The organism is Methylobacterium indicum (assembly GCF_017347565.1).
Taxonomy (GTDB): Bacteria; Pseudomonadota; Alphaproteobacteria; order Rhizobiales; family Beijerinckiaceae; genus Methylobacterium; species Methylobacterium indicum.
Genome location: NZ_AP024145.1, coordinates 506,403 through 621,745, shown reverse-complemented (window position 1 = coordinate 621,745; position 115,343 = coordinate 506,403). Strand labels below are relative to the sequence as shown.

General features: G+C 71.5%; 95 protein-coding genes and 2 tRNA genes (1 of these 97 only partly in view). 47 read left to right on the top strand and 50 right to left on the bottom strand.

The window, feature by feature from the left end:
• Positions 1-199: 199 nt before the first annotated feature.
• The 5 genes from miv_RS02855 to paaG all read right to left on the bottom strand — a co-directional run bounded on the left by miv_RS02855 (position 200) and on the right by paaG (position 3,828).
• Positions 200-276, bottom strand: a tRNA-Arg gene (locus tag miv_RS02855).
• Positions 277-353: 77 nt separating this feature from the next.
• Positions 354-983, bottom strand: coding sequence for a TetR/AcrR family transcriptional regulator (locus miv_RS02850; RefSeq protein WP_207181344.1), 630 nt, complete (start codon positions 981-983; stop codon positions 354-356).
• Positions 984-1,009: 26 nt separating this feature from the next.
• Positions 1,010-2,344, bottom strand: a complete 1,335-nt coding sequence (paaK, locus tag miv_RS02845; RefSeq protein ID WP_207181342.1) for a phenylacetate--CoA ligase PaaK — start codon at positions 2,342-2,344, stop codon at positions 1,010-1,012.
• Positions 2,345-2,581: 237 nt separating this feature from the next.
• A complete protein-coding gene (paaI, locus tag miv_RS02840) occupies positions 2,582-2,989 on the bottom strand; it encodes a hydroxyphenylacetyl-CoA thioesterase PaaI (RefSeq protein WP_207183367.1) in 408 nt (135 codons plus the stop codon).
• A 35-nt stretch (positions 2,990-3,024) separates the two neighbouring features.
• Positions 3,025-3,828, bottom strand: coding sequence for a 2-(1,2-epoxy-1,2-dihydrophenyl)acetyl-CoA isomerase PaaG (gene paaG, locus miv_RS02835; protein ID WP_207181340.1), 804 nt, complete (start codon positions 3,826-3,828; stop codon positions 3,025-3,027).
• Positions 3,829-4,068: 240 nt separating this feature from the next.
• Here paaG and miv_RS02830 point away from each other — a divergent pair, with 240 nt between their 5' ends.
• The 6 genes from miv_RS02830 (at position 4,069) to miv_RS02805 (ending at position 10,061) form a co-directional block, all read left to right on the top strand.
• Complete coding sequence (locus miv_RS02830; protein ID WP_048431426.1) at positions 4,069-5,226, top strand: ABC transporter substrate-binding protein; 1,158 nt, start codon at positions 4,069-4,071, stop codon at positions 5,224-5,226.
• A gap of 229 nt (positions 5,227-5,455) precedes the next feature.
• On the top strand, positions 5,456-6,493 hold the full coding sequence (locus miv_RS02825) for a branched-chain amino acid ABC transporter permease (protein WP_207181338.1): 1,038 nt from the start codon (positions 5,456-5,458) through the stop codon (positions 6,491-6,493).
• A 2-nt stretch (positions 6,494-6,495) separates the two neighbouring features.
• Complete coding sequence (locus miv_RS02820; protein WP_207181336.1) at positions 6,496-8,274, top strand: branched-chain amino acid ABC transporter ATP-binding protein/permease; 1,779 nt, start codon at positions 6,496-6,498, stop codon at positions 8,272-8,274.
• Positions 8,271-9,038, top strand: coding sequence for an ABC transporter ATP-binding protein (locus tag miv_RS02815; RefSeq protein ID WP_207181334.1), 768 nt, complete (start codon positions 8,271-8,273; stop codon positions 9,036-9,038). The genes miv_RS02820 and miv_RS02815 overlap by 4 nt, the downstream gene beginning before the upstream one ends.
• Before the next feature lie 248 nt (positions 9,039-9,286).
• Positions 9,287-9,362: transfer RNA gene (locus miv_RS02810), tRNA-Ile, on the top strand.
• A gap of 441 nt (positions 9,363-9,803) precedes the next feature.
• A complete protein-coding gene (locus tag miv_RS02805; protein ID WP_048431425.1) occupies positions 9,804-10,061 on the top strand; it encodes a hypothetical protein in 258 nt (85 codons plus the stop codon).
• A gap of 7 nt (positions 10,062-10,068) precedes the next feature.
• Here the strand turns inward: miv_RS02805 and argE are convergent, their stop codons facing one another.
• The 3 genes from argE to miv_RS02790 all read right to left on the bottom strand — a co-directional run bounded on the left by argE (position 10,069) and on the right by miv_RS02790 (position 12,199).
• Positions 10,069-11,259: an acetylornithine deacetylase gene (gene argE / locus miv_RS02800; protein WP_207181332.1), complete on the bottom strand. Its 1,191-nt coding sequence runs from the start codon at positions 11,257-11,259 to the stop codon at positions 10,069-10,071.
• Between the two features lie 274 nt (positions 11,260-11,533).
• On the bottom strand, positions 11,534-11,875 hold the full coding sequence (locus miv_RS02795; protein ID WP_048431557.1) for a DUF1491 family protein: 342 nt from the start codon (positions 11,873-11,875) through the stop codon (positions 11,534-11,536).
• Between the two features lie 120 nt (positions 11,876-11,995).
• Entirely contained in the window at positions 11,996-12,199 is a 204-nt protein-coding gene (locus miv_RS02790) for a hypothetical protein (RefSeq protein ID WP_048431558.1), read from the bottom strand.
• 395 nt (positions 12,200-12,594) lie between these two features.
• On the opposite strand from miv_RS02790, the gene miv_RS02785 reads away from it, so the two are divergent.
• The 5 genes from miv_RS02785 (at position 12,595) to miv_RS02765 (ending at position 17,944) form a co-directional block, all read left to right on the top strand.
• Positions 12,595-13,761: an MFS transporter gene (locus miv_RS02785; RefSeq protein ID WP_207181330.1), complete on the top strand. Its 1,167-nt coding sequence runs from the start codon at positions 12,595-12,597 to the stop codon at positions 13,759-13,761.
• A 27-nt stretch (positions 13,762-13,788) separates the two neighbouring features.
• The gene (locus tag miv_RS02780) at positions 13,789-14,847 is read left to right on the top strand and encodes a spore photoproduct lyase family protein (RefSeq protein ID WP_207183366.1); all 1,059 of its coding nucleotides are present in this window, start codon (positions 13,789-13,791) and stop codon (positions 14,845-14,847) included.
• 100 nt (positions 14,848-14,947) lie between these two features.
• Positions 14,948-15,985 carry a CorA family divalent cation transporter gene (locus miv_RS02775; RefSeq protein ID WP_048430776.1) on the top strand — a complete coding sequence of 346 codons (1,038 nt, stop codon included), beginning with the start codon at positions 14,948-14,950 and terminating at the stop codon, positions 15,983-15,985.
• Between the two features lie 1,201 nt (positions 15,986-17,186).
• Entirely contained in the window at positions 17,187-17,438 is a 252-nt protein-coding gene (locus tag miv_RS02770) for a con-10 family general stress protein (protein WP_082171510.1), read from the top strand.
• A gap of 293 nt (positions 17,439-17,731) precedes the next feature.
• Positions 17,732-17,944, top strand: coding sequence for a hypothetical protein (locus tag miv_RS02765; protein WP_207181329.1), 213 nt, complete (start codon positions 17,732-17,734; stop codon positions 17,942-17,944).
• Positions 17,945-18,126: 182 nt separating this feature from the next.
• Here the strand turns inward: miv_RS02765 and miv_RS02760 are convergent, their stop codons facing one another.
• Together miv_RS02760 and miv_RS02755 are read right to left on the bottom strand one after the other, a co-directional pair.
• Positions 18,127-19,029 (bottom strand): DMT family transporter, encoded by a 903-nt coding sequence (locus miv_RS02760; protein WP_048430778.1) that lies wholly within the window; start codon positions 19,027-19,029, stop codon positions 18,127-18,129.
• 30 nt (positions 19,030-19,059) lie between these two features.
• The gene (locus tag miv_RS02755) at positions 19,060-20,010 is read right to left on the bottom strand and encodes an alpha/beta hydrolase (protein ID WP_048430779.1); all 951 of its coding nucleotides are present in this window, start codon (positions 20,008-20,010) and stop codon (positions 19,060-19,062) included.
• Between the two features lie 318 nt (positions 20,011-20,328).
• Between miv_RS02755 and miv_RS02750 the strand changes: the two genes are divergently transcribed.
• From miv_RS02750 to miv_RS02735, 4 genes are all read left to right on the top strand, one after another.
• Positions 20,329-20,727, top strand: a complete 399-nt coding sequence (locus miv_RS02750) for a DUF6460 domain-containing protein (RefSeq protein WP_207181328.1) — start codon at positions 20,329-20,331, stop codon at positions 20,725-20,727.
• A 32-nt stretch (positions 20,728-20,759) separates the two neighbouring features.
• The gene (locus miv_RS02745) at positions 20,760-22,130 is read left to right on the top strand and encodes an MATE family efflux transporter (RefSeq protein ID WP_058617421.1); all 1,371 of its coding nucleotides are present in this window, start codon (positions 20,760-20,762) and stop codon (positions 22,128-22,130) included.
• The gene (locus miv_RS02740; protein WP_244748833.1) at positions 22,127-22,540 is read left to right on the top strand and encodes a GFA family protein; all 414 of its coding nucleotides are present in this window, start codon (positions 22,127-22,129) and stop codon (positions 22,538-22,540) included. Before miv_RS02745 ends, miv_RS02740 begins: the two co-directional genes overlap by 4 nt.
• Before the next feature lie 63 nt (positions 22,541-22,603).
• The gene (locus tag miv_RS02735; protein ID WP_207181327.1) at positions 22,604-23,416 is read left to right on the top strand and encodes a class I SAM-dependent methyltransferase; all 813 of its coding nucleotides are present in this window, start codon (positions 22,604-22,606) and stop codon (positions 23,414-23,416) included.
• A 4-nt stretch (positions 23,417-23,420) separates the two neighbouring features.
• On the opposite strand, the gene miv_RS02730 is transcribed toward miv_RS02735, so the two are convergent.
• Together miv_RS02730 and miv_RS02725 are read right to left on the bottom strand one after the other, a co-directional pair.
• Positions 23,421-24,494 carry a quinone-dependent dihydroorotate dehydrogenase gene (locus miv_RS02730; RefSeq protein ID WP_058617419.1) on the bottom strand — a complete coding sequence of 358 codons (1,074 nt, stop codon included), beginning with the start codon at positions 24,492-24,494 and terminating at the stop codon, positions 23,421-23,423.
• Positions 24,495-24,496: 2 nt separating this feature from the next.
• Positions 24,497-24,844: a DUF952 domain-containing protein gene (locus miv_RS02725; protein ID WP_048430783.1), complete on the bottom strand. Its 348-nt coding sequence runs from the start codon at positions 24,842-24,844 to the stop codon at positions 24,497-24,499.
• A 144-nt stretch (positions 24,845-24,988) separates the two neighbouring features.
• On the opposite strand from miv_RS02725, the gene miv_RS02720 reads away from it, so the two are divergent.
• Positions 24,989-25,624 carry a S24 family peptidase gene (locus miv_RS02720; protein ID WP_048430589.1) on the top strand — a complete coding sequence of 212 codons (636 nt, stop codon included), beginning with the start codon at positions 24,989-24,991 and terminating at the stop codon, positions 25,622-25,624.
• A gap of 24 nt (positions 25,625-25,648) precedes the next feature.
• Here miv_RS02720 and miv_RS02715 read toward each other — a convergent pair whose 3' ends face one another.
• The 5 genes from miv_RS02715 to miv_RS02695 form a co-directional block, all read right to left on the bottom strand.
• Complete coding sequence (locus miv_RS02715) at positions 25,649-29,203, bottom strand: PAS domain-containing hybrid sensor histidine kinase/response regulator (RefSeq protein WP_207183364.1); 3,555 nt, start codon at positions 29,201-29,203, stop codon at positions 25,649-25,651.
• A gap of 96 nt (positions 29,204-29,299) precedes the next feature.
• A complete protein-coding gene (locus miv_RS02710) occupies positions 29,300-29,473 on the bottom strand; it encodes a metallothionein (protein ID WP_207181326.1) in 174 nt (57 codons plus the stop codon).
• 3 nt (positions 29,474-29,476) lie between these two features.
• Positions 29,477-29,821, bottom strand: a complete 345-nt coding sequence (locus tag miv_RS02705) for an ArsR/SmtB family transcription factor (protein WP_244748831.1) — start codon at positions 29,819-29,821, stop codon at positions 29,477-29,479.
• Between the two features lie 218 nt (positions 29,822-30,039).
• Complete coding sequence (gene glgA / locus miv_RS02700) at positions 30,040-31,584, bottom strand: glycogen synthase GlgA (protein WP_207181324.1); 1,545 nt, start codon at positions 31,582-31,584, stop codon at positions 30,040-30,042.
• 227 nt (positions 31,585-31,811) lie between these two features.
• On the bottom strand, positions 31,812-33,494 hold the full coding sequence (locus miv_RS02695) for an alpha-amylase family glycosyl hydrolase (protein ID WP_207181322.1): 1,683 nt from the start codon (positions 33,492-33,494) through the stop codon (positions 31,812-31,814).
• A 768-nt stretch (positions 33,495-34,262) separates the two neighbouring features.
• On the opposite strand from miv_RS02695, the gene miv_RS02690 reads away from it, so the two are divergent.
• The 3 genes from miv_RS02690 (at position 34,263) to miv_RS02680 (ending at position 37,634) form a co-directional block, all read left to right on the top strand.
• Positions 34,263-36,782: a glycogen/starch/alpha-glucan phosphorylase gene (locus tag miv_RS02690; protein ID WP_207181320.1), complete on the top strand. Its 2,520-nt coding sequence runs from the start codon at positions 34,263-34,265 to the stop codon at positions 36,780-36,782.
• A 300-nt stretch (positions 36,783-37,082) separates the two neighbouring features.
• Positions 37,083-37,346 (top strand): type II toxin-antitoxin system Phd/YefM family antitoxin, encoded by a 264-nt coding sequence (locus tag miv_RS02685; protein WP_048430593.1) that lies wholly within the window; start codon positions 37,083-37,085, stop codon positions 37,344-37,346.
• Positions 37,347-37,361: 15 nt separating this feature from the next.
• Positions 37,362-37,634: a Txe/YoeB family addiction module toxin gene (locus miv_RS02680; RefSeq protein ID WP_207181318.1), complete on the top strand. Its 273-nt coding sequence runs from the start codon at positions 37,362-37,364 to the stop codon at positions 37,632-37,634.
• A gap of 161 nt (positions 37,635-37,795) precedes the next feature.
• On the opposite strand, the gene miv_RS02675 is transcribed toward miv_RS02680, so the two are convergent.
• Both miv_RS02675 and miv_RS02670 read right to left on the bottom strand, forming a co-directional pair.
• A complete protein-coding gene (locus tag miv_RS02675; RefSeq protein ID WP_207181316.1) occupies positions 37,796-39,355 on the bottom strand; it encodes an OpgD/OpgG family glucan biosynthesis protein in 1,560 nt (519 codons plus the stop codon).
• 11 nt (positions 39,356-39,366) lie between these two features.
• Positions 39,367-39,546 (bottom strand): hypothetical protein, encoded by a 180-nt coding sequence (locus miv_RS02670; protein ID WP_048430596.1) that lies wholly within the window; start codon positions 39,544-39,546, stop codon positions 39,367-39,369.
• 269 nt (positions 39,547-39,815) lie between these two features.
• Here miv_RS02670 and miv_RS02665 point away from each other — a divergent pair, with 269 nt between their 5' ends.
• Positions 39,816-41,414 carry a gamma-glutamyltransferase family protein gene (locus miv_RS02665; protein WP_207181315.1) on the top strand — a complete coding sequence of 533 codons (1,599 nt, stop codon included), beginning with the start codon at positions 39,816-39,818 and terminating at the stop codon, positions 41,412-41,414.
• Between the two features lie 333 nt (positions 41,415-41,747).
• On the opposite strand, the gene miv_RS02660 is transcribed toward miv_RS02665, so the two are convergent.
• Complete coding sequence (locus miv_RS02660; protein WP_207181312.1) at positions 41,748-43,616, bottom strand: M3 family oligoendopeptidase; 1,869 nt, start codon at positions 43,614-43,616, stop codon at positions 41,748-41,750.
• Between the two features lie 317 nt (positions 43,617-43,933).
• Between miv_RS02660 and miv_RS02655 the strand changes: the two genes are divergently transcribed.
• From miv_RS02655 to miv_RS02645, 3 genes are all read left to right on the top strand, one after another.
• Positions 43,934-45,421 carry a sigma-54-dependent transcriptional regulator gene (locus miv_RS02655; RefSeq protein WP_207181310.1) on the top strand — a complete coding sequence of 496 codons (1,488 nt, stop codon included), beginning with the start codon at positions 43,934-43,936 and terminating at the stop codon, positions 45,419-45,421.
• A gap of 240 nt (positions 45,422-45,661) precedes the next feature.
• The gene (locus miv_RS02650; RefSeq protein WP_207181308.1) at positions 45,662-47,809 is read left to right on the top strand and encodes a L,D-transpeptidase family protein; all 2,148 of its coding nucleotides are present in this window, start codon (positions 45,662-45,664) and stop codon (positions 47,807-47,809) included.
• 389 nt (positions 47,810-48,198) lie between these two features.
• Positions 48,199-49,863, top strand: coding sequence for a peptidoglycan L,D-endopeptidase MepK (locus miv_RS02645; protein ID WP_425312961.1), 1,665 nt, complete (start codon positions 48,199-48,201; stop codon positions 49,861-49,863).
• A gap of 101 nt (positions 49,864-49,964) precedes the next feature.
• Here the strand turns inward: miv_RS02645 and miv_RS02640 are convergent, their stop codons facing one another.
• The 10 genes from miv_RS02640 to miv_RS02595 all read right to left on the bottom strand — a co-directional run bounded on the left by miv_RS02640 (position 49,965) and on the right by miv_RS02595 (position 62,224).
• Positions 49,965-52,427, bottom strand: coding sequence for a PAS domain S-box protein (locus tag miv_RS02640; RefSeq protein ID WP_207181305.1), 2,463 nt, complete (start codon positions 52,425-52,427; stop codon positions 49,965-49,967).
• A gap of 34 nt (positions 52,428-52,461) precedes the next feature.
• Positions 52,462-53,133, bottom strand: coding sequence for a chemotaxis protein CheX (locus miv_RS02635; RefSeq protein ID WP_048429235.1), 672 nt, complete (start codon positions 53,131-53,133; stop codon positions 52,462-52,464).
• Positions 53,130-53,528, bottom strand: coding sequence for a response regulator (locus miv_RS02630; protein WP_048429237.1), 399 nt, complete (start codon positions 53,526-53,528; stop codon positions 53,130-53,132). The genes miv_RS02635 and miv_RS02630 overlap by 4 nt, the downstream gene beginning before the upstream one ends.
• A 206-nt stretch (positions 53,529-53,734) precedes the next feature.
• Positions 53,735-53,983: a hypothetical protein gene (locus tag miv_RS02625; protein WP_048429236.1), complete on the bottom strand. Its 249-nt coding sequence runs from the start codon at positions 53,981-53,983 to the stop codon at positions 53,735-53,737.
• Positions 53,980-56,121 (bottom strand): chemotaxis protein CheA, encoded by a 2,142-nt coding sequence (locus miv_RS02620; protein WP_244748830.1) that lies wholly within the window; start codon positions 56,119-56,121, stop codon positions 53,980-53,982. The genes miv_RS02625 and miv_RS02620 overlap by 4 nt, the downstream gene beginning before the upstream one ends.
• Positions 56,118-57,005: a CheR family methyltransferase gene (locus miv_RS02615; protein WP_207181303.1), complete on the bottom strand. Its 888-nt coding sequence runs from the start codon at positions 57,003-57,005 to the stop codon at positions 56,118-56,120. The genes miv_RS02620 and miv_RS02615 overlap by 4 nt, the downstream gene beginning before the upstream one ends.
• Positions 57,002-58,141 carry a chemotaxis-specific protein-glutamate methyltransferase CheB gene (cheB, locus tag miv_RS02610; RefSeq protein ID WP_207181301.1) on the bottom strand — a complete coding sequence of 380 codons (1,140 nt, stop codon included), beginning with the start codon at positions 58,139-58,141 and terminating at the stop codon, positions 57,002-57,004. Before cheB ends, miv_RS02615 begins: the two co-directional genes overlap by 4 nt.
• Complete coding sequence (locus miv_RS02605; RefSeq protein ID WP_207181299.1) at positions 58,138-59,376, bottom strand: chemotaxis protein CheW; 1,239 nt, start codon at positions 59,374-59,376, stop codon at positions 58,138-58,140. Before miv_RS02605 ends, cheB begins: the two co-directional genes overlap by 4 nt.
• Positions 59,369-61,330 carry a methyl-accepting chemotaxis protein gene (locus tag miv_RS02600; RefSeq protein ID WP_207181297.1) on the bottom strand — a complete coding sequence of 654 codons (1,962 nt, stop codon included), beginning with the start codon at positions 61,328-61,330 and terminating at the stop codon, positions 59,369-59,371. The genes miv_RS02605 and miv_RS02600 overlap by 8 nt, the downstream gene beginning before the upstream one ends.
• A gap of 117 nt (positions 61,331-61,447) precedes the next feature.
• Complete coding sequence (locus miv_RS02595) at positions 61,448-62,224, bottom strand: IclR family transcriptional regulator (RefSeq protein WP_207181295.1); 777 nt, start codon at positions 62,222-62,224, stop codon at positions 61,448-61,450.
• Positions 62,225-62,409: 185 nt separating this feature from the next.
• On the opposite strand from miv_RS02595, the gene miv_RS02590 reads away from it, so the two are divergent.
• The gene (locus miv_RS02590) at positions 62,410-63,270 is read left to right on the top strand and encodes a 2,4-didehydro-3-deoxy-L-rhamnonate hydrolase (RefSeq protein ID WP_207181293.1); all 861 of its coding nucleotides are present in this window, start codon (positions 62,410-62,412) and stop codon (positions 63,268-63,270) included.
• 4 nt (positions 63,271-63,274) lie between these two features.
• Positions 63,275-64,024 (top strand): SDR family NAD(P)-dependent oxidoreductase, encoded by a 750-nt coding sequence (locus miv_RS02585; RefSeq protein WP_207181291.1) that lies wholly within the window; start codon positions 63,275-63,277, stop codon positions 64,022-64,024.
• 376 nt (positions 64,025-64,400) lie between these two features.
• Here miv_RS02585 and miv_RS02580 read toward each other — a convergent pair whose 3' ends face one another.
• Positions 64,401-65,435 carry a glutamine synthetase beta-grasp domain-containing protein gene (locus miv_RS02580; RefSeq protein ID WP_058619987.1) on the bottom strand — a complete coding sequence of 345 codons (1,035 nt, stop codon included), beginning with the start codon at positions 65,433-65,435 and terminating at the stop codon, positions 64,401-64,403.
• A 414-nt stretch (positions 65,436-65,849) separates the two neighbouring features.
• Here miv_RS02580 and miv_RS02575 point away from each other — a divergent pair, with 414 nt between their 5' ends.
• Positions 65,850-66,038: a DUF2735 domain-containing protein gene (locus tag miv_RS02575; protein ID WP_048426962.1), complete on the top strand. Its 189-nt coding sequence runs from the start codon at positions 65,850-65,852 to the stop codon at positions 66,036-66,038.
• A gap of 433 nt (positions 66,039-66,471) precedes the next feature.
• Here miv_RS02575 and miv_RS02570 read toward each other — a convergent pair whose 3' ends face one another.
• Entirely contained in the window at positions 66,472-67,359 is an 888-nt protein-coding gene (locus miv_RS02570) for a glutaminase (RefSeq protein WP_425312974.1), read from the bottom strand.
• Positions 67,360-67,588: 229 nt separating this feature from the next.
• Here miv_RS02570 and miv_RS02565 point away from each other — a divergent pair, with 229 nt between their 5' ends.
• The 3 genes from miv_RS02565 to miv_RS02555 all read left to right on the top strand — a co-directional run bounded on the left by miv_RS02565 (position 67,589) and on the right by miv_RS02555 (position 69,645).
• Positions 67,589-68,542: an NAD(P)/FAD-dependent oxidoreductase gene (locus miv_RS02565; protein WP_244748829.1), complete on the top strand. Its 954-nt coding sequence runs from the start codon at positions 67,589-67,591 to the stop codon at positions 68,540-68,542.
• A 400-nt stretch (positions 68,543-68,942) separates the two neighbouring features.
• Complete coding sequence (locus miv_RS02560; protein WP_165602092.1) at positions 68,943-69,083, top strand: hypothetical protein; 141 nt, start codon at positions 68,943-68,945, stop codon at positions 69,081-69,083.
• 58 nt (positions 69,084-69,141) lie between these two features.
• Positions 69,142-69,645, top strand: a complete 504-nt coding sequence (locus tag miv_RS02555) for a CinA family protein (protein ID WP_207181287.1) — start codon at positions 69,142-69,144, stop codon at positions 69,643-69,645.
• A 30-nt stretch (positions 69,646-69,675) separates the two neighbouring features.
• On the opposite strand, the gene miv_RS02550 is transcribed toward miv_RS02555, so the two are convergent.
• Positions 69,676-70,941 carry a branched-chain amino acid ABC transporter substrate-binding protein gene (locus miv_RS02550; protein ID WP_207181285.1) on the bottom strand — a complete coding sequence of 422 codons (1,266 nt, stop codon included), beginning with the start codon at positions 70,939-70,941 and terminating at the stop codon, positions 69,676-69,678.
• A gap of 481 nt (positions 70,942-71,422) precedes the next feature.
• Here miv_RS02550 and miv_RS02545 point away from each other — a divergent pair, with 481 nt between their 5' ends.
• The 8 genes from miv_RS02545 to miv_RS02510 all read left to right on the top strand — a co-directional run bounded on the left by miv_RS02545 (position 71,423) and on the right by miv_RS02510 (position 78,526).
• A complete protein-coding gene (locus tag miv_RS02545) occupies positions 71,423-72,592 on the top strand; it encodes a PepSY-associated TM helix domain-containing protein (RefSeq protein ID WP_244748828.1) in 1,170 nt (389 codons plus the stop codon).
• 84 nt (positions 72,593-72,676) lie between these two features.
• Entirely contained in the window at positions 72,677-74,899 is a 2,223-nt protein-coding gene (gene purL / locus miv_RS02540; protein WP_207181282.1) for a phosphoribosylformylglycinamidine synthase subunit PurL, read from the top strand.
• 248 nt (positions 74,900-75,147) lie between these two features.
• Positions 75,148-75,384: a BolA family protein gene (locus miv_RS02535; RefSeq protein ID WP_048426957.1), complete on the top strand. Its 237-nt coding sequence runs from the start codon at positions 75,148-75,150 to the stop codon at positions 75,382-75,384.
• A gap of 20 nt (positions 75,385-75,404) precedes the next feature.
• Positions 75,405-75,935 carry a DUF29 domain-containing protein gene (locus tag miv_RS02530; protein WP_207181280.1) on the top strand — a complete coding sequence of 177 codons (531 nt, stop codon included), beginning with the start codon at positions 75,405-75,407 and terminating at the stop codon, positions 75,933-75,935.
• Between the two features lie 76 nt (positions 75,936-76,011).
• Positions 76,012-76,350, top strand: coding sequence for a Grx4 family monothiol glutaredoxin (gene grxD, locus miv_RS02525; protein ID WP_207181278.1), 339 nt, complete (start codon positions 76,012-76,014; stop codon positions 76,348-76,350).
• Positions 76,351-76,477: 127 nt separating this feature from the next.
• On the top strand, positions 76,478-77,374 hold the full coding sequence (locus tag miv_RS02520) for an NAD(P)/FAD-dependent oxidoreductase (protein WP_207181275.1): 897 nt from the start codon (positions 76,478-76,480) through the stop codon (positions 77,372-77,374).
• A 212-nt stretch (positions 77,375-77,586) separates the two neighbouring features.
• Positions 77,587-77,760, top strand: a complete 174-nt coding sequence (locus miv_RS02515; RefSeq protein ID WP_165602008.1) for a hypothetical protein — start codon at positions 77,587-77,589, stop codon at positions 77,758-77,760.
• Between the two features lie 574 nt (positions 77,761-78,334).
• Complete coding sequence (locus miv_RS02510; RefSeq protein ID WP_058619080.1) at positions 78,335-78,526, top strand: hypothetical protein; 192 nt, start codon at positions 78,335-78,337, stop codon at positions 78,524-78,526.
• Between the two features lie 33 nt (positions 78,527-78,559).
• Here the strand turns inward: miv_RS02510 and miv_RS02505 are convergent, their stop codons facing one another.
• Positions 78,560-79,465 carry a hypothetical protein gene (locus miv_RS02505; protein ID WP_058619081.1) on the bottom strand — a complete coding sequence of 302 codons (906 nt, stop codon included), beginning with the start codon at positions 79,463-79,465 and terminating at the stop codon, positions 78,560-78,562.
• 105 nt (positions 79,466-79,570) lie between these two features.
• The gene (locus miv_RS02500) at positions 79,571-80,518 is read right to left on the bottom strand and encodes a VOC family protein (RefSeq protein ID WP_207181273.1); all 948 of its coding nucleotides are present in this window, start codon (positions 80,516-80,518) and stop codon (positions 79,571-79,573) included.
• A gap of 116 nt (positions 80,519-80,634) precedes the next feature.
• Between miv_RS02500 and miv_RS02495 the strand changes: the two genes are divergently transcribed.
• The 8 genes from miv_RS02495 to paaZ all read left to right on the top strand — a co-directional run bounded on the left by miv_RS02495 (position 80,635) and on the right by paaZ (position 95,543).
• Complete coding sequence (locus tag miv_RS02495) at positions 80,635-81,600, top strand: LysR family transcriptional regulator (protein WP_207183360.1); 966 nt, start codon at positions 80,635-80,637, stop codon at positions 81,598-81,600.
• Positions 81,601-81,986: 386 nt separating this feature from the next.
• Positions 81,987-82,256, top strand: coding sequence for a DUF6489 family protein (locus miv_RS02490; protein WP_048426950.1), 270 nt, complete (start codon positions 81,987-81,989; stop codon positions 82,254-82,256).
• Between the two features lie 200 nt (positions 82,257-82,456).
• Positions 82,457-85,114: a pyruvate dehydrogenase (acetyl-transferring), homodimeric type gene (gene aceE, locus miv_RS02485; protein WP_207181271.1), complete on the top strand. Its 2,658-nt coding sequence runs from the start codon at positions 82,457-82,459 to the stop codon at positions 85,112-85,114.
• Positions 85,115-85,459: 345 nt separating this feature from the next.
• A complete protein-coding gene (gene aceF, locus miv_RS02480; protein ID WP_207181269.1) occupies positions 85,460-86,770 on the top strand; it encodes a dihydrolipoyllysine-residue acetyltransferase in 1,311 nt (436 codons plus the stop codon).
• Between the two features lie 24 nt (positions 86,771-86,794).
• A complete protein-coding gene (gene lpdA, locus miv_RS02475; protein WP_207181267.1) occupies positions 86,795-88,627 on the top strand; it encodes a dihydrolipoyl dehydrogenase in 1,833 nt (610 codons plus the stop codon).
• A gap of 485 nt (positions 88,628-89,112) precedes the next feature.
• Positions 89,113-91,389: an NADP-dependent malic enzyme gene (locus miv_RS02470; RefSeq protein WP_058620358.1), complete on the top strand. Its 2,277-nt coding sequence runs from the start codon at positions 89,113-89,115 to the stop codon at positions 91,387-91,389.
• A gap of 223 nt (positions 91,390-91,612) precedes the next feature.
• The gene (locus miv_RS02465; RefSeq protein WP_207181265.1) at positions 91,613-93,370 is read left to right on the top strand and encodes a methyl-accepting chemotaxis protein; all 1,758 of its coding nucleotides are present in this window, start codon (positions 91,613-91,615) and stop codon (positions 93,368-93,370) included.
• A gap of 142 nt (positions 93,371-93,512) precedes the next feature.
• Positions 93,513-95,543 carry a phenylacetic acid degradation bifunctional protein PaaZ gene (paaZ, locus tag miv_RS02460; protein WP_207181263.1) on the top strand — a complete coding sequence of 677 codons (2,031 nt, stop codon included), beginning with the start codon at positions 93,513-93,515 and terminating at the stop codon, positions 95,541-95,543.
• A 155-nt stretch (positions 95,544-95,698) separates the two neighbouring features.
• Here the strand turns inward: paaZ and miv_RS02455 are convergent, their stop codons facing one another.
• The 4 genes from miv_RS02455 to miv_RS02440 all read right to left on the bottom strand — a co-directional run bounded on the left by miv_RS02455 (position 95,699) and on the right by miv_RS02440 (position 99,294).
• Positions 95,699-96,940, bottom strand: coding sequence for an NAD(P)/FAD-dependent oxidoreductase (locus miv_RS02455; RefSeq protein ID WP_207181260.1), 1,242 nt, complete (start codon positions 96,938-96,940; stop codon positions 95,699-95,701).
• Between the two features lie 5 nt (positions 96,941-96,945).
• The gene (locus tag miv_RS02450; RefSeq protein WP_207181258.1) at positions 96,946-97,842 is read right to left on the bottom strand and encodes a dihydrodipicolinate synthase family protein; all 897 of its coding nucleotides are present in this window, start codon (positions 97,840-97,842) and stop codon (positions 96,946-96,948) included.
• Between the two features lie 129 nt (positions 97,843-97,971).
• Positions 97,972-98,673, bottom strand: coding sequence for a GntR family transcriptional regulator (locus tag miv_RS02445; protein WP_244496389.1), 702 nt, complete (start codon positions 98,671-98,673; stop codon positions 97,972-97,974).
• 69 nt (positions 98,674-98,742) lie between these two features.
• A complete protein-coding gene (locus miv_RS02440; RefSeq protein WP_048426940.1) occupies positions 98,743-99,294 on the bottom strand; it encodes a cupin domain-containing protein in 552 nt (183 codons plus the stop codon).
• 163 nt (positions 99,295-99,457) lie between these two features.
• Here miv_RS02440 and aptA point away from each other — a divergent pair, with 163 nt between their 5' ends.
• Both aptA and miv_RS02430 read left to right on the top strand, forming a co-directional pair.
• Positions 99,458-100,789, top strand: a complete 1,332-nt coding sequence (gene aptA / locus miv_RS02435; protein ID WP_048426939.1) for an omega-aminotransferase AptA — start codon at positions 99,458-99,460, stop codon at positions 100,787-100,789.
• 287 nt (positions 100,790-101,076) lie between these two features.
• Positions 101,077-102,573, top strand: a complete 1,497-nt coding sequence (locus miv_RS02430) for a CoA-acylating methylmalonate-semialdehyde dehydrogenase (RefSeq protein ID WP_207181257.1) — start codon at positions 101,077-101,079, stop codon at positions 102,571-102,573.
• Positions 102,574-102,823: 250 nt separating this feature from the next.
• Here the strand turns inward: miv_RS02430 and miv_RS02425 are convergent, their stop codons facing one another.
• The 11 genes from miv_RS02425 to miv_RS02375 form a co-directional block, all read right to left on the bottom strand.
• Positions 102,824-103,660, bottom strand: a complete 837-nt coding sequence (locus miv_RS02425; RefSeq protein ID WP_048426937.1) for an ATP-binding cassette domain-containing protein — start codon at positions 103,658-103,660, stop codon at positions 102,824-102,826.
• Entirely contained in the window at positions 103,657-104,481 is an 825-nt protein-coding gene (locus tag miv_RS02420; protein WP_207181255.1) for an ATP-binding cassette domain-containing protein, read from the bottom strand. The genes miv_RS02425 and miv_RS02420 overlap by 4 nt, the downstream gene beginning before the upstream one ends.
• Positions 104,481-105,329, bottom strand: coding sequence for an ABC transporter permease (locus miv_RS02415; RefSeq protein ID WP_244748827.1), 849 nt, complete (start codon positions 105,327-105,329; stop codon positions 104,481-104,483). The genes miv_RS02420 and miv_RS02415 overlap by 1 nt, the downstream gene beginning before the upstream one ends.
• Complete coding sequence (locus miv_RS02410; protein ID WP_048426936.1) at positions 105,326-106,270, bottom strand: ABC transporter permease; 945 nt, start codon at positions 106,268-106,270, stop codon at positions 105,326-105,328. Before miv_RS02410 ends, miv_RS02415 begins: the two co-directional genes overlap by 4 nt.
• Before the next feature lie 333 nt (positions 106,271-106,603).
• Complete coding sequence (locus miv_RS02405; RefSeq protein ID WP_207181252.1) at positions 106,604-108,139, bottom strand: ABC transporter substrate-binding protein; 1,536 nt, start codon at positions 108,137-108,139, stop codon at positions 106,604-106,606.
• Between the two features lie 124 nt (positions 108,140-108,263).
• Positions 108,264-109,175, bottom strand: coding sequence for a LysR family transcriptional regulator (locus miv_RS02400; protein WP_058618140.1), 912 nt, complete (start codon positions 109,173-109,175; stop codon positions 108,264-108,266).
• 131 nt (positions 109,176-109,306) lie between these two features.
• A complete protein-coding gene (locus miv_RS02395) occupies positions 109,307-109,732 on the bottom strand; it encodes an acyl-CoA thioesterase (protein ID WP_058618139.1) in 426 nt (141 codons plus the stop codon).
• Positions 109,733-109,744: 12 nt separating this feature from the next.
• A complete protein-coding gene (gene truB, locus miv_RS02390; protein ID WP_048426973.1) occupies positions 109,745-110,845 on the bottom strand; it encodes a tRNA pseudouridine(55) synthase TruB in 1,101 nt (366 codons plus the stop codon).
• A gap of 220 nt (positions 110,846-111,065) precedes the next feature.
• Entirely contained in the window at positions 111,066-111,476 is a 411-nt protein-coding gene (rbfA, locus tag miv_RS02385) for a 30S ribosome-binding factor RbfA (RefSeq protein ID WP_089504210.1), read from the bottom strand.
• A gap of 167 nt (positions 111,477-111,643) precedes the next feature.
• Complete coding sequence (gene infB, locus miv_RS02380; protein ID WP_207181250.1) at positions 111,644-114,649, bottom strand: translation initiation factor IF-2; 3,006 nt, start codon at positions 114,647-114,649, stop codon at positions 111,644-111,646.
• A 115-nt stretch (positions 114,650-114,764) separates the two neighbouring features.
• On the bottom strand, positions 114,765-115,343 hold the 3' portion of the coding sequence (locus miv_RS02375; RefSeq protein WP_207181248.1) for an RNA-binding protein. Its footprint extends 216 nt past the window's final position; the window shows 579 of its 795 coding nt (coding positions 217-795); its start codon lies beyond the right edge, outside the window; it ends in the stop codon at positions 114,765-114,767.

Genomic DNA, 115,343 nt, shown 5'->3' with positions numbered 1-115,343 from the left:
ACCTCGCGAACCAAGTGTGCAGTTATCCGGTTGGGCGGCACAGGAAAGAACCTCCGCAGACCGTCCTTCGGGAGGTTGTCCGGGATCTCTCGCGCAGGTCAGTCGCTTTCGGCGCCTTTCGTTCCCGCTCCGCTGCTCTGGCGGGTGGCTCTGCATCTGCTTGAAAGACGCCAACTCATTGGCATGCAATGGGTTTCCATGGCGACCCCGGTAGGGCTCGAACCTACGACCTGCCGCTTAGAAGGCGGCTGCTCTATCCAGCTGAGCTACGGGGCCTGGCCGCCGGCGGTGGTAGCAGGAGCCTCGCCGGTCGTCCACGGGAGAGTCGGGCGGGCGGCGCAAGAGCCGGGCCGTCAGCCGCCGGCGGCGCGGCGCTCCAGGGCCGGCGCGGCGGCGATGCCGCGGGCGCCCTCGGCGATCAGCCGGGTCACGAGGTCGGCGTAGTCCGCCCGGGTCAGGCCGGCGCCGGGGCGGAACCAGAGATAGTGCCAGTTGACCATGCCGAAGAACGACATGGTGACGGGCTTGAGGAGCGGCGTGCCGGCGAGGTGGGGCGCCACCCCGGCAATCGCCTCGGAGAAGAGGCGCACCAGCTCGCGCTCGCTCGCCTTCAGCTCCGCCTGCCGCTCGGGGGCGAGCAGGCCGAGGTGGTTGATCTGCACCTTGTGCTGCGCGTCGGCGTCCCGGTAGGCCTCGAGCAGGGCCTCGGCGAGGCCGCGCAGGCGCGCCTCGGGCGGCAGGCCCGGGCGATCGGCGGCCTCGACGGCTTCCAGCAGCTCCTCGAGATGCAGCCGGATCACGTCGAACAGAATCTCGTCCTTGTCGCGGTAGTAATGGTAGAGGTTCGCCTTCGAGACGCCGCAGGCCTCGGCGATCCGGCTCATCGAGGCGCGGTCGTAGCCGTGGGCGGCAAACAGCTCGGCCGAGCGATCGAGGATCGCCCGGCGCTTGTCGTCGTAGTCGGTGGCGCGGGTGCGGGCCATGAGGTCTCGTCGCTGCTGGTCTCGTGTTACTCGCGGGGGCGCCGGTCGACGACGCGGCGGGCCTTGCCGAGCGAGCGCTCGATGCCGCCGGGCGGCAGCACGTCCACCGTCGCGGTGATCCCGATCGTGTCCTTGACCGCCTGGCAGAGCCGCTCGGCCGCCGCCTCGCGTAAGTCCGCGATGTCGGCCTCCGGCCGCGCCTCGACGCGGATCGTCATGGTGTCCATCCGGCCCTCGCGCGCCAGCACCACCTGGTAATGGGCCGAGAGCGCCGGGATCGTCAGGATTTTCTCCTCGATCTGGCTCGGGAAGACGTTGACGCCGCGCACGATCATCATGTCGTCGGAGCGCCCGGTGATCTTCTCCATCCGGCGCATCGCCCGGGCGGTGCCGGGGAGGAGCCGAGTGAGGTCGCGGGTGCGGTAGCGGATCACCGGCATCGCCTGCTTGGTGAGGGATGTGAAGACCAGCTCCCCCTCCTCCCCGTCCGGCAGGACCGCGCCGGTGCGCGGATCGACGATCTCCGGGTAGAAATGGTCCTCCCAGATGTGCAGGCCGTCCTTGGTCTCGACGCACTCGCTCGCGACGCCCGGTCCCATCACCTCGGACAGACCGTAGATGTCGACGGCGTGGAGGTCGAACGCCTCCTCGATTTCCTGGCGCATCGCGTTGGTCCAGGGCTCGGCCCCGAAGATGCCGACCTTGAGCGAGGAGGCCCGCGGATCGAGCCCCTGGCGGCGGAACTCGTCGAGGATCGCCAGCATGTAGGAGGGCGTCACCATGATGATGTCGGGCTTGAAGTCCTGGATCAGCTGGACCTGGCGCTCGGTCATGCCGCCCGACATTGGGATCACCGTGCAGCCGAGCCGCTCGGCACCGTAATGGGCGCCCAAACCGCCGGTGAACAGCCCGTAGCCGTAGGCGACGTGGACCAGCATCCCGGGCCGCCCGCCCGCCGCCCGGATCGAGCGCGCCACCACATCGGCCCAGGTGTCGATGTCGGCCTTGGTGTAGCCGACCACCGTCGGCTTGCCGGTGGTGCCCGACGAGGCGTGGATGCGCGCCACCTCCTCCCGCGGCACCGCGAACATGCCGAACGGGTAGTTCGCCCGCAGATCCGCCTTGGCGGTGAAGGGGAAGCGGGCGAGGTCGGGGAGGTCGGAAAAGTCGCGCGGGTGGACGCCGGCCTGATCGAAGGCGGCGCGGTAATGGGGCACGTTGGCGTAGGCGTGGTGCAGGGTCTCGCGCAGCTTCTCGCGCTGCCAGGCGGCGAGGTCCGCCCGCGAGGCGGTCTCGAACCGGTCGAGCTCGGCGGCGTCCGGCACCATGCGGGCGAGCTTGCGGGGGGCGATCTGGAGCATGGCGTTTCTCCCTGACTGAATTTTTATGAAGTTCTACCTTCGATCATCGACAGTTCTGACACCCTCGTCGTCATCCCGGGGCTCGCCGGAGGCGTGAACCCGGGATCCATAACCGCTGACGGTGCAGGACTTGGTGGCCAGCCCTCCACCTCTTCCTGACACGTCGGCGGCGATGGATCCCGGGTTCCGCTTACGCGACCCCGGGATGACGCGGAGGGTGGAAAACTGGTGGATCGATCAGCCGGAGGCCGATCCCCCCTCCTCCGCCAGCACCGTCCCCGGCACGGTGCGCGAGTGCCCGCGGAACTCCGCCACCACCCTCCCCTCCGCGTCGGTGACCGTCACGTCGTAGATCCCGGAGCGCCCCTCGCGCACCCGCTCGACGGCCCGGGCCGTCAGTACCTCGCCGCGCTTCCCCGGCCGCAGGAAGGTGACGGCGCAGTGCTGCGCCACCGCCCGCTGATCGTAGGCGTTGCACGCGAAGGCGAAGGCCGAATCGGCGAGCGCGAAGAGGAAGCCGCCGTGGCACGAGCCGTGGCCGTTCGTCATGTCGTCGCGCACCCGCATCGACAGGACCGCCTCGCCGGGCCCGGCATGGTCGAGGGTCATGCCGAGTCCCTGGCTCGCCCGGTCCTCGGCCCACATCGCCTCCGCGCAGGCGCGGGCCAGGGCCTCGGGGCTCACCGCTTGCGCCCGGTGAAACGGGCGGGACGCTTCTCCAGGAAGGCGGCGACGCCCTCGCGGTAATCCGGCGAGCGCCCGGCTTCGCCCTGCAACGCGCTCTCGACCTGAAGCTGCGCGTCGGAGTCGTTCGTCTCCGCGGCGTCCAGCGCACGGCGGATCAGGGCGAGGCCGTAGGTCGGCGCCTGCGCCAGTTGCGCGGCCAGCCGATGCGCCTCGGCCATCAGCTCGGCATCGTCGATCACCCGCCAGATCATGCCCCACGCCTCCGCCTGCTCGGCAGTGATCGGCTCGGCCAGCAGCGCCATGCCGCGGGCCCGGGCCCGGCCGGCGAGGCGCGGGAGCAGCCAGGTGCCGCCGGCATCCGGGATCAGCCCGAGCTTGGCGAAGGCCTGGAGGAACTTGGCCGAGCGGGCGGCGAGCACGAGGTCGCCGTGGAAGGCGAGGCTGGCGCCCGCCCCCGCCGCGACCCCGTTGACGGCGCAGATCAGCGGCATCGGCAGGTCGCGGATCTGCCGGACCAGGGGGTTGTAGAAGGCTTCGAGCGTGCGCGAGAGGTCGGGCTCGACGTCGGGCGCGAAGTTGCGCGCCGAAAGGTCCTGGCCGGCGCAGAAGCCGCGGCCGGCGCCCGTGAGGATCAGCGCCCGGCACTCCGGATCGGCGGCGGCGTCGCCGAGCGCCGCGCGTAGCGCGAGGTGCAGCGGCTCGTTGAAGGCATTGAGCCGGTCGGGCCGGTTGAGGACCAGCACGCGGTAGCCGGCATGGCGCTCGACCAGCACCGGGGTCTCGCTCGTCTCGCTCATTCGGTTCCGTCCTCCCCGCCCCGCCATGTCGGCTTCGAGAAGCCGCCGGCGCGATCTATTGACCAACCGGACGGTAAATTATAAAGCTGCGCGGGTGAAGTCAAACGCGGTCCCTTAGCCGAACGCCAGGGTGGACGGGCACCGCGCGGACTTGCAAAGCACGACCGGACGGGCTCAACGAAGCCCGGGACGCCAGCGACCGGATTCCAACCGGCGCGGCCCGAAGGGGAGGACATGACCATGAGGCGCATCGTCTGGGCGCTCGCCCTCGCCGGCACCGTGCTGGCCGGACCCGTGCTGGCGCAGCCGATCAAGATCGGCGTCACCATCGCCAAGACCGGCCCGGCGGCCTCGCTGGGTATCCCGCAGGCCAATACCGTGACGCTGCTGCCGACCGAGATCGGCGGCCAGAAGGTGGAGTGGATCGTCCTCGACGACGCCACCGACACCACCAAGGGCGTCGCCAACGCCCGCAAGCTCGCGAGCGACGATCACGTCGACGCCATCGTCGGCTCCTCGGTGACGCCGGTCTCGCTGGCGCTGATCGAGGTCGCGGCGGAGGCCAAGGTGCCGCTGATCAGCCTGGCGGCCTCCTCCAAGATCGTCGCCCCGATGGACGACAAGCGCCGCTGGGTGTTCAAGGCGCCGCAGAATGACGGCCTGATGGCCGAGGCGATCGCGGCTCACATGGCCAAGGCCGGCGTGAAGTCGGTCGGCTTCATCGGCTTCAACGACGCCTATGGCGACGGCTGGCTCGCCGAGATCACCCCGCGGCTCGAGGCCAAGGGCATCAAGCTCGCCGCGACCGAGCGCTACGCCCGCACCGATACCAGCGTCACCGGCCAGGTGCTCAAGGTGATGGCGGCGCGTCCCGACGCGGTGCTGATCGCCGGCTCGGGCACCCCGGCGGCCCTGCCGCAGAAGACGCTCAAGGAGCGCGGCTACGCCGGCAAGTACTACCAGACCCATGGTGTGGCCAATGCCGACTTCCTGCGCGTCGGCGGCAAGGACCTCGAAGGCACGGTGCTGCCGGCCGGCCCGCTGCTCGTCGCCGAGCAGCTTCCGGAAGCGAACCCGGTGCGCAAGGTCGCCCTCGACTACACCAAGGCCTACGAGGCGAAGTTCGGGGCGGGCTCGCTCGCGACCTTCGGCGGCCACGCCTACGACGCGCAGGTGCTCCTGGCGAACGCGATTCCCGTCGCGCTCAAGACCGCCAAGCCCGGCACCCCTGAATTCCGCTCGGCGTTGCGCGACGCGATCGAGGGCCTGAAGGACGTCGTCTACACCAACGGCGTGGTCAACATGACCCCGACCGACCATGTCGGCCAGGACGACCGCGCCCGCGTGATGGTGACGATCGAGAACGGCAAGTGGAAGCTGCTGCCGGCGACGAATTGACGGGCGGCTGCGTGATCTGTTCGGAGATCTCTTAAAGCGCGTGATCCCCTCTCCAGGCGATGCCGGGCTTGCCCGGTATCGCTGCAAGGTGTGGGAGAGGGGGACGCGCTTAAATTCCCTCGGATCGATCAAGCAGAACCCGTGTGAGATCGCCCAAGCCTCAGGATGAGGTCGTGGGTGGGACCATCTGAAGAAAAAACTTTCCCAAAGACGCCCAGGATACCCTTCCGTGGACGCCACGATCCTCCTTCTCCTCCTCCAGGACGGCGTCGTGAACGGCGCGATCTACGCGCTGATCGCCCTGTCGCTGGTCCTGGTCTTCACCGTCACGCGGGTCATCCTGATCCCGCAGGGCGAGTTCGTCGCCTACGGCGCGCTGACCCTGGCGAGCCTGGAGGCCGGCACCCTGCCGGGCACCGTGCCGCTGCTCCTCGGCCTCGGCGGCCTCGCCTTCCTGGCCGATTGTGCCGAGGGACGGCACAGCCTCGACGGGCGCGAGCTCCTGCGCCTCGCGCTCCGGGACCTCGCCCTCCCGGGGATCGTTGCCGCTTCTGCCTGGATCCTGGCGCCGATGAAGCCCGGGCTCTTGATCGAGATCCTGGTGACGCTCGCCATCGTGACCCCGATGGGCGGCTTCCTGCACGCGGTGGCGTTCCGGCCGCTGGCGCATGCCTCGGTGCTGGTGCTGCTGATCGCCTCGGTCGGCGTGCATCTGGCGCTGACGGGCCTCGGCCTCGCCTTCTTCGGTGCGGAAGGGTCGCGCACTCCGCCGCTGTCGGACGCCTCGTTCCCGGCCGGGCCCCTGCTCATCAGCGGGCAGTCGCTGTGGATGATCGGGCTGACGCTGGCGATCATCGTCGGCCTGTGGCTGTTCTTCTCGCGCACCCTGCTCGGCAAGGCGCTGATCGCGACGGCCGTCAACCGGCTCGGCGCCCGGCTGATGGGCATCGCGCCCGCGCTCGCCGGCCGGCTCAGCTTCTCGGTCGCGGCCTTCATCGGGGCACTGTCGGGCGTACTGATCGCGCCGCTCACCACCGTCTATTACGACACCGGCTTCCTCATCGGCCTCAAGGGCTTCGTCGCGGCGATCATCGGCGGGCTCGCGAGCTATCCGGCGGCCGCCGCCGCGGCGATCCTCGTCGGCATCATCGAATCCGTCGCCTCGTTCGAGGCCAGCGCCTTCAAGGAAGTGATCGTGTTCATGGCGATCATCCCGGTCCTGCTCTGGCGCTCCCTGCGCTCGGCCCCGGTGGAGGACGAGGAGTGACCATGCCCGCCCGTCTCGCCCCCACCCCGCTCCTGACCGGCCTCTTCGCCCTCCTGGTCGTCGCCCTGCCGGTCCTGCCCGGCGTGCCGCCGTTCTGGCTCACGCTGATGACCTATGCCGGCCTCTCGGCCATCGTGGTCACCGGCCTCGTGGTGCTCACGGGCGTGGCCGGCATCACCTCCTTCGGGCAGGCGATGTTCGTCGGCATCTCCGCCTACGCCACGGCGCTGCTGACCACGCAGGGCGGGCTCTCGCCCTGGCTCTCGCTGCCGGTGGCGCTAGTGCTGTCGGCCGCCGCCGCCTGGGTGATCGGCGCGATCACCCTGCGCCTCTCGGGCCATTACCTGCCACTCGGCACGATCGCCTGGAACATCTCGTTCTTCTACGTGCTGGGCAACACCGACGCGCTCGGCCGCTACGACGGGCTCACCGGCCTGCCGCCGATCTCGCTGTTCGGCCACCCGGTGCTGGGCGGCGGCGAGGCGATGCTGCTGACCTGGGGCTTCCTCGCCCTGAGCCTGTGGCTCACCCACCGTCTGCTGCGCTCGCGCACCGGCCGGGCGATCCGGGCGCTGAAGGGCGGGGCCGTGGCGGCGGAGTCGTTCGGGGTCGACACGGCGCGGGTGAAGATCGTCGCCTTCGTCTACGCGGCGATGCTGGCGGCTTTGTCGGGCTGGCTCTACGCCCATATCCAGCGCGCCATCAACCCGACGCCGTTCGGCATCAATGCGGGCATCGAGTACCTGCTGATGGCGGTGATCGGCGGGGCCGGCTCGATCGGCGGCGGTGTCTTCGGCGCGGTGCTGGTGACGGTGCTGAAGGACCAGCTCCAGAACGTGCTGCCCCTGGTCTTCGGCGCACAGGGCAATTTCGAGGCGATCGTGTTCGGGGTCCTGCTGGTGCTGATGCTCCAGCGCGCGCCTGATGGCCTGTGGCCGCTGATCGTGCGCCGCTCGGTCGCCGCGCCGCCCGAGCGCGGGCCGGCGCGCGAGCCCCTGGCGCCGCGCCCGGCCGCCGCCGCCGGCACGGTCCTGCTGGAGGCTGCCAACCTCAAAAAAACCTTCGGCGGGCTCGTCGCGGTCAACGACATCGGATTCGCCGTGAGGGCCGGCGAAGTAGTGGCGCTGATCGGGCCGAACGGTGCGGGCAAGAGCACCACCTTCAACCTCGTCACCGGCGTGGCGCGGCTGACCTCCGGGGCGGTCCGGCTCGGGGGCCGCGAGGTGACCGGCCTGCCGGCCCGCCGCATCGCCCGGCTCGGCTGCGCCCGCACCTTCCAGCACGTCAAGCTCGTCGCCGGCATGTCGGTGATCGAGAACGTGGCGCTCGGCGCCCATCTGCGCGGCTCGGCCGGCCCATTCCGCGGCGCGCTCGGGCTCGATGCGGCGGAGGAGGCGGCGCTCTTCGCCGAGGCCGAGAGCCAGCTCGCCCGGGTGGGATTGACCGCCTGCCGCGACCTGCCGGCGGGCAGCCTGGCGCTCGGCCAGCAGCGCATCGTCGAGATCGCCCGGGCGCTCTGCCTCGGCCCCCAGCTCCTCCTCCTCGACGAGCCGGCCGCCGGCCTGCGCCACCAGGAGAAGCAGAGCTTGAGCGATCTCCTGCGCCGCCTGCGCCAGGAGGGCCTCGGCATCCTGCTCGTTGAGCACGACATGGATTTCGTGATGGGGCTCGCCGACCGGCTGGTGGTGATGAATTTCGGCGCCAAGCTGTGCGAGGGCGCGCCCGCCACGGTCCGCCGCGACCCCGCGGTGGTCGAGGCCTATCTGGGGAGCGCCGCATGACGCAGGCCATGCTCGAAGCGGACAGTCTCTCCGTCGCCTACGGCAAGGTCGAGGCGGTGCGGGGCATCTCGCTCGCCGTTGCGCCCGGCCGGCTCGTCACGGTGCTGGGCGCCAACGGCGCCGGCAAGACCACGCTGCTCAACGCCCTGATGGGGGTCCTGCCGGCCCGCGGCCGCATCCTGTTCGAGGGGCGCGACCTGACGCGGCTCCCGGTCGAGGCCCGGGTGGCGCTGGGCCTGAGCCTGATCCCCGAGCGCCGCGAGCTGTTCTCGACCATGAGCGTCGAGGACAACCTGACGCTCGGCGCCTTCCGGTTCCGCAACACGGCAAAGGGCCGGGGAGGCGGCGGCGACCTCGGCGAGATGTACCGGCTCTTCCCCCGCCTGGCCGAGCGCCGGCGCCAGCAGGCCGGCACCCTCTCGGGCGGCGAGCGCCAGATGCTCGCCATGGCCCGCGCGCTGATGGGCCGTCCGCGGCTCCTGATGCTCGACGAGCCGAGCCTCGGCCTCGCCCCCCTCATCGTCGCCGAGGTGATGCGCACGGTCGCGCGCCTGCGCGACGAGGGGGTGGCGATCCTGCTCGTCGAGCAGAACGCCCGCGCCGCGCTCCGGATCGCCGATCACGGCTACGTCCTCGACGGCGGCCGCGTGGTGCTGGAGGGCGACAGCCGCACCCTGCAGGCCGATACCCGGGTCGCCGAGACCTATCTCGGCAGCCTCGGGGACGAGGCGGGACCGCCCGACCGGATCGTCGCGGCGGGCTGACCCGAGGGTCCGCCCCGGAAGGCCGGCGGCTCCGCGGGCCGGGAGCGGCTCCACCCACCAGGGCCGCATCCGCGTGTCGCGGGCGCGCGGGATGCAACCGCGCCCTCCCCGCGCGGATCCGCCATCAAGGGCTTGCCGCCACCGCGCTCCCCGGGTACCTACGGACAGGTTTCGCGTCATCGTTCTTGCGGCTGGGTCCTTCGGCCCGCTAGCGGGCCAAGCGCCAGGACGCCGAAGACGAAGCCTGAGGGCCTGTAGCTCAATGGTTAGAGCCGACCGCTCATAACGGTCTGGTTGCAGGTTCGAGTCCTGCCGGGCCCACCACCATTTCCGGAATCCCTGACAATCTTGTGCAGCTTCGACCGCGGCGTCGAAACATCCGCTACGACGTGGATGATCTGCTTCATCAACGATTGGAAGTCGGACCAAACATCCGGGACCCGGGCAGCGCGCATCCGGCGCGGCGGATCTTCACATACGTGATGGAACGGGCCGGAAGCAGCCGTTAGCCTCTCAACGGTCGCGGCATTGCGTGCCCGACCGTCCCTGCTGGCCCGGTCCTCGACCGGGTGGACGACCATCGGGGATGCTGCCGAGGCCCCCAACTCGACTTGGACGCCCTGCTCGCTCCCGCCGGCAGGGCCTCTTTTTGCGCCGCCTCACGGGCGACGATGCCGCGTTGTCAGCGTGCCGCGATCTTCTCATCCTGGCCCCACCGGCGGATCGCCGGCATCCCCTTGGTCGGACGCGCGCGGGAGGAGCGGCATGGAGGATTACCGAGCCGAGTTGCTGCGCCAGGTCCGCCTCGGCGACATCGCCACCGGCGAGGCGGCGGGCGCTTGCCTGCCGGGCCTGCTGCGCCGCCTGACGCATCACGAGACCCGCGCCGGCACCGCCGCGCTGCCCTGGCGCCTCTATCACCGCTGGCGCCGCGACAGCCTGCGCCGGCAGGTGGCCGATGCGCGCTGGCACGTCGAGCAGGGCCGGGCCGCCCGGATGGGGGACCTGGCCGCGCGGCGCTGAAGACTGCTTACGCGCAGCTCTCGGCGATCAGCCGGCGCAGGAAGGCGGCGCACTCGGCGAGTTCCGCGGTCTCGACGTACTCGTCCGCCTTGTGGGCGCGGGCGATGTCGCCGGGGCCGATCACCACCGAGGGCACGTCGCCGAGGCTCTGGAAGAGGCCGGCCTCGGTGCCGTACGAGACCTTGGCGTGGCCGTTGCGGCCGGCAAGCCGCTTGGCGACCGTGACGAGGGGCGCATCGGGAGCGATGTCGAGACCCGGATAGTCGATCACCGGCTCGACCGTGAGGCCGCAGGCCGGATCGCGCGCCTGCATCTCGGGCACCAGCACGTCGCGGGCATAGGCCAGCACGGTCTCGGCGAGGCCGCGCGGGTCGTCGGCCGCGATGGCCCGGAACTCGAACCCGACGGTGCAGCGGTCGGGCACGATGTTGAGCGCCGTGCCGCCCTGGACGAGGGCGGTGAGCCCGGTCGTGTGGGGCACGTCGTAGAGGTCGTCGCGGGCGCCGTCGCGGGAGAGACCCTCGGCGGTCAGCCGCACCCGCTCGATGAAGCGGGCGGCGTACTCGATCGCGTTGACGCCGGTGGGCGCCAGCGCCGAGTGGCAGGCCCGGCCCCGGAAGGTGATCTTGGCGCCGTACTTGCCCTTGTGGCCGATCACCACCGCCATCCCGGTCGGCTCGCCGACGAAGCAGCCGAGGGGCTTCACGCCCCGCTCCCGCATCTGGGCGATGAGCGGGCGCACGCCGAGGCAGCCGACCTCCTCGTCATACGAGATCGCGAGGTGCAGCGGGCGGGTGAGCGGCGCGGCCGCCATCTCGGGCAGGAGCGCCAGGCAGACGGCCAGAAACCCCTTCATGTCCGAGGTGCCGCGGCCGTAGAGGCGCCCGTCGATCACGGTCAGCCGGAAGGGATCGTGGGTCCAGTCCTGGCCCTCCACCGGCACCACGTCGCTGTGGCCGGACAGCACGTAGCCCGGCCGGTCGGCCGGCCCGACCGTGACCCACAGGGCCGCCTTCTCCCCCGCCTCGTCCGTCACCCGCTCGACCGCGGCGCCGTGGCGCCGGCAATAGGCCTCGACGTGGTCGACGAGGGGCAGGTTGGTCCGCGCGCTGACCGTCTCGAAGGCCACCAGAGTGGCGAGGAGGTCGGTGATGGCGGGAAGGGTCGAGTCGGTGGGGGACGAAGCGGAGGGGGACATGGATACGGTGGGGGCCTGACGGGAAGGGACGGGATCGCGCGCCGGTGCGACACGGTCGCCGGCGTGCCGCACCGGCGGGGCGGCCCTGCAGGGTCGATGCCACCGCGGGGACGGCCGGAGCCCCCTTATGCCGTGTTCGGGCCGGGACGGACAGCCGGCCCGGCGCAGGGCCCAGAGTCGTGCCCGATCGCGCCGCGACCGGGCACGACTCTCTCTTATCGAATTTGCCGCATTTTTCCGCGACGAACCGGTCCCCCCTTCGTCGGGCAATGCTCTAACCCGCAAGGTCGAGGAAGTGCCGGCCCTCGCGGTCGTCGATCTCGACGATCCAGAGGTCGGAATCGAACCGGATCTCCTTGGCGAGCCGGGCCTCGACGTCGGGCGGGAAGGCCTCCCGCATCAGGGGCTCGAAGCGGCGCCCGCCGGTCTCGTCGTCCTCGAACAGGGCCTGGGGGGCCGGACCGTAGAGATCGGCACGGCCGTCGAGGCGGTCGACCTTGACGAAGACCGCGCCGGCCTCGGGCGCGCCGCGCCGGCGCTGCACCGCGCTCACCCCCTCGACGGCGCAGCGGCGCAGGTGGGCGGCGACCCAGAAATCGGAGCGCAGGCGGGCCATCGGGCGGGGCGTCCTCGGGATGCTGGCAGGATGGGGATGCTGGCGGGATGCCTCCTCATAGGACGGCGCCCGATCGCGGGGCAATCGGGCGCCGTTCGTTCACCGTGTCGGCCGTCGGGATCAGGCGGCGCGGGTCGCCCCGGCATCGAGCTCGGCCACGTCGGCCCGCTCGCGCCAATCCTCGACACCGTGCTGGCGGGCGAAGCGCAGGGCGGCGGCGCGCACCGCCCGGTCGGGATCGCGGGCGCGGCCGATCTCGACGGCCCCGACGGTGAACGGGACCCCGAGGATCTGCTTGGCGAACAGCACGCGGTACTGCGACATCGTTCGTCTCCCTACATCTGTGGATCGCGTCGACGAGGGTGCGGGTTCACCGCTCGAAGGCTCCCGAGGCAGCCTCGCCGCGGCCTGAAAGGGGGCCGGGGCCGCGAGACGGGGTGCATGTCGCACCCGGCCCGCGAGGGAACCGATCGACCACGATCGATGGATCGGCATGGGGGCGAACCGGTCTTCCGGCTGCCCGATCAGGGAGATGGGGATGCATCTCCCCCGACGGAAGGTGCCCCGGGGGCGTGCGATTGCCGCATGTCCGCAGGGCGGGGCCGGTGTGCGGACCGGGCCCGTGCCGCGACGCCAAAAGCCGCTATGTCGGAGCGCCGACCCCCGGGCACGCTCCCTCGGCGCGGTCCCCTCGAAAAGCCCGTCCCCGGAACCCGTTCATGACCCCGCTCACCGCCGCGACCCGCCTGAGCCTCAGCCTGATCGCCGGCGGGGCGGTCGCCAACATCTACTACAACCAGCCGCTGCTCGGGCTGCTCGCCCAGGTCTTCGGCCACGACGCCTCGGTGCTGGTTCCGACCGCGACGCTCGCCGGCTACGGCCTCGGCATTCTCGGCCTCGTACCGCTCGGCGATTCGCTGCCGCGGCGCAGCCTGATCGTCGGGCAGCTCCTGCTGCTCGCCGTCGTGCTGGTCCTGGCGGGGGCGAGCACGAGCCTGTGGGTCCTGGTCCTGGCGAGCTTCCTGATCGGCGTGCTCTCGACCGCCGCGCAGCAGGCGGTGCCCTTCGCCGCCGAGCTGGCACCGGACGCGACGCGGGGCCGGATGGTCGGCCAGGTGATGACGGGGCTGCTGCTGGGCATCCTGCTCGCCCGCACCCTGAGCGGCTTTCTCGGCGCCTGGGCCGGCTGGCGGGCGGTCTTCTACGGCGCGGCCGGGCTCGCGGTGGCGCTGGCCGGCCTCGCCCGGCTCGGCCTGCCGGGGACGGCCCCCACCGCCAAAATCCGTTACGGCGCCCTCCTCCGCTCGCTCCTCGATCTCGTGCGCGAGCAGCCGGTGCTGCGCCGGGCGGCGCTCGCCCAGGCGCTGCTGTTTGCCGCCTTCAACGCGTTCTGGACCACGCTGGCGCTCCTCGTCGAGGCGCCGCCCTTCGGGCTCGACCCCGCCGGAGCGGGGCTGTTCGGGTTGATCGGGGCGGCGGGCGCGCTGTGCGCACCGGTCGCCGGGCGCTTCGCCGACACGAGGAGCCCGCGCCCGGTGCTCGTCGGCGGCGGTGCCCTGACGCTCGCCGCCTTCGCGGTGTTCGGGCTCCTCGGCGGCCATTCGCTGGTGGCGCTCGCAGTGGGGGTGCTGCTGATCGACATCGGCATCAACACCGCGCTCATCGCCAACCAGACCCGGGTCTACGCGCTCGTTCCCGGGGCGCGGGGGCGGATCAACACCGTGTTCTTCACCGCGATCTTCGTCGGCGGTGCGCTCGGCGCCTCGGCGGGCACCCGGGCCTTCGCGGCCGGCGGCTGGCCGGCACTCTGCGCGGTCGGCGGCGCCTTCGCGGCGGCGGGCCTGCTTGCGCCCCTGCTGGAGCCCCGCGACCGCCCTAGATCCTGACGCGAGCCACCGCGTCCGAGCCCGCCCCTGTCCCGCCTCCTCGCCATCGACACGATCTACCTCGAGCCCGCCGTCGCGGCCTATCCCCTCGGCCGGGAGATCCTGGAGCGGTTCGGGCAGGCGCGGCGGATCGAGGTCGCCTCGCACTGGAACATCCCGGAGCTGCACGGCAATGCCGGCTCGGCCGAGGACTGGGTGCGGATCAAGCGCTCGACCCTGGTGCTCGGGGTCAAGAAGGGCCTCGCCTCGCGGCCGAACGGCCGCAGCGCCCACTTCATCGCGCCGTCGAGCTCCAACGGCTGCGCCATGGCCTGCGCCTATTGCTACGTGCCGCGCCGCAAGGGCTACGCCAACCCGATCACCCTGTTCGTCAACACCGAGGCCATCGGCCGGGCGATCGCCCGTCACGCCGCCGGCCAGGGCCCCCTCCCCGCCCCCGACCAGATCGACGACCGGTTCTGGGTCTACGATCTCGGCGAGAACGGCGACCTCTCGGTCGACGCGCTGGCGAGCGGGGGCGTGCGCGACCTCGTCGGGCTGTTTCGCGGCCTCCCGAACGCCAAGGCGTCCTTCGCCACCAAGTTCGTCAACCCGGACCTCCTCGCCTACCGACCGGAGGGCAAGACCCGCATCCGCTTCTCGCTGATGCCCGAGCGCATCGCCCGGGTGGTCGACGTGCGGACCTCGCCGATGCCGGAGCGGATCGCCGCGATCGACGCCTTCGTGGAGGCCGGCTACGAGGTCCACGTCAATTTCTCGCCGGTGATCCTCTACGAGGGCTGGGAGGAGGATTGGCGGGCGCTGTTCCGCGCGCTCGAGGCCGGCCTCAAGCCGGCCGCCAAGGCGCAGCTGAAGGCCGAGATCATCTTCCTCACCCACAACGCCGCCCTGCACGAGGTGAACCTGCGCTGGCACCCCAAGGCCGAGGCGCTGCTCTGGCGCCCCGACATCCAGGAGACCAAGCGCTCCGAGGGCGGGATGGAGAACCTGCGCTACCGCACCGGCTGGAAGGGCCGCTGGCTCACCCGGTTCAAGGCGCTGCTGGCCGAGGAGCTGCCCTATTGCGGGGTGCGCTACGCGTTCTGAGGGACGCGCCCCGGCAGCGGGCGCCGTCATCGAACCGTCGCGCTCCGTCCCTAGCCCGCGGGCCACACTCTCTCCGGCGAGAGGCGCGAAGGACGCTGCGATGGCCCATCTCCTCAGCGACGAGCCGGCCCTGCCGGGCCTGATCTGGGCGATGCGGTTCGACGCGGGCGGGCGCGGGCGCCTGGTCGGGCCCGGCGAGGAGGTGCCGGCGCTCGGCCGCTTCGGCGACGGCTTCGTCTGGTTCCACGTCAACCTCAACGACGCCCGGGTGCCGGGCCTGATCGCCGAGGGGCGGCTCGGCCCGCCCGACCTCGCGGCGGCAGCCTTCGCCAGCGACCCGCACCAGCGGGTGACCGTCGAGGACGGGCAGGTCGGCGGCGTCATCGCCGACCTCGCCCGGGAGGCCGAGGGGCCGGACACCGCACCCGAGCGGCTGCCCGACGCCGCCGGGCGGCTGCATTTCGTGCTGGGCGCGAACTTCCTCGTCAGCGGGCGCCGACACCCGATCGTCGGGCCCGACGCGGTGCGGGAGGTCGTCGCCGGGGGCCGGCCGCTTGCCGGGCCCGTCGCCCTCCTCGAAACCTTGATCGGCCGGGTCGCGGCGGCGATCGGGGCGCGGGGTGCGGCCCTGTCGGACCGGCTCGACGGGATCGAGGACCACATCCTCGACGAGCGCATCCGGGCGGAGACCCGCCAGCTCGGACCGATCCGCCGCGACGCGGTGCGGCTGCATCGCCAGCTCAACGGGTTGCGGGCGGTGTTCCACCGCCTGGAGGAGGAGAGCGACGACCTGCCGGAAGACACCCGGGAGGCCGCCGCCCGCATCGCCCAGCGGCTCGACGCCCTCGACCGCGACATGGTGGTGCTGGCCGAGCGCAGCCGGCTCCTGCAGGAGGAGCTCTCGGGGCTGCTCGCCCGGCAGTCGAACCGCCAGCTCCACACCCTGTCGATCCTGACCGCCCTGTTCCTGCCGCCCACCCTCGTCACCGGCCTGTTCGGCATGAACACCAAGGGCCTGCCGCTCGCCGAGTGGGACGAGGGCTCCACGGTGGCGATCCTGATCGCCGTGATGTCGGCGGCGGCCGCCTTCCTGCTGATCCGCCGGCTCGGGCTCGGCGGGCAGAGGGGCCAGGGTTGAAACTCCGAGACTCTTGGTGATCGAGAATCCGCTGGCGACCCAACCCGGTCTTCCCGAAGGCCGTAGACGCCTCCCGGAAGCGGACGTTCGCGGCAGTCGCGCAACCTCAGCTCGGCGGGGAAGCAAGCCTTCTCCACAAGGTCGCTTCTTTTGGGATCCTAGGGGCTCACTGCCGGGTGTTCGCGGTCGAGGCAGTAGCTCTCGTGGATCGACCCAAACATGTATGGCTTCCTCGATCCGGCCCATCTCTTCAGAGCACATCAGCGTCAGGCCAACATTGCGTCATGTTGCGCATCGACCGAAGCCGGCGCGAACACGGCCACTGAGGCATTTGGCATCGCGCGGACGTTCCGTCCGCCACCCACTTCCGCTGCGCACTCCTCGGCATGTCTCCCGAGGGCCATTCGCGACTGTCGGACAACCGCGACTTAGCTCGCAAGCTCTGCAATCAGAGGCGTAGGCTGCGTCTGAGCCGCTGTTGAGCCAAGTTTACGTCATGCACGCGGCCGTTCGATCCGACGATTTGAACGTCCTTGTACCCGTTAAAGAGCCACTTCATCGCCAGGACCACAGCGCTGGCAGGGCTTGCTCGCGTGTCTAATAGCGTTTCATCACCGCGCGGAGCAGATATAACGTGTTGCATGAAGGCATCTCCGGTCCGCCTCCGGGCTAACAGCTACAAGTTATAATCGTTCGCCCTGAAAGAGCACTTGGCCGCAAAAAACTAATTCATCTCAAGAAAATGCCTCGCATACCGAACCGGTGGCGAGGCGAAGTCATCTCAAGGGACGTTCCACGGGGTGGTGGGGACGGAACGGTGCCAGAGATGGTCGTGATGGCAGTCGGGTCAGGCCATCGGGACCGAGCGTTCATAACCCACGTGGCAAGCCTGTCGGGCACGCAGGTTGGATTGGCGCGGACAAGCATTGTCCAACAGCGTCTGCTTTGTGGCACATCTCACTCCGACGCGGTCATTTTACCCAGAAACAGACATCACGTTAGAAGTTTTGCACCAGTGAACTTGACCATGAGAGCACAAATTTAATCTATGATAACGTGCTTGGCCCAAAAAAATTCTCGATATCGCCTTGATACTTAGAGTGCTATCATAACACAGATTAAAAAATCCCGATATTATTCAGGGAACCATCTAAAATCTCAGGGATTCCTAGGATGTACCACTTAGATTTGGAGAATTGACATGACTTCAGGTGGAAAAACCGAGCACCGCGGCGGCTCCGGCAACTTTGCCGAGGATCGTGAGCGGGCTTCTGAGGCGGGCCATAAGGGCGGTCAGCAGAGTGGCGGCAATTTCGCCAACGATCCTCAACGAGCTGCCGAAGCAGGTCACAAAGGCGGTCAGCAGAGCGGCGGCAACTTCGCCAACGACCCAGAAAGGGCCGCTGAAGCTGGCCGTAAAGGCGGTGAGCACAGTCACGGCGGCAAGTCTTAATCAATCGAACCAGCACCGGGTTTGGCACGCCAGACCCGGCGTCTTCATCGGCCAAAATGTTGCATTTGCTCGATCCGTCCGATTGACAATACCGCCAGTTCCTCAAGGACTTGTCCGAGGCGGCTAGCGAGCAACCACGGCACCTAGAGGACTGGCCCGAAATCGGAAGCCCTCCGGTCGGCTCCTCCTTCGCTGTCTTCGCCCCTCGTTAGCGGTGGCGGGGCGTTTATTGCTTCATGGGAACCAGCATGACGACAGCTATTTCAAAGACGCCCCCAGCGTTCTAAGATGCGGTGGCTGACCACGTCGCTGCACGGGTCACGCCTGCTGAGAAAATGGGACCGCGCGCACGCGGACCGATCATCACCTACCTGCGTGATCTGGAGGGCATCGCACGCCGCGAATGTGATAGCCGGCAATCGTTCCAGATCATCGCATCAGGCTGCCATCTCCTCGGTGACATGTCCACCGTCGGACCGGCGGATGGTCCGTTCTCGCGCAACTGACCAAAACACGACCATCATGAACGAGCCTGGAAGCGGACATCTCCAGCATCCCGCAGCGGGTCAAAGGTGGTTCCTTTAGCCACGTCCGGTTCTCGGGATCCCACGCCCGGAAGCCGACGGACAGGAAACCACCCCCAACAGTCCTTCGTGCAGTCATGTCGACCGTGCGTCCGACCGGCGGCTCAAGCCGCCTTGCGCCCGAAGACCTCTGCCACCGCGATCCCACCGAGCACCAGGGCGAGCGCCGCCGCCTCGACGAGCCCGAAGGATTCGCCCACCAGAACCACCGCCAGGAGCGCCCCGAAGACCGGGACGAGGTTGTTGAACAGGCCGGCGCGGTTGGGGCCCAGCGTCGCGACCCCGCGCATGTAGGCGAGCTGCGCCGCGAGCGACGGCCCGAGCGCCGTGAAGGCGATCAGCCCCCAGCCGGCGGCGCCGGGCCACAGGGTGCGGCCGCTCGCCCATTCGCCGAGGAGGAGCGGCAGCGAGGTCGCCCAGGCCGCCACCGCCATGGCGGCGAAGAAGGCGAGGGCCGGCACCGCCGGGCGCGCCGGCAGGGCGACGGTGTAGCCGGCGTAGAACAGGCAGGCGAGTGCGGCCAGGAGGTCGCCGCGGTTGAGATCGAGGGCGGCGAGACGGGCCGGATCGCCCCGGCTCACCACCAGCACCACCCCGCCGAGCGTGATGGCGGCGCCCAGGAGCTGGCCGCCCCGCACCGGCACCCCGCGCACGAGAAGGTTGAGGACGAGGACCAAGACCGGGATCGTGCCCTCGATCAGCGCCAAGTTGACCGCGCTGGTCAGGGCGCCCGCCTCGTAGGTGAGCGCGTTGAAGCCGGTATAGCCGAACCCGCCCATCAGGAGGATCATCGGCCAGTGCGCCCGCAGGGTCGCGCGGTGGCGGACCGTCTCGCGCCCGGCCAGGACCGCGATCGCGGTGAGCGCGATCGACCAGCGCAGGGCCACCAGCGCCTGGGGCGAGACGAGGCCGACCGCGACCTTGCTCGCCACCGCGTTACCGGCCCAGAGCAGCGTCGCGAAGGTCAGGAGCGCGTAGGCGAGCGCCGCCGCGCGGCCCGGCGCCACGCCGGGCTCCCTATGCCGGAGCCGTCACCCTCACGCGAGCGCCATCAGGAACCGCTCGATCAGTTCCAGGGCCCGCTGGGTCATCGCCAGGTTGTAGCGGATGAACACGTGGCAGCCGCCGGTATAGACCGACGTGTAGCCGCCGTTATTGGCCGAGGCCCAGCGCATCGACATGAACAGCGTGTCGTCGAGGAGCGGGTCGCGGGTGCCGACCGAGAACAGGGCCGGCGGCAGGCCGGCGAGGTCGGCGTAGAGCGGGGAGACGTCCGGCGAGCGCCGGGCGACGCCCTCGGGCACGAAGCCGTCGGCGAAGCGGCGGATGTCGGTGGAGTTGAGGACGAGGCGCTCGTCGCCCCAGTTGCGGGCGCTCGCGGTCACGCCGAGGTCGTAGAGGCCGGAAAAGAGATTGGCGCCCCGGAAGGCCTTTGGCAGCCGGTGGCGGTCGCGCAGGCGCAGGAGCGTCATCACGCTCAGATGCGCGCCGACCGATTCGCCGCCGATCGTCAGGGCCTCGACGCCGAACAGCTTGCGGCCCTCGTGGTAGAGCCAGAGCGCCGCCGCCTCGCAATCGTCGATCGGCGCCGGGTAGGGGTGCTCGGGGGCGAGGCGGTACTCGACCGAGACGCAGACGAAGCCGCAGCGCTCGGCGATGCGCTCGAGCCAGGGATCCTGCTCGTCGGCCCCGCCCCAGACCCAGCCGCCGGAATGGATGTGCAGGTAGGCGCCCCGGGCCTTGCGCTGCGGCCGGATCACCCGGAGCGTCAGCGGGCCGCCGGGGCCGGGAATCGTCATCGTCTCGGCCCGGGCGCTGCGCGGCATCGCCGGGTAGGCGGTGCTGCCGCGGCGGCGGCGCTCGCGCACCTCGGCCACCGGCATCGACCAGGGGTCCGGCGCCTGGGCCTGCGCGGCGATGATCTCCCGGTTCAGCCGCTCGGCGTCGGGATCCGTTTTCGCCGGGTCGAAGAGCGCGTGGTCGATCATGCTCGGGGTATCAATCTCGCGGCGCCGCGCCGGGGCGGAGCGTCTCGGGGTTGCGGGTGGGCCCTCGTCCGGCCCGGGGTGGTCGGATGCTCCCGTTCAGGCTCGTCCTGTCACACCGGGCATCTTGGGATGGGCATCCTTGGAACGGGCATCTTGGGATAATCCGCGAAGGTTGCCATCTCAGGTGCGGATTGCCAAACGGTGCAATGCGCCAGGCCGCGCCGGGTTTCGTCCGATCCGTGACAATCCCGCCACGGTCGGGGAGCATCGCCGCTCCGCAAGCCGGGGACGGGCAACGGCGAGGGGTCGCGAGGACACATGAGCGAGCAGAGATTCCAACGGCCCTTCGGCGGCCAGGGTCCCCGGGGCCAGGATTCCTTCGGCCAGAATTCCTTCGGCCAGGATCCCTACGGCCAGGGGCCGGGCGGCTACGATCCGGGCCGCGACGGCCGCTCCTCGGGCCTGCACCGTTTCCTCGGTGGCTCGCCCGGGGCGGTGCTGCTGCGGCTCGTGTTCCTGTCGGTCCTCGTCGGCGCCGGCATGGCGATGCTCGGGGTCACGCCCGGGATCCTGTTCGCCCAGGCCTACGACACCGTGCGCTCGCTGCTCGAGCTGAGCTTCGACACGTTCCACGATGCCGGCCGCTGGTTCGTCGCCGGCGCGGCGGTGGTGGTGCCGCTCTGGCTCCTGTCGCGCGTCTTCGCCCGCGGGCGCTGAACGCGCGCGACGAGAGCATCGGAACGAGATCGATGAACCCTGCCGCCGCGGGCCCGGGAGCGGGCCCGGAGGTCACGCATCGCCGCATGCTGGCGCTCGCCGTGCCGATCACGCTCGCCAACGTCACGACGCCGCTCCTCGGCCTCGTCGGGACGGCGGCGATCGGGCGGCTCGGCGACGCCGCGCTCCTCGGAGCGCTTGCGCTGGGCGCCGTGGCGTTCGACTACCTGTTCTGGACCTTCGGCGCCCTGCGCATGGCCACCGCCGGCCTCACCGCGCAGGCGACCGGGGCCGGGAACACCGCCGAGATCGACCGAACGCTGGCCCGGGCGCTCGCCGCGGCGCTGGCGGTCGGCCTCGTCATGGTGGCGCTGCAGGGCCCGCTCGCGGCGGCCGCCTTCCGGCTGTTCGGGGCGAGCCCGGCGGTGACCGGGGCGTTCGCGGCGTATTTTTCGGTGCGGATCTGGTGCGCGCCGTTCACGCTGGCGAACTACGCGATCCTCGGCTCGACCCTCGGGCGCGGCCGCACCGATCTCGGCCTCGCGCTCCAGGTCGCCATCAACGCCGTCAACGTGGCGCTGACCCTGCTGTTCGTGCTCTGGGCGGATGACGGCGTCGCCGGGGCGGCGCTCGCCACGGTGCTGGCCGAGGTCGCCGGCACGGTCCTCGGGCTCGGGGTGCTGCACCGGCTCGGCTCCCGGCCCTGGCGCGTGCCTGTCGCCGAGATCGTCGAGCGGGCCGGCCTCACCCGGATGCTGGCGGTCAACGGCGACGTGATGGTGCGCACCCTGGCGCTGATCACGGCGCTCGCGCTCTTCTCCGCCCTCGGGGCGCGGGCCGGGGATGCGACGCTCGCCGCCAACGCCGTCCTGCAGAACCTCTTCCTCGTCGGCAGCTTCTTCCTCGACGGCTTCGCCACCGCCGCCGAGGTCCTGTGCGGCCAGGCGCTCGGCGCCCGCGACGAGGGCCGGTTCCGGGCCGCGGTGCGGCTGTCCCTCGGCTGGTGCCTCGGCTTCGCGCTCGCGGTCTCGGGCCTCTTCCTCGGCCTGGGCGGTGCCTTCATCGACGCGGTCACCACCGCGCCGGAGGTACGGGCGGTCGCCCGAGACTATCTCGTCTATGCCGCGCTCACGCCGCTCGCCGCCGCGGCGGCCTTCGCGTTTGACGGCGTCTATGTCGGGGCGACCTGGACCCGGCCGATGCGCAACCTGATGCTGGCGGCCCTCGCCGTCGACGTCGCGGTGCTGGCGCTCACGCGGGGGACGGGCAATACCGGGCTGTGGCTCGCCATGCTGGCCTTCCTCGCCGCCCGCGGCCTCGGCCAGGCACTGCTCTATCCGCGGCTCGTCGACGGCGCCTTCCCGCAGGCCGCGGCCGGGCGAGCGGCCGAGGCGGCCCGGTGAGCGCCGGCGGCCCGATCACCGGCGGATGCCGCTGCGGCGCGGTCCGCTACGCGGCGGGCGGGGAGCCGTGGAACCGGACCGTCTGCCACTGCGCCGATTGCCGGGGGGCCACCGGTGCCCCGATGGTCGGCTGGATCACGGTGCGGCGCGACGCCTGCCGCTTCGCCGCCGGCAGCCCGGTCTGGCACCGTTCGAGCCCGCGGGCGGAGCGGGCCTTCTGCCCGACCTGCGGCACGCCGCTGGCCTACCGGGCCGACGCGCTGCCGGACGAGATCGACCTCACCCTGGCGAGCCTCGACGACCCGGAGCGGTATCCCCCGCACGACCACGTCTGGGTGTCCCGGCGCCTGTCCTGGGTCGCGCTTCCCGAGGGGCTGCCGGCCTACCCGACGGCGCGGGACGACGCCTGATCCCGCCCTCCGCCGACCCGCCGCTTCACGAGACGAACCCCACACGATGACTCCCGCAAGATGATGGCGGATCCGCCCACGCAGCCCGCCCCGCCGTTCCTCGCCCCGCGGGTGGTGGACGACCCGGCGGCGTGCACCTTCAACCACACGATCGACCTGCCCGGGCACGGCACCGTGCCGGGGACCTGGGACCTGCGGGCGGGGCTCGACGCCTATCTCGGCGGCGTCGCGGTGGCGGGCAAGCGCGTGCTCGATTTCGGCGCCACCAGCGGCTTCCTCGGCTTCGCCATGGAGGCGCGGGGCGCCGAGGTGGTGGCCTACGACTTTTCCGGCGAGGCCTGCTGGGAGATGGTGCCCTACCCGGATTTCGAGCGCGCCGTGATCGCGCCGGAGATCCGCAACCACCTGCATCGGTTCGAGAACGCCTACTGGTACGCCCACGCCGCCCTCGGCTCCCGGGCGCGGCGGGCGGGCGGCTCGCTCTACGATGTGCCGGAGGCGGTGGGTCCCGTCGACATCGCGGTGCTGGGCAACGCGCTCACGCGCCTGCGCGACCCGTTCCGGGCGCTCCACGGCGTCCTGCGGCTCACCCGCGAGACCGTGGTGGTGACCGAGATGCTGCCGAAATCGCTGCATCTCCTGCGCTTCCTGCCGCGCCGGGTCGGCCTGCCGGTCTTCCTCCTGCCGCGCAGCGACCAGCGGATCCGCTTCGATGCCTGGTGGACCATCGCGCCGACGACGATGCAGGAGCTGCTGGCGATTCTCGGCTTCGGCGAATCGGCGGTGACGTATCACCGCCAGTCGCTGCTGGGTCAGAAGCGCCTCTGCTACACGGTCGTGGCCCGGCGCACCGAGCCGACCAACCCGGAGCTGTGATCCGTCAGGCCGACGTCGCCAGGTCCGCCGCGTCGCGGCCGACGATCCCGGCGAGGCTCGGCACGCCCTCGGCCTCCATCCGCTCGACCAGCCCGGCCTTGATGTCGCGCACGAGGCCCGGACCCGCATAGACGAGGGCCGAGTAGAGCTGGACCAGGCTCGCCCCGGCCCGGATCTTGGTCCAGGCGGCCTCCGCCGAATCGACCCCGCCGACGCCGATCAGCGGCAGCGCGGTACCGACCCGCAGGTAGGTCTCGGCGAGGAGCCGGGTCGCGGGCGAGAAGAGCGGCCGGCCGGACAGGCCGCCGGTCTCGGCCTTCGCCGCCGCCCGCAGGCTCGCCGGCCGCGCCACGGTGGTGTTCGAGACCACGAGTGCGTCGATGCCGCGGCGCCGGGCGGTGGCGGTCATCGCGTCGAGGCCGTCGAGGCCGATATCCGGCGCGATCTTGAGCAGCACGGCGGTGCCCGCCCCCGCCTCGTCGCGGGCCGCGACCACCCGGGCGAGGAGATCGTCGAGGAAGGCCTCGCCCTGGAGGTCGCGCAGGCCCGGGGTGTTGGGCGAGGAGACGTTGACGGTGATGAAGTCGACGAGGCCGGCCAGCCCCTTCGTGCAGGCGACGTAATCGGCCAGCCGGTCCGTCGCCTCCTTGTTGGCCCCGATATTGACCCCGACGATGCCGGGCCGGCCGCGGCGGGCCTCGAGGCGGGCGCGCACCACCGCCAGCCCCTCGCTGTTGAGGCCGAACCGGTTGATCACCGCCCCGTCCTCCGGCAGCCGGAAGACCCGCGGGCGCGGATTGCCGGGCTGCGGCCGGGGCACCACCCCGCCGACCTCGACGAAGCCGAAGCCGAGCCCGAGCAGCGCGTCCGGCGCCTGCGCGCCCTTGTCGAACCCGGCCGCGAGGCCGACCGGGTTGGGGAAGGTGCGCGACATAACCGTTACACGGAGCCGGGGATCGTCGGCCGGCGGATCACGCAGAGGAAGGCGCGAGAGGCCCCCCAGGGTCAGGGTATGGGCAGTCTCGGGATCGAGGGCGTGCAGCAGGGGACGGACGAACGGGAAGACGGCCTGGAGCACGGTCAACCTCCGATGGAATCAGGAAAAACGTGACAACCGTCGGAGCCGACCGGCAGCGGCGCGACCGAGCGGACGGCGGAGAGCGGCAGCGGGCCGTAGAGATGCGGGAACAGCGCGCCGCCGCGGGAGGGCTCGAAGCGCAGGGCCTCGCCCAGGGCCTCGGCCTCGACCGCGACGAGGAGCAAATCATCCTGTCCCGAGAAGTGCTTGGCGGCGGTCTCGGGGGCCTGCGCGGCGGTCGAGAAATGGATGTAGCCGTCCGCCAGGTCGACCGGCGCACCGTCGAACCGGCCGGCCGCCTCGGCCGCCCGCCACAGGGCGGCGGGGCAGATCTTGTAGATGAGGGACATGGGGGCCGCGGATCTCCTCGGGGGGCGGGCGAGCGATAGCGGGCACGGGACGAAGCGGCAACGCCGTTGCCTTTCGGCGACGGTTCGGTAGTTTACATTTGATAGTTCGGTGGTGAACACCGACCGCGGCACGCCAGGTTTCCAATGCTGTCCCACGAGCGAATCTGGTCCGCGATCGATCACTTGGCCCAACGCAACAACCTGACGGCGTCGGGCCTCGCGCGCCGTGCCGGCCTCGACGCGACGAGCTTCAACCGATCCAAGCGGGTCAGTCCCGACGGCCGCAAGCGCTGGCCGTCGACGGAATCCCTCGCCAAGGTCCTGGCGGCGACCGGCGCCACGCTCGACGAGTTCCTGCGCCTGATCGAGCCGCGCCTCCCGGCCTCCCCGCCCGAATCGCGCATCACGGTGCCGGTGATCGACAGCGGCAGCGTGGCGAAGCCGCTCGGGGCCGACGGCCTGCCGGGCCGCGGCGGCATGCTCCAGGAAATGGAGCTGCCGGGCCTCGGCGAGGGCTGCTTCGCCATCGAGGTCCGGGGTGGAGGCCTCACGCCCCTCTACCGGGAGGGCGACGTGCTGGTGGTCTGCCCCCACGCGGAGATGCGCACGGGCGACCGCGTGGTGACCTGCCTCGACCGGGGCGACATCCTGGCGGCCGAGCTGCGCCGGCGCACCCCCCGGGCCGCCGAGCTGAAGGGGCCGCTGCCCGGCGCGCCCGACCGGGTGATCCCGGCCGCCGAGATCGCCTGGATGGCGCGGGTGATGTGGGTGCGGCACTGAGGGCGCATCCCTCGGGTCCGCCGCCTATTCCGCGGCCTGGCGGCCGCGCCACTGGGTCAGCAGGGCGCGGAGCGCCGCGGGCTTCAGCGGCTTGTTCAGCACCTGGACCCGCTGCGCCGCGGCGGCATCGCGCACGCCGGGCGAGCGATCGGCGGTGAGCAGTACCGCCGGGATGTCGGCGGCGAGCGCGGCCCGCAAGCCGGCGATGAGGTCGAGGCCGGTGCCCTGGTCGAGGTGGTAGTCGGCGACGATCACGTCCGGGCGGAGCGCGCCGCCGAGCACCAGGGCGAGCGCCTCGCTGAGCGAGCCGGCGGTGTGGAGCGTGCAGCCCCAGTTGCCGACCAGCACCCGCATCCCGTCGACGATCGCCGGCTCGTTGTCGACGGCGAGCACGGTGAGGCCGGCGAGCGGCACGGTGGCAGGGCGGGGTGCCTCGCCCTGCACCTCGAGGGACGGCCTCACGGGGGCGTCCGGTACCGCGACCGAGAAGGCCGAGCCGCGCCCGGGCGTGGAGGCAAGGGTCACCGGATGGTCGAGGAGCCGCGCGGTCCGCTCGACGATCGAGAGGCCGAGGCCGAGGCCGCGGGCGACCCGCGCACCTTGGTCGAGGCGCTGGAACTCGCGGAAGACCAGCCTCTGCTGCGCGGCCGGGATGCCGAGCCCGGTATCGCAGACCATCAGCACCACCCGGTCGCCGCGCCGGCGCGCGCCCACCAGCACGCGGCCTTTCGGCGTGTACTTGATCGCGTTCGAGACGAGGTTGTGCAGCAGCCGCCGCAGGAGCTGCCGGTCGGAGCGCAGGGCGAGGGACGAGGGCATGACGGTGAGGCCCAGCCCCTTCTCCTGCGCCATCGGGCCGAACTCGCGCTGGACCTGGCGGAAGAGGTCCGAGACCCGCACGATCGAGAGCTGGGGCTTCAGCGAGCCGGTATCGAGGCGCGAGATCTCGAGCAGGGCGGTCAGGATCTCCTCGACGGCGTCGAGGGAAGCGTCGACGTTCTCGGCCAGCGTCGGATCGCTGCCGCGGTCGCGCTCGACCAGCGCGCTGGCGTAGAGCCGGGCCGCGTTGAGGGGCTGGAGGATGTCGTGGCTGGCCGCCGCCAGGAAGCGTGTCTTCGAGGCGTTCGCATCCTCGGCCTCGGCCTTGGCCCGGGTGAGCGCCGCGTTGAGGCGTGTCAGCTCCTCGGTGCGCTCGCGCACCCGGCTCTCCAGCTCCTCGTTGAGGCGGGTGCGGGCCTCCTCGGCGGCGACCGAGTCGGTCACGTCGGTATAGGTCGCCACCACGCCGCCGTTCGGCAGGAGGTTGGCGCGGATCTCGATCACCCGGCCGCTCGGATGCAGCCGCAGGCGCTGCGGCCCGGATTCGAGCCGGAAGGCGGCGATGCGCTCGGCCACCAGGGTGTCGGCGTCGCGCACCCCGTAGGCGCCCCGGCCCGCGTTGTAGCGCACGATCGCCTCGAGCCCGATGCCGGTGCGGATCATCCCGGCCGGCAGGTCGTAGAGGTCGGCGAAGGCCCGGTTCCAGACGATCAGCTTCATGTCGCGGTCGAAGACCGTGATGCCCTGCTTGGCGTGATCGAGCCCGTGCTGGAGGATGTCGCGGCTGTACTGGAACGCCGCCGAGGCGTCGTCGAGGAGCTTCAAGGCCGCCCGCGGCGAGACGTTGCGCCGGCGCAGCACCAGCGACAGGGCGAGCCGGGCCGAGGAGGCGCCGATCGCCGAGGCGAGCAGATGCTCGGCGTGGCGCAGCTCGGGCAGGCCCGCCACCGCGTCGTCCGGCAGGGGCCCGCGCCCCTGCGCCTGGGCGAAATCCTTGAAGGCCCGTGCCGCCCGCTCCTCGCCGAGGAAGCGGGCGACCGTGGCGCGCAGCTCGCCCAGGGTCACGGCGCTGCGAAACAGCCGGAAGCTCGGCGTCACGCGCCCGGCCTCGTCGAGCCCCGACATCTGGCCCGACACCTGCCCGAAGGCCTCGGCCTGCAGCCGCTCGATCGCGCTCGGCGGACGCAGGAGCGAGAACGCCACGTAGGCGAGCGCGTTGAGCCCGAGGCTCCACAGCGTGCCGTGGACGAGGCGCGGCACGTCCTCGATGCCCATCAGCGCGGTCGGGCTCAGGGCCTCGATGCCGAAGGGGCCGTCGGCGATGAGCGAGGCGGCCCAGCCCTCCCCGGTGACGAGGCTCGGCAGCAGCAGGGTGTAGAGCCAGACCGCGAACCCGACGATCAGGCCCGCGGCGGCACCCGTGCCGGTGCCGCGGCCCCAGTAGAGCGCGCCGATGAAGGCCGGGCCGATCTGCGCCACGGCGGCGAAGGACAGGAGCCCGATCGAGGCGAGCGCCACCTCGCCGGCGACCCGCGAATAGGCGTAGGCCACCAGCACCACCGCGACGATCGCGATGCGGCGCACCACCAGCACGTAGCCGCCGAGATCCGAGGCGCCGGGCTCCGGCGACGGGGGCGCGCCGGCCACGAGGTTGCGCCGGCGCAGCGCCACCGGGATGACGAGGTGGTTCGAGATCATGATCGCCACCGCGACCGATTCGACAATCACCATCGCGGTCGCCGCCGACAGCCCGCCGATGAACGCCACGAGGGCGATGCCGTCGGCCCGCTCGTGCAGCGGCAGCGCCAGCACCGTCATGTCGCGCTGGACCGTGCCCTCCGGGAAGAGCGCGAGGCCGGCGAGCGCGAGCGGCACCACGAACAGGTTGATGAGCACGAGGTAGAGCGGGAAGGTCCAGGCGGCGCGCCCGACATCGGCGACCGCCCGGTTCTCCACCACCGCCATGTGGAACTGGCGCGGCAGCAGCAGCACGGCGGCGGCCGAGAGCAGGACCTGGACGATCAGCGTCGCGGGGCCCGAGGTCTGCCCGACCAGGGCGCCGAGGGAGATGCCGGGCACCGGGACGGGGGGAGCGTCCCGCAGCATCCAGCCGACCACGAAGCCGCCGACGGTGATGAAGGCCACGAGCTTGACGAGGGATTCGAGCGCCACCGCGAGGGTCAGCCCGTCCTGGTGCTCGGTGGCGTCGGCGTGCCGGGTGCCGAAGGCGACCGCGAAGCCCGCCAGCACCAGGGCGACGAACAGGCCGAGATCGCCGAGCATGCCGGCCGAGACCCCGACCCCGTCGGTGGTGCGCAGGAAGACCTGGAGCGAGGCCGCCACCGCCCGCAATTGCAGGGCGATGTAGGGCACGGCGCCGACCACCGAGATCAGGCAGACCAGCGCGGCGATGCGCTCGCTCTTGCCGTAGCGGGCGGCGATGAAATCGGCGATCGAGGTCGAGTTCTGGGCCTTGGCGATCCGCACCACCCGGGCGACCAGCCGGTACCCCAGCCCGACCACCAGGACCGGGCCGACATAGATGGTGAGGAAGTCGAGGCCGGTATGGCTGGCGAGGCCGACCGAGCCGAAGAAGGTCCAGGAGGTGCAGTAGACCGCGAGCGACAGGGCGTAGATCGTCGGCCGCACCCGCGCGTCGCGCATCAGCGTCCGCCCCGCCACGTCGCCCCAATGGGCGACCGCGAACAGGGCGCAGATGTAGACGAGGGCCGCCAGCACCACCGTCCAGCCCGCGATCATCGGCTCATCCATCCCCCGTCCGGATGGAGCCCGGACGCACCTGTGTCCGGGGCTTTAGAGCATGCCGGGGCCGGACGCACGACCCCGGCGGGCCGATCAGCCATGGCAGGTGCAGCCGGCGTGGTCGCAGCCGGCATGGTGGGGATGACCCTCGGCGCATTCCTCGCAGCAGAAGGACTTGCCGTCGCGGGAGACGGCCTTCGCCACCGGGACCGTGCAGACGCAGTCCTCGCAGGCGCACTTCACGGTCTCGACGTTGGGGCTGGTCATGGGTCAGGGTTCCTCGTGGTGCGAGTGATCGTGGGAGTGATCGTGGCCGTGGTCGTGCGGCTCGGTGAAGTGGGCCACCATGTTGCGCAGCACGTCGCGCACGTGATCGTCGTCGATCGCGTAGGCGACATGCCGGCCGTGGCGGATCGCCCGCAGGATGCGGGCCGTCCGCAACAGGCGCAGGTGGTGCGAGGTCAGCGATTGCGACAGGCCGAGGGCCTCGCCGATCTCGCCGACGGTCCGCTCCGTCTCCAGGCAGGCCAGCACGATGCGCAGACGATTCGGCTCGCCGAGGAGCCGAAAGACCTCCGCCACGTCACCGACCTGCTCGGGCGACAGGACCTTCACGCGGCCTCTCATCGACACATGAACACGTGCTCATGTATTCCTGCCGTAGGGGCAGATGTCAAGCGTCTCGGCGTTTTGGCGTCTCGGCGTTTTGGCGTCCTGCGGCGGGGTGGAGGCGGGCCGAACGCGAAAGACCCCGCGGTGCCGGGGGCACCGCGGGGTCTTGGAAGACCGGAAGAGTGGACGACCGGGAATCGGCCGGTCACGAGCGATCCGCCTCAGGCGACGGCGCGCGCCCGCATCAGCTCGCCGCCATTGCCGACGACGCGGGTGTAGAGCGAGGAATAGCCGTCGGCGGCCTGATCCCAGCCGAACTCCCGCGACATGGCGTTGCGCCGCATGGCGCCGAGGCGGCGCTTCGAGGCGAAGACGTCAAAGGCGCGGCGGATGGCGCCGCTCAGGCCCTTGAGCGAGGATTCGCCGAACAGGAAGCCGGTCACGCCGTCCTCGACCGTGTCGGCCAGCCCGCCGGTGCGGTGGACGATCGGCAGGGAGCCGTAGCGCTGGGCATACATCTGGGCGAGGCCGCAGGGCTCGAAGCGCGAGGGCATCAGCAGGAAGTCGCTGCCCGCGAACATCCGGTGGGCATCGGTCTCCTCGAAGCCGACCCGCACCCCGACCGAGCCGGGATGGCGCCGGGCGAGATCGAGGAAGGCGGCCTCGAAGCGCGGCTCGCCCTGGCCGGTGACCACGAGCTGGCCGCCCTCGGCGACGATCGACTCGGCCGCCGCGAGGGTGAGATCGACGCCCTTCTGATGGACGAGGCGCGAGACGATGGCGAAGAGCGGACCGCGCGACACGCCGAGGCCGAAGCGGGTGCGCACCGCGTCGGCATTGGCACGCTTGCCCTTCCAGTCGTCGGGCTCGAAGCGGGTGGCGAGGTGGAGGTCGGTGCGCGGATCCCAGGATTCGTCGATGCCGTTGAGGATGCCGGCGAGCCGTCCCTGATGGGCGCGGGTGCGCAGCAAGCCGTCGAGGCCGCAGCCGAATTCCGGCGTGGTGATCTCGTGGGCGTAGGTCTCGCTCACGGTGGTGACGTGGGAGGCGTAGTACAGGCCGGCCTTCAGGAAGGAGAGCTTGCCGTAGAACTCGACCCCGTCGATGTGGAAGGCGCTCTCCGGCACGCCGATGCGGCCGAGGGTCTCCCACGGGAACAGGCCCTGATAGGCGAGGTTGTGGATCGTCAGCACGCTCGGCGTGCGCAGGCCGCGCCAGGCGAGATAGGCGGGCGCCAGCGCCGTCTGCCAGTCGTTGAGGTGCAGGAGGTCGGCGCGCCATTCGGCGTCGAGGCCCTGCGCGAGTTCGGCGGCCGCGAGGCTGAGGCGGCCGAAGCGCAGGTCGTTGTCGGGGAAGTCGACGCCCTGGTCGCCGTAGGGCGAGCCGTCGCGCTCGTAGAGGCCGGAATTGAGGATGACGTAGACCGGCAGGCCGTCGCCGGTCTCGATCAGGCCGAGGTCGCAGGGCGGCATCTCGGCATTGCCGGGAAGGTGGGCGACGACCGGAATCTCGGGGTGGCGCTCGACGACCTGGCGATAGCCCGGGATCAGGATGCGCACGTCGTAATGCTGGCGCAGGGCCCGGGGCAGCGAGGCCGCGACCTCGCCGAGGCCCCCGGTCTTCACGAAATCCGCCATCTCCGGGGTGGCGTAGAGGATCCGCGGCTTCAGCGAGCCGCGCAGCCTCTCGACGGCCTCCCGCGGGGAGCCGCCAGACGACACGGCCGGCGAATGCCAGGCCGACCGCGTCGACGCCGGAAATGTCATGAATGAGCCCTCACGCCGCGAGCCGGACGGATTGCGAGCGGACGAAACCGCGACGTACTGCCACGACAACGCACGACTCCCGCTTTGGTTCCGTTGCATCGCAACAATATCATGCAATTCCGGGGCAGCAAGATTTTTCTCGTAAAAGACAAGAAAAATCCCGAATTCGCGCCCCGGATGGAAAGCTGTGCCGCGTGAGATCGGAGCTTAGGCGGGGAATAGGCGGATCAGCCCGCCGCGACCGCCGCGCGGCGGATCAGCACCAGCGCCTCGTCTCCCGCAAGTGCGAAATACCCCTCGGGCGCCCGTTCTCCCCGCCGGCCCCCGGCGCTCGACAGGAGGACTTCCCAGTCCTCCCCTGCCCCGCCGACGCCATCCACCCTGGGCTCGCCGTGGCCCGCCTCGATCCTGCAAGCCTCTATCCTGCAAGCCTCGTGCCCGAAATTGAGGGCGACCCGGATCGTCTCGTCGGCGTGGCGGCGCTCGTAGATCAGCACGTCGCCCGCGGCCGAGATCGGGCGGTAGGTGCCGACGCTCAAGGCCGGATGCTCGCGGCGGAGGGCGATCAGGCGGCGGTGCAGGGTGAGGATCGAATCGGACTGGTCCCGCAGCACCTCGACGTTGCGGGTCTGGGCCTGCGGATCGAGGGGCAGCCATGGCTCGACGGTGGAGAAGCCCGCCTGCGGGCCGGGCTGCCACTGCATCGGGGTGCGCTCCGGGTCGCGGCCGCGGCCGGGCTCGTTGTGCTCCCAGGGGTCGCGCACGCGCTCGGGGGGAATCGGCACCCGGCCGAGCCCGATCTCGTCGCCGTAATAGAGCGTCGGCGTTCCCCGCAGGGTCAGCAGCAGCACCGCCGCCACCCGGGCCTGCGCGTCGCCGACCCGGGCGGCGATGCGGGGCTGGTCGTGGTTGCCCAGCACCCAGTTCGGCCAGCCGCCTTCGGGCAGGGCCGCCTCGTATTCCTCGATCAGCCGCGCCACGGCGGGCGCGTGCCAGGGCGTCTGGATCAGCTGGAAGTTGAACGGCAGGTGCGCGCCCGACAGGTCGGTGCCGTAATAGGCCACCAGCCGCTCCAGCGGCAGGTAGATCTCGCCGATCAGCACCCGGGCGTCGTATTCCTCCAGCACCGCCCGCATCTCGGCGATCACCCCCATAACCTCGGGCTGGTCGGCGGAATGGATCTGGAGGAGGCGGTTGATCTCGGGCTCGCCGGCCACGTAATCCGGGTTGGCCGGATTGTCGCGGAGCGCCTCGTCCTTCATCAGGTGCCAGATCACGTCGACCCGGAACCCGTCGACGCCGCGATCGAGCCAGAAGCGCAGCACGTCCATCATCGCGGCGCGCACCTGCGGGTTGCGCCAGTTCAGGTCCGGCTGCTCGCGCAGGAAGGCGTGGTAGTAGTATTGCCCGGTCGCCGGATCGAGGGTCCAGGCCGGGCCGCCGAAATTGCTGATCCAGTTGTTCGGCGGACCGCCGTCGGGTCCGGGATCGCGCCAGATGTACCAGTCGCGCTTGGGGTTGTCGCGCGAGGCGCGGGCCTCGCGGAACCACGGATGGTCCTGCGAGGTGTGATTGGGCACGAAGTCCATGATCACCCGCAGGCGCCGGCGATGCGCCTCGGCCACCAGAGCATCGAAATCGGCGAGCGTGCCGAAGAGCGGATCGATGTCGCAGTAATCCGAGACGTCGTAGCCGTAATCGGCCATCGGCGAGCGGCAGACCGGGGACAGCCACACCGCGTCGACCCCGAGCCAGGCGAGGTAGTCGAGCCGGGCGGTCACGCCCCTGAGGTCGCCGACGCCGTCGCCGTTCGTGTCCTGGAACGAGCGCGGATAGACCTGGTAGACGATGCCGGCCTTCCACCACAGCTCTCCCGCGAGCAGGCGGGCGGGCTTCGCGTCCTCGGTCATGCGGGTCTCCTGATCAAGCTTCGCGGGCGGGTTTCATCGGATGAGACCGGCGACGCGGCGGCGGCGTGCGGCCATCGGGATGCGGCCGGGGTTGAGCGGACGGGCGGGCACCGTTATATATCGTGCACGATCGTAATGCTTACGATCGATCCACCCTCGGCCGGGGGTGCCTTGCGGGAAACCGCTTCCCCGCCTCCGGTTCCCCCGTCGTTCTCACGGAGGTCCGGGGCGTGGCGGGCCCGCATCAGGGATCGCGAGGCGATCGTCTCGCCGACCCGATCGGACCGCCGCGACATGCCGGACCACCAAGACACATCGTACAGCCAAGACACGATGATGACGCCGAGGCACCGTCATGACGCCATCGTCGGGCGGTAGCGACACCGATGGGGCATCGACCCGCGTCGATGCCCAACCGCCGGCAAGAGCGGGAGCGCGGGCGTGACGCCAGACCGGAGGTGCAACCCTGCTCCGTCGGTTGGCCATTCCCTAAGGGCATCGTTTAACCCTAAGGTCGGACGTGCGGACGATCTCGAATGCGTTCACACTCGCTTCAGGCCGGTTCGCCAAAATCAAGTCGCGTTCCCATGAGACGTGTCGGGGCAGCAACACGCGATCAATCGTGTGGTCAAGCTTGGCCCAGGCGTCTCGACATCGCCGTTCCATAGCCACACGATACTGCCGTGGCCGAAGGTTTGCTGCACAGCACGCGACGCGAGATCGCGCTGCAGCACCGGAAAGACCTACGGCAAGGAAGGGGGTTCCAAGGTGCTCAACGAAGCTGTTCTGACCGGTCGCCGCCGTGACGAGACCTCGCGGGATGCCGCCGAGGCGCCGCGCTCCTGGATGCCGCAAGCCGCGCCCGTGGCGCCCGCGGGCGACGACGTCACGGTGATGCGCACCGCGATCCTGGCCAAGCTCGCCTACGCCCTCGGCAAGACGCCCGCCACCGCCCGCGACCGCGACTGGTTCGTCGCGACCGCCCTGGCCTTGCGCGACCGGGCCGTCGCCGCCAGCGCCATCTCGGCCGGGATCGTGCCCCCGAAGCGCGTGCACTACCTCTCCCTGGAATTCCTGATCGGCCGCCTGCTCTCCGACGCGATGGGCAATCTCGGCGTCGCCGAGACCGTGCGGGCGGCGCTCGCCGGCCTCGACGTCGATCTCGACGCGGTGGCCGGCGCCGAGCCCGACGCGGCGCTCGGCAATGGCGGCCTCGGGCGGCTCGCCGCCTGCTTCATGGAGAGCATGGCGAGCCTCGCCATTCCCGCCTACGGCTACGGCATCCGCTACGATCACGGCCTCTTCCGGCAGGTGATCGAGGACGGGGTGCAGCGCGAGGTGCCGGAGACCTGGCTTGCCGAGGGCAACCCCTGGGAGTTCGAGCGGGCCGAGGCGACGTGCGAGGTCGGCTTCGGCGGCGACGTCGCCATGACCGTCCAGCCGGACGGCACCCTGCGCCGCGTCTGGCGCCCGGCCGAGACCGTGCGCGCCGTGCCCTACGACACCCCGGTGATCGGGCGGGGCGCCAAGCACGTCAATGCGCTCCGCCTCTGGGCCGCCCGCGCGCCCGAGGCGATCGACCTCGCCCGCTTCAATGCCGGCGACCATGTCGGGGCGGTCGCCGAGCGCGCCCGGGCCGAGGCGATCTCGCGGGTGCTCTATCCCAGCGACGGCACGCCGGCCGGCCAGGAACTGCGCCTGCGCCAGGAATTCTTCTTCACCTCGGCCTCGCTCCAGGATCTGGTGCGCCGCCACGTCGCCGAGCGCGGCGACCTGCGCTCGCTGCCCGATCACGCGGCGATCCAGCTCAACGATACCCACCCGGCCATCGCCGTGCCGGAGCTGATGCGGCTCCTCGTCGACGTCCACGGCCTGTCCTGGGAGGATGCCTGGCACGTCACCACCCAGACGCTCGGCTACACCAACCACACCCTGATGCCGGAGGCCCTGGAGACCTGGCCGGTGGAGCTGATGGAGCGGCTGCTGCCGCGCCACATGCAGATCATCTACCTGATCAACTGGATGCACCTCGAGGAGGTGTCGAAGCACGGCAGCTCGCCCGAGCACCTCGCCGAGGTCTCGCTGATCGACGAGAGCCACGGCAAGCGCGTCCGCATGGGCCATCTCGCCTTCCTGGGCGCGCGCCGCGTCAACGGCGTCTCGGCGCTCCACACCGAGCTGATGCGCCAGACGGTGTTCGCACCGCTGCACGCCCTCGACACCGACAAGATCGTCAACAAGACCAACGGCATCACCTTCCGGCGCTGGCTCCACAACGCCAATCCGGGCCTCACCGCGCTCGCCGTCGAGGCGGTCGGCGCGAAGGTGCTGGACGATCCGCGCCACCTCGAAGGGCTCGCGGCCTTCGCCGACGATGCGAGCTTCCAGGCGCGCTACGCGGCGGTGCGCCGGGACCGCAAGGAAGCCCTCGCCCGCGTGGTCGAGGATCGCACCGGCATCACCCTCGATCCGGAGGCGTTGTTCGACGTCCAGATCAAGCGCATCCACGAATACAAGCGCCAGCTCCTCAACATCCTGGAGACGGTCGCGCTCTACCAGGCGATCAAGGCCGAGCCGCACCGCGACTGGACGCCCCGGGTCAAGCTCTTCGCCGGCAAGGCCGCGCCGAGCTACCATCAGGCCAAGCTGATCATCCGGCTTGCCAGCGACGTGGCCAAGCGCGTCAACGCCGATCCGGACGTGGCCGGCCGCCTGACGGTGGCCTTCGTGCCGAACTACTCGGTGAGCCTCGCCGAATCGATCATCCCGGCGGCGGACCTCTCGGAGCAGATCTCGACCGCGGGCCTGGAGGCCTCGGGCACCGGCAACATGAAGCTGGCGCTCAACGGCGCGCTCACCATCGGCACGCTCGACGGCGCCAATATCGAGATCAAGGACCATGTCGGTCCCGACAACATCTTCATCTTCGGCCTCGACGCGGCCGGCGTCCAGCGCACGCAGAGCCAGCCGGGCTACGCCGCCCGCGCCATCGCGGCCTCGCCCCGTCTGCGCGCTGCCCTCGACATGATCGCCGCGGGCGGGTTCTCGCCGGGCGAGCCGGGCCGCTTCCGCCCGCTCGTCGACGAACTGACCCACGGCGACCGCTTCCTGCTCACCGCCGACTTCGACGATTACTGGCGCGCCCAGCGCGAGGTCGACGCGGCCTGGCGCAAGCCGAAGACCTGGTGGAAATCGGCGATCCTCAACACCGCGCGGACCGCGTGGTTCTCGTCGGACCGGACGATGCGGGAATACGCCGAGGAGATCTGGCGGGTGCGGGTGGGCTGACGCCCTCCGACCCTATGACCAAAAGAGAAGCCCTGCGGCGCGAGCCGCGGGGCTTCTTTGCGATGTCCAGGCGAGGCCGCAAAGCCACCGGCCTGCCTCGATCTCGCCCCGCCTGGAGCAAGCGCACAGGGCCGGACACGCGTCCGGCTGGGATAGGGGGATGGATGTGCCTGGCAACGGCAACTCGCCCCCGGACTATGTGGCGGCGGCGGACACCAAGACCCGACCGCTTCCGATGCACGGCCCCTTGGCGGCGATGTCGGCACGAGATATGTACGTGATGACGTACAGAGGCTAGCCATGACTCATGTGAGCCTGACCGACTTTCGACAGAGCATCGCCGCCCATTTCGACAGGGTCGAGCGTGACCGCGAAGAGCTGGTCGTCACCCGCCAGGGTCACGAACCGCTGGTGTTGCTGCCACTCGCCGAGTTGGAGAGCCTCCGGGAGACCCTGCACCTGCTGGGCACGCCCGCCAATGCCCGGCGACTGATGCGGTCGATCGAGCAGCTCGACGCAGGTCAAACGATCGAACGCGCGCTCATCGAACCCGATCAGCCCTGAGGGGGCCGCCGGGGGATGAAGTTGACCTTCTCGGACGATGCCTGGAGCGATTATGTGTTCTGGCAGGGTGAGGACACGGCCACGCTGGAGCGGATCAATGCTCTCATCAAAGAGATCAAACGCACGCCCTTCACCGGGACGGGCAAGCCCGAGCCTTTGAAGTTCAAGCTCAAGGGTTGGTGGTCGCGCCGGATCTCGGGGGAGCACCGACTCGTCTATCGTGTGAGCGGTTCCGGCTCGACCCATACCCTCGAGATCGCGCAATGCCGATGGCACTACGATGATTAGAGCGATTCACGATCGCCTTGCAATCGCGAAGCTCTCTAAATCTTTGGATTTGCCGCATTTTCTGCGACGAACCGGTATCCACTTCGTCGGAAAATGCTCATGATCATCATCCGACGATCCGATGGCCGTTTCGTCGGACGATGATCCAGGAAGCAACGGCGTCACGCCGCCGGAATATACTGATACGTCCAGGTCTCGCTCAGCGTCTCGTCCCCGCGGCGCAGAAAGAGCCGCAGCTCGACAGGCTCCGCGCCCGTGACCGCCAGATCGAACTCGGCCCGCCAATGGCCCGGCACGTCGTCCGGTACCGCCTCGGTGCGGGCAAGCGGGAAGGTGCCGCGCGACGCGGTGAGGACGGCCTCCGGCTTCACCCCGGCGGGCAGGCGGCCGAGGGGTTCGCCCAAAAACTCGACCACGAACTTGCGCACGCCCTTCGGCCGGTCGGTGCCGGCCTGGCCGCCATTGCCCTCGCGGGTGGCGACGACGCGAGCGAGGTTGCTCGGATAGGGCTCGCCCGCGACCCAGTGCAGGCGGTAGGCGAGGTCGTGCGAGGAGCCGGCGCGGGCGGGTTCGGCCGGCACCCACATCGCCACCACGTTGTCGTGGATCTCGTCGTCGGTGGCGTTCTCGACCAGCTGGACGCTGCCCTTGCCCCAATCACCCAGGGGCTCGACCCAGAGCGAGGGCCGGCGGTCGTAGTAGACGCCGTCCTGGTAGTGGTCGAACAGGCGGTCGCGCTGCATCAGCCCGAAGCCGCGCGGGCGCTCGTCCGAGAAGGCCGACACCATGGTGCGGGGCGGGTTGCGCAAGGGCCGCCAGATCCGCTCGCCGGTGCCGGTCCAGAGCGCCAGCCCGTCGGAATCGTGCACCTCCGGGCGCCAATCCACGGCGGTGGGCTTGGCGGTCTCGGAGAACCAGTACATCGAGGTGAGCGGCGCGAGGCCGAAGCGGCCGACATCCTTGCGCAGGTGCAGGCTCGCCTCGATGTCCATCACCACCGACTTGGTGCGCCGCATCCTGAAGCGGTAGGCGCCGGCGGCCGAGGGGCCGTCGAGCAGCGTCACGACCGTGACGGTGTCGGAATCCGACGCCGGGGTCTCGAACCAGACATGGGTGAAGTCCGGGAATTCCTCCGGCCGGTCGGGCATCACCGTGTCGAGGGCGAGCCCCCTCGCCGAGAGGCCGTACTGGTAGAGCTCGCCGATCGCCCGGAAATACGAGGCGCCGAGGAAGGCCACCCAGTCGTTGCGGCGCCAGTCGAGGGGGCCGCCGCGGCGCTCCTGGAAGCGAAAGCCGGCAAAGCCCGGATTCGGCGGCAGCCGCCGTGCGGGGGAATCCGCCGGCATCTCGAAGGCGGCCGGATCGTAGACGATCTCGCGCGCCTGGCCTCCCTCGACGACGTGCATCCGCACCGGCTTCTGGAAGTAGCGGCCGAGATGGAAGAACGTGACCGGGAAGGCGCTCGGGCCGTCGGCCCAGAGCGCATGGTCGGGCTTGAACTTGAGCTTGCCGTGGGCGTCGTAGTCGATCGCCTGCAGCACGTCGCGGTCGGGAATCGCGGGCGGCGCGTAGGGCTTGGCGGCCATCTCCCTCGCCCGGGCCTTCAGGGCCTCGAAGCTGAACGGCTCCGGCGTGCCGAGGGGCAGTTCGGCGCTCAGGACCTCGGGGCCGGAGGCGAGCAGGAGCGCGGCGCCGGCGAGCAGACTGCGACGGTCGATCATCGGGAGGCGCCCTAGCGGATCGGCTCGATGCTGGTGGCCCGGCGCCAGAGCTGGACCATGATGTAGAGGGCGCAGAGGCTGAACAGCACCATCAGGACGTGGCCGACGGTGTCGCCGAGCTCGAAGATGCCGGCGAGCGCCCAGCCCGCCGCGATGGCCACCGCGAACACCTCGACGCCGACCAGCACCATGATGCTGAGGATGGTGACGAGGCTGCGGGGCTTGAGGGAAGCTGATGCGGGCACGCGGCCTGACCCTTGTGCTGGATGGCGGGGCGACGGGCGGGCAAGGCGCCTATCGTTTCACGGCTCCGGGGACTAGCCTGAACCGGCGGCCCCGCGCAACCGCGCGGCCCCCTGCCCGTCGATTTCGTAACGTCACCGCAAGCCGCCCGTCATCCAAAGCCGCAAGCCTTGCAAAGCCGCAAGCCATCCAAAGCCGAGAGACATCCAAGCCCCCGATGCCCGAGACCCCCGTCTTCGCCCGCGCCGCCTGCGCGGCCCCCCACCACCTCGCGGCCGAGGCCGGCCGGGCGATCCTCGCCGAGGGCGGCAACGCCGTCGAGGCGATGCTCGCCATGGCGGCGACCATCGCGGTGGTCTATCCCCACATGAACGGCCTCGGCGGCGACGGCTTCTGGCTGATCCGCGGCCCGACCGGCGTCGTGCGGGCGATCGAGGCCTGCGGCCCGGCCGGCAGCCTCGCGACGATCGAGCGCTACCGCGACAAGGGCCACGAGACGATCCCCGAGCGCGGGCCCGACGCGGCCCTGACGGTGGCCGGCGCGGTCGGCGGCTGGGCGCTGGCGCACGAGATCGCCCGCGATCTCGGCGGGCGCCTGCCCCTCGACCTCGTCCTGTCCGATGCCGTGCGCCACGCCCGCGAGGGTGTGGCGGTCTCGGCCTCCGAGGCGCGCTACGTGCCGAAGGAACTCGACACGCTCCACGACCAGCCGGGCTTCAAGGACACTTTTTTGGTCGACGGCAAGCCGCCGAAGGCCGGCGTGAAACGGGCGCTGCCGGCGCTCGCCGCGACGCTCGAGCAGCTCGGCCATGCCGGGCTCGACGATTTCTACCGCGGCGATGTCGGCCGCGAGATCGCCGCCGATCTCGAACGGGCCGGCAGCCCGGTCACCCGCGCCGATATCCAGCGCTACCGGGCGGTGTCGCGGGCGCCGCTGTCGCTGAAGCTCTCGGGCGGGACGGTCTACAACTGCCCGCCACCGAGCCAGGGCCTCGCGGCGCTGACGATCCTCGGCCTCTACGAGCGGCTGGGCCGCATCCGGCCCGAGACGGCGGCGCATTACCACGGCCTGATCGAGGCGACGAAGCGCGCCTTCCGGATCCGCGACGCGGTGGTGACCGACTTCGACCGCCTGCGCCACGATCCCGCGGCGTTCCTCACGCCGGAGCGCCTGGCGGCCGAGGCCGCGGCGATCCGCATGGACCGGGCCTCGCCCTACCCCGTGCGCCCGGTCGGCGACGGCGATACGGTGTGGATGGGGGCGATCGATGCGAACGGCGTCGCGGTCTCCTACATCCAGTCGGTCTACTGGGAATTCGGCTCCGGCCTCGTCCTGCCGCGCACCGGCATCACCTGGCAGAACCGCGGCATCGCGTTCTCGCTCGATCCCAAGGCCGTCAACCCGCTGGAGCCGGGGCGGCGGCCGTTCCACACCCTCAACCCGGCCCTTGCCGTGCTCGCCGACGGGCGGGTCATGTCCTACGGCAGCATGGGCGGCGACGGGCAGCCGCAATTCCAGGCCCAGGTCTTCACCCGGTACGCCACCTACGGCATGGGCGTGGCCGAGGCGGTGGACGCGCCGCGTCTTCTGTTCGGCCGCACCTGGGGTGCGGACTCGATGACCGTGAAGGTCGAGGACCGGTTCGACTCCGCCTGCATCGCGGCGCTGGCGCGGATGGGCCACGAGGTCGAGGAGCTGGGCGGCTCCTACATCGACTCGCTGGGCCATGCCGGCCTGCTGGTGCGCCACCCGGGCAACGGCCGGATCGAGGCGACGCACGATCCGCGCTCGGATGGCGGGGCGGCGGGGGTGTGAGGGGGCCTGAGTTTTCGGCCGCGGTTCCTGCCTTCTTCTCAGGCCCCCTCAACCAACGATCCCCGTATCGTGGGAGATTTTTCATCCCACCCACACCCTCATCCTGAGGCGTCAGCCCATCGAAGATGGGCTGACCTGGAAGGAGGTCTCCAGCAGGCTCGGAGATTTCTGAAGCCCTCCTTCGAGGTCGGTCGATCCGCGATCGACTGATACCTCAGGATGAGGCCGCAAGTGGGAGAAGGGGGAGGCTTGCCAGCCCTCACCCACCGATCCGCGACCCCGAAACGCGACGCCCGAACCGACGGCCGGATCATCGGCCGCCGGCCGGCACCCTCACGCCTCCATCGCCTCCAGCTCCGCGATCATGCCCTCGATCATCGAGAGGCCGATCTGCCAGAAGGCCGGGTCGCGGGCATCCAGCCCGAACGGCGCCAGGAGTTCGCCGTAGGGCCGGCTGCCGCCGGCCGACAGGAGCGCGAAGTAGCGCTCGACGAAGGCCTCCTCCGCCGCCGGGTCGCCGTTCGCCCGCTGGTAGACGCCGTAGAGCGAGTTCACCAGGCAGTCGCCGAAGGCGTAGGCGTAGACGTAGAACGGCGAGTGGATGAAGTGGGGGATGTAGGCCCAGTAGGGCTCGTAGCCCTCGTCGAGGCGGATCGCCGGGCCGAGGCTCTCGGCCTGGACCGACATCCAGAGCTCGCAGATCTTCTCGGCGGTCAGCTCGCCCTCCCGGCGGGCGAGGTGGACCTTGCGCTCGAAGGCGTAGAACGCGATCTGGCGCACCACCGTGTTGATCATGTCCTCGACCTTGGCGGCCAGCATCGCCCGGCGCTGGACCGGGTCGGTGGTGGCCTCCAGCACCCGCCGGAAGGTCAGCATCTCGCCGAACACGCTGGCGGTCTCGGCCAGCGTCAGCGGCGTCGGGGCCATCAGCGCGCCGTTGGGCCCCGCCAGCACCTGGTGGACGCCGTGGCCGAGCTCGTGGGCGAGCGTCATCACGTCCCGCGGCTTGCCCTGGTAGTTGACCAGCACGAAGGGATGGGCCGAGGGCACGGTCGGATGCGCGAAGGCGCCCGGCGCCTTGCCGGGGCGCACCGGCGCGTCGATCCAGCTGCCGTCGAAGAAGCGCCGGGCGATCTCGGCCATCTTCGGCGAGAACGCGCCGTAGGCCGACAGCACGGTCTCGCGGGCCTCGGCCCAGGGGATCGTGCGCTGCTCGACCTTCGGCAGCGGCGCGTTGCGGTCCCAATAGGCCAGGCTGTCGCGCCCGAACCACCGCGCCTTCAGCGTGTAGTAGCGGTGCGACAGGCGCGGATAGGCCGCCTGAACGGCGGCGACCAGCGCCTCGACGGTGTCGCGCTCGACCCGGTTGGCGAGGTGGCGGGCATCCGACACGTCGGTGAAGCCGCGCCAGCGGTCGGAGATCTCCTTGTCCTTGGCCAGCGTGTTGGTGATCAGCGTGAACACCCGCAGGTTCGACCGGAACACGTGGCTCAGCGCGCCGGCCGCGTCCCGGCGCACGGCCTCGTCCGGGTCCTGGAGCTTGTTGAGGGTCGGCTCCAGCGTCAGTTCCTCGCCCCGCAGGGGGAAGCGCAGCGACGCGATGGTCTCGTCGAACAGCCGGTTCCAGGCGGCGCGGCCGGTCACCGACTTCTCGAGGAAGAGCTTTTCCGCCTCGTCGCTCAGCTGGTGCGGCTTCTCGCGGCGGATATCCTCGAGCCAGGGCCGGTAGCGCGACAGCGGCGGGTGGGCGGCGGCCTCGTCGATCAGCCGGTCCTCGACCCGGTTGAGCTCGAGGGTGAAGAACAGGAGGTCGCTCGCCGCGGCGGTCAGGCGCTCCTGGGTGTCGCCGTAGAACTTCGCCCGCGCCGGATCGGTGGTGTCGCCCGAATAGACGAGGCCGGCATAGGACATCAGCCGGCCGAGCCGATCCTCGATCGCCTCGTAGGCGGCGACCGCGGTGCCGAGCCGGTCGGGGGCGCCGTCGCCCGCCGCGAGCCCGGCGACCCGGCCGCGATAGCTCTCGGCGAAGGCCCGGCACTCGGCCTCGGCCTGCTTGAGATCGTCGGCGAAGGCCGGGTCGTCGAGCCCGGCATAGAGGTCCGACAGGTCCCATTCCGGCAGCGGCCCGAGATCGACGGCGCGGGCCGTGGCCTGGGCGGTGCTCAGGGCGCTGTCCGACGGTGCGGCGGCACTCTGCGGCATGGGGGTGTTCCTCTCGGGGCGCGAAGGCAATGTCGGGCGTGCGCCGGCACATATCGGCTCCCACCGGCCCGCGATCAACCGAGGCCGCGGCGATTGCGCGATCACCGCCCCGCCAGCACGCGCCGTGCCGCCGACCGGGCCCCGGACGGGCAACCTTCCGTTGGCGTTAAGGGGCACTTTACGGTTGTGGCGCAGCATGCGGCTCGAAACGAAACAGTCCCGCGATTCGCGCCGCCCCCTCGTCGGAGCGCGGCGCCGGACACGGAACGAGGCCCCGGGCGGCGCGAGCCGCCGCCCCGGTCCCCCGAGGAGAGCAGATGACCACCACGGTCCTCATCGTCGACGACGATCCCGTGCAGCGCCGCCTGGCGGAAGCCATGGTCCGGCGCCTCGGGTACGAGGCGGTGGTCGCCGAGAGCGGGACGGCCGGGCTCGATGCGCTGCGCGCCCCCGATGCCGGCATCGACGTGGTGCTCCTCGACCTCGCCATGCCGGGCGACCTCGACGGGCTCGGCGTGCTGGCCGAATTGCGCAAGGCCGGCATCGACACGCCGGTCATCGTCCAGACGGCGAACGGCTCGATCGACGCGGTCGTCAACGCGATGCGGGCGGGCGCGATCGACTTCGTGGTCAAGCCCGCCGGCCCCGAGCGGCTCCAGGTCTCGATCCGCAACGCCCTCCAGGTCGACCAGCTCCAGGACGAGATCCGGCGGATGCGCCGGCGGGCGTCCGGCGCGCTGTCGTTCCGCGACCTCACCTCGAAGAGCCCCGACATGGGCCGGGTGATGCGGCTCGCCGAGCGGGCGGCGAAATCCACCATCCCGGTCCTGATCGAGGGCGAGTCCGGCGTCGGCAAGGAGGTGCTGGCCCGCGCGATCCAGGGCTCGGGCGAGCGCCGCGGCAAGCCCTTCGTCACGGTCAATTGCGGGGCGATCCCCGACAACCTCGTCGAATCGACCCTGTTCGGCCACGAGAAGGGGGCGTTTACCGGCGCCACCGAGCGCCATCTCGGCAAGTTCGTCGAGGCCTCGGGCGGCACGCTCTTCCTCGACGAGATCGGCGAACTGCCCCTCGACGCGCAGGTGAAGCTCTTGCGCGCGCTGCAGGAAGGCGAGGTCGATCCGGTCGGCGGGCGCAAGAGCGTGCGGGTCGACATCCGGCTGATCTCGGCGACCAACCGTTCGCTCCTCGACCTCGTGAAGCAGGGCCGCTTCCGCGAGGACCTGTACTACCGCCTCAACGTCTTCCCGATGACCCTGCCCCCCTTACGGGCCCGGCGCGAGGACATCCCGGACCTCGCCCGCTCGTTCTGCGCCCGCTTCGCGGCCGAGGAGGGCAAGCGGGTCCGCGGCATCGCCGCGGAGGCGATGGCGCTCATCACCCGCTACGACTGGCCCGGCAACGTGCGCCAGCTCGAGAACGCGCTGTTTCGCGCCGTGGTGCTCGCCGACGGCGACGAGCTGACGATCGCGGAATTCCCCCAGATCGCCGCCCAGGTCCAGGGCTTCGACGTGCGCATCCCCGCGGCCCCCGCTTCCCCTGAGCCCGGCACCGCCCCGGCCCCGGTGCGCGAGATCGTCCGGGTCGAGGTGCGCGATCCCCACGCCCTGTCCCTCGTGGCCGAGGAGACCGGCGAGATGAAGACGATGGAGGGGCTGGAGGGCGAGATCATCCGCTATGCCCTGCAATTCTATCGCGGGCGAATGTCCGAGGTGTCGCGCCGGCTCGGCATCGGTCGCTCGACCCTCTATCGCAAGTTGAAGGAACTCGGCCTCGACGACGAGAAGGCGGAAGACGCCGCCTGATCCTGCCGCCCGGTCCGAAGAAAACCGCATTTGACGGGCTCAGGGCTCGTCGGCCGGGCGAGCGGGAACGATGTCGCGCGGCGAACACTGCCGTGCGCCATCGCACCCGTCGTGAAGGCCTGGGGGCGGCATTCCGCCGGAGTGTGGCTGCCGTGCGATGGTGCGGCCTGCGCCGGCATGTTGACTGATCTAGATGATCCAGCGTGGCCGCTTCCCGGCCGCGGCTTCGAGGAGAGGACCATGGCTCCCAAGCGCAGGACCGGCCGAAACGTCGGCGCGGCGGCGACCCTCGCGGTGCTGCTGGCGGCGCAGCTCGGCCAGCCGGGCGCCCGGGCCGAAGGCGTCGCCGCAGCGGCGGCCGGCGAGGCCGCGGCGAGCACTCCCGTGCCGGTCGCGGCGGCTCCCGCGATCACCACGATCCCGGACAGGGCCGCCCCCGCCGCCGCCCCGCCCGAGAGCGCCGCCCCGAAGGCCGAGATTCCGGGGAGCGAGCTGCCGAAGGGCGATTTGCCCAAAGGCGATTCGCCGAAGAGCGAGGGGCCGAAGGCCGCGACCGCCGCGGTCTCGCCCGAGGTCGTGCCGGTCCCGCCGGCGACGCCTCCGGCCGCGCCAACCCCGCCCGCGCCCGACGCGCCGCCGGCCCCCGGGGAATCGGCTGCCCCCGCCCTGCCCGCGCCCGCCCCCGGCGACCCGGTGGCCGAGGCGGTGGCGGCGCGCCTCGCCGATCCGAGCTTCACGCTGATCCGCCGCCTGAACACGAAGCAGCGGGAGGCGATGCAGGCCTTCTACGCGCTCGGCGCCTTCAAGTCGGTCTGGCTCACGGAGAGCGGCTGGTCCGACGCCGCCAAGGCGGTGATCGCCCGGCTGCAGGCCGCGGGCGAGGACGGTCTCGACCCCCTCGCCTACCCGATCCCGCTCCTCGACCCGCCCCACGCCACGGCGGCCGACCGGGCCGAGGCCGACCTCAAGCTCTCGGCGGCGGCCGTGCTCTATGCCCGCGACGCCCGCGGCGGGCGCCTCGAACCCTCGCGCCTGTCGCGCTTCATCACCCCGAAGCTCGACCTGCCCGGTGCCGACGCGGTGCTGACCCGCCTCACCCCGGCCGGGACGAATGCCGGCGCCCTCCTCCAGGCCTACAATCCGGGGCAGCCCGGCTACCTCGCCCTCAAGGCCAAGCTCGCGAGCCTGCGGGCCCAGCAGCCGAACCGCGCCGTGCCGATGGTGCGCCTGCCCAAGGGCCCGGCGCTGAAGGCCGGCATGCACGACGCGCGGGTGCCGCTGATCCGCGCCCGCTTCGGCCTGACCGGCGCGCAGGACGCCACCGCCTACGACGAGGGCGTGGCGACGGCGGTGGCCAGCTTCCAGCGCCAGCGCGGAATGAAGGCGAGCGGCGTTCTCGATCCTGCCACCGTGGCGGCCCTCGCCGGCCCGAGCCCGGACCGGCAGGAGGCCGACCTCCTCGCCAACATGGAGCGCTGGCGCTGGCTACCGGCGGATCTCGGCCGCACCCACGTCTTCGTCAACATCCCCGAATACAAGGTCCGGGTGATCCGCGATGGCCGCGTCCTCGACGAGGCCCGGGTGATCGTCGGCAAGCCGGATTCCCCGACCCCGATCTTTTCGGGCGAGATGACCTACGCGGTGGTCAACCCGTCCTGGACGGTGCCGCCCTCGATCCTCAAGAGCCAGTTTCTGCCCGGCCTCGCCCGCGATCCGAACTACGCGGCGCGCCTCGGCTACCAGGTGGTGAAGCGCGGCAACGGCATCGCCATCCGGCAGCCGCCGGGCGAGCGCAATGCGCTCGGCTTCATCAAGTTCATGTTCCCCAACGACCACGCGGTCTACCTGCACGACACGCCGAACCGCACCCTGTTCTCCCGCTCCGAGCGGGCGCTGAGCCACGGCTGCGTGCGCGTCGACGACCCGTTCCGCTTCGCCCAGGTGGTGCTCGGATCGCACTGGCCGCAGGAGCGGCTGCAGAAGCTGATCGGCAAGGGCGAGCGCACCGTGATGCTGCCCGAGAAGCTGCCGGTCCACCTCGCCTACTTCACCCTGGAGGCCGACGCGAACGGGACCTTGCGCAGCCTGCCCGACCTGTACGGCGTCAACGCCCGGGTGAAGGTGGCGCTCGGCCTCTCGAACGAGGCGCTGCCGCCCGAGGCCGGCCACAAGCCCAAGGTCGCCGCGCCCAAGGTCGCCAAGCCGAAGCCCACCGGCACCCCCGCCGCCACGCCGCATCGCGACCGGGACCTGGCCCAGCAGACCGCCCCCCGCCCGGCCCCGCGCCGCCCGGTCGCCACCGCGACCGAGCCCCAGGAACCGGCGGCGGTGCAGCCGGCCCCGGACTATTTCGGCGAGACCGGGGCGATCCGGCGGGGCTGGTGGTAGCCACTCCCACACGCCGACGCGGCAGGGCCGAAGCGGCAAAGGCTTCAACGCCTCGCCGCCCATGTGTGATCACGGGGATAAAGTCGTTTTAGAGTCGGGCGCAGGACCTCTTCTTTCGCACGAAGGAAGAGGTCCTGCGCTCGACTTTGCCACAGGCGTCTTTTTTCCCGCGCAGGGCGGAACCTTGCGCCGGTCGCGTCGCCAAACCAGCCTTGTTCAACCAGTGGTCGCGATCACACGGAAACGTGAAGCGGGGCCGATTTTCGCCATGGTTGCCGCCTAACCCTTTCGTCATCCTGTCGCAGGGACCCGGTAACCTTTTGTTCACGGTTCTCGGCAACCCTGCATTCACCATGTCGGCCCGTTGGCCCGAGTGAGGATGAGGGATCGTGCGAGCGCTCAAGCGTGCCGGCCGCGGGGCGGCCGACCCGACCCGGGGATCCCGCCCCTGCCGTCGCGGCGCCCTGGCGCTGATGGCCGTCCTGACCGCCGTTCTCGGCTCGACCAGCGGCACGCAGGACGCGGTCGCCAACGGCGACACCCGCACGATCTCGATCTTCCACGAGCACACCAAGGAGAGCGCCTCGATCACGTTCAAGCGTGACGGGCGCTACGACCGCGCCGCCCTGGAGCAGCTGAACTGGCTCCTGCGCGATTGGCGCCTCGACGAGCCGACCAAGATGGACCCGCGCCTGTTCGACGTGGTGTGGGAGGCCCACCGCGCCGTCGGCTCCCAGGACGCGATCCACGTCGTCTCGGCCTATCGCTCGCCCCAGACCAACGCCGCCCTGCGCCGGCGCTCCCGCGCGGTGGCCGAGCACAGCCAGCACATGCTCGGCAAGGCGATGGACTTCTACCTCGCCGACGTCTCGATCGACCGGATCCGGGCGATCGGCATGCAGATGCAGCGCGGCGGCGTCGGCTGGTACCCGCAGGCCAACAGCCCCTTCGTCCATCTCGACGTCGGCTCGGTACGGTCCTGGCCCCGGATGAGCCACGACCAGCTCGCCCGCCTCTTTCCCGACGGCCGCACCGTCCACCTGCCGGCCGACGGCCGGCCGATGCCGGGCTACGACATGGCCAAGGCCGAGATCCTGGCCCGCGGCGGCAGCGTGATGGGTGTGAGCCAGGCCATCGCCGCGGCGGACGAGGAGGACAGCCCGAACGTCGTCGGCCAGTTCTTCGCGATGCTGTTCGGCGGCGCGAAGCCGGCCGCCCCGCCGCCGCCCGCTCCCGTGGTGCTGTCGGCCCGCTCCGGCCGTGTCCGCCCGGTCGCCCTGGCGAGCGCCCAGCCGGACGAGGCCGGCACCCGCACCGCGATGGCCTATGCCGACGCGGCCGCCCCCTCCGCCCTCATGCCGGAAGCGGCGCCCCGCCAGGCCGCCCTGCGCGCGCCGGACCCGGTGCCGCAGGAGGCGCCCGCAGCCCTGCCGGCGACGCCGGATGCCTCCGTCACCGCCGCCGAGCCGGACACCCCCGAGGCGCCCGAGACGCCGGCGAAGTCCCGCCTCGCCGCCGCGCCGCTGCCGCCCCGCCGCCCGTCCGAGTTCGCCGGCCCGGCGATCGCCACGGCCGCGGCGACGTCGATCGCGGGGACCAGGGTCGTGACGACGACCGGCGCGGTGACGCCGACGGCCGCCCTGGCCGCCGCCCTCGTCTCGGTGCCCCTGCCCCCGCCCCGGCCCGCCTCGATCCACGTCGCCTCGGCGGATGCCGACCCGGCGGCGCTCGGCGCCATGCTCCGCCCCCGCCTCGGCGCGGTGCCGTCCCTCGCCCCGGCCTTCGCGGGTCCGAAGGCAGGGACCGACGGCAAGCTGCAGGCGCGGATGCCGTTCACCGCCACGCTCCCGGTCCTGCTGCCCACCAAGGTCACGGCGAAGGGCGTGCCGGCCCATCCGCCCCTCCAGGGGACGCAGAAGGCCCAGCGCGGCGCTCCCCCGGCCGGCCACCAAGCCGCGCCGGCCGGCACGGTCGCCGCCCGCCTCCATCGCGGCGCGACCGAGGACGGCGCGAAGACCGGAAGCTCGGGCGGCTCGACGACCGCGCGGCGCTGACATGCGGGCTGCGGGGGCTCCGAGCGCCCGCAACCGGCCCGGCGCGGCGGAGCGATCCGCGGTCGAGCCGATCCATCCGGGCGCCGACGCCCGGCGACCGCTCACCCCTCGATGATCGACCGGATCTTGGTCGCCAGGCCCTCGACCGGGAACGGCTTGGTGATCATCTGCATGCCGGGGCCGAGATGGCCGTTGCCGAAGGTCGCGTTCTCGGCGTAGCCGGTCATGAACAGCACCTTCAGGGTCGGGCGCACCAGGCGGGCCTGGTCGGCGAGCTGGCGGCCGTTGAGGCCCGGCAGGCCGACATCGGTGACGAGCAGGTCGATATGCGCGTCCGATTGCAGGTGGCGCAGGCCCGCGGTGCCGTCGCCGGCCTCCAGGGTGCGGTAGCCGAGCTCGTGCAGCACCTCGATCACCAGGGCCCGGACGGTCGAATCGTCCTCCACCACCAGGACCGTCTCGCCGCGCTCGGCCCGCGGCGCCTCGCCCCTCACCTCCGCCGAGGCCTCGACCTCGCCGTGGTAGCGCGGCAGGTAGAGCTTGACCGTCGTACCCTGCCCGGCCTCCGAGTAGATCTTGACGTTGCCCTCGGACTGCTTGGCGAAACCGTAGATCATCGACAGGCCGAGGCCCGTCCCCTGGCCCAGGGGCTTGGTCGTGAAGAACGGGTCGAAGGCCCGGGCGATCACGTCGGGCGGCATGCCGGTGCCGGTATCGGTCACGCTGACGCAGACGTACTGCCCCGCCCGCACCCCGATCTCCCGGGCCGCATAGGCGTCGTCGAGATGGGAATTGCTGGTCTCGATGGTGAGCCGCCCGCCGTCGGGCATCGCGTCGCGGGCGTTGATGGCGAGGTTGAGGATCGCGTTCTCGAGCTGGTTGGGGTCACAGAGCGTCAGCCACAGGCCGCCGGCCACCACCACCTCGAGCTGGACCCGCTCGCCGAGCGTGCGGCGCATCAGCTCGTCCATCGAGCTGACCAGCCGGTTGGCGTCGACGGATTTCGATTCGAGCGGCTGCCGGCGCGAGAAGGCCAGCAATCGATGGGTGAGGGCCGCGGCGCGCTGGGCCGAGGCCATGGCGAGGCCGGCATAGCGGGTCAGGTTCTCGGTGCGGCCCTCGTTGATGCGGGTCTGCATCAGGTCGAGGGAGCCGACGATGCCGGTGAGCAGGTTGTTGAAATCGTGGGCGATGCCGCCGGTGAGCTGGCCCACCGCCTCCATCTTCTGCGACTGGCGCAGCTGCTCCTCGGCCCGCTCGCGCTCGGCCACCGCCTCGCGGACCCGCGCCTCCAGGGTGTCGTTGAGCTCGCGGAGCGCCACCTCGGCGCGCTTCGATTCCGTGACGTCGTAGATCACCCCGACATGGCGCAGGCCCGAGGTCTCGGTGTCGCGGATCGCCTCGCCGCGGCGCACCAGCCAGCGCACCTCGCCGCGATCGGCGAGGCGCACCCGGGTCTCGATCGGCGGCAGCTCGCCTTCCTGGCGCTGGTCGGGCGCCATCAGCGGCGGGTCGCCCTCGACCACGAGCGCGTTGACGGCGCTCGCCGCGACGGTGCGGGACGGCACCAGACCGAGCAGGCTGCAGAATTGCGGCGAGGCCGCCACCGTGGCGAAGCCCGGGACGTGCTCGAAGGCACCGACGCGGCCCGCCGACTGGGCGATGCGCAGGCGCTCCTCGACCCGCTTCTGCTCGGTGATCTCGACCAGCACCCCGGTGAAGCGGGCGGGCCGCCCCTCGGAGCCGAAATGGCAGCGGCCGCGGGCATGGACCCAGCGCACCGAGCCGTCCGGCCCGAGCAGCCGGTATTCCTTGTCGAACACCTCGGCCCCGCCGAGGATGCCGCTCACCGCGAGCCGCACCCGCATCCGGTCGAGGGGATGGATGCCGGTGAAGAAGTCGCTCGCCGGAAGCGGGCCGGGGCTGAGCGGCACCGTGCCGGGCCGCGCGGGCGGCGCGAGTCCGGTCAAGGCCGCGAAGCGCCCGTCGACGTGCAGGCGCTTCTCCGGGATGTCCCAGTCCCAGGTGCCGGCGATGCCGGCGGAGGACAGGGTGAGCGAGAGCTGGCGCTGCGCTTCCGCCAGCCGCCGCTCGATATCGGCGAGCCGCGTGCGCCCGGCCTCCGCCTCGTGGACATGCGACATGTCCACCTGCGAGGCGAAGTAGTTGACGAGCGCGCCGGACTCGTCGCGGATCGGGCAGATCAGCAGCTGGTTCCAGAACCGGCTGCCGTCGCGGCGGTAGTTGAGGATCGTGACCCGCGTCACGCGCTCCTCGCGCAGGCCCTCGCGGATCGCCGCCACCGCGCCCGGATCGGTCTCGGGCCCCTGCAGGAAGCGGCAATTGTTGCCGACCACCTCCTCGGCGGCGTAGCCGGCGAGGGTCAGGAAGGCCGGGTTGGCGTAGACGATCGGGTTGTCGGGCAGGCGCGGATCGGTGACGAGCATCGGCTGGCGCGTCTGCTCGAAGGCGGCGATGAACGGTCCGGCCTGGCGCCGCGCCGCCGCGACGGCGGCGGCGAGCGCCTCCGACCGGCCCGCCTCGGTCTCGCCCTGTGCGCTCATGCGGAGAACCCGTCCGGCTGGGGGGAGACGGCCATCAGGCGTCCAGATCGCCGAGGGCGCGGGCGATGAACTCGTCCACCAGGCCACGCAGGTTCTCGATCGACGGCAGGTCCATCAGCATCGCCAGGTAGCCGCGGATGTCGCGCTCGCTGACCGAGAAGTCGATGTAGAGGAAGAGCACCAGGGCGTCGGAGGCCACTCCCGCCCCCGCCTCCGTCCCGAAGATCCGCGGGCCGTCGCCGCGCGCGATGCCGGGCAGCGACATGGTGAGCGTGCGCTGGAGCATGTTCGCCATGGTGGCGAGGCAGCCGTTGAGGATGATGTTGCCGGTCTCGGCGAGCGCCTCGTCCTCCAGCGCCGCGACCTCCTCGGACGACAGGTCCCCGCCGGCGACCGCGCGCACCAGCTCGCGGCCGTTCTCCTGCGGGAAGATCAGCAGGGCGCGGCCCGCGAAGGCGCCCTCGAAATCCTGGTGCACCACCACGAGGGGCGCCGCCTCGCGCTCGCCGATCAGCCGGGCGGCGGCCCCGCGCGAGACGATCTCGACCGAGGGCACCGAGAGCAGCACCTGGGTGCCGATCATCGTGCGCAGGCTGGCGGCCGCGCGGCTGACGCCGATGTTGACGAGCTCGGTGAAGGCGTCCTGCTGCAGCTCGGTCAGCCCGATGGCGGCAGGCGGCGCCGCGCCGGGGGCCGGACCGCTCACGGGGCGCCCCGGCGCAGCCGCAGGGCGGCGCCCGAGAGGAACCCCGCCAGCGCCTCGCCCGTCAGGGGCTTGGGCATGAAGGTGGCGCCGAGCTCGCGGGCCCGGGCGATCACCTCGTCCTGGATGTTGGCCGAGATCACGGCGATCGGCATGTCGGGCCTCCCGGCCCGCAACTCCGCCGCGAGGGCGAGCCCGTCCTTGCCCGGCATGTTGAAGTCGAGGAGGGCGACGTCGACCGGCTCGGCGGCGGTGACCGCCGCGGCCTCGTCGGCGTTCGCGGCCTCGCGCACCGTCCAGTCCGGCTTGAGCTGTCGCAGCAGCCGCACGGCCACCGCCCGGGCGAGCTTGCTGTCGTCGACGACGAGGACGGTTGGCGGCGAAGAGGGTTGCGACATGGAGGGCATCTAGGGTGTCTTCGCCGGGATGGAAATGCCTTCCCCAGGGGAAACGGAGCCGGGGAGGGCGAACGACGGAGACCGTGCGCTCCGGGTCGGCATAGCGAAAACCGGCATCGTTGCGTAGGGTTTTCTCGGCGCAGGGTTTTCTCGGCAGCGGCGGACGCGGCGCGGATCCCGGGCTCCGCAGCCGGGGCTCGTATCCCTCACGGATCTCGGGGGGCGCCCAGCACGGGAGCCAGCCAGCGGGCCGCGAAGGGATCGCCGCAGGTGCCGTGGAGCGGCGGGCGCAGGCGCAGCAGCACCTGGACCAGGGCGGTATGGAGCCCGGTGCAGCCGCTCCACTCGACCCCGATCCCCGGTTCGGCCAGCAGCAGGGCGGCCAGGGTCTCGGCCTCCTCGACCGGGCAGATGCCCTCGAGCCGGACCAGCGCCCCGTCGCGCCGCACGCTCATGCCCGTTCCTCCCCATCGATTTCCTGCCCGTCCAGTCCCGACCCGTCGGCCCCCTCCCCTTCCCCCGGCTCGACCAGGGTCTCGGGATCGAGAACCAGCAGCACCCGGCCGTCGCCGGTCAGCACGGTGCCGGCGAGCCCCGGCAGGGCGGCGAGGCCCGGCAGCGGCCGCACCAGCCCGTCGAGGCGGCCGGCGAACCGATCGACTTCCACGGCGACGAGACCGCCGCCGGCCCGCAGCACCGCCAGCCGGGCCTCGGCGGGGGCCGGAGCCTCCTCCCTCGGCAGATCGAGCAGGGCGGCGAGCGACAGGACCGGCACCGTCCGCCCGCGCAGGACCGTCGCGGCGCCGGCGCCGAGCGTCTGGATCCGCTCGCGCGGGACCCGGGCGAGCTCGACCACCGCCTCCATCGGCAGGCCGTAGCGCTCCGGCCCGATCGCGACGACGAGGAGCCGGGCGAGGGTCTGGGTCCGGGGCAGGGTAAGACGGACGATGCTGCCCCGGCCGGGCCGGCTCTCGACCGTGCAGCTCCCGCCGAGTCGGGTCGCGGCGGCCCGCACCGCATCCATGCCGACGCCGCGGCCGGAGACGGCGCCGACCTCCGCCGCGGTCGAGAAGCCGGGGGCGAAGATCAGGTCGATCACCCCGGCCTCGTCGAGGGCGGCGAGAGCCTCGGGCGCCATCAGCCCGCGCTCGGCGGCGCGGCGGCGGATGAAGGCCGGGTCGAGGCCGCGGCCGTCATCCTCGACCGAGACCACGACCCGCTCGGCCCGGGCCTCGGCCCGCAGCACGATCCGGCCCGCCGGCGGCTTGCCGGCCCGGACCCGCGCCTCCGGCGGCTCGATGCCGTGATCGACGGCGTTGCGCAGGAGGTGGAGCAGCGGCTCGAACAGGCCCTCGGCCACGTCCCGATCGAGCTCGGTCGCCTCGCCCGCGAGGATGAGCGTCGCCTCCTTGCCGAGATGGCGGGCGACGTCGCGCAGGGCCCGGGGGAAGCGGCGGAAGATCCGCGCCAGCGGCTGGAGCCGCAGGCCCACCGCCTCGCGGTGCAGCTCGCCGGAGAGCCGGCCGATCCGCTCGTCGCTCGCCCGCAGGGCCGGGAGGAGGCCGGCGAGGTCGTCCCCCGCGACCGCCCGGGCGACGACCCCGCCGAGGGCCGCGCGGGCCGCCGCGAGATCGTCGGCGAGCGCCACGAGGGCGTCGACCCGGGCCGCATCCACCCGCAGGGTCCTGTCGGCCGTGGCGGCGGCGTCGGCCCCTGGTTCCGCCTCCGGCACGCGAGCCGTGGTGAGGGCCGTGTCGGAGGCCGCATCGGTGTCGATCGCCCGGACCGGAGCGGCCCCACCCGCCGCGTCGGGGGCCGGGCCTGCCGGCACCGCGGCGATCGTCGCCGCCGTGATCTGGTCGCGCACGAGGCGGAAGACCGCGTCGACCGCCGCCGGCGCGTCGGTGGTCAGCAGCGTCAGCGCGAGGTTGCAGGCGAAGACGTCCAGGGTCTCGACCGGCGGCCAGGGGGCGGCGGGGTGGAGGCGCAGGGCGACGAGGCCGGGCAGCCGGCGCACCAGCGCCAGGGGGTCGTCGCCGGCAAAGAAGCAATCGGCCCGCGGGACGTAGAGCAGGGCCGTCAGCGGACCGTCCGGGTGCGGGCCCGATTCGGCGAGGAGATCCGACGCCCACCGGGGCACCGGGCCCTGCGGCATGCCGGCCGTCGCGGGACCGGAGCCGGCCTCGTCGGGCCCCAGCAGGGCCCGGTAGCGGGCGAGGATGCGCTCGGCCTCAGCCCCGGCGCCGTCCGGCAGGCGGCCCGTCGCGGCGATCGCCTCGGTCCAGCGGCCGGCGGCGTCGAGGGTCGCGAGGGACGGATCGACGAGATCGGCCGCGGGGAGGCGGCCGGCGCGGGCGGCCGACAGGCCGTCCTCGGCGGCGTGCAGCACGGCGAGCATCGCCGGCCAGTCGAACAGGGCGACCGAGCCCTTGAGGGTGTGGACGGCGCGGAAGACCCGGTTCAGCACCGCCGGATCGGCGGCGGCGTCGAGGGCGAGCAGGTCCTCGGCCGCGGCCTCGACCAGCTCGCGCGCCTCGGCCGCGAAATCCCCGATCAGGTCGTCCACCGGCGGCAGGCCGGGCGTCTCGGTCACGGGGCATCCCCTTCGCGCGCATCCTCGGGACGCTGGTGGACGATCGCCTCCGGGAAGCGGCGGGTGCGGAAGCGCGACGGGATCCGGTCCATCGATTCGGTGTGGCCGAGGCACAGGAAGCCGCCGGGCCGCAGGGCGGAGAAGAGGGTGTCGGCCGCGATCCGCCGCGAGGCGTCGTCGAAGTAGATCAGCACGTTGCGGCAGAACACGATGTCGAAGCGCCCCTCCTGGGCCATCCCGGGCCCGTCGACGAGGTTGCGGCGGCTGAAGCGCACCGAACCGCGCAGCTCCGGCAGGATGCGCCAGGACGGCACGGCGGTCCCCGCCTCGGCGGTGAAGTAGCGCGCGACGAGGTCAGGCGGCAGCCGGGCGAGGGCGCGGGCGCCGTAGCGGCCGGCCTCGGCGGCGGCGAGCGCCCGGGTGTCGATGTCCGAGCCGACGATCTCGATCTCCCAGCAATCGACCTCGGGCCAGTGCTCGAGGAGCCAGATCGCCAGGGAATAGGGCTCCTCCCCGGTGGCGCAGGGCATCGACCAGATCCGGATCGGGTCGCTCCGGTCGCGCCCGGCGGTCACCGCCCCCAGCAGCGAGGCGGTGAGGCAGTGCAGCTGGTGCGCCTCGCGGAAGAAGTAGGTCTCGTTGACCGTGAAGGCGTTGACGAAGAGCTGCACCTCGCCGGCCGCATCGCTGCGCAGCCGCGCGAGATACTCCGGCAGCCCGGCCGCCCCGGTGGCGCGCATCCGCTCGCGCACCCGCCGCTCGATGAACGGGCGCCGGTCGGCGGGCACCAGGATGCCGGTCTGGCGGTAGAGCAGGTCGCAGAGCCGCGTCAGATCGGCCTCGCCGAGGGGGACGGGCGCGCCCGTGCTCGCCGCGCGCGTCATGACACGAGCGCCGTCAGCTCGGCCGCGATGGCCTCGAGCGGGGCGACCAGGCTGGCGCCGCCGGCCCGCACCAGTTCGCCCGGCATGCCCCAGACCACCGCCGTCGCCTCGGCCTCCGCGATGGTGCGCCCGCCCCGCTCGCGCAGGGCCGCCATCGTGCGGGCGCCGTCGCGGCCCATCCCGGTCATCAGCACGCCGACGAGGCGCCGGGCCGGGACGAGATCGAGGGCACTCTCCACGAGCCGGTCGACGCTCGGGTGCCAGGGATATTCCGCCTGGGCCGGGGCCGGGGCCGCCATCAGGCCGCCGGGCCGGCGCACCACGATCACGTCGGCGTCGCCCCGCCCGACATAGACCCGGCCCGGAACGAGGGCGACCGGCCCGGTCACCTCCTGCACCGCCAGGGCCGAGAGCCCGTCGAGCCGCCGGGCGAGCGCCCCGGTGAAGCTCGCCGGCATGTGCTGGGCGACCACGATGGGCCAGGGGAAGCCGGCGGGCAGCCCGCCGAGCAGGGTGGTGAGAGCCGGGGGACCGCCGGTCGAGGCGCCGACGAGGACGAGCCCGGGCGGTTCCGGGGCGTGGCCCACGTCCCGGCTCTCCACCGGGTCCGCGGCTTCCGGCATCGGGCGCTTCGCGGCCCGGGGCGTCTCGGCCCGGTGCGTCTCGGCCCGGTGCGGGGCCGGGGGCGCGACGAGGCCGGCATGGCGGGCGCGCAGGCGCGCCGCGAGGCCGGGGCCGCGCGGCCGGGCACGGGCGGCGGCCCGCACCTTCTGGACCAGCACCGGCGCCAGCCGGTCGATCTCGAGCGAGACCGCACCGGCGGGCTTGGCCAGGACGTCGACCGCGCCGCGGGCCAGGGCCTCCAGGCTCGCCTCCGTTCCCTCCGCGGTCAGGGAGGAGAGCATCACCACCGGGCAGGGGCGCTCCAGCATGATCCGGTCGAGGCAGGCGAGGCCGTCGAGGCCCGGCATGGTCACGTCGAGGGTGATCACGTCCGGGGCGAAGCGGGCGAGGAGATCGAGGGCTTCCAGCCCGTCGCGGGCGAAGGCCAGATCGAAATCGCCCTCGGCGGCGAAGATGCCGCCCAGGACCTTGCGCATCAGGGCCGAGTCGTCGACCACGAGGAGGCGGATCATGCGGTGAGCCCCCCGGCCGGAGCGAGGAGCGCCACGGGATCGAGGGCGTAGGCCCCCTCGCGGGCGCCGAGCCGCACCCCGTCGGCGAGGAACCCCGCCCGGACGCCGCCGGCCTCGACCACCACTAGGCGCCGCCGCGTTCCGGTGGCGGGCAGGCCGAGGCGGCGGGCGAGATCGACGACCGGCAGCGCCTCGCCCCGGACGGCCAGCATCCCGGCGAGCCAGCCGGGCGCCCGGGGTACCCGCACCAGGGATTCGGGGGCCGGCGCGACGCGTCTGACGGCGTCGGCGGGCAGGCTGTAGGCCCGTCCGGCGAGGTCGAGAATCACCGCCGGCGCCGGCGGTTGGATGGGTACCGACGCGTCCGCCGCGTCCGGACCATCCTCGGCCCGCCCCGGTGCCGCGGCAGCCAGCGCCGATGCCGACAGGATGCCGACGAGGGTGCGGCCGTCCCCGGGGCGGGCAAAGCCCGCGAGGGTCGGGTCGCGGCGCAGGGGGCGCGGCACCGGATCGACCGCCCCGGGCGCGAGCCGCAGCACCGGCCCGATCCCCTCGGCCACCAGCCCCAGCCCGCGCACCACCGCGACCCGGCCGCCGGGCGCGGGACCGAATCCGAGCCGGGTCGCGAGGCAGAGGAGCGGCAGGGGGCGGCCGCGCCAGGGCATCGTGCCGAGGGACGCGGGCCGTGGCTCCGGATCCGGCGCCGCGATGTTTGGCAGCGGCAGCACCGCCTCGACCTCCGCGAGCGGCAGGGCGTAGGGGCGGCCCGCGATCGTGAGGGACAGAAGGTCCGTGCGGGCGTCGCGCGGCCGCGGCGCCCCGGCCTCGGCCGGCGGTGCCGGCGCAGTCGGTTCCGCCGGCCGGGGAGGCAGGGCCGCGGCGACCAGGGCCGGCAGGTCGAGGCGCTCGGCCGCCCCGGGATCCGCCGCGAGCCCGACGATCCCGGCGACCATGAGCCCGACCGGGCCGTTCGCCTCCGCCAGCACCATCCGGGTCGGGTCGGACGTGGCCCGGGCGGCGGGGTCCGGATCGAGCAGCCGGGCGAGGTCGAGGACCGGGAGCGCGCGACCGGAGAGGGCGGCGAGGCCGACGAGCGCCGGCGGTGCCCCGGGCACCCGGGTCAGCGCGGGCACCCGGGCCAGCGCCCGCACCCGCGCGGCCGGCAGCGCGAGGCGGCGCACGCCCGGACCCGCGGCCGCGACGACGAGCCAGCGCCCGGGAGCGGCCTCAGCCATCCGCGCCCTGCAGCTCGTCGGCCAGGAGGGCGATCTCCTCGACCGCCGCCGCCAGATCCTCGGCGCCGCGGGCCTGCTGGCGGGCGGCGGTGGCGGCCTCGCTGGAGGCGCGGTCGGCCTCCTCGGCCGCCACGGCGATCTGGCGGGCCCCCGCCGCGATCTCGGCGGCGGCGGCCAGGATCTCGTCGGCACCCACGGCGATCTCGCGGTTGGCCTCCTCCAGTTCCGCCACCTCGGCGGCGACCGCGGCGAGGCCCGCCGTCAGGGCCCGGTTCTTCGCCACCTCGGCCTCCGCCGCGGCCGCCGCGCGTTCGAGGGCGCGGCGCAGGGCGGCCGCCCCGTCCCGGATCGCCCGCACGGTGCCGCGGATCCCCTGGGCGCCGCCGGCGGCATCGCGGGCCAGCGCCCGGATGTCGGCCGAGACGACCGCGAAGCCGTGGCCCGCCTCGCCGGCCCGCGCCGCCTCGATGGCGCCGCTCACGGCCAGCATGCCGATCTGCACGGCGACGAGCGCGATGCCCTCGACGGCGGTCTCGATGCGCCGCTCCCCGGCCTCGATCGCGTCGAGGCGGTCGAGGGAGGCGCGCATCCCGTCGAGCGCCCGGCCGACTCCGTCCGCGAGGGCGTCGACCGTGCCGCGGGCCTTCTGCAGGGCGCCGGCGATGGAGGCGGCCTGCGCCAGGGCCCGGTCGGCGCCGGCCCGGGCGCCGGCCGCGGCGCGCTCGATCTCGGTCAGGGCGGCGGAGGATTGCCGGGCGGCCGCACTCTGCACCGCGAGGCCGCGGCTGATCTGGTCGACGGCGGCCAGAATCTCGGCGGCGGCCCCGGACAATTCCTCGATCGACGCGGAGAGCGCGTCGGCGGCCCCGGCGATCTGCGTGGCACCCGCCCTTCCGGTGCCGCCGCCGCGCAGGGCCTCGGCGAGGGCGGCCAGGGCCTCGGCGGTGGCGCGGCCCCGGTCGAGGGCATCGGTCTGCTGAGCCACCGCGGCCTGGGCCTCCTCGGCCGCCGCGGCCTGCTGCTCGGCCGCCGCCGCGACCTGCTCGGCGCCGGCCTGCGCCTCCCGGGTGGTCGCCTCCGCCCGCAGCGCCGCCGCCAGGATCTCCTGGGCGCCCTCCGCCAGGCCGCCGAGATCGGCCCGCGCCGCCTCGATCCGCCGGGCGACCCGGGTGCCGGACGCCGCCTCGGCCACCGCCCGGGCGGCGGCCTCCCGGATCGCCGCGCCGAGCGCCCGGATCTCGGCCCGGATCGCACCGGCCTGGTCGCGCACCTCGCCGGCGGCGGCCTCGGCGGTCTCGGCGAGCGCCCGCACCTCGTCGGCCACCACCGCGAAGCCGCGGCCGTGCTCGCCGGCCCGGCCCGCCTCGAGGGCGGCGTTGAGGGCGAGCAGCCCGGTCTGGTCGGCAAGCCCCGCCACCGTCCCGGTGACGTCGCCGATGCGCGCCGTCGCCCGGTCGAGTTCGTCGACGATGCCGACCGTGGCATCCTGACGGCCGGCCTCGGCCTCGAGGCCCGCGACCGACTGGGTCACCTGGGCACCGGCCTCGGCGAGCTTCGCCTGGAACGCGCCGGTGCGCCGGCGCGACAGGTCGGCCCGCTCCCGCGCGGCGCCGAGGCGCCCGACGATCGCCGCGACGGCGGCGAGGGATTCCTGCGCCGCGCCCGCGGCCTCCTCGGCCCCGCCGGCGATCCGCTCCATCGCCCGGCTCAGCTCCTCGGCCGCCGCCGCGGCCTCGGTGGTGCTGGCGGCCAGCTCCTCGGTGGCCGCGCCCAGGCGCTCGACCGCCTTCTGCCGGCGCGCCCGCGCCGGCCCGCGGCCGCCCTTCGCGGATGCGGCGGGAGATTTCGGTGGCGAAAGGGTTCTGCCGGGCGCGGGCGGACGGCTTCCGGCCACGGCCGCCTCCGGAGAGGTGCCGTCCCGGGCCGCGAGCTTCGCCTTCTTGACCAGTGCCATGGAGCCCGAACCCGCCCGCGATCCCGCCGGTGTGCCGGAGGCGGCGGACGGGGGCAAGCACGGCGGCACGGCCATCCCCCGGCAGAGCCGCGGGACAGGGCGTGCTCCCGCGGCCCCTCACCCCGCCCAGCCCAGATCCCGGCTGATCGCCAGCGCCACCTCCCGCACCGTCCCGGCCAGGTCCTCCATCCGCGCCTCGTCCATGTACTGGACGGTGCTGGTAACGCTGAACGCCGCGACGATCGCCCCACTGGCGTCGCGGATCGGCCCGGCGACGCAGCGCACCTCGGGCTCGTTCTCCTCCCGGTCGTAGGCGATGCCGCGCACGGCGTAGGCCCGCATCCGCTTGAGCCAGGTCGCGAGATCGGGGCTGTGGCCGCCCCGTGCCTCGCCGAGGCGGTAGAAGCCCCGCCAGCGCGCCTCGTCGAGGTCGAGGATCAGGGCCTTGCCGAGGCCGGTCGACCAGACCGGCTGGCGCTCGCCGATCCGCGAGCTGATCGCGATGCGCCGGCGCCCCGGCAGCTTGTCGAGGTAGAGCGCCCACTCCCCCTCCAGCACGCCGAGATGGATGGTGTCGCCGCAGGATTCCGACAGGCGGTCGAGATGGGGCCGCGCCACCCGGGTCACCGGCGCCGCCTGCTGGGCCCGAAAGCCGAGCTCGAGCAGCTTGGGACCGAGCCCGTAGCCATCCCGCGGGGCGAAGGTGAGGTAGCGCTGCTCGACCAAGGCGGCGGCGAGGCGGTGGGTGGTGCTGCGGGTGGTGCCGAGCGCCGCCGAGAGAGCGGCGAGGTCGCGGGCGCCGCCCGCCACCGCCTCCAGGATCGCGAGGCCGCGCAACAGCGTCTGGCTGCCCGGCGCCGCTCCTCCCTCCCCGGTTGACGGCTTCGCGGCCATGCGCGTATCGTCCCACATAGAAGAATAAGATCCCACTATATGGGATCTGTGGGCGTGCCGCCAGGGCCGCCGGAGGACACCCCGAGGGCGCCGCGCGAGCGACCGCCGCGACCCGCCTCCCGTCCCGGCCACGCCCGAACCCGGTGCGCCGCGGCGGCGCGCCTCACGACGGAGGTCATACGCCCATGAAGCTCTTGCGCTACGGCCCGGCGGGCCAGGAGAAGCCCGGCCTGCTCGACGGCGAAGGCCGCATCCGCGACCTGTCCGGCCACCTGCCGGATCTCGGCCCGGCGGCGCTCGCCAAGGAGTCCCTCGCCCGCCTCGCCGCGCTCGACGCCGCCAGCCTGCCGGTGGTGGACGGCGCGCCGCGCCTCGGTACGCCGGTCGCCGGTGTCGGCAAGTTCATCGCCATCGGGCTCAACTTCGCGGACCACGCCGCCGAGTCGAACCTGCCGGTACCCAAGGAGCCGATCGTCTTCACCAAGGCGATCAGCTCGCTGTCCGGCCCGAACGACCCGGTGATGCTGCCCAAGGATTCGGTGAAGAGCGACTGGGAGGTCGAGCTCGGCATCGTCATCGGCACCCGTGCGTCCTACGTCGAGGAGGCGCAGGCGCTGGATCACGTCGCCGGCTACTGCCTCGTCAACGACGTCTCCGAGCGCGAGTACCAGATCGAGCGCGGCGGCACCTGGGACAAGGGCAAGGGCTGCGACACGTTCGGGCCGGTCGGCCCCTGGCTCGTGACCTCCGACGAGGTCGGCGATCCGCAGAGCCTCGACATGTGGCTCGACCTCAACGGCCGCCGCATGCAGACCGGCAACACCCGGACGATGATCTTCACCTGCGCGCAGATCGTCTCCTATGTCAGCCGCTTCATGACCCTGATGCCCGGCGACGTCATCACCACCGGCACGCCGCCGGGCGTCGGCATGGGCATGAAGCCCGAGCCGGTCTTCCTCAAGGCCGGGGACGTGATGACGCTCGGCATCGAGAAGCTCGGCGAGCAGCGCCAGGACGTCACCGCCTGGCAGCGCCGGGAGGCGTGAGGCGATGACGTATCCGAACCGCTTCGAGGGCCGCAGGGCCCTCGTCACCGGCGGCGCTTCGGGCATCGGCCTCGCGGTCGCCGCGCGGCTGAGGGCCGAGGGCGCGACGGTGGCGCTCTGGGACCTCAACGCCGCGGCGCTGGAGGCGGCCAAGGCCGAATCCGGTGCCGCCGACGCCCGCGCCCTCGACATCGCGGATGCCGCCGCGGTCGAGGCCGGGATGCGCGAGACCCTGGCGGCGCTCGGCGGCCGGCTCGACGTGCTGGTGTGCAGCGCCGGCATCACCGGGCCGAACACCCCCTTGCGCGACTATCCCGTCGACGCCTGGCAGCGCGTGATCGACGTCAACCTCAACGGCCTGTTCTACTGCAACCGGGCCGCGGTGCCGGCGATGGAGGCGGGCGGCTACGGCCGCATCGTCAACGTCGCGTCGATCGCCGGCAAGGAAGGCAACCCCAACGCCTCGGCCTACTCGGCCTCCAAGGCCGGGGTGATCGGGCTGACGAAGTCGCTCGGCAAGGAGCTGGCGAAGTCGGAGATCCGGGTGAACTGCGTCACGCCGGCGGCGGTGCGGACCGCGATCTTCGACCAGATGACGCAAGCCCATATCGACTTCATGCTGTCGAAGATCCCGATCGGCCGCTTCGGCGCCATCGACGAGGTGACCTCGCTGATCTGCTTCCTGGCGAGCGAGGAGGCGTCGTTCTCGACGGGTGCGGTGTTCGACGTGTCGGGCGGCCGGGCGACGTACTGACGGCGGTCCCGCGCTCCGCCCCTCCACGCTCCGCCGCCGCCGGGCAGAACAGGAAGGCGCGGGTTTGCACCTCTCCCCGCCGGCGGGGAGAGGGCTGCCGACCCCTCGTCGGGTCGGCGGCAAGCCCGAAGGGCGAGGGTGAGGGGGTGATTCCGCAGGAGTCTCACGCGTCGAGACCCCCTCGCCCTCGCTCCGGCATTCGCCTTCGCTCCTTTCGCCCCCGACAAGGGGGGCGAAAGCCTCTCCCCGCCCGCGGGGAGAGGAGAAACCCGCGACAGTCTTGTTGTCTGAACAGCTCCGCCGCATCCCCCCAACGCAGAACGGCGCGGGCCCGTCGGGGCCCGCGCCGTTCACGCCATCACCGGATTACCGGGTCTCAGGCCGCGGCCGAGACCGCGGTCGGGACGGTCGAGATGGTCTTCAGGATCTGCGAGGCGATCTGGTAGGGGTCGCCCATCGAGTTCGGGCGGCGATCCTCGAGGTAGCCCTTGTAGTCGTTGTTGACGAAGCTGTGGGGCACCCGGATCGAGGCGCCGCGGTCGGCCACGCCCCAGCTGAAGGTGTGGATCGAGGCGGTCTCGTGCTTGCCGGTCAGCCGCATGTGGTTGTCCGGGCCGTAGACGGCGATGTGGTCCTCGCGGGCATCCCCGAAGGCCGCCATCAGCTTCTCGAAATAGGCCTTGCCGCCGACCTCCCGCATGTAGGCGGTCGAGAAGTTGGCGTGCATGCCCGAGCCGTTCCAGTCGGTGTCGCCGAGCGGCTTGCAATGGTACTCGATGTCGATCTCGTACTTCTCGCACAGGCGCTGCATCAGGTAGCGCGCCATCCACATCTCGTCGGCGGCCCGCTTGGAGCCCTTGCCGAAGATCTGGAATTCCCACTGGCCCTTCGCCACCTCGGCGTTGATGCCCTCGTGGTTGATGCCGGCGGCGAGGCAGAGGTCGAGATGCTCCTCGACGATCTGGCGGGCGACCGAGCCGACGTTCGAGTAGCCGACGCCGGTGTAGTACGGGCCCTGCGGCGCCGGGTAGCCGGTCTCGGGGAAGCCGAGCGGACGGCCGTTCTTGTAGAAGAAGTATTCCTGCTCGAAGCCGAACCAGGCGCCTTCGTCGTCCAGGATGGTGGCGCGCTTGTTCGACGGGTGCGGGGTCTTGCCGTCCGGCATCATGACTTCGCACAGGACCAGGACGCCGTTGGTGCGGGCCGGGTCGGGGAAGTGGCGGACGGGCTTCAGCACGCAATCGGAGGAGCTGCCCTCGGCCTGCTGGGTCGAGCTGCCGTCGAAGCCCCAGAGCGGAAGCTGCTCGAGGGTCGGGAAGCTGTCGAAGGCCTTGATCTGGGTCTTGCCGCGAAGGTTCGGGGTCGGGGTGTAACCATCGAGCCAAATATACTCGAGCTTGTATTTGGTCATCTCGCGTCTCTCTATCAGGTTCCGATGGAGCCCGTGATTCCTCGTGGCGCCCATCACCCGCCAGCGGCATTCCCTGGCTTGCACGACCCGTGCCAACCCCGTCGACGCGGCGGAACGATCGCCTGGACAGTGCGTTTGCCGGCACCCTCCCCGCCGGGTCGCCCGTCGTCGCGCCCTTGCGGCGGCACCGTCGAGGCCGGCGGCGAGGCCCTGCCCGGTTGCGCGCCAGGACGCCAGGACGCTCAACCGCGCGCCACACCCGCCAATTCGCTCGGCGATGCAAGCGCGGGCATGCACGAATTATAGCCAACCACTGATTTTTCCGTGGTCAAACCGAGCATTCCCCAGGCACACTCCGTTACGATCTCAGAGGCTGGCGCGGCGACGCGGCGGCCCTCACGGGAGACCCATCCGATGAGCATCTCCGGCCCGCACGTCACCGCGAAGATCTACGCGTTCCCGGCCGGCGGCCGCAGCCGCGGCGGCCGCAACGACTGGTCGGCGCCGAGCCCGGCGGCACGCGAGCGCGCTCCCGACATCGTGCCGGCGAGCGGCGGCTACCACGATGCGGCGATCCGCGAGGAACGCTCGCGCAAGCCCTGAGCAGATTTCGCCGAAGTGGACACCGGTTCGGCGGCAAAAACCTGCGACGAAACAAGAATCCAGGCGGGCGAAGCGTTGGCCTGCCCATGGTACACGACATTGAAGAAAGTGGAGGCCACCACGCGGGCGTTCCACCCCCTTTCCCGGACGACTGGAGCGTCAGCGGAAGGAGATCCGGGATCCAGCAGAGGACATGCCGCGAAGCGGCTCAACCTGTTGCACCGTCGCAGACAATGAGACGCTTCGCGGCTTTTCGTGCTGGATTCCGGATCTCCTTCCGCTTCGCTTCAGTCGTCCGGAAAAGGGGGTTGGTTTGCAATGGGTCATGGAGCCTGGCTGCACGGTTCCCGGCCAGTGTCGTGTACCGTGGGCCCGGAGGAGCGCCCGATCGCACCGCGATCGGGCGCCGCTCCAGGACGGCGCGGGACCGGCCCTACTCGCCGAAGATCGACCAGCCCAGGCGCTTCGTCAGCCGCTCGAGCGCGATGCGTCCGAGATGGGAATTGCCGGCGGCGTCGAGCCCCGGCGCCCAGACGGCGATCGAGGCGCGCCCGGGTGCCACCGCCAGGATGCCGCCGCCGACGCCGCTCTTGCCCGGCAGGCCGACCCGGTAGGCGAACTCGCCCGAGCCGTCGTAATGGCCGCAGGTCAGCATGACGGCATTGATGCGCCGCGCCCGCTCGGCCTGCACCACCGACAGGCCGGTGCTGGGATCGCGGCCCGAATGCGCCAGGAACCGGCCCGCCGCCGCGAGCTGCCGGCACGTCATGCCGATGGCGCAGTGGTGGAAGTAGACGCCGAGCGTGTAATCGACCGGATTGTCGATGATCCCGAACGATTTCATGTAGTTGGCGAGCGCCACGTTGCGGAAACCGGTGCGCTGCTCGGAGGCCGCCACCTCCTCGTCGATCGTGATGGTGTTGTCCTGCGCCAGGTACTGCATGAAGCGCAGGATCTCGCCCAAAGCCTCGCGGGGCTGGTGGCGCGACAGGATCAGGTCGGTGACGGCGATGGCGCCGGCATTGATGAACGGGTTGCGGGGGATGCCGCGCTCGTATTCGAGCTGGACGACGGAGTTGAACGGGCTGCCCGAGGGCTCGCGCCCGACCCGCTGCCACAGCCGGTCGCCGACCATGCCGAGCGCCAGCGTCAGGGTGAAGACCTTCGAGATGCTCTGGATCGAGAACGGCACGTCGCAATCGCCCGCCGCCGCCACCGTGCCGTCGGCGTCGATCACCGCGAGGCCGAACTGGTTCGGATCGACCCGGGCGAGCTCCGGGATGTAGCGCGCCACCTCGCCGCGGTCGCTCCGCTGGCGCATCTCGTCGGCGATCTCGCTCACGACGGTTTCGAGGTTCGGCACGGAACGGGGATCCCTGACAGGAAGACAAGCGCGGCCTTATCGCTGCAAGTTCGGGGCCTCAAGCGCGTCTCGGCGACATTCCGCCGGAAGCAAGGGGTTTCGCGCGATCGATTGGGACCACAACGACCTCTCGCGCGTTGACGCAGGGACTGCCCGGGATGCGGTCGCGGCGTGGGAAGAGGCGGATTTGAGCACGGGCGGCACCATCGCGATCATCGGGGCGGGCATCGCCGGTGCCGTGGCGGCGCACCGCCTGCACGCCGCCGGACGCCGCGTCGTCGTCTTCGACAAGGGCCGCGGCCCCGGCGGGCGCATGGCGACCCGGCGCGGACCGGACGGCCTGCGCTTCGATCATGGCGCCCAGTTCTTCACCGCCCGCGATCCCCGGTTCGCCGCCCGGGTCGAGGACTGGACGGCGCGGGGCGTCGCCGCCCCCTGGGGCGGGCCGCACCGGCACGCGGGCACGCCCGGCATGTCGGCGCCGGCCCGCGACCTCCTCGTGGGCATCGATCTCCGCTGCGGCCGCGCCGTCGGGCGCCTGGTGCGGGACGGCGAGGCCTGGCGCCTGGAGGAGGCCGACGGCACGGCGCTCGCCGAAGGCACCGCCTTCTCGACGGTGATGCTGACCTGCCCCTCGCCCCAGAGCCTCGCCCTCCTGGCCGGCGCCGGCCGTGATCTGCCGGGCCTCGGCGACGTGCGCTACGCTCCGTGCTGGACCCTGATGCTCGCCCATGACGGGCCGCCGCCCTTCGACGGGCCGGTGCGGGAGGATCGCGATCCGGACGCGGTCTTCGCCTGGATCGCCCGCGACGACACCAAGCCCGGCCGCGACGGCGGCACCCTGGTGGCGCATGCGGCTCCCGCCTGGTCGCGCACCAACCTCGAAGAGCCGGCCGACAGGATCGCCGAGCGGCTGGTCGCAGCCCTGAAGACCCTCGTCCCCGTCGGGACCGTGCGCCACGCCGCCGCCCATCGCTGGCGCTACGCCCAGGTCGAGCGCGCGGTCGGCGCGGATTGCCTGTTCGCGCCGGAGACCGGCCTGGGCTTTGCCGGCGACGGCTGCCTCGGCCCGCGGGTGGAACTCGCCTATCTGAGCGGGCTCGCCCTGGCCGAGCGCGCGATCGACGGGGGCGCGCCGTGAGCCCCGCGACCGCCGAGGTGCGGGAGCGCACCGCAGCCCAAGCGTGGCCGGCGCTAAGCAGATGTCGCCGAAGTGGATACCGGTTCGGCGACAAAGATCTGCGACAAAACAATAACCTAAGCGGGCGAAGCGTTGGCCTGCCAACGCAAGTCTGCTTAGCCTTGCCACATCGGGACCATCGTTCCGCCCCAAGGCGGTGCGACACCGCTCCCGAACGGGATGGGCTTCATCCCCGGGGCGACCCTCCTGTCGGGGTCGTCCCCGCGCCGGCGCCGCCGGCTCCCGCAGGCCGGACCGCTCCGGCCTTCCACCACACCACAGGGCGACGAACGGTTCTCGGTGCCGGGCGGCTTCCCGCCTCGCTTCCTGTTTCGTCCAACCTTCATGTCGGGTGAGTTCGATGTCTGATGCGTACCTCTTCCTCCACATCGCCGGGTCGATGACCTTCGTGGCTCTCGCCGGGGTCGGAATCGGCAAGGCCCTCGACGCCTGGGTGCGGCAGGCCCCGGGTGGCGACGACGACGGCGCGCTGGCCGAGTAGAGGCTTGAACAAGTAGCGACTTGCGACCGAAGCGGGCTCCTCGCCGGGAGACGGGACGATGCGGGACTTGATGGACAGGGCCGGCCGCGTCGCCGCCCGGCTGACGGCGCGGCGGGAGACCGTCGCGGTCGCCGAATCCTCCGCCGGCGGCCTCGTCGCCGCGTCCCTGCTCGCGGTGCCGGGCGCCTCGGCCTACTTCCTCGGCGGAGCGGTGGTCTATACCGGCGAGGCGCGCCGGGCGCTGCTCGGCCTCGACGAGGCCGGGATGGCCGGCCTGCGCAGCGCCAGCGAACCCTACGCCGAGCGCGTCGCCGCCCTGGTGCGGGAGCGCCACGGCGCGGCCTGGGGCCTGTGCGAGACCGGCGCCGCCGGCCCGCGCGGCAACCGCTACGGCGATGCGGCCGGCCATACCTGCCTGGCGGTGGCCGGCCCGGTGTCGCGCCGCCTGACGGTCGAGACCGGCCACGGCGACCGGGCCGCCAACATGGAGACCTTCGCGGCCGCCATGCTGGACGCCTTCCTGGATGCGCTCGCGGAGGCGGATCGGATACGGGCCCCGTAGGGGCCCGCTTCCGGACGAGGCGGCCCCGGATCAGCTCGGCCGGTCCATCCGGCAGGTCGTCGGCAGCACCGTGTCCTTGGTCTCGACCCGGCCGACCGTCTTCCAGCCCCAGCCCGTGCCCTCCTCGTCGAAGCGCATGCCGGGCTCCATCGGGCCGAAGGAGTGGACGAACATCGTCTGGAAATACTGGTGGTCGTCGGGCCGCACGTAGCCCTCGCTGCCGACATGCGGTTTGAGGTGGGCCTGTTCGAGTTTGGGCGCCACCTTGCGCGCCTCCGACGAGCCGGCCTCCTGCATCGCGGTGAGCAGCGCGTTCATCGCGTTGAAGGCGCGGGGATAGGTCGAGCCGATGCCGGTGCGGGCCCGGAACGCGGCCTCGAACTCCTGCGCGGCGGTATCGCCCTCGTTGGCGGCGCCCTGCGAGACCTCGAACACCCGGTGGGCGAGGCCGGTCTGGCGCACCACCGTCGGCCCGCCGGTGCCGGCGGCATAGTAGGTGTAGAAGCTCGCCTGGAGCCCCGCCTCGGCGGCGGCCTTGAGCAGCAGGTTGATGTCCTGCGCCCAGTTGCCGGTGATGACCGAATCGGCCCCCGACGCCTTGATCTTGGTGACGTAGGGCGCGAAATCGTTGACCTTCTGCAGCGGCGTCACCTCGTCGCCGACGATCTGGATGTCGGGTCGCTTGGTCTTCAGCATGGCACGGGCCTGCTGCCGCACCGACTGGCCGAACGAATAATCCTGGTTGATCAGGTAGACCTTCTTGATTTCCGGTCTCGTCTTGATGAAGTTCGTCAGTGCCTCCATCTTGATGTCCGAATTGGCATCGAAACGGAAATGCCAGTAGTTGCATTTCTCGTTGGTGAGGGACGGATCGACCGCCGAGTAGTTGATGTAGATAACCTGGCGGTCGGGGTTGCGCTCGTTGTGCTTGGCGACGAAATCGGTGAGTGCCGCGGCCGCGGATGAGCCGTTGCCCTGCACCACCACCCGGGCCCCGGCATCGATGCCCTTCTGGGCGGCGATCACGGTCTCCTGCGGGTTCACCTTGTTGTCGTAGGCCAGGACCTCGAAGCGAAACGCTTTCTGGCGGGCGTTCAGCACCTCGGCCATGTACTGGAAGTGGCGCAGGCCGGCCTCGCCGGTCGGCGCGCCGCCGCCCGAGAGCGGATCGATGAAGGCGATCTTCACCGTCTCCTGCGCGGCGGCCGCGCCGCAATGGGCCGTCCCCCACAGGGCCGGACCGCCGACCGCGACGACGAAGGCGGCGCCACGCAGCGCCTCGCGAATGGGCGTCATGTTCCTCTCCTCTCGCCCGCGGTCGTCTCGGATCCCCGATGGGGCCGGTGCCGCGTTGCCGGCGCCGAGGGTCCGGCGCGGGGTGGAAGCCCGTCAAGTGGAAACCGCAGCCTCGCGGGACTGCCCGCGCCGTTTTACATGTGACATGGAATTCGAAACCCATGCGCGCAGCCGGCTCGGGAAGAAATCCGACGCATCCTGCAGACGAGACGCCGGCAGGCCGCCCGCTCCCGCGAACATCTCGCAGGATCACGCCACGACTTGTTCTGCGAACGCTCCGACATCCAATGAATTGGAATGATTATAATTACGGCCTTGCAGCGGGGTTGCAGCCCGAAACATTGACATCCGCGCCGCCGGCGGCTTAAGCGTCGCGGCGATGCGGGCCGTCGAACGGCCGGCGGCGCTCCTTCGGGTCGAGGCGCGTGGCGGGGACACGGACCATGATTCAGCCCGACGCGCCCCGCGCGAGACGCCCCCGGTGAGATCCGCCCTCTTCCGGCTCCACTGGTTCCTCGGCCTGACCGCCGGCCTCGTGCTGATGGTGGTCGGGGCGACCGGCGGCCTCCTCGGCCTCGAGGACGAGGTCACCGGCCTGCTCAGCCCCGACATCGTCGCCGTCCAGGCCCGGGAGGCGCCGCGGCTGACGCCGGACGCGCTGGTCGCGCAGCTGACGCACGGGACGCCCGGGCGGCGCGTGACCCTGCTGGTGCTGAACGGCGCCCCCGACCGGGCGGCGCGGGTGCGCCTCGCCGACGGGCCGGGACGCGGCGTCGAGACCTATGTCGATCCCTATGACGGCCGGGTCCTCGGGCCGGCGCGGGGCGAGGCCTTCTTCGACGACGTGCGCCGGCTGCACCGCTGGCTGCTGCTTCCCGGCAACGGCGACGGCTGGGGCCGCACCATCACCGGCGCCTCGGCGCTCGCGCTGATCTACCTCGCTTTGTCGGGCCTGTACCTGCGCTGGCCCAGGGGCCGGCGAGACTGGCGGATCTGGCTGAAGCCGGCGCTCAACCGCCGCGGCCGGGCGCTGTACTGGTCGCTGCACGCGGTCGTCGGAACCTGGGTGCTGGTGCTCTACCTCGTGATGGCGCTCTCGGGCCTGTGGTGGTCCTACGGCTGGTACCGCGACGGGGCGACCTTGCTGCTCACCGGCCGCGCGCCGGCCGCCGCGCCGGCTCGGACCGCGGGAAACCGCGACATGCCCAAGCGCGAGGGCGCGCCCGCCGCCCTCGATCCCGCCTTCGCGGCCTTCACGGCGGCGACGGGCGGCCGCTACGCCACCGCCACGCTCGCGCCGGCCCGCGCGGGCGAGACCCTCCGCATCCGGGCGGTGGCCCCCGACGCCCCTCATTTCCAAGCCCGCGACGAGTGGCGCTTCCGCCCGGACGGCACCCTCGACTCTCGCGACCTCTACGCCGAGCGGGCGCTGGGACCCCGGCTCGCCGGCAGCATGCTGGCCCTGCACGAGGGCCGCTTCTTCGGCCCCGTCGGCTGGATCGCCTTCATGCTGGCGGCGCTCGCCCTGCCGCTCTTCGGGGCGACGGGGCTCCTGCTCTATCTCGGCCGGCGCCGCAGCCGGCGGCGCCATGCGGCGGCGGCGGTCCGGCCGGCGCGGTCCACCGACATGCGGCCCGAGCAGGCGGCCTGACCTTCGGTCGCGAGTTGCCTTTCGGTCCCATCAGGCAGTAAGCGCACGGGCAGCAGGGCCGCCCGACCGGCGAGAGGATGCCGCATGATCCGCAACGACGTCTCCATCACGCCCGAGCTCGTGCGCCAGCACGGCCTGACCGAGGACGAGTACCAGCGCTTCGTCGGGCTGATCGGGCGCGAGCCGACCATCACCGAACTCGGCATCGTCTCGGCGATGTGGAACGAGCATTGCTCGTACAAGTCCTCGCGCCTGCACCTGAAGACGCTGCCGACCAAGGCGCCGTGGGTGATCCAGGGCCCGGGCGAGAATGCCGGCGTCATCGACATCGGCGACGGCCTCGCCTGCGTGTTCAAGATGGAGAGCCACAACCACCCGAGCTTCATCGAGCCCTACCAGGGCGCGGGCACCGGGGTCGGCGGCATCCTGCGCGACGTCTTCACCATGGGCGCCCGGCCGATCGCGGCCTTGAACGCGCTCCGCTTCGGCTCGCCGGACCATCCGCGCACGCCCCACCTCGTCTCGGGCGTGGTCGCGGGCATCGGCGGCTACGGCAATTCCTTCGGCGTGCCGACGGTCGGCGGCGCGGTCGGCTTCCACACCCGCTACGACGGCAACATCCTGGTCAACGCCATGGCGGTGGGCCTCGCGAAGACCGACGCGATCTTCTACGCGGCGGCGACCGGCGTCGGGAACCCGATCGTCTATCTCGGCTCGAAGACCGGCCGCGACGGCATCCACGGCGCCACCATGGCGTCCGCCGCCTTCGACGCCTCGTCGGAGGAGAAGCGCCCGACCGTGCAGGTCGGCGACCCCTTCGCGGAAAAGCTCCTGCTCGAGGCCTGCCTGGAGCTGATGGCGTCGGGCGCGGTGATCGCGATCCAGGACATGGGCGCGGCGGGCCTGACCTGCTCGGCGGTCGAGATGGGCGCCAAGGGCAATCTCGGGGTGGAACTCGACCTCGACGCGGTGCCGACCCGCGAGCCCGGCATGACCGCCTACGAGATGATGCTGTCGGAGAGCCAGGAGCGCATGCTCATGGTGCTCAAGCCCGGCATGGAGGCGGAGGCGCAGGCCATCTTCGTGAAGTGGGGCCTCGACTTCGCGATCATCGGCCACACCACCGACACGCTCCGCTTCGTCATCAAGCACGGCGGCGAGACCGTCGCCGACCTGCCGATCAAGGAACTCGGCGACGAGGCGCCGCTCTACGACCGGCCGCACCGCCGGAACGCCGACCAGCCCGAGATCAAGGCGGAGGACGTCGCGGCGCCGATGCGCAACGTCGATGCGCTCAAAAAGCTCGTCGCCTCGCCGGACCTGTGCTCGAAGCGCTGGGTCTACGAGCAATACGACCACTTCATCCTCGGCAACACCTTGCAGAAGCCCGGCGGCGACGCCGCGGTGGTGCGGGTCGAGGACGGGCCGAAGGGGCTGGCGATCTCCACCGACGTGACCCCGCGCTACTGCGAGGCCGACCCGGTCGAGGGCGGCAAGCAGGCGGTGGCGGAAGCCTGGCGCAACATCACGGCGGTGGGCGGCCGTCCGCTCGCCATCACCGACAACCTCAACTTCGGCAACCCGGAGAAGCCGGAGGTGATGGGCCAGTTCGTCGGCTGCATCCAGGGCATCGGCGAGGCCTGCCGCGCCCTCGACTTCCCGGTCGTGTCCGGCAACGTCTCGCTCTACAACGAGACCGAGGGCGTGGGCATCCTGCCGACCCCGACCATCGGCGGCGTCGGCGTGGTCGACGACGTCGAGACGATCGCCACGATCGCGTTCAAGCGCGACGGCGACGCCCTGGTGCTGATCGGCGCGACCAAGGGCTGGCTCGGCCAGTCGGCGTACCTCGCCACGATCTGCGGCCGCGAGGAGGGGGCGCCGCCCCCGGTCGACCTCGGCGCCGAGAAGCGCAACGGCGACTTCGTGCGCGGGCTGATCACCGCAGGGATCGTCGACACCGTGCACGACCTCTCCGACGGCGGCCTCGCGGTAGCCGTCGCCGAGATGGCGATGGCGGGCAATATCGGCGCCGTGCTGCCCGAATGCCCGCTGCCGGTGGCCTGCCACGCCTACCTGTTCGGCGAGGACCAGGGCCGCTACCTCCTGGCGGTGGAACCCGACGCGGTCGCCGACCTGCTCTACAGCGCCAGCGCACAGGGGATCGACGCGGCGGTCATCGGCGTCACCGGCGCCGATTCCCTGACCCTGCCGGGCGACGAGCTCATCGCCCTCGACGACCTGCGCAAGGCGCACGAGGACTGGCTGCCGGGCTACATGGCGGGTCCGGCGGCCGACGCGGCCTGAGGGTTCGTTCGCGCGCTTCGACCAATCCGTCCCACCCGCGACCTCATCCTGAGGTGTCAGTCCATCTTCGATGGACTGACACCTCAGGATGAGGGCTCCAGAAGTCTTCGAGCTAACTGGAGCCCTCCTTCGAGGCTCAGCGATCTTCGATCGCCCGCACCTCAGGATGAGGTTGCGGGCAGGAATGAACGGGTTCACATGCCCCGGATATCTTCGAAGCAACCCGATTCCGAGTAGGAGACGACCCGATGCCGATGGATGCCCGCGAGATCGAGGCGATGATCAAGGAGGCCCTGCCCGACGCCACGATCGAGATCCGCGACCTTGCCGGCGACGGCGACCACTACGCCGCCACCGTCGTGTCGGCGGCCTTCAAGGGCAAGTCGCGGGTGCAGCAGCACCAGATGGTCTACGGCGCGCTCCAGGGGCGCATGGGCGGGGTGCTGCACGCCCTTGCCCTCACCACGGGCGTGCCGCAGGATTGAGCCCAACCGAGGGCCGCCGCATGGACGAGATCCGCACGGATCAGCCGAGCCTCTACGACGAGGATGTCGTCGCCTGGGCGGAGCAGCAGGCGGCGGCTCTGCGCGCCCTCGGCGCGCGCCCGGACCTCTCGAACGTCCTCGACTGGGAGAACGTCATCGAGGAGGTCGAGGCCGTGGGCTCGTCGCAGGTCAGCGCCGTCGAGAGCGCACTCCGCCTCGTGCTCGTGCACCTGATCAAGCATCTGTCGGCCCCGCACCTGCCGCCATCGCAGCATTGGCGCGCGGAAGTGGTCGCGTTCCAGATCACCGCGCAGGACAGCTACCGCGCCTCGATGCGGCGGAAGATCGACCTCGACAAGGTCTGGCGAAATGCTGTCGTCCAGGCGGAGGCGAACCTCACCGCCTACCACGACGCCGTGGTGCCGGGCCTGCCCGAGACTTCGCCGTTCACGCTGGACGACCTCGTCGCCGAAAGCTTCGACATCGATCGCCGCCTGATACAGCTCGCCGCATCGCTGGATTCCACGCGGGCGACGCGGCGCCGGCGCTGAGACCGCCGCCGGATCGTCCACCTTGGACATTCCGGCCGGCCATCCTTACATGACACACGGAACGAGGACCGTAGCCATGACCGACGTCAACAGCCGCATCGAGACCGAGATCAAGTCCCAGGACGTGGTCGTGTTCATGAAGGGCACGCCGCAATTCCCGATGTGCGGCTTCTCGGGCCAGGTGGCCCAGATCCTCAATTACCTCGGCGTGCCGTTCAAGGGCGTGAACGTGCTCGAGGACATGGAGATCCGCGAGGGCATCAAGGCCTTCTCGCAGTGGCCGACTATCCCGCAGGTCTACGTCAAGGGCGAGTTCGTCGGCGGCTGCGACATCACCCGCGAGATGTTCCAGTCCGGCGAGCTGCAGCAGATGCTGACCGAGAAGGGCATCGCCATCAACACCGCCGCGGCCTGATCCCGGAGGGCCCGGCACGGGACGGACGAGGAAGGGCGCGCGAGCGCCCTTTTTCATTGGCCATGCGGCGAAACCCGGCCACCCGCCGATGCGTCTATTCCTCAGTGACGGCACGCGGGACGGCGACATGCGGGACGTGATCATCGTGGGCGGCGGGCCGGCGGGCCTGTCCGCCGCCCTCATCCTCGGGCGCTGCCGGCGCCGGGTGCTGCTGATCGATTCGGGCCACCCGCGCAACGCGGTGACGCCACACATGCACGGCTTCCTCGGCCGCGACGGGCGCCCGCCCGGCGACTTGCGCGAGGAGGGCCGCCGGGAACTCGCCGCCTACGACACGGTCGAGATCTGGGACGGGCGCGTCGCCGACGCGGTGGTGGCGCCGGACGGCTTCCAGGTGGTGATGGACGACCAGCGCCGGGAGAAGGGCCGCCGGATGATCCTCGCCACCGGCCTGCGCACCGACCTGCCACCGGTCGAGGGGTTTTCGGAGTTCTGGGGCCACGGCGTCCACCATTGCCCGTATTGCGACGGCTACGAGAACCGCGACCGGCCGCTCGCGGTCTACGGTCCGGGCGAGGCCGGCAAGGGTTTGGCCCTCGAACTGACCGCCTGGAGTCGCGACCTGACGCTCTGCACCGACGGGCCCAGCGGCCTCGAGGCTCCGGAGTGGGAGCGGCTCGCCCGGAACGGCATCCGGATCGAGGAGCGGGCGGTGGCCCGGCTCGAAGGCGAGGACGGGCGATTCGCGAGGGTCCGCCTGCGCGACGGCGCGGCCCTCGCCTTCGGTGCCCTGTTCTTCGTCACCGGGCCGTGCGTCCCCTCCCGGCTCGTCGAACGTCTCGGCTGCGACCTGTCGCGCAAGGGCACGGTGCCGACCGGCGACTACGAGGAGACGAACGTGCCGGGCCTCTACGTCGCGGGCGATGCCTCGCGGCGGGTCCAGCTCGCCATCGTGGCCGCCGCCGAGGGCGCGATGGCGGCCTTCGCGATCAACACCGAACTCCTGCGCGACGACACCCGCTGAGGGCCGAATCAGCCGAGGCCGAGCATAGGCCAGGACAGGATTCCGCATTTTTTCGCGTGCCCTGTGTCAGTCCAATAACGTGGGTGGATCAGGCGCTTGGCATCTCCCCCGCCCCACCGGGCCGATCGGCCCGGACCAACAATCCTCCTGTCAAGACTATATCCTGCGCCGCGGGCTTGTTAGCTTTGCTGGGCGGCGAGGGGGATTTCGTCATGAAGGGGCTGGGGCAGGCTTGGCGAGCAGGGCTCGCCCGGCGCGTGCAACGCGCTGCAACGATCCGCGAGGCTGCCCTGCGGCAGGCCGACGGCGAGCATCACGCCCTCACCGCGCGGGATCTGATCCGCATGGCGCAATCCGCCCTCGCGTCGAGCGAAACACGGAACTGATCCTCACGCCGTTCGGTCCAAGACGACCTCGCAAGACGACCTCGCAAGACGACCTCGGCGACGACCTCGGCCCCGCGATGCACCGGGCGTCGAACGGTCCCGGCGCGGCATTGGCCCCCGCAGCGGGCCGGGGAACCGAACGACTCCGCCATGGGTTGAGGGGCGGAATCTCGTGCGAAGGCCGGCGATCAGGCAGGATCCGAGGGTCATTCGCGATCGGACACGACGGTGACGGAAAGCGCCACGCCGTCCTGTGGTGACGCGGCCCGCGATCGTCTCCGGTCGTCTCACTGCCAAGTTTCGCGACGATCCGGCCCTGCTACTTTGCGCGCGAGATTTTCTTGCAGTGCACAATAGGTCACGTGCGCTGACGCACATGCATCTCACAACCCTTGCGCTAATCCCCGCTTCACTGTCGCATGCGGCGACCCGCCACCTTAGTCGGCAACCGTGAACTTTTTCTTGCGCGGCGGTCCAGGGTGCGGAACTATGGCATTTCTTAGTCGTTATTGGTTCTCTCACCTGAGTATGCGTCTTCCCAGACAGCCACGGGCCGCGCGCCCGAGGGACCCCCATGCCTGATTTCGAGTCACGGAACCTCGACGACGCCGAGAGCCTCGCCCGCCTCGCCGAGCTTCTCCATCCGACCAAGTCCGCCCGGGCCGAGGCCAAGAACCGCGGTCGCCGCCGTGCGGCGACCGGCTTCCTGCCGGTCCAGAGCCCTGCGCCGGCCGGCCCCGCCGGGCACGCCCTCCAGCACGCCTGACCCCCGTCGGCGGGCCCGCGACCGGGCCGTGCCTCACCAGGTCTGCGGGGTGATCAGACCCTTCGTGGTCACCACGACCCAGGTCCGTCCGCGACGCTCGATCGCCTCGATCCGGCCGGCCCCCGGCAGGGTGTCGCCCGGGCCGACCTCGACGAGGCGACGGTTGCGGTTCTCGATCATCGCCATCCCGTCATAGACGTCGCGCAGCACCCAGCCTTCGATGGCGGGCGGCTTCGCCTTGTCGGCCGGCTTGTCGGGCAGGCTTCCGGTGAGAGCCGGCTCCGCCGCAGCGACCGGCCTTGCCGCGACCTGAGCGGCTGCCGCGGGCGCGTGGATCGCCGGGATCTGGGCGATCGGAGCCGAGACCGCCGGGATTGCGGCCACGGGCGCCGGGCGCTTCTCCAGCTTGTCCATCACCGCCGTGAGACGCGCCGCCTGCTCGCGGTCGGCGTGCTCCTGGCGCTCGGCCATCGCCGACAGGCGTTCCGTGAGGGCCGCCACCTTGCCGGCGAGGTCGCCGTCCTGGCGCTGCAGCCGCTCGATGCGCTCGGAGATCTGGCCCAGGCGGGCGCCGGCCTCGGCGCGGCCCTTGTCGGCCGCCTCGTGCGCCTGCACCGTGCGGTCGCGCAGGAGCGACAGATCGGTGGCGAGCCGCGCGCTCTCGGTGCCGCCGGCCTCGACCCGGGCATTCAACCGCGTCCACTCGGCTTGCGGGATGCCGGCACCGCCGCCCTGGGCGGCGTTCATCAGCGCCACGGTGGCGCCGCCCGACAGGGCGCCGACGCAGCCCGCGCAGAGCAACCCCGCCACCGTCGTCGTCTTCAGCTTGCGCCACCCGGACAGGGCGGCGACACCGCCCTTGAGCGAGGGCGCCGCGCCGGCCGATGCGCCGGCCGATGAACCGGCCGACGAACCGGCCACGTCGTTCTGATCCACCATGACCCGAGCTTCCCAGAAATCCAGGAAGATTTGGGTAACCATGCTTGCTTACCGATTGGTTACCGAAAAGGGGGCCGGGTCTCCGCCCGGCCCCCGTCCCTCCTCTCACGCCAGCGCCGGCAGCACCCGCTCGATCTCGGCCCGGTGCGGCTCGAGGAAGGCCGGCAGCTTCAGGGCCTCGCCCAAGGCCTCCGCCGGCTCGTCGGCGGCGAAGCCCGGCGCATCGGTGGCGATCTCGAACAGCACGCCGCCGGGCTCGCGGAAGTAGACCGAGCGGAAGTAGTTGCGATCGCGCTGCTCGGTCACCTGCAATCCCAGCGTCCCTGCCCGCTCCGCCATCGCGGCCTGCGCCGCATCGTCGGCGGCCCGGAAGGCGACGTGGTGCACCGAGCCGCCGCCCGAGCGCCCGGGCAGGAAGTCGCCGACCTCCCGCAGGGTGACGTGGGCCCCGAGCCCGGCGGCGCCGGCATACCGGGTGAGCGCCCCCTCCCGGCCGGTCTCCGCGAGACCCAGCACCTCGGTCAGCACCCGGGCGGTGGGCGCCGCCTGGCGCAGCATCAGGGTCACGCCGTGGAAGCCCCGCACCGCGTGCTCGGCCGGCACCTCGGACCCGGTCCAGGCCGGCTCGGCCTCCGCCCCCGCCACGCCGACGAGCGCGAGCCGCATCCCGTCGGGATCGCGGAACGGCAGCACCGTCTCGCCAAAAACCTTGGCGGGCGCCTCGAAGGCGATGCCGGCCGCCACCAGCCGGTGGGTCCAGTAGCCGATCGACCCCTCGGGCACCCGGAACGCCGTCTCCTCGGTCTGCCCGACCCCGACCCGGCCCGGAGCGACATGCTCCCAGGGGAAGAAGGTCAGGATCGTGCCGGGCGCGCCGTCGGCATCGCCGTAATAGAGGTGGTAGGTGCCCGGATCGTCGAAGTTGACGGTCTTCTTCACCAGCCGCAGGCCGAGGACCCGGGTGTAGAAGTCGAGGTTGCGGCGCGCCGGCCCCGAGATGGCGGTGACGTGATGCAGGCCGGCGGAGGTGGTGGCGGTGCGGGTGGTCGTCATGGCCGGAAAGCTCCTGATGGGCGGGCCGTCGGGTCCGTCGCGATCACGGCAATCTAGGACTTGCCCTCCAGCGCCAGAATAGAAACAATCGAAACCCATCGTTTCCGGAGGCGTCGATTCCGCTCCCCGATTTCGAGGCCTGGGCGATCTTCGCCCGGGTGGCGCAGACCGCCTCGTTCTCCCGCGCCGCCACCGAGCTCGGCCTGTCCAAGGCCACGGTGTCGAAGGCGGTGAGCCGGCTCGAGCGCCGCCTCGGCGCCGCCCTGCTGCACCGGACCTCGCGGCGCCTCGCCCTCACCGAGGCCGGACGCCTCGCCCTCGACGGCGCCGCCCGCATCCTGGCGGCCGGCGAGGCCGCGGAGGCCGAGGCGATGGCGCAATCGGCCTCGCCCCGGGGCCTCGTGCGGGTGGCTGCCCCGATGTCGTTCGGCCTCGCCCATGTCGCCCCGCTCCTGCCCGACTTCCTCGCCGCGCATCCGGAGGTCGCGGTCGACCTGCATCTGAGCGACGCCCAGGTCGATCTCGTCGGCGACGGGTTCGACCTCGGGCTGCGGATCGCGGCGCTCGCCGATTCGAGCCTGCGCCTGCGCCGCCTCTGCGCGGTCGGCCGCTCCCTGGTCGCGGCCCCCGCCTATCTCGACCGGGCCGGACGGCCGGCGCATCCGCGCGACCTCGCCGGGCATGCCTGCCTCGGCTACGCCTACCTGCCGAACCCCGAGCGCTGGCACTTCCGCGACGCGACGGGCACCGAGGTGACTGTGACCCCCGCCGGGCGGTTGCGGGCGAACAATGCCGACGCGCTGACGCCGGCGCTCCGCGCCGGCCTGGGGCTGGCGGTGCAGCCCGACTTCCTGGTCTGGGACGACCTGCGCGCCGGGCGGCTGGAACGGGTCATGCCGGGCTGGTCGCCGCCGCCGGTCGGGCTCAACCTGCTGATGCCGCCGGGCGCCGCCCGCCCGGCCCGGGTCACCGCCCTGGTGACCTTCCTGGAGCGCCGCCTCGCCGCGGCACCCTGGGCCAGCGACGCGGGACCAAACGACATCCGCGCGAAGCGAGATGAGGTACAGGAGACGACAGACTAGAGCATTTTCCGACGAAGTGGATGCCGGTTCGTTGAAGAAAATGCGACAAAACAAAGACTTAGAGAGCTTCGCGATTGCAGCGCGATCGTGAAGGGCTCTAGGCGAGGGCCGGCGAGGCGCGAGACGTCGGGAGACGACACGGCAAGCGCAACCGGTGACAGAACGGCCCGTCCGTCACAATGTGGCTTTACAAGGCCGCCGGAATGGCCGAGGGGGGGCGCATACGACCTTCGTCGTAGGAGGGTATCAGCCGCGCGGGGCGCGGCCGCGCTGCCGCGTGTCAGACTAGGCCCTTGATTTCACCGCATTTTTTGCGTCCCGCCCGGTTTCCACCCGGATCAAAAGGTGATCTAAGCTCCGATCGGGGACCGAGAGGAAAGAATGCAATGAAGTTCCGCGTCGAGGTCGATTGCACCCCGGTCGAGGCCCGCCAGTTCGTTGGTCTTCCCAACGTCGAGCCGCTCCAGGCGGCGGTGATGGCCGAGGTCGAGCGGCGCATGATGGCCGAGATGGACCGCTTCTCGCCCGACACGATCATGCGCAGCTGGTTCACGGTATTTCCCCAGAACGCGGACCAGATGCAGACCATGTTCCTCAAGATGTTCCAGCAAGGCTTCGGCGGCAGCGCGTCGGCGCCGAGCAAGTCGGACACTTGAGGTCACCGGCCCGGAGGCTGTTCCGGATCTCCGCACTGCAACGACGGGCGGGATGCGGATCACCGGAACCAGCCCCGCCACCGGGTAAGCTAAACCCTTGCAATGCCTGACGAGTTGCGAAAGCATAGCGGTGGCACGAACAATGCTGACGCCTGCGGCAGCTCGACTCGCCGATCGAGTATGACCTAAGGGAGGACAACGTGGAACGCAGTCGCGATCTCGACCCGGTCGAGACCCAGGAGTGGCTCGATTCGCTCGACGGCGTGCTGGAGGTCGAGGGCCCGGATCGGGCGCACTTCCTCATCGAGCAGGTCATCGAGGGGGCCCGCAAGAAGGGCGCGCCGGTCCCCTACTCGGCGAACACGGCCTATGTGAACACGATTCCGGCCGACAAGCAGCCCCCCCATCCGGGGGACAGGGCGATCGAGCACCGGATCCGCTCGGCGATCCGCTGGAATGCCATCGCGATCATCCTGCGCAACAACAAGGATTCGTCGGAGCTCGGCGGCCACATCGCCAGCTTCCAGTCCGCCGCGACCCTGTACGACACCGGCTTCATGCATTTCTGGCACGGCGCCGAGGGCGACCGTGGCGGCGACCTGATCTACGTCCAGGGCCATTCCTCGCCGGGCATCTATGCCCGCGCCTACCTGGAAGGCCGCCTGACCGAGGAGCAGCTGCTGAGCTTCCGCCAGGAAGTCGGCGGCAAGGGCCTCTCCTCCTATCCGCATCCCTGGCTGATGCCGGATTTCTGGCAGTTCCCGACCGTCTCGATGGGTCTCGGGCCCCTGATGGCGATCTACCAGGCCCGCTACCTGCGCTACCTGCACCATCGCGGGCTGGCCAATACCGACGGCCGCAAGGTCTGGGCGTTCATGGGCGACGGCGAGATGGACGAGCCGGAGTCGCTCGGCGCGATCTCGCTCGCCTCGCGCGAGAAGCTCGACAACCTGGTCTTCGTCATCAACTGCAACCTGCAGCGCCTCGACGGCCCGGTGCGCGGCAACGGCAAGATCGTCCAGGAGCTGGAGGCCAACTTCCGCGGCGCCGGCTGGAACGTCATCAAGGTGCTGTGGGGCTCGGGCTGGGACCAGCTTCTCGCCCGCGACACCACCGGCATGCTGGCGCGCCTGATGGAGGAGTGCGTCGACGGCGAGTACCAGGACTTCAAGTCGAAGAACGGCGCCTATATCCGCGAGCACTTCTTCGGCAAGTACCCCGAGACCGCCGCCCTGGTGAAGGACTGGAGCGACGAGGACATCTGGCGGCTCACCCGCGGCGGCCACGACCCGAGCAAGGTCTTCGCGGCGTACTCCGCGGCCGTGAAGCACAAGGGCCAGCCGACCCTCATCCTCGCCAAGACCGTCAAGGGCTACGGGATGGGCGAGGCCGGTGAAGCGCAGAACATCACCCATCAGCAGAAGAAGATGGGCGAGGCGGTGCTCAAGCAGTTCCGCGACCGCTTCGGCATCGACCTCAACGACGACCAGATCGCCGAGATCCCGTTCATCCGCTTCCCCGAGGGGTCGCCGGAGCACACCTACCTGATGGAGCGCCGCAAGGCGCTCGGCGGCCCGCTGCCGGCGCGGCGCGGCAAGTCTCAGTCCCTCCAGATCCCGCCGCTGGACGCCTTCTCGGCCCAGCTGAAGGAGACGGCGGGCCGCGAGATCTCCACCACCATGGCGTTCGTGCGGGTGCTCAACACCCTGCTTCGCGACAAGAACATCGGCAACCGCATCGTGCCGATCGTGCCCGACGAGAGCCGGACCTTCGGCATGGAGGGCATGTTCCGGCAGTTCGGCATCTTCAGCCAGGTCGGCCAGCTCTACCGGCCGGAAGATGCCAACCAGCTGATGTACTATCGCGAGGACGAGAAGGGCCAGATGCTCCAGGAGGGCATCAACGAGGCCGGCGCGATGTCGTCCTGGATCGCGGCCGCGACCTCGTACTCCCATTCCGACGCGCCGACGATCCCGTTCTACATCTACTACTCGATGTTCGGGTTCCAGCGCATCGGCGACCTCGCCTGGGCCGCCGGCGACATGCGCGCCCGCGGCTTCATGATCGGCGGCACCGCCGGCCGCACGACCCTGAACGGCGAGGGCCTCCAGCACGAGGACGGCCACAGCCACCTGATCTCGGCCACCATCCCGAACTGCGTCTCCTACGACCCGACCTTCTCCTACGAGGTGGCGGTGATCGTGCAGGACGGCCTGCGCCGGATGTATGCCGAGCAGGAGGACGTGTTCTACTACATCACGGTGATGAACGAGAACTACGAGCATCCCGGCATGCCCGAAGGGGCCGAGGCCGGGATCCTCAAGGGCATGTACCTGTTCCGCGAAGGCAAGGCGGGTGCGGCGAACCGCGTCCAGCTGATGGGCTCGGGCACGATCCTGCGCGAGGTCATCGCCGGGGCCGAGCTTCTGGAGCAGGATTTCGGTGTCAGTGCCGACATCTGGTCCTGCCCGAGCTTCACCGAACTGCGCCGCGAGGCGATGGCGGTGGAGCGCTGGAACATGCTCCACCCGACCGAGACGCAGAAGACGTCCTACGTCGAGACCTGCCTGTCGAGCCGTCAGGGCCCGGTGATCGCGGCGACCGACTACATGCGGCTCTTCGCCGACCAGATCCGCCCCTACGTGCCGGGCCGCTACAAGGTGCTCGGCACCGACGGCTTCGGCCGCTCGGATTACCGGGTGCGCCTGCGCGAGTTCTTCGAGGTCAACCGCTACTGGGTCGTCGTTGCGGCGCTCAAGAGCCTGGCCGAGGAGGGCGCCGTGCCGGCCGCCAAGGTCGCCGAGGCGATCGCCAAGTACGGGCTGAACCCGGAGAAGCCGGCCCCCTGGACGGTGTGATTGGTCAAGACGTGCGAGGTCCCCTCTCCCGGATGTCCGTTCGGTTTCACACGTCTCCTCTGAGAGCTAACCCTCTGTAAATTCGTGCGCCTTCCCCTCCCCCCTGTGGGGAGGGGTCAGGGGTGGGGGTGGTTCCGCGTAAAGCTATGCGGTGCCTCCTGCACCACCCCCACCTCCAACTCCTCCCCACAGGGGGGAGGAGAGGTGCGCGCCTTCCAGGGGAAGAGAGCAATCAGACCGAGTTGTGGAGATGCGATAGCGGATGCCCGGGCGAGAGCTGCCTCGCGCGTCGGGAATTCGATCTTCGTAAAGACGTATTAAGCAAATCAATCGGGAGAGTGCGCAGTGTCGATCGAGGTCAAGATCCCGGATATCGGTGATTTCAAGAACATCCCGATCATCGAGATCCTGGTGAAGGAGGGCGACACCATCGGGGCCGAGGACCCGATCGTGTCGCTCGAATCCGACAAGGCGACGATGGAGGTCCCCTCCCCGTCGGCCGGCGTGATCGAGAAGATCCTGGTCAAGGTCGGCGACACGGTGAGCGAGGGCAGCCCGGTCCTGCTCCTGAAGGGCGAGGCTGAAGCGAAGGCCCCGGCCGCCGCCGCTGCCGCGACCCCGAATGCCGGCGCGGCCCCCGCCGCCGACACCGCCGCCCTGATGCCGAAGCAAGAGCCCGATCCGGCCAAGCCTGCCGCTCCCCCGGTCCCGGCGGCGCCGGCCTCCTCGGCCCCCGACTTCTCGAACGTCCATGCCAGCCCCGCCGTGCGGCGGCTCGCCCGCGAGCTCGGCGTCGACCTCAACGGCATCAAGGGCTCCGGCGAGAAGGGCCGGATCACCAAGGAGGACGTGAAGGGCTCGCTGGTGCGCTCCGCCGCCCCGGCTGCTTCCGCTGGTACCGCGGTCGCCACCGGCAGCATGGGCATCCCGGAGATCCCGGCGGTCGACTTCTCGAAGTTCGGCCCGACCGAGGTCAAGCCGCTGCCGCGGATCAAGAAGATCTCCGGCCCGCACCTGCACCGCGCCTGGCTCAACGTGCCGCTCGTCACCCATTCGGACGAGTCGGACATCACCGAGACCGACGCCTACCGCAAGGAACTCGACACCGCCGGCAAGGACAAGGGCTACCGCGTCACCCTGCTGTCGTTCCTGATCAAGGCCGCGGTCTCGGCGCTGCGCCAGCACCCGGAGTTCAACTCGTCGCTGAGCCCCGAGAAGGACGCGCTGATCCTCAAGAAGTACTACAACATCGGCGTCGCCGTCGACACGCCGGACGGCCTCGTCGTCCCGGTGGTCAAGGATGCCGACCGCAAGGGCATCGTCGAGATCAGCCAGGAGCTCGGCTCGCTGTCGAAGAAGGCCCGCGACGGCAAGCTCGGCAGCGGCGACATGCAGGGCGCCACCTTCACGATCTCGTCGCTCGGCGGCATCGGCGGCACCGGCTTCACGCCGCTCGTCAACGCCCCCGAGGTCGCGATCCTGGGCGTGGTGCGCTCCAAGATGGCGCCGGTGTGGAACGGCTCCGAGTTCAAGCCGCGGCTGATGCTGCCGCTCTCGGTCTCCTACGACCACCGCGTGATCGACGGTGCGCTGGCCGCGCGCTTCACCCGCCACCTTGCCCACGTCCTCGAGGACGTCCGGCGCCTCGTCGTCTGACGAACCACGCAGCGAGGTGATCCGATGAGCAACGAAGTCCGTCTGCCGGATATCGGCGACTTCAAGAACGTCCCGGTGATCGAGGTGCTGGTCAAGGCCGGCGACACGATCGCGGTCGACGACACCATCGTCGTCCTGGAATCCGACAAGGCGACCATGGACGTCCCCTCCTCCGTGGCCGGCACGGTCAAGGAGGTGAAGATCAAGCCGGGTGACGCGGTCACGCAGGGCGACCTGCTGCTCGTGCTGGAGGGCGCCGGCGCCGGCGCCGCGCCGGCCAAGCCCGAGGTCGCCGAGAAGGCGGCCCCGGCAGCCTCCGCGGGCGGCTCGCCGCTCGCGGCGGGTGCGGGCCAGGCGGGCTACGGCTCGCCGGCCACGGCCGGCGGGACGGGGGCGTCCGCCGCGCCCGCCCCGAAGGGTGCGGCCCCGGTCTCCGGCGAGGCGATGCGGGCCGAGGTGCTGGTGCTCGGCGCCGGTCCCGGCGGCTACACGGCGGCGTTCCGCGCCGCCGATCTCGGCAAGAAGGTTGTTTTGGTCGAGCGCTGGGCGAGCCTCGGCGGGGTGTGCCTCAACGTCGGCTGCATCCCCTCGAAGGCGCTCCTCCACGCCGCCAAGGTGATCGACGAGAGCCAGGCGATGGCCTCGCACGGCATCAGCTTCGCGGCACCGCAGATCGACATCGATCAGCTGCGGAACTGGAAGGAAGGCGTGGTCAAGCGCCTGACCGGCGGCCTCGGGGGTCTGGCCAAGCAGCGCAAGGTGACGGTGGTGACCGGCACCGCCCGCTTCGTCAGCCCGCACCAGATCGCGGTCGAGCACGAGGGCAAGACGACGGTCATCGGCTTCGACAACGCGGTGATCGCCGCCGGGTCCGAGCCGATCAAGATGCCGTTCATCCCGCACGACGACCCGCGGGTGATCGACTCGACCGGCGCGCTCGAACTCGACGGGGTGCCGAAGCGGCTCCTGGTGATCGGCGGCGGCATCATCGGCCTCGAGATGGCGACGGTCTACCACGCGCTCGGGTCCAAGGTGACCATCGTCGAGCTGATGGACCAGATCATCCCGGGCGCCGACAAGGACATCGTCACCCCGCTCTTCAAGCGGATCTCGAAGCAGTACGAGGCGATCTACCTGAAGTCCAAGGTCACCGCCGTCGAGGCGCTGCCCGAAGGCCTCAAGGTCACGTTCGAGGGCGGCTCGGCCCCGGCCACCGACACCTTCGACAAGATCCTGGTCTCGGTCGGCCGCCGTCCCAACGGCAAGCTGATCGGCGCCGAGGCGGCCGGCGTCGCGGTGGACGAGCGGGGCTTCATCCCGGTCGACAAGCAGATGCGCACCACCGCCCCGCACATCTTCGCCATCGGCGACGTGGTCGGCCAGCCGATGCTCGCCCACAAGGCGGTGCACGAGGGCAAGGTCGCGGCGGAAGCCGCCGCCGGCAAGAACTCGTTCTTCGACGCCAAGGTGATCCCGTCGGTGGCCTATACCGATCCGGAGGTGGCCTGGGTCGGCCTCTCGGAAACCGAGGCCAAGGCCAAGGGCATCAAGGTCGGCAAGGGCGTCTTCCCCTGGGCGGCGAGCGGCCGCTCGCTGTCGCTCGGGCGTGACGAGGGCCTGACCAAGGTGCTGTTCGACGAGGAATCGAACCGCATCGTCGGCTGCGGCATCGTCGGCCCGTCCGCCGGCGACCTGATCGCCGAGGCCGCGCTCGCCATCGAGATGGGGGCGGATGCCGAGGATATCGGGATGACCATCCACCCGCACCCGACCCTGTCGGAGACGGTCGGCATGGCGGCCGAGGCCTTCGAGGGCACGATCACCGACCTCTACATGCCGAAGAAGAAGGCGCATTGAGGTGATGGGCGGGGCGGAGATCGCCTCGCCCCGCTTCCAGGCTTTCTCACCGAGGACGCGCATGTCCCCCTCTCCCCGCGGGCGGGGAGAGGGTCGAGCCCCCCTTGTCGGGGGCGAGACGAGGCGGCAGCCGATGGTGAGGGGGTCTCGACGAACGAGACTCTTCCGGAAACACCCCCTCACCCTCGCAGCGAACCTGCGGTTCGCAGCTCACTTCATCGACGACAAGGTCGATGAAGTCCTCTCCCCGCCCGCGGGGAGAGGGGAAACCTGCGCCTTCTTGAAGGTCGTCTGCGTCAGGGCGGCAAAGTCTAGCTTATCGTTCATCGCCCAGGCCGACGTAACAGCCGCGTGGTGCAACCCCGCATATCCGCGGAGATCACGACACTAACCTTGAGCGTTGCCATCCCGATCGGTGCCCTCGAACGGCACTGGCCGGGAAACGGCTCCGCGCGCCGCCATCCCACACATCAGGAGGACACCCCGTGGACGAGCAATTCGAGAAGGCCGCCCTCGACTACCACCGCTTCCCGACCCCGGGGAAGATCGCGGTGCTGCCGACCAAGGACATGAGCACGCAGCGCGACCTCGCGCTCGCCTACTCGCCGGGCGTCGCCGCCGCTTGCCTCGCCATCGAGAAGGACCCGGCCCAGGCCGCGGAACTCACGTCCCGCGGCAACCTCGTGGCGGTGATCTCGAACGGTACGGCGGTGCTGGGGCTGGGCAATATCGGCGCGCTCGCCGGCAAGCCGGTGATGGAGGGCAAGGGCTGCTTGTTTCGCAAGTTCGCCGGCATCGACGTGTTCGACATCGAGATCGACGAGACCGACCCGGACAAGCTCGTCGACATCATCGCGAGCCTGGAGCCGACCTTCGGCGGCATCAACCTCGAGGATATCAAGGCCCCCGAGTGCTTCGAGATCGAGACCCGCCTGCGTGAGCGGATGAAGATCCCGGTCTTCCACGACGATCAGCACGGCACCGCGATCATCGCCGCCGCGGCGATCCTCAACGGCCTCGAGGTAGTGGGCAAGAAGATCGAGGAGGTCCGCGTCGTCTGCTCGGGCGCCGGGGCGGCGGCCATCGCCTGCCTCAACCTGCTCGTCAGCCTCGGTCTGAACAAGGCGAACGTGCTGGTCACCGACAGCCGCGGCGTCATCTACCAGGGCCGCAACAACCTCGACGCCCAGAAGGCGCAGTACGCGCAGGTCACCGAGGCGCGCACGCTCGCCGACGCGGTGCCGGGAACTGATATCTTCCTCGGCCTCTCCGCGGCCGGCGCGCTGACGCCCGAGATGGTCAAGGGCATGGCCGACAAGCCGCTGATCCTGGCCCTCGCCAATCCCGAGCCGGAGATCCGGCCGGAAGCGGCGAAGGCCGTGCGCCCCGACGCGATCATCGCCACCGGCCGCTCGGACTATCCGAACCAGGTCAACAACGTCCTGTGCTTCCCGTTCATCTTCCGCGGCGCGCTCGATGTCGGCGCGACGACGATCAACGAGGAGATGAAGCTCGCCGCGGTGCGGGCCATCGCGGAACTCGCCCGCGCCGAGCAGTCGGACGTGGTGACGGCCGCCTACGGCACCCAGGACATCGCCTTCGGTCCCGACTACCTGATCCCGCGCCCGTTCGACCCGCGCCTCATCACCAAGGTGGCGCCCGCCGTGGCGCTCGCCGCCACCGAGAGCGGCGTCGCCACGAAGCCGATGCTCGACGTCGAGGCCTATCGCCGCTCGCTGGAGAGCCGGGTCTACACCTCCGGCACGGTGATGCAGCCGGTCTTCGCCGCGGCAACCGAGGCCGGGCGCACCCGCATCGCCTATGCCGAGGGCGAGGACGACCGGGTGCTGCGCGCCGCCCAGGTGGTGGTCGACGAGGGGATCGCCCGTCCGGTCCTGGTCGGCCGCCGCGAGGTGATCGCCGACAAGATGAAGGCGCTGGGTCTTCGCATCGAGGTCGGCCGCGACGTCGACGTGCAGGATCTCGACGACGAGGTTTTCCAGGCCGAGGCGACCGAGGGCTACTACGCCCTGCGCAAGCGCCACGGGCTGTCGCGCGGCGTGGCGCTCGCCGAGACGCGGCGCAACCCGACCGTGATCGGGGCGATGCTGCTGCAGCTCGGCAAGGTCCAGGGGCTGCTCTGCGGCGGCACCGGCTCCTATCACAGCCACCTGCGCCACGTGCGGGAGGTGATCGGCCTGGCGCCGAAGGTGCGGGCGCTGGCCGCCATGAGCCTGCTCCAGCTGCCGCGCCACACCCTGTTCATCTGCGACCCCTACATCCATCTCGATCCGGCCTCGGACGAGCTCGCCGACATGACCCTGCTCGCCGCGGCCGAGATGCGCCGCTTCGGCCAGACCCCGCGGGTCGCGCTCGTCTCGCATTCGAGCTTCGGCACCGCCCGCAACCCCTCCGCCTCCAAGATGCGCGAGGCCCTGCGGCTGATCACCGAGCGCGAGCCCGATCTCGAGGTCGAGGGCGAGATGCAGGCCGACGCGGCGCTGAGCCGGCCGCTGATGGAGCGGGTGTTTCCGGACTCGCGCCTCACCGGGGAAGCCAACCTCCTGGTGATGCCGAACCTGGACGCCGCCAACATCACCCTCAACGCCCTCAAGGTGGTGGCGGGTCAGGGCATCAGCGTCGGGCCGATCCTGCTGGGTGCGGCCGCCCCGGTCCACATCCTCACCCACACCACCACCGTGCGCGGCATCGTCAACATGACGGCGGTGACGGCGGTGGCCGCCGCCGCCCGGGCGGGCTGAGCCAAGACGATCCGGCCGCCGGGCGACGCCCCGGCGGCCGCCCCCCGAACCCGACGGAATGGGACCCGAACGCCGAAGCGAACGCAAGGTTCCATCGAAAAAATTGCGTTTCCACTATTTTTCTGACGCAATTTCCGCCGTATTCGCTGCCGCCTTACGCAGCGATCAAGGAAATCTCAATCCCGAGAGACGAGAAGGGGCGCTCCGGCCAGAGGGGAGTGTCATGAGTCTCGCGCGGAAGTTCGTCGGTCTATGTGCGGTCAGCCTGGTGTCGAGCGTGATGCTGGCTGGCGCGGTCGTCCTCTACCGACAGGCCGATGGACAGATCAAGACGGCGAACGAGAACCGCCTCGCCTCGATGCTGCTCGCCGACGAGCTGCGGCAGACCTCCGACGACCTGACGCGCCTGGGGCGGACCTACATCGCGACCGGCAAGCCCGGGTACAAACAGCAGTACAAGGACGTCGTCGATATCCGCGCCGGCCGGAAGCCGCGCCCGGTCGATTACCACCGCATCTACTGGGACTACGTCGCGGCCGGTGACGCGAAGCCGCGCCCGGACGGCGAGACCGTCTCGGTCGATACGCTGATGGACCGCCTCGGCGTGACGGGGGCGGAGAAGGAGAAGCTCGCCGAATCGGTCCGCAACTCCAACGACCTCGTGAAGGTCGCGAACGCCGCCATGAAGCTCGCCGAGAGCGGCGAGGCGGGGGCCCGCGACGAGGCGATCCGGCTCGTCCATACCGACGAGTACCATGCCGCCAAGGCGCGGATCATGAAGCCGATCGACGACTTCTACGGGATGCTGGACATCCGCACCAAGCAGGCGGTGGAGGACGGCGAGGCGCGGGCGCATCTCGCCTTCGCGCTGGTGATCGGCCTCCTCGCCGTCACGATCGGCTCGGTGGTGGCGCTGGCCTGGTTCGCCTACCGGGCGCTGGTGCGGGGCTACGCCTCGGTCGGGGCCGCGATGGGCCGGATCGCGGCCGGCGACTACGAGGCCGAGGTCCCGGGGACGCAGCGGCGCGACGAAGTCGGCGACATGGCCCGCAGCCTGGAATCCTTCAAGACCAACCTCGCGACCGATCTCGAGGCGCGCCACGCCCGGGAGAGCGAGGAGCGCCGGGTCGCCCGCCGGGCGCAGACCGCGTCCCTCGCCGACGCCTTCGAGGAGGCGGTGGGCGGCATCGCCCGGACGGTGGCGACCTCGGCGACCGAGCTGCAGGCCAGCGCGCAAGGCTTGTCGCGGCTCGCCGACGGCACGGCGGAGCGCTCCAGCGCGGTGACCCAGGCGGCGCAGGAAGCCTCCGTCAACGTCGCCACCGTGGCGGCGGCGGCCCAGCAGCTCAGCACCTCGGTCGGCGAGATCGCCCGCCAGGTCTCCGGCTCGGCCGCCCTCGCCAAGGAGAGCGTGGCCGAGGCGGCGCAGACCGCCGAGCTGGTGCGGACCCTGAGCCAGGCGGCGACGCGGGTCGGCGACGTGGTGGCGATGATCAACGGCATCGCCGGCCAGACCAACCTTCTGGCGCTCAACGCCACGATCGAGGCGGCCCGGGCCGGCGAGGCGGGACGGGGCTTCGCGGTCGTCGCGGCGGAGGTCAAGCAGCTCGCCACCCAGACCGCCAAGGCCACCGAGGAGATCTCGGCGCAGATCGGCGGCATCCAGGGCGCGACCCGGGAGGCCGTCGAGGCGATCGGCACGATCGCCGGCCGGATCGGGACCCTGAGCGACATCTCGACCACGATCGCGGCGGCGGTCGAGGAGCAGGGCGTGGCGACGCAGGAGATCGTCCGCAACATCAGCCATGCCGCCGCCGGCACCGGCGCGGTCACGACGACGATCCAGGGTGTCGCCGACGCGGCCGGCCAGACCGGCGGCGAGGCCGGCCGGATGCTCACCGTCGCCTCCTCGGTCTCGCGGGAGGCCGAGCATCTCAGCACCGAGGTCACCCGCTTCCTCTCCCGCATCCGCGCCGCCTGAGCGCCCTCCCCGCCGGACGGCACGGGCCGCGATCTCCCTGCGGGATCGCGGCCCGTTCGCGTTCCGAGCCCTGAACGTCCGCCCCCGCTTGACCAACCGGCCGGTCGGTCAATAATGGGCGCCAACGAACAGGAGGGACGCCATGCGGCTGGAGAGCTACGTCCAGGGACGCTGGATCGCGCCGGGGGGAGACTGGACCGGCATCCGCAGCGCCGTGACCGGCGCCGTGGTGGCGGAGGTCGCGGGCGGCGGGCTGGCGATGGGTGAGGTGCTGGACCATGCCCGCCGGGTCGGTGGTCCTGCCCTGCGCCGTCTCACCTTCCACCAGCGCGCCGAGATGCTGAAGCGGCTCGCAGCCTTTCTCAACGAGCGCCGCGACGGGCTCTACGCCCTCTCCCACCAGACCGGGGCGACCCGCACCGACAACCTGATCGACATCGACGGCGGCATCGGCACCCTGTTCGTCTACGCCTCGAAGGGGCGGCGGGAACTGCCGAACGCGACCTTCCTGATCGACGGGGCGGTGGAGCCGCTGTCGCGCGGCGGCAGCTTCGTCGGGCGCCACGTGATGACGCCGCGCCACGGCTGCGCCGTCCACATCAACGCCTTCAACTTCCCGTGCTGGGGCCTGCTCGAAAAGCTCGCCCCCGCGATCCTCGCCGGCATGCCGGTGGTGACGAAGCCCGCCACGATCACGGCTTACGTCGCCCATGCCCTGGTGCGGCTGATCGCCGAATCCGGCATCCTGCCCGCAGGCGCGCTGCAATGCGTGGTCGGCCCGACCGGCGACCTGCTCGATCACCTCACCGGCCAGGACGTGGTGTCGTTCACCGGCTCGGCCGAGACGGCGCAGCGGCTCCAGCGCCATCCGGTGATCGCCCGCGAGGCGGTGCATTTCGTGGCCGAGCGCGATTCGCTCAACGCCGCGATCCTCGCCCCCGATGCCGGGCCGGGCAGCCCGGAATTCGACCTCTACGTCAAGGAGGTCGCCAAGGAGATGACCGTCAAGGCCGGGCAGAAATGCACGGCGATCCGCCGGGCGCTGGCACCGCGCGAGCATGTCCCGGCGGTGATCGAGGCCCTGAGCCGGCGCCTCGCCGGGGTCAAGATCGGCGATCCCGCCCGCGAGGACGTCCGGATGGGGCCGGTGGTGGGCCTCGCGCAGCGCCGCGACGTGCTCGCCCGGGTCGAGGCCCTGCGGGCGGAGGCCGAGCTGGTCTTCGGCGATCCCGCCCGTCTCGCGGTCGAGGGGGCGGATGCCGAGGCCGGCGCCTTCCTGCCGCCGCTGCTCCTGCACTGTGCCGATCCGCTCCGGGCGCGCCAGGTGCACAGCCTCGAAGCCTTCGGCCCGGTCTGCACCGTGATGGGCTATGACGGGCTCGACGAGGCGGCGACCCTCGCCAATCGCGGCGAAGGGAGCCTCGTCGCCTCGCTCTACACCCACGATCCGGCAGCGGCCGCGGACCTCGTCTTCGGCATCGGCGCCTATCACGGCCGGCTCGTCGTCCTCGACCGCGACTGCGCCAGGGAGCAGACCGGCCACGGCTCGCCGATGCCGCACATGACCCATGGCGGCCCCGGCCGGGCCGGCGGCGGCGAGGAGCTCGGCGGCGTGCGGGCGCTGCACCACTACCTGCAGCGCACCGCCCTCCAGGGCTCGCCCGCGATGCTGAGCCGGATCACGGGAAGCTGGATCAAGGGCGCGCCGGAGGACATCCGCCCCGAGCATCCGTTCCGCTGCCACTTCGAGGACCTGGAGATCGGCCGCAGCTTCCACTCCGCCGAGCGGGTGATCACGCTCGAGGACATCGAGCATTTCGCCGAATTCACCGGCGACACCTTCTACGCCCATATGAGCGAGGAGGCGACGAAGGGCCATCCGTTCTTCCCCGGCCGCGTCGCCCACGGCTACCTGCTCCTGTCCTTCGCCGCCGGCCTGTTCGTCGATCCCGATCCGGGCCCGGTCCTGGCCAATTACGGGCTCGATTCCTTGCGCTTCCTCAAGCCGCTCCAGCCCGGCGAGGCGATCCGGGTGCGGCTCACCGCCAAGGAGAAATCGCCCCGCAACCCGCAATACGGCGAGGTACGCTGGGACGTGGAGATCCGGACGGCGGCGGGGGAAACGGCGGCAACCTACGAGTTGCTGACGATGAACGCGATGCGGGGGTCGTGAGCGGGGTGCCTGAACCCCTCCCCTCCGCGCAGAGCTGTCCGGGGAAACGAAGGGGCGGGGGTTTCACTTCTCTCCGGGGCGGGACGAGGATGTCCCGCGCCTTTTCCCGTTTCCCGGACAACCCTGCCGTAGAGCAAAATTGATCTGGGTAGGTCTCACCCGAACCGCCCCGCCCGCAAAGCCGCCACATCCACACCGGGCCGACGCCCGGCCAGCAGATCGGCCACGATCCGCCCCGTCCCGGCGCTCTGCGTCAGGCCGAGGTGGCCGTGGCCGAAGGCGTAGATCACCCGGGGGCTCGCCCGCGACGGGCCGATCACCGGCAGGCTGTCGGGGAGCGAGGGGCGAAAGCCCATCCACTGCCGGCCGCCCTCCGTGCGCAGGCCCGGCAGGAAGGCGGAGGCCTTCTTCAGCATCGCGTCGGCGCGGGCGAAGTTGGGCGGTCGGTGCAGGCCCCCGAACTCGACGGCGCCGCCGACCCGGATGCCGGTGGCGAGCGGCGTCACCACGAAGCCGTGGCCGCCGAAGGTGAGCTGGCGGCGCAGATCGAAGGCACCGGGCGGCAGCGTGGTGTTGTAGCCGCGCTCGGTGTCGAGCGGCACCCGGTCGCCGAGGCGGCAGGCGAGGTCCCGCGACCAGGCGCCGGCGGCGAGGATGCAGGCATCCGCGCTCAGGCTCGTGCCGTCGGAGAGCGTCAGGCGCACACCCTCCCCCGCGGGGGCGATGTCCCGCACCTCGCCTGTCGTGAGCGCAGCGCCCTTCGCCATCACGTCGGCGTGGAGCGCCAGGGCGAAACGGTGCGGATCGTCCACCGTCTTCCAGTTGGGCGTGAAGGTGCCGGCCACGAACCGCGGCGACAGGCCGGGCTGCAACTCGGCGAGGCGGGCGCCGCGGACATGTTCGAAGGCGATGCCCTCCCGCTCCCGCACCGCCCAGCCGGGCGCCGATGCGGCGAGTTCCGCCTCGCTCTCGTAGAGTTCGAGGTTGCCGTCATGGCGCAGCCGCCCAGTCAGGCCGGCCGCGTCCACCATCGCCGCCATGGCGTCCGCGGCGAGCCGCATCAGGCCGGACTGGACTTCCGTCGCGTGCCGGTGCCGGTCGGGCAGGCTGGCGCGCCAGAAGCGCACGAGCCAGGGCGCGATCCGCGGCAGGTAGGCCGGCGGCAGCGCCAGGGGCCCGAGGGGATCGCGCATCCAGCGCGGCGCCTTGCGCAGGATGCCCGGCGAGGCGAGCGGCAGCACGTCCGTGAAGGCGAGGGCCCCGGCATTGCCAAAGCTCGCCCCCTCGGCGATCCCGCCGCGCTCGATGAGCCGCACCCGCCGGCCCTCGGCCAGCAGGTGATGGGCGGTGGCGAGGCCGACGATGCCGGCTCCGACGATGACGACCTCGCGGGCCAAGCCCCTTACGCCGCCCGCTTCAGGGCGGGGCGGCGCTCCAGGGCCGTACGGACGATCGCCTCGACGGCGGCCCGGCGCTCGCCCGAGAGCGGCTTTCTCGGCATGCGGACGTGTTCGGTCGAGCCGATCGCCAGCGCCTCGGCGAGCTTGATGTTCTGGACCAGGAAGGTCGAGACGTCGAGATCGAGGAGCGGGCGGAACCAGCGGTAGATCTCGAGCGCCTCCGCGATCCGCCCCGCCTTCATCAGCCGGTAGATCGCCACGGTCTCCTCGGGGAAGGCGACGACGAGGCCCGCGACCCAGCCGACCGCGCCGACGCTCAGCGCCTCGAAGGCGAGGTTGTCGACGCCGGTCAGCACCGCGAAGCGGTCACCGAAATGGTTGATGATCTCGGTGGTGCGGCGGATGTCGTCGGAGGATTCCTTGATGGCGACGAAGCGCGCATCCGCGGCCAGCCGCTCCATGATCGGCACCGTCACGTCGACCCGGTAGGCGACGCGGTTCGAGTAGATCATCACCGGCAGATCGCCGGCGGCGGCGACCGCGCTCAGGGTGGCGACGGTCTCGTCCGCGTCGGTGTGGTAGATCGGGCTCGGCACCACCATCAGGCCCGACGCGCCGGCCTTGGCGGCCCGGGCCGCCAGCGCGCAGGCCTCGCGGGTGCCGGCCTCGGAGATCGTGAGCAGCACCGGCTTGGCGCCCGCCACCGACCGGGCGGTCTTTAGCACCGCGAGCCGCTCGTCGGGCGACAGCATCGGCCCCTCGCCGAGCGAGCCGCAGACGATGATCCCGTCGCAGCCGGCCTGCATCTGGAGCGCGAAGCAGCGCTCCATCTCGGCGTGATCGAGGTCACCGTCGGGGGTGAACTTGGTGGTGACGGCGGGAAGGACGCCTGTCCACATGGGTGTGTTTCCTCTCCGGGCTCATCGGGCCGCATGATCCGCCACGGATCGCGCGACCGCGGCGCCACGCACAGGACACCGGCCCTCCGTGGCTCTTGGTTCGCAGATTGTATAAAATATGCGCGCAGATCAAGCCGTGGATGCGGCCGAGCGGCGATAAATCTCCACCAGCGACCGCCCGGCATGCTCGACGTGGATCCGCAGGAGGTTCGCCGCCGCGACGATCTCGCCGGCCTCGCACAGGTCGAGGATGGTGGTGTGCTCCATGTCGGCGCGGGCGACGTCGCCGGTGACGGAGAGCTGGAGCCGGGTCGGGCGGTCGCAATCCTGGAGCAGGCCGGCGATGATCGCGAGCGAGCGCGGCCGTCCGGCATGGCGCAGCAGGCCGAGATGGAAGCGCCGGTTCAGCTCGCCCCAGGTCTCGACCGTGCCGGCCTTGAGTGCGGCACCGTACTCGTCGCGCAGGGCGCGCAGCTCGGAAAAGTCCTGTGGCGTGAGATGGCGGGCCGAGAGGATTAGCAATTGCGGCTCGAGGGAGACGCGGAGCTGGAAGATGTCCTCGACCTCCTCGATCGAGAGGCCCGACACGACCGCACCGCGATGCGGCACGATCTTGACGAGGCCGCCGGCCTCCAGTTGCAGCAGCGCCTCGCGGATCGGGATCCGGCTGATGCCGAATTCCTCGGCCAGCGCGTCCTGGCGCAGCTGGACGCCCGGCGCCAGGGCGCCCGAGAGGATGCGCTGGCGCAGGGCCTCGGCCACCGCCGCCGAGACGGTCCGGTGTCCGAGGCCCCCGGCGACGGATCGGGCTCCGCGTGCGCGCTCCGTCACGGCCATGTTCTCCACTCCAACCCTGTCACCCGACCCAATATTGTATACGATCAGACCCTGGCAAGACGCTCAGAAGGTCGGCGGCGTGCAGGCGCTCACGACCTCGCACGGGGTCGGGCCGACGCAGCGGAAGCGGTGCGGCCGCCGGCTCGAGAAGTAGTAGGCGTCGCCGGGGCCCAGCACCCGGCGCTCGTCGTCCACCGTCACCTCGAGCCGCCCCGAGAGCACGATGCCGCCTTCCTCGCCGTCATGGACCAGCGGCACGCGGCCGGTATCGGCGCCGGGCTCGTAGCGCTCCTTCAGGAGCTGCAGGGCGCGGCCGAACAGGCTGTCGCCGACCTGCCGGTAGGAGATCCGCCCCTTGCCGATCTCGACCAGTTCCTCGCTGGCGTAGAACGCCTTCTCGGTCCGCTCCGGGGTCAGCGAGAAGAACTCGGCGAGCCCGATCGGCACCGCGTCGAGGATGCGCTTGAGGGCGCCGACCGACGGGTTGGTCTGGCCCGATTCGATCAGCGAGATCGTCGAGTTCACCACCCCGGCGCGCTTGGCGAGCGCCCGCTGCGACAGGCCGTGCAGGGTGCGGACGTGGCGCAGGCGCGCGCCCACCTCGTCGTTGGTCACGCCGGCTCCCTGTTGAGGCTGTTGCGGATCGGGCAACACTCTAGCTCGCGGGCCTGCGGCGGCAAAGGGTTGGCATGCGGCAGAAAAGGACTTGTTGGCCTCCCCGGAACGGTCTTGTCTGGCGGCGACCGCGCCCCAGAGAGCCCCGTCGAGGACCAGAGCCATGAACGCCCATCCGCCGCGCCTCAACCGCCCGAGCCTCGATGCCTACTGGATGCCGTTCACGGCCAACCGCCAGTTCAAGGCGGCGCCGCGCCTCCTCGTGGCGGCCGAGGGCATGCACTACACGGCGGATGACGGCCGCACCGTCCTCGACGGCACCGCCGGCCTGTGGTGCGTCAATGCCGGCCACGGCCGCCGCCGCATCGCGGAAGCCGTCGAGCGCCAGCTCTCGACCCTCGACTACGCGCCCTCGTTCCAGATGGGCCACCCGATCGCCTTCGAGTTCGCCGAGCGCCTGGCCGCCATCGCGCCGGGCGGCACGCTCGACCGGGTGTTCTTCACCGGCTCGGGCTCGGAATCGGTCGACACGGCGCTCAAGATCGCGCTCGCCTACCAGCGCGCCATCGGCCAGGGCACCCGGACCCGGGTGATCGGGCGCGAGCGCGGCTATCACGGCGTCGGCTTCGGCGGCATCTCGGTCGGCGGGCTCGTCAACAACCGCCGGATGTTCCCGCTCCTGCCGGGCGTCGACCACCTGCGCCACACCCACGATCTGTCTCGCAACGCCTTCGTGCAGGGCCAGCCCGAGCACGGCGCGGACCTCGCCGACGACCTCGAGCGGCTGGTGGCGCTCCACGGCGCCGAGACCATCGCCGCCGTCATCGTCGAGCCGGTGGCGGGCTCGACCGGCGTGCTGGTACCGCCGAAGGGCTATCTCGAGCGCCTGCGCGCGATCGCGACGAAGCACGGCATCCTGCTGATCTTCGACGAGGTGATCACCGGGTTCGGCCGCCTCGGCGCGCCCTTCGCCACCGATTATTTCGGCGTGACGCCGGACCTCATCACCACCGCCAAGGGGCTGACCAACGGCACGATCCCGATGGGCGCGGTCTTCGCGACCCGCGCGGTCCACGACGCGCTGATGCACGGGCCGGAGGGCGCGATCGAGCTGTTCCACGGCTACACCTATTCGGGCCACCCGGTCGCCTGCGCGGCCGGCCTCGCCACCCTGGAGATCTACGCGGAGGAGGACCTCCTCACCCGCACGACGCAGGTCCAGGCGCAGTGGCACGCGGCGATGCATGCCCTGCGCGACTGCCCGAACGTGATCGACATCCGCACCATCGGCCTCATCGCCGGCATCGAGCTGGAGCCGCGGGCGGGCAAGCCGGGCGCGCGGGCCTACGACGTCTTCACCGATTGCTTCGAGAAGGGCCTGCTCATCCGCGTCACCGGCGACATCATCGCCCTGTCGCCGCCGCTGATCGCGGAGCCCGAGCACATCGACACCATGGCGTCGATGCTGGGCGAGGCCCTGCGCCGGGCGGCGTAAGCATCCATCCAGCCGGACATCGACAGCCTCCTCGTCGGTGGAAGCGGTGCCGCGAGCGCCTCGTCTCCCACACGGCAACCTCATCCTGAGGTGTCGGTCCATCAATGATGGACCGACCTCGAAGGAGACCTCCGGAAGTCTCGCGATCCCTGGAGCCCTCCTTCGAGGTTCGTCGATCTGCGATCGACCAACACCTCAGGATGAGATCGTGGATGGGGCGAGGCATGCCGCGCGGATCAAAGCATCGAAATTCTCGTCACCCCCGCATACGGACCAGCAAAGACACCATGCACACCATCGGACATTTCGTCGGCGGCAGCCAAACTCCCGGCCGCTCGGGCCGCACCGCGCCGGTCTTCAACCCGGCCACCGGCGAGCAGACGGGCACCGTGGCGCTGGCCAGCGCCGACGAGGTCGGGGCCGCGGTGGCGGCCGCCCGCGCCGCCTTCCCGGCCTGGGCCGCCACGCCGCCGCTGCGCCGCGCCCGCATCCTCAACAAGTTCCTGCGCTTCCTGGAGGAGCGCACCGACGCGCTCGCCGCGGTGATCACCGCCGAGCACGGCAAGGTGCTGTCCGACGCCAAGGGCGAGATCCAGCGCGGCATGGAGGTGGTCGAGTTCGCCACCGGCGCGCCCCAGCTCCTCAAGGGCGAGATCACCGAGAATGTCGGCACCCGCGTCGACAGCAGCGCGATCCGCCAGCCGCTCGGGATCGTGGCCGGCATCACGCCGTTCAACTTCCCCGCCATGGTGCCGATGTGGATGTTCCCCGTCGCGCTCGCCTGCGGCAACTGCTTCGTGCTCAAACCCTCCGAGCGCGATCCCTCCGCCGCCCTGGTGATGGCCGAGTGGCTGAAGGAGGCGGGGCTCCCCGACGGCGTGTTCCAGGTGGTGCAGGGCGACAAGGAGGCGGTGGACGCCCTCCTGCACCATCCCGACGTCTCCGCGGTGTCCTTCGTCGGCTCGACCCCGATCGCCAAGTACATCTACGAGACCGCGGCGCGGACGGGCAAGCGCGCCCAGTGCCTCGGCGGGGCCAAGAACCACATGGTGGTGATGCCCGATGCCGACATGGACCAGGCCGTCGACGCCCTGATGGGCGCGGCCTACGGCTCGGCCGGCGAGCGCTGCATGGCGATCTCGGTGGCGGTGCCGATCGGCGAGGACACCGCCGACCGGCTGATGGAGAAGCTGGTCCCGAAGGTCCGCGCGCTGAAGGTCGGTCCCGGCACCGACCCGGAGGCCGAGATGGGCCCGCTCGTCACCGCTCAAGCCCGCGACAAGGTGAAGGGCTACATCGACCGTGGCGTTACTGAGGGCGCCGAGCTGGTGGTCGACGGCCGGACCCTGAGCCTGCAGGGCTACGAGAACGGCTACTTCGTCGGCGGCACGCTGTTCGACCGGGTGACGCCCGAGATGACGATCTACAAGGAGGAGATCTTCGGGCCGGTCCTCGCCGTCGCCCGCGCCCCCGACTACGAGACCGCGGCGCGGATGATCAACGAGCACGAGTTCGGCAACGGCACGGCGATCTTCACCCGCGACGGCGACGCGGCGCGGGAATTCGCCCACCAGATCCAGGTCGGGATGGTCGGCATCAACGTGCCGATCCCGGTGCCGATGGCGTTCCACTCCTTCGGCGGCTGGAAGGCGTCGCTGTTCGGCGACCACCACATGCACGGCCCGGAGGGCGTGCGGTTCTACACCCGGCTCAAGACCATCACGACCCGCTGGCCCACCGGCATCCGCGCCGGCGCCGAGTTCGTGATGCCGACGATGAAGTGAGAACCGGCGCCCCTTTCCGCTTGGGGAAGGGGCGTCCCGCCGGCGGATCCGGGTAACCGGGCCCCATCGGCACCGGGCGAGGCCGGACGCAGAAAAAAGGCCGCCTCTTGCGAGGCGGCCCGAAGTCAAGGGAGGAAACGCCCAAGAAGGGCAGCACCGCGGCGACGCCATCGCCGCTGTGCGTGAAATCGTTTTCACATTTTGCACCGCACAAGGCAAGCGCCGAGGTGACGTGTCAGCCATGCGCCCGCTACATGCCGGGCGCCGCGCCTGAGGCCCGGCGGCGTCTCTGCCCCAGCACCGCCAGCGTCGGCTCGGCGGCGAGCAGGGTGCGGGTGTAGTCTTCGCGGGGATGGTCCAGAACCTCCCGCACGGTTCCGGTCTCGACCAGCCGCCCCGCCTGCATCACCCCGACCCGGTCGGCGATCTCGTCGACGACGCCGATATTGTGGGTGATGAACAGGACCGTCAGCCCGTGCCGGTCGCGCAAGCTCAGGATCAGGCGCAGGATCTGGGCCTGGATCGACAGGTCGAGGGCCGAGACGGCCTCGTCGGCGACGACGAGCTTCGGGTTGGTGATGAGCGCCCGGGCGATGGCGATGCGCTGGCGCTGGCCGCCGGAGAATTCGTGAGGGTAGCGCTCGGCGGCTTGTGCCGGCAGCCCGACATCCTCCAGCGCCCGGGCGACCAGGGCGGCGCGATCGCGGCCCCTCGGAGCATCGTCGAGGAGGTGGAGCGGCTCGGCGACGATGCGGCCGACGGAGTGGCGCGGGTTGAGCGAGCCGTAGGGGTCCTGAAACACCATCTGGAAGTCGCGGCGCTTGCGCGCCAGCGCCTTCGGCGACAGGGCGAACAGGTCGTCGCCGCCGAGCCGCACCGTGCCGCCGGTCGGCCGGTCGAGGGCCATGACGATACGGGCGAGGGTGGACTTGCCGCAGCCCGACTCGCCCACCACCGCGAAGATGCTGCCGGGGGCGACGTCGAGGCTGACGCCGTCGACGGCGCGCAGGGACCGGATGGTGCCGCCGGCCCCGCGCAGGGCGTAGTCGCGGCGGAGGTTGTCGATCGAGAGAAGCGGCGCGGTCACCGGGCGCCTCCTGCGGCGAGAGGGGCCTCCTCGCCGAGGCCCGCCCGGGCCCGGCGCGGCAGGGCGGCGATCAGGTCGCGCGTGTATTGCGCGCTCGGGCGGCGCAGCACCGCCTCGGTCGGCCCCGCCTCGACGGCGCGGCCGCGGCACATCACCAGCGTGCGGTCGGTGCTGCGGGCGATCACCCCGAGGTCGTGGCTGATCAGAATCAGCGACAGGCCGAGATCGGCCACCAGCTCGTCGAGGATGTCGAGGATCTCCTTCTGCACCGTGACGTCGAGCGCCGTCGTCGGCTCGTCGGCGATGAGCAGGTCGGGCTTCAGCGCCAGCGCGATCGCGATGCCGACGCGCTGGCGCTGGCCGCCCGACATCTCGTGGGGGTAGCTGTCGATGCGCCGCGCGGGATCGGGGATCCGCACCCGGTCGAGGAGGCGTAGGGATTCCGCCCGCGCCTCGGCCCGGCCGGTGCCGCGGTGGAGCCGGATCCCTTCGGCGATCTGCTCGCCCGCCGTCATGGCGGGGTTCAACGCCGTCATCGGCTCCTGGAAGATCATGCCGATGCGCCGGCCGCGCAGGGAGCACAGCTCGCGCTCGCCCATCGCGAGGATATTGTTGCCCTCGAGCAGGATCTCGCCGGAGGTGCGGGCGCTCTTGGGCAGGAGCCCGATGGTGGCGAGCGACAGCATCGACTTGCCGGAGCCCGATTCGCCGACGATGCCGAGGCTCTCGCCGCGGCCGACCTCGACCGAGACGTCGTCGACGACGCGGGCCTCGCCCCCGGGCCGCGGGAAGGCGATGGAGAGGTTGCGGATCGCGAGCATCAGGAGGCCTGCCGGCGGCGCGGGTCGAGGCGGGCGGCGAGGCCGTCGCCCAGGAGGTTGAGGCCGAGCACCGCCGCCGCGATGGCGAGCCCGGGGGCGAGCGCGAGGTGGGGCGCCTGGAGGAGGTAGGTCTGGGATTCGGCGAGCATCCGCCCCCAGGTCGGGGCCGGCGGCGGCAGGCCGAGGCCGAGGAAGCTCAGGCCCGCCTCGGTCAGGATCGCCATGGCGAGCTGGATCGTGACCTGGACGATGACCTGGGCCGAGATGTTGGGCAGCACGTGCTCGAGCGTGATCCGGGCCGTGCCCTTGCCGGCCATGCGGGCGGCCATGATGTATTCCCGCGCCCAGATCTGCATCGCCGCGCCGCGGGTGACCCGGGCGAAGACGGGGATCATGAAGAACCCGATGGCGACGATGGCGGTGAGCGCCCCGGGGCCGAGCAGCGCGCCGAGCATGATCGCCGACAGGATCGGCGGCAGGGCGAACAGCGCGTCGCAGATCCGCATCAGCACCGCGTCGAGCGTGTGGTTCGCCGCCGCCGCGACGCCGGCGAGCGTGCCGAGCACGGCGCCGACGGCGACCGCCGCGAAGGCGGTGGTGAGCGAGTTGAAGGCGCCGCGCATCAGCATCGAGGCGACGTCGCGCCCGAGCTGGTCGGTGCCGAGCAGCCCCGAGACCAACGGCCCCTTGAGCTTCTGCAGGATGCGCATCCGGGTCGGGTCCGCCGGGGTCCAGACCAGGGAGGTGAGCGCGATGGCGATGAGAAGGGCCGTCAGGATGCCGCCGACGAGGAGCGGGACGCTGCCGGGGCGCCACCCGCGCCGCATCGTCATGGCGAGAGCCGTCATGCGCGCCTCCTCAAGCGGGGATCGACCACGGTGTAGAGCAGGTCGACCCCGAGATTGACCACGATGACGATGGTGGCGAACACCATCACGACGTTCTGGATCACGATCAGGTCGCGCTGGGAGAGGGCCTGCCAGGCGAGCCGGCCCATGCCCGGCAGGGTGAACACGTTCTCGACCAGGACCGCGCCGCCGATCAGGAACGAGATCTGCAGCCCCAGCATGGTGATGACCGGCACGAGCGCGTTCGGCACCGCGTGGCGCCAGAGCGCGCGGGAGACCGAGGCGCCCTTGGCCCGGGCGGTGCGGACGAAATCCTCGTTCATCACCTCGACCACCGAGGCCCGCGTCACCCGGGTCAGCACCGCCGATTGCGGGATGGCGAGCGCCAAAGCCGGCAGCAGCAGGGCGCGGAACGCCGCCGCGGGGTCGTCCCAGCCCGGGAAGCCTCCGGCCGGCAGCCAGCCGAGGCCGAGCGCCACCACCATGATGAGCAGGAGCCCGATCCAGAAATTCGGCACCGCGATGCCGGCCTGGGCGTAGAGGGTGGCGGCCCCGTCCGCCACGCCGCCGGGCCGCGCCGCCGCGGTGACGCCGAGGGGCAGGGCGATGCCGACGGCCATGAGCACCGCGAGCCCGGTGAGCGGCAGGGTCACCGCCAGGCGCTCCCGGATCAGCGCGCCCACCGGCACGCCGTAGGTGGTGGACGTCCCCATGTCGCCGACGAGGAGCCCGCCGAGCCAGCGCAGGTAGCGGAGATAGGCCGGCGCATCGAGGCCCATCTGGGCGCGGAGTGCGGCCAGCGTCTCGGGCGTCGCCGAGGTGCCGAGCATCGCCGAGGCCGGGTCCCCGGGCACGATCTCCATCATGCAGAACACGAGGATCGAGATCAGCAGGAACGTGACCGCGAAGCCGGCGGCGCGGCGGAGGAAGTGCCTCAGCATGGGGTGAACTCAAGCATCGGGAGCGCTTTGTTGTGACCGAACTGTGTCATCGAATGTGAAGGCGAGGAACGCCAACCCCGACGCATGAGACGCGGGTTTCCCCCTCTCCCCGCGGGCGGGGAGAGGGCTGCGTCTCCGTTCAGGAGATGCAGCGAGCCCGTAGGGCGAGGGTGAGGGGGTCTCGACGAGTGAGACTCCTCCGGAGACACCCCCTCACCTTCGGCTGCCGCCTCGCTCCGTCGACCACAAGGTCGCCGAAGCCCTCTCCCCGCCCGCGGGGAGAGGGGATGCGCACATCCCCCGGCGAACCCCGCACGCGACAGAAGCCGCCCCCTACTCCGTCCACCGCACCTCGGTCAGGTCGTTCGACGGCACCGGCTCGTTCTTCCAGAAGCCCGTCAGCTTGGCCCGCCACACGCTGAGCTTCGGCAGCACGAACAGGAACAGGGCCGGCACGTCCTCGGCGAGGATCTCTTGCGCCTCGCCGTAGAGCTTGAGGCGCGCCGCCTCGTCGGTCGCCTGCGCGGCCTTCGACACCACGTCGTTGAAGGCCGGGTTCTTGTAGCCGAAGTAATACGGGTCGTTGGCGTAGATCGCGATATCCATCGGCTCGGAATGGGCAATCACCGTCATGTCGAACTTGCGGTCGCGCATCACCTCCTGCACCCATTTCGCCGGGAACTCGGTCGGGACGATGGTCATCGTGACCCCGACCTCGGCGAACATCGCCTGCAGGATCTCCGCCGTGCGGGTGGCGTAGGCCATCTGCGGCGACTTGAAGCTGAAGGTCAGGCCCTTGCCGTAGCCGGCCTCGGCCAGCAGCGCCTTCGCCTTCGCGGGGTCGTAGGGGTAGACGCCGGTCAGGTCCTTGTAGCCCGGGTCGTTGGGCGTGTAGTGGCTGCCGATCGGCGCGCCGTAGCCGGAATAGGCGCCCTCGATCAGGAGCTTGCGGTCCACCGCCATCATCAGCGCCTGGCGCACGCGCTTGTCGCTGAAGGGCTTCTCGGCGTTGTTCATGCCGGCCACGACCTTCATCTCGGTCAGGCCCGGCTCGGCCTTGAATGCCTTGTCCTTCTGGAACGCCCCGTAGAGCTCCGGTGCCGGCAGCAGCGGATAGGCGTCGACGTCGCCGGCCCGCAACGCTGCGGCGGCGGCCTGGGGATCGCCGATGAAGCGGAAGGTCACCTTGTCGAGATGGACCGGGCGGGCCTTGTCCCAATAATCGGGGTTGCGCGTCAGCTCGACCCGGTCGCCCTTGCGCCACGAGGCGAAGCGGAACGGCCCGGTGCCGACCGGATGGCTCTTCAGCCCGTCGCGCGATTTCGGCTCGACCATCACCGCCGCCGGCTGGCCGAGCCAGAACAGCAGGTTGCCGGAGGGCTTCGACAGGGTGAGGACCAGGGTCTGCGGGTCCGGCGCCTTCACGTCGGCGATGACCGCGTAGAGCGCCTTCTGCGGGTTGACCGAGCCCGGCGCCCGGATCGCGTCGAGGCTGAACTTCGCCGTCTCGGCGGTGAAGGGCTCGCCGTTGTGGAACGTCGCGCCCTGCTGGAGCGCGAAGGTGTAGGTCAGGCCGTCGGGCGAGACGGTCCAGCTCTTGGCGAGCTGCGGCTGCACCTTGCCGTCGCGGTCGATCCGGGTCAGCCCCTGGAACACGTTCTGCCACACCACCTGGCCGATCACCGTGGGGGCGGCGCTGGTCGGATCGAGGCCCGGGGGCTCGACCGGCATGCCGACGACGAGGTCGGTGCGCGGCACGGCCTCGGCGCGCCCCGGAAGCCCCAGCATCGCGACCGCCAGGGCGGCCCCGGCGGCGGCACCGGCCAGAAGGCGGCGGCGCGGGCGGGAGAAGCGCGTGCGTGTGACCATGGAACCCCTCGTTGGCGTCTTCACCGGCCGCCTCTGCCGGGCGGCCTGGCCGATGCCGCTAGGAGATCAGGATTTTGGGTGTGGCCGCAACAGCGATCTGGTGCGCACCCCGTAGCCGAAACCGCTACACCTCGCGATCTGCGCGGAAATCCGGCATGTGCTGCTCCAGAACCGCCACCAGCTTGGCGGCCGCGAAGGAGAGCGGCCGGTCGCGCAGGTGCGACAGGTCGAGATGGGTGCGGACGCGCAGGTCCCGGAACGGCCGCGTCACCAGCGTTCCCGCCGCCTCGTCGCGGCGCACGCTGAAGGGCGGCAGGACCAGGACCGCCCGGCCGCGGCGGGCGAGTTCGAGCTGGACCTCGAGGGCGCCGGTGGTGAAGACGGGATCGAGGGCGGGCAGGCCCGCCTCCCGCATCTGCGCGTCGAGGGCCTGGCGGACCCCGAAGGCCGCATCCGGCACCGCGACAGGATGGGCCAGAAGATCGCCCGGACCGACCTGCAGGCGATCGGCGAGCGGATGGCCGGGCGCCATCACGGCGGCGTGCTCGATGGCGACGCGGCCGCGCACGACGGTCTCGGTCCGGAGCGGCGTGAACAGGGTGACGGCGAGATCCGCCTCGCCGTCCGCCAGGGCCTGCATGCTGCGCCCGACGCTCGCCACCACCACCTCGAAGCGCACGTCCGGGTAGCTCGCGGAAAACTCCGCCAGCGCCGGCACCAGCAGGCCCGAGGCCGCCGCCCCGCTGGCATAGACCGTCACCCGCCCGGCCCGCAGGCCCTTGAGGTCGTCGATCAGGGTGCGGACGTGGTCGAGCTCGCGCAGGGAGCGGGCCGAGCGTGCGGCCAAGAGCTCGCCGGCGGCGGTGAGGCGGATCCCGGTCGGGTCGCGCTCCACCAGCGGCGCGCCGAAATGGTATTCGAGATTCTCGATCTGCCGGCTGATCGCGGTCGGCGCGATGCCGAGTTTTTCCGCCGCCCGCCGCATCGAGCCGTGCCGGGCGAGCTCGTTGAAGTAGATCAGGGCCCGCAGCTGCACGGCACGCCCCTCCTGGCGGTCGCGGGCGGCCGGCCGGGACGGCCTGCCGCGCGGAAACACCGTGGACCTATGCGCCGGAACGCCGGCTGCGCAAGAGGCGCCGCGACCGGTTCACCGCGAGGCGGCCGGTCTCAGGCCGCCTCGACCACCAGCCGCGCCGCCGCCTCCCCCGCCGCGCCGAGCGGCACGGGACGCCGCGTGTCCTTCGAGAGCAGCACGCAGATCGACTCCGCCTCGCCCGCCACCGTGTCGCCGGTGAGGATGCGGTGGCGGAAGCCGAGCGAGGTGCGCCCCGCCCGGGCGAGCCAGGTCGCGGTACGGACCCGGCCCGGATAGTGCAGCTCCGCCCGGTAATCGATGACGAAGCGGGCGATGACGAAGAAGGTGTCGGGGGTGAGCAAGGGCGTCAGGTGGGTGGCGAAGAACTGCACCCGGCCGCTCTCGCAGAACGCCGCGAAGACCGCGTTGTTGACGTGGCCGTTGGCGTCCGTGTCGCGGTAGCGCAGGACGTCCTCGCTCCACAGCACCCGCGGATCGGCCTCGAACCCGTTCGTCATCGCGCGAGCCCCTCAGGCGGTCCGGGGCGCGGTGCCGCCGAGGTGGAAGACCCGGTGCGGGACGAGCTCGCCGCGCTCGACGTCGCCGACCGCCACCAGCACGCCGCCGCAGGTCGCGTAGGCCTTGCCCTCGGTCGGGGCGTCGCGGCCGCGCAGGATCACCGGCTGGCCTCGCATCAGGCGCATCGCCATGTCGCGGGAAACCGGGACGTGCGGCACGGCCTCGATCAGTGCCGTCTCGACCGGGCGCAGGATCGCCGCGTTGGCCTCGGCATCGGCGGCCTCGAGGGCCGAGACGGTGCAGGACTGGTCCTCGGTGAACGGGCCGACGCGGGTGCGGCGCAGGGCCGAGACGTGACCGTAGCAACCGAGCGCGCGGCCGAGATCGCGGGCGATGGCGCGGACATAGGTGCCCTTGCCGCACTCGGCCTCGATCACGGTGCGCTCGGGGGTGTGGGCCACGATCGCCAGCCGGTCGATCTGCACCGGGCGGGCGACGAGCTCCACCACCTCGCCGTCGCGGGCGAGGTCGTAGGCGCGCTCGCCCTGGATCTTGATCGCCGAGTAGCGCGGCGGCACCTGCTCGATCGCGCCGACGAAGCGCGGCAGCATCGCCTCGACCTGCTCCTGGGTCGGCCGGTCGTCGGAGGTCGCGACCGGGCGCCCTTCCGCGTCGTCGGTGTCGGTCTCGACGCCCCAGGTGACCGAGAAGACGTAGGCCTTGCGGCCGTCCATCACGAACGGCACGGTTTTGGTGGCCTCGCCGAGCGCGATCGGCAGGATGCCGGAGGCGAGCGGGTCGAGGGTGCCGGCATGCCCCGCCTTCTTGGCGTTGAGCGCGCGCTTGACCGCCGCGACCGCGTGGGTCGAGGTCATGCCGACGCCCTTGTCGAGGATCACCCAGCCGCTGATCTCGCGGCGCTTGGGCCGGTCGCCCGGCGGGCGGCCGCGGCCGCGGGGCCGGTCGTGCCGCGGGCGGTCCTGGCGCTGACCATCGTGACGTTGACCATCCTGGCGCTGGCCCTCGTGACGCGGACCATCCTGGCGCGGGGCGTCCTCGCGGGCGGGGCGGGTCGCCTGCGGCGCGGGCTCGGCGGGCTGATCCTCGTGCATCGTCATCTTCCGTATCCGTTCGCGGATGGCGGTCGCCGCGGGACGTGCCGCCCGCTTGTCGCCCCAGCCGATCCTGTGTGGTGTCTCAAGTCGTCGCCGGGCGGGCCGGTTCACCGGCCCGGATGCCCGTGGGCCGAAGGCCGCATCGCGGGCGTCCCCCGGTCGAGCGGCGTGACCCTGCGGCCGTCGCCGAACCGGTGACCGATTCGGCGGGCGGTGCCTAGTCCTCGGATTCCGGCTCGGAGCCGAGGTCGCGCTGGACCTTGTCGCTGCGCAGGAGCGCGTCGATGCGGGCCGCCTCGTCGAACGTCTCGTCGCGGCGGAAGCGTAGGTCGGGGGCGAATTTCAGCGCCACCCGGCGCGCCACCTCCTGGCGCAGCACCTTCTTGTTGCGCTCCAGCGCCTCGATCACCGGGCGCTCGTCCTGACCGCCGAGCGGCATGACGTAGGCGGTGGCGAGCTTGAGGTCGGGCGACATCCGCACCTCGGGCACGGTGATCACGTGCTGGTTCAGCACCGGATCCAAGATGTCGCCGCGGCTCAGCACCTCGGCGAGGGCGTGCCGCACGAGTTCGGCCACGCGCTGCTGGCGCTGCGAGGGGCCTGCGGATTCCTGGGGTTTGCGCACCATCGTCTCTCCGGGCTCGGACCGGGCCGCGGGGCGGCCTCCCGGCCATAGGGGCCCTCGCGGCTGTCATCTGAACCGACGAGCCCGGGACGCTGGCGTCCCGGGCTCGCGGTATCCTTGTCAGGGACCGCCGCCATGACGGCGGACGGCCGATGGCAGCGGGGCTTGCGTCAGAGCGTGCGACGCTCCTCGTGCACGATGTAGCACTCGATCACGTCGCGGGGACGCATGTCCTGGTAGTTCTCGAAGGCCATGCCGCATTCCTGGCCGGACGCCACTTCCTTGGCGTCGTCCTTGAAGCGCTTGAGCTGCGAGAGCTTGCCCTCGTGCACCACCACGTTGTCGCGGATGAGGCGGACATGCGCGCCGCGCTCGACCCGGCCGTCCTCGACCCGGCAACCGGCGATCTTGCCCACCTTCGAGACGTTGAAGATCTCGAGGATGCGCGCCTCGCCCAGGCGCTCCTCGCGGAGCGTCGGCGGGAGCAGGCCCGACATCGCCGCCTTCACGTCATCCACGAGGTCGTAGATGATGTTGTAGTAGCGGATCTCGACGCCCGCCCGCTCGGCGGCCTCGCGGGCCTCCTTGTGGGCACGGACGTTAAAGCCGACCACGACCGCACCCGAGGCCTGGGCCAGGGTGATGTCCGACTCGGTGATGCCGCCGACACCCGTATGCAGGATGCGGGCCGCCACCTCGTCGTTGCCGAGCTTCTCGAGCGAGCCGGCGATGGCCTCGACCGAGCCCTGCACGTCGCCCTTGATGACGAGCGGGAACTCCTTGCGACCCGCGCCCTCCTTGAGGTCGCGCATCATGTCCATCAGCGTCCGGCCGGCACCGCTGCCGGTGGCCGCCGCGCGCTCGCGCTTCACGCGGGCACGGTACTCGGTGACCTCGCGGGCCCGGGCCTCGTTCTCGACCACCGCGACGCGGTCGCCCGCCTCCGGCGTGCCGTTGAAACCGAGCACCTCGACGGGGACGGACGGCGCCGCCTCCTTGGTGTTGCGGCCGGTATCGTCGACGAGGGCGCGCACGCGGCCCCACTCGGCGCCCGCCACCACGATGTCGCCGGTGCGCAGGGTGCCGCGCTCGACGAGCACCGTCGCCACCGGGCCGCGGCCGCGGTCGAGCTTGGCCTCGATCACCGTGCCCTCGGCCGACCGCTCGGGGTTGGCGCGCAGGTCCAGGATCTCGGCCTGGAGGGCGAGGCCCTCCAGGAGCTCGTCGAGGCCGTCCTTGGTCTTGGCCGAGACCTCGAACTCGAGGGTCTCGCCGCCCATCGACTCGACCTGGATGTCGTGCTGCAGGAGCTCGGTGCGCACCCGCTGCGGGTTCGCGTCGGGCTTGTCGATCTTGTTGATCGCCACGATCAGCGGCACCTCGGCCGCCTTGGCGTGGGAGATCGCCTCGATCGTCTGCGGCATGACGCCGTCATCGGCCGCCACCACCAGCACCACGATGTCCGTCACCCGGGCGCCGCGGGCGCGCATCGAGGTGAAGGCCGCGTGGCCGGGGGTGTCGATGAAGGTGATCTTGCCGCCGGAGGGCGAGGTCACCTGGTAGGCGCCGATATGCTGCGTGATGCCGCCCGCCTCGCCGGAGACGACGTTGGCGTTGCGGATCGCGTCGAGCAGCGAGGTCTTGCCGTGGTCGACGTGGCCCATGATGGTCACGACCGGCGGACGCGGCTGGGTGTCGTCGTCGGTATCGGGCTCGTCGAACAGGCCCTCCTCGACGTCCGATTCCGCGACGCGGCGCACGGTGTGGCCGAGCTCCTCGGCGATGATCTGGGCCGAATCCGAGTCGATCACGTCGGTGATCTTGTGGATCTGGCCCTGCTTCATCAGCATGCGGATCACGTCGACCGCCCGCTCGCTCATCCGGTTGGCGAGCTCCTGGATGGTGATCGTCTCCGGGATGACCACCTCGCGGGCCAGCTTCTCCTTCTGCTCCACCTGGCGGTGGCCAGTCAGGCGCTGGTTGCGGCGGCGGAACGAGGCCAGCGAGCGGGTGCGCTCGTCCTCGCCCGAGGTCGCGGTCGCGATGGTCAGACGGCCGCGGTTGCGGTCGCCGCCCGGCGACTTCGGCGTCTTGGGCGGGGTGATGACCTTGAGCGGCATGCCGGGACGGCGGATGACCCGCTTGGTCTCGGCCTCCTCCTCCGCCGCGGCCGGACGGCCGGTGGCGGGGCGCGCCGCACCGGCGGCGGCCGGCTTCGCCGCCGCGGCGGCGGCCGCGGGCGTCTCGGGCTTCGGCTCGGGCTTGGGCTCGGGCTTGGGCGCCGGGCGGGCCATGAAGTTCAGGTCGCGGGGCTTGCGCGAATCCGCCGTCAGGACGCGGCGCGGCTCGGCGGGCGCGGCCGGACGGGTGATGCCGACGCTGGGCACCGTGCGGGGGGCACCGGGCACCGCCGAGGCACGCGCACCGGCCGGGACGGCCGGACGGGCCCCTGCGGCAGCCGCCGGGCGGGCACCGGCCGAGGCCGGGCGAGCCGCGGCAGACGCCGGACGGGCAGCGGCGGCCGGAGCGGCCGGGCGCGCGGCGGCGGGAGCCGGAGCCGGAGCCGGGGCGGCCGGCGCCGCAGCCGCCGGGGCCGGCGCCGCGGGGGCAGCCGGAGCGGCAGCGGCCGCATTGCGGGCCGCATCCTCCTGGGCGCGGCGCTCGGCCTCCTCGGCGGCGCGGCGCTTGCGGGCGTCCTCCTGGCGGCGGCGCTCCTCTTCCTCGTGCTTGCGGGCCTCGGCGGCCTCGCGCTCACGGATCTCGGCGGCCTCGCGCTCGACGCGGCGCTGAGCCTCCTCGGCGGCGCGGCGGCGCTCCTCCTCCTCGCGACGCTTGGCGTCGACGAGGGCGGCCATGCGGGCGCTCTGCTCCTGATCGCTCAGGGTGCGCAGCACGACACCGGACCGCGCGGCGGCCGGACGATCCTGGCGCGACCCGCCCGGACGGCCCTGCCCCTGGGGGGCGGAGCGCGCCTGGCTGGGCGCGGCGTCTCTCGGCGCGGCCGGAGCCGGCGCGCCGCCGGGGCGACGTTTCACCGTCTCGACCACGACCGACTTCGAGCGGCCATGGGAGAAGCTCTGGCGGACCGTGCCCTGCTCGATCGGACGCTTCGTCGACAGCGTCTTGGCGGGGCCGGTATGCAACGTCTTGTCGCCCGGATTCTTCGTCTCACTCATTCAGTTCAGACCCTGGGGGTTCTCGTCCGTCCCGGGACCCGGCCTCCCGGCGGCCGCCTCCCATCGTATTCCCGGGAGCGCACCCGCCAACCGGGCCGATCCCATTCGATTCGTATCAACCACCGGCCTCCGGGGGGCCGGTCCGCAACGCGGTTGCATCGTCCTGGACAGCGTCGTCCGGAAGCGCCGCGTCGGTGCCGGTCGGCACCGTTCCGGCGGCTCCCGGCGTCGCCGCCTCGCCGCGAAAGGCGTGGAGCCGACGCCAACGCGCGAGCAAGCCGGCAGTGCCGGCTCCCGCGACAAGGGCAGCGTGTATCACATGATCCCGGCCCAAGGCCATGTCCAATTCTACACCGGACAGGTCGTCGATCACCGGGATCCTCGATATGGCATCGCCGTAGCGCCTTCGCAATGCCTGGCCGAGCTTGCGGCGCCCGTCGGCGCTGGCGTCGCTGGCATGGACCAGGGCCTTGACCCCGGTCTCGCTGTCCACCGCGCTCTCCACCTTGGTGAAACCGGTGACGACGCAGCCGCCCTTGTTGGCGAGGGAAAAACCCTGACGTAGGTCGTCGCGCAACCCCGCCTCGATCACATCCGCGAGATCGGGCGCGACGTGCGCGTCCTTCTGGCGGAAGGCGCGCTGGAACAGGCGCTTCTTCACCGCCTCCGCCACCGCCGCCCGGGTCGCCGTGAC

Coding starts and splice junctions, on each gene's coding strand:
- miv_RS02850 (WP_207181344.1), bottom strand. CDS start 983: ATGGCCCGCACCCGCGCCACCGACTACGACGACAAGCGCCGGGCGATC.
- paaK (WP_207181342.1), bottom strand. CDS start 2,344: ATGCTCCAGATCGCCCCCCGCAAGCTCGCCCGCATGGTGCCGGACGCC.
- paaI (WP_207183367.1), bottom strand. CDS start 2,989: ATGTGGGCCGAGGACCGGGCGAGCCAGGGACTCGGCATGACCCTCGAC.
- paaG (WP_207181340.1), bottom strand. CDS start 3,828: ATGAGCGAGACGAGCGAGACCCCGGTGCTGGTCGAGCGCCATGCCGGC.
- miv_RS02830 (WP_048431426.1), top strand. CDS start 4,069: ATGAGGCGCATCGTCTGGGCGCTCGCCCTCGCCGGCACCGTGCTGGCC.
- miv_RS02820 (WP_207181336.1), top strand. CDS start 6,496: ATGCCCGCCCGTCTCGCCCCCACCCCGCTCCTGACCGGCCTCTTCGCC.
- miv_RS02815 (WP_207181334.1), top strand. CDS start 8,271: ATGACGCAGGCCATGCTCGAAGCGGACAGTCTCTCCGTCGCCTACGGC.
- miv_RS02805 (WP_048431425.1), top strand. CDS start 9,804: ATGGAGGATTACCGAGCCGAGTTGCTGCGCCAGGTCCGCCTCGGCGAC.
- argE (WP_207181332.1), bottom strand. CDS start 11,259: ATGTCCCCCTCCGCTTCGTCCCCCACCGACTCGACCCTTCCCGCCATC.
- miv_RS02795 (WP_048431557.1), bottom strand. CDS start 11,875: ATGGCCCGCCTGCGCTCCGATTTCTGGGTCGCCGCCCACCTGCGCCGC.
- miv_RS02790 (WP_048431558.1), bottom strand. CDS start 12,199: ATGTCGCAGTACCGCGTGCTGTTCGCCAAGCAGATCCTCGGGGTCCCG.
- miv_RS02785 (WP_207181330.1), top strand. CDS start 12,595: ATGACCCCGCTCACCGCCGCGACCCGCCTGAGCCTCAGCCTGATCGCC.
- miv_RS02775 (WP_048430776.1), top strand. CDS start 14,948: ATGGCCCATCTCCTCAGCGACGAGCCGGCCCTGCCGGGCCTGATCTGG.
- miv_RS02770 (WP_082171510.1), top strand. CDS start 17,187: ATGACTTCAGGTGGAAAAACCGAGCACCGCGGCGGCTCCGGCAACTTT.
- miv_RS02755 (WP_048430779.1), bottom strand. CDS start 20,010: ATGATCGACCACGCGCTCTTCGACCCGGCGAAAACGGATCCCGACGCC.
- miv_RS02750 (WP_207181328.1), top strand. CDS start 20,329: ATGAGCGAGCAGAGATTCCAACGGCCCTTCGGCGGCCAGGGTCCCCGG.
- miv_RS02745 (WP_058617421.1), top strand. CDS start 20,760: ATGAACCCTGCCGCCGCGGGCCCGGGAGCGGGCCCGGAGGTCACGCAT.
- miv_RS02735 (WP_207181327.1), top strand. CDS start 22,604: ATGGCGGATCCGCCCACGCAGCCCGCCCCGCCGTTCCTCGCCCCGCGG.
- miv_RS02725 (WP_048430783.1), bottom strand. CDS start 24,844: ATGTCCCTCATCTACAAGATCTGCCCCGCCGCCCTGTGGCGGGCGGCC.
- miv_RS02720 (WP_048430589.1), top strand. CDS start 24,989: ATGCTGTCCCACGAGCGAATCTGGTCCGCGATCGATCACTTGGCCCAA.
- miv_RS02715 (WP_207183364.1), bottom strand. CDS start 29,203: ATGATCGCGGGCTGGACGGTGGTGCTGGCGGCCCTCGTCTACATCTGC.
- miv_RS02710 (WP_207181326.1), bottom strand. CDS start 29,473: ATGACCAGCCCCAACGTCGAGACCGTGAAGTGCGCCTGCGAGGACTGC.
- glgA (WP_207181324.1), bottom strand. CDS start 31,584: ATGACATTTCCGGCGTCGACGCGGTCGGCCTGGCATTCGCCGGCCGTG.
- miv_RS02695 (WP_207181322.1), bottom strand. CDS start 33,494: ATGACCGAGGACGCGAAGCCCGCCCGCCTGCTCGCGGGAGAGCTGTGG.
- miv_RS02685 (WP_048430593.1), top strand. CDS start 37,083: ATGACTCATGTGAGCCTGACCGACTTTCGACAGAGCATCGCCGCCCAT.
- miv_RS02680 (WP_207181318.1), top strand. CDS start 37,362: ATGAAGTTGACCTTCTCGGACGATGCCTGGAGCGATTATGTGTTCTGG.
- miv_RS02675 (WP_207181316.1), bottom strand. CDS start 39,355: ATGATCGACCGTCGCAGTCTGCTCGCCGGCGCCGCGCTCCTGCTCGCC.
- miv_RS02670 (WP_048430596.1), bottom strand. CDS start 39,546: ATGGTGCTGGTCGGCGTCGAGGTGTTCGCGGTGGCCATCGCGGCGGGC.
- miv_RS02665 (WP_207181315.1), top strand. CDS start 39,816: ATGCCCGAGACCCCCGTCTTCGCCCGCGCCGCCTGCGCGGCCCCCCAC.
- miv_RS02660 (WP_207181312.1), bottom strand. CDS start 43,616: ATGCCGCAGAGTGCCGCCGCACCGTCGGACAGCGCCCTGAGCACCGCC.
- miv_RS02655 (WP_207181310.1), top strand. CDS start 43,934: ATGACCACCACGGTCCTCATCGTCGACGACGATCCCGTGCAGCGCCGC.
- miv_RS02650 (WP_207181308.1), top strand. CDS start 45,662: ATGGCTCCCAAGCGCAGGACCGGCCGAAACGTCGGCGCGGCGGCGACC.
- miv_RS02640 (WP_207181305.1), bottom strand. CDS start 52,427: ATGAGCGCACAGGGCGAGACCGAGGCGGGCCGGTCGGAGGCGCTCGCC.
- miv_RS02630 (WP_048429237.1), bottom strand. CDS start 53,528: ATGTCGCAACCCTCTTCGCCGCCAACCGTCCTCGTCGTCGACGACAGC.
- miv_RS02625 (WP_048429236.1), bottom strand. CDS start 53,983: ATGAGCGTGCGGCGCGACGGGGCGCTGGTCCGGCTCGAGGGCATCTGC.
- miv_RS02615 (WP_207181303.1), bottom strand. CDS start 57,005: ATGACGCGCGCGGCGAGCACGGGCGCGCCCGTCCCCCTCGGCGAGGCC.
- cheB (WP_207181301.1), bottom strand. CDS start 58,141: ATGATCCGCCTCCTCGTGGTCGACGACTCGGCCCTGATGCGCAAGGTC.
- miv_RS02605 (WP_207181299.1), bottom strand. CDS start 59,376: ATGGCTGAGGCCGCTCCCGGGCGCTGGCTCGTCGTCGCGGCCGCGGGT.
- miv_RS02600 (WP_207181297.1), bottom strand. CDS start 61,330: ATGGCACTGGTCAAGAAGGCGAAGCTCGCGGCCCGGGACGGCACCTCT.
- miv_RS02595 (WP_207181295.1), bottom strand. CDS start 62,224: ATGGCCGCGAAGCCGTCAACCGGGGAGGGAGGAGCGGCGCCGGGCAGC.
- miv_RS02590 (WP_207181293.1), top strand. CDS start 62,410: ATGAAGCTCTTGCGCTACGGCCCGGCGGGCCAGGAGAAGCCCGGCCTG.
- miv_RS02585 (WP_207181291.1), top strand. CDS start 63,275: ATGACGTATCCGAACCGCTTCGAGGGCCGCAGGGCCCTCGTCACCGGC.
- miv_RS02580 (WP_058619987.1), bottom strand. CDS start 65,435: ATGACCAAATACAAGCTCGAGTATATTTGGCTCGATGGTTACACCCCG.
- miv_RS02575 (WP_048426962.1), top strand. CDS start 65,850: ATGAGCATCTCCGGCCCGCACGTCACCGCGAAGATCTACGCGTTCCCG.
- miv_RS02570 (WP_425312974.1), bottom strand. CDS start 67,359: ATGCGCCAGCGGAGCGACCGCGGCGAGGTGGCGCGCTACATCCCGGAG.
- miv_RS02560 (WP_165602092.1), top strand. CDS start 68,943: ATGTCTGATGCGTACCTCTTCCTCCACATCGCCGGGTCGATGACCTTC.
- miv_RS02555 (WP_207181287.1), top strand. CDS start 69,142: ATGCGGGACTTGATGGACAGGGCCGGCCGCGTCGCCGCCCGGCTGACG.
- miv_RS02550 (WP_207181285.1), bottom strand. CDS start 70,941: ATGACGCCCATTCGCGAGGCGCTGCGTGGCGCCGCCTTCGTCGTCGCG.
- purL (WP_207181282.1), top strand. CDS start 72,677: ATGATCCGCAACGACGTCTCCATCACGCCCGAGCTCGTGCGCCAGCAC.
- miv_RS02535 (WP_048426957.1), top strand. CDS start 75,148: ATGCCGATGGATGCCCGCGAGATCGAGGCGATGATCAAGGAGGCCCTG.
- miv_RS02530 (WP_207181280.1), top strand. CDS start 75,405: ATGGACGAGATCCGCACGGATCAGCCGAGCCTCTACGACGAGGATGTC.
- grxD (WP_207181278.1), top strand. CDS start 76,012: ATGACCGACGTCAACAGCCGCATCGAGACCGAGATCAAGTCCCAGGAC.
- miv_RS02520 (WP_207181275.1), top strand. CDS start 76,478: ATGCGGGACGTGATCATCGTGGGCGGCGGGCCGGCGGGCCTGTCCGCC.
- miv_RS02515 (WP_165602008.1), top strand. CDS start 77,587: ATGAAGGGGCTGGGGCAGGCTTGGCGAGCAGGGCTCGCCCGGCGCGTG.
- miv_RS02510 (WP_058619080.1), top strand. CDS start 78,335: ATGCCTGATTTCGAGTCACGGAACCTCGACGACGCCGAGAGCCTCGCC.
- miv_RS02505 (WP_058619081.1), bottom strand. CDS start 79,465: ATGGTGGATCAGAACGACGTGGCCGGTTCGTCGGCCGGTTCATCGGCC.
- miv_RS02500 (WP_207181273.1), bottom strand. CDS start 80,518: ATGACGACCACCCGCACCGCCACCACCTCCGCCGGCCTGCATCACGTC.
- miv_RS02490 (WP_048426950.1), top strand. CDS start 81,987: ATGAAGTTCCGCGTCGAGGTCGATTGCACCCCGGTCGAGGCCCGCCAG.
- lpdA (WP_207181267.1), top strand. CDS start 86,795: ATGAGCAACGAAGTCCGTCTGCCGGATATCGGCGACTTCAAGAACGTC.
- miv_RS02465 (WP_207181265.1), top strand. CDS start 91,613: ATGAGTCTCGCGCGGAAGTTCGTCGGTCTATGTGCGGTCAGCCTGGTG.
- paaZ (WP_207181263.1), top strand. CDS start 93,513: ATGCGGCTGGAGAGCTACGTCCAGGGACGCTGGATCGCGCCGGGGGGA.
- miv_RS02450 (WP_207181258.1), bottom strand. CDS start 97,842: ATGTGGACAGGCGTCCTTCCCGCCGTCACCACCAAGTTCACCCCCGAC.
- aptA (WP_048426939.1), top strand. CDS start 99,458: ATGAACGCCCATCCGCCGCGCCTCAACCGCCCGAGCCTCGATGCCTAC.
- miv_RS02430 (WP_207181257.1), top strand. CDS start 101,077: ATGCACACCATCGGACATTTCGTCGGCGGCAGCCAAACTCCCGGCCGC.
- miv_RS02420 (WP_207181255.1), bottom strand. CDS start 104,481: ATGCTCGCGATCCGCAACCTCTCCATCGCCTTCCCGCGGCCCGGGGGC.
- miv_RS02415 (WP_244748827.1), bottom strand. CDS start 105,329: ATGACGGCTCTCGCCATGACGATGCGGCGCGGGTGGCGCCCCGGCAGC.
- miv_RS02410 (WP_048426936.1), bottom strand. CDS start 106,270: ATGCTGAGGCACTTCCTCCGCCGCGCCGCCGGCTTCGCGGTCACGTTC.
- miv_RS02405 (WP_207181252.1), bottom strand. CDS start 108,139: ATGGTCACACGCACGCGCTTCTCCCGCCCGCGCCGCCGCCTTCTGGCC.
- miv_RS02395 (WP_058618139.1), bottom strand. CDS start 109,732: ATGACGAACGGGTTCGAGGCCGATCCGCGGGTGCTGTGGAGCGAGGAC.
- truB (WP_048426973.1), bottom strand. CDS start 110,845: ATGCACGAGGATCAGCCCGCCGAGCCCGCGCCGCAGGCGACCCGCCCC.
- rbfA (WP_089504210.1), bottom strand. CDS start 111,476: ATGGTGCGCAAACCCCAGGAATCCGCAGGCCCCTCGCAGCGCCAGCAG.
- infB (WP_207181250.1), bottom strand. CDS start 114,649: ATGAGTGAGACGAAGAATCCGGGCGACAAGACGTTGCATACCGGCCCC.